Below are 115,343 nucleotides of genomic sequence, written 5' to 3'. Positions count from 1 at the left end.
CATGACCCGCACCTACAAGCCGCTGCCGCAGGCCTATCTTCGGACCGCGGAGTTCCTGGACCTAGACCCCGGAGAAGTGATGCTCGCGGCGGCCCACAACGACGACCTGCAGGCAGCCCGGGAAGCAGGATTGGCCACGGCCTTCATCGCCCGCCCCACCGAGTACGGCCAGGCCCAGACGGCGGACCTCGCCCCGGAGGCCGACTGGGACCTCTCGGCCGCTAGCATTCCGGAACTGGCCGGCCTCCTCGGGACCCCGGCAAAGCTTCAGGCGGGGGTCCCGTGGACCGGCTTCTCCGGTCGGCGCTTCCTGCGGATCAGGTAGCGCGCCATGAGGGCCGCGATGAGACCGGCGAGGGTCACCAGCTGCACCTCGTCGAAAGACAGGCCGTCGATGTTCGGCTGGAGCTCCTCCTCCGTTGCCCAGCCGAAAAACACCCCGCTGACCAGAATCGCGGCGCAGAAGTAGGCCACCGCCGAAAGCAGCCATACCCACTTGGGCAGGCCTTTGCCCACGATCAAACGGGCAATAAGGCCAAATGCCAGCGACATGGCCGCAAGCAGCGCCACCGCGCCGAATCCCAAGTCCCACTGCATGGACGTCTCCTTTCCCCGTGAACCAATCAGCCACTATTTGAGGCTGAGCACCTCGTCGATGGGCCGCCCATTGACGAACACCTGCGCGCTGGTGGCCCCCGACGCCGCCATGGCGGTGTACTCGAGCTGTGCCTTGGCACGCGGGACATCGCACACGCCGCCCAGCATGAACTGGCCGGTCAGCCAGATGGCGATCGTGCTGCCGTTCAGCTCGCCGCCGACGTACGCGAGGTTCGACTGGTACAGGGCATTCACGAGCCCGGACAGGCCCACGTCACGGCTCTTGTTCGCCAGCAGTGTCCTGATGCTGGGTCCCACTTGGTCCGTGAAGCGGACCGGCGCCGTCGTGGTAGCCACCGCACTGTCGCCGCAGCCAATGGCAGGCCCGGCCACGCCGTTGTTTCCGACCGCGACGTAGTAGACCGTCAGCGGGGCCACCTGCTCCGGCAGGCCTGGAGGCGCGGGCTCGGCAGTCGGCGGCGGGCTTGCCGGGGCGGACGACGGCGGCACGGACGTCGGGGGCACAGTGGCAGTCGGTGTGGCGGCAGGTGAGGTGGGGGACGCCGTCGTCGTTGACGTCGGGGAGGCGCTGGCCGTCGTCGTCGGGGCGGCGGAGGTGGCGGTCGGGGCAGGGGCCGGCGGCCCGAAGCATCCCGTGAGCACCATCAGGCCCGAGAGCCCCAGAACGCTGAATACCGGGATTTTGGGCCTGGCCATGATGCCCCCTTCGAGAGCGGGCCCGCGGGTGCCGGCCCTGTTCTCAAGCTACGCCCGGGGGTTTAGCCGGAACAGGGACCTAAGTCCGTGCGGAAGCGTTCTCGGAAATCCTGCACTAAGTGAGAGAGCGTCGGAAGAAAACCTGCATCAAGTGAGAGAGCGTCGGTGGTGGGCGGGCCTAGAGTGCCGGGCGGAAGTGGCCGGGCCAGTCCTTCAGCCTGATCCGGCTCAGGTCGCGGATGTCGCCCAGGATTCCCCACTCGTCCAGCCCCAGCCGGGCCAGCGGTTCCAGCAGGTCGATCCGCGGGTGGCCGCCGTCCAGCACCGAATCACTCACGGCTGCGTGGGTCACTTCGCCGAACACCAGGGTGGAGTCCCCCATCGGCAGCACCGAGTGGAGCCGGCATTCGAGCACCGCGGGTGATTCCTTCACCCTCGGCGCGCGCACGGTGACGCTGGGCTCGCGGGCCAGCCCGACGGCGTCGAACTCGCTGACCTCCGGCGGGAAATTGGTGCCGGTCGCGTTGATCTCCTCGAGGAGGCTGACCGGAGCGAGGTTGACGACAAACTCTCCGGACGCCGTGATGTTGCGGAGCGAATCCTTCTCCCCCACCGACGTGAACTGCACGATGGGCGGGTTTGTGGACGCGACGGTGAAGAATGAGTGCGGCGCAAGGTTGTCAACGCCGTCCGGCGAAACACTCGACACCCAGGCAATCGGCCGCGGCACCACCACCGCGGTCAGCAGCCGGTAGAAATCACGGGCGGACGCAGCCGAGGGGCTGAAATCAGTGCGCATGCCGCCCTACGCCGCCGCGGGAAACGGCCCGGCCCCTGACAGCCCGGAACGCGGAGCCGTGCCCACCTTGCCGCAGATCCAGCGGCCCAGTTCCGTCGCCTTCTGCAGGTCGATGCCGGTGTGGAATCCGGCCCGCTCCAGCATCCACGCGAGGTCCTCCGTGGAGCTGTTTCCTGCCGCGCCGGGAGCGAACGGGCATCCGCCGAGGCCACCGACGCTGCTGTCGAAGACATCGACGCCGGCCGCCATCGCCGCATAGGTGTTGGCCAGCGCGGTGTGGCGGGTCTCGTGCAGGTGCGCCCTCAGCTGCAGGTCGGTTTCCCCGCGCAGCCTGGCGAACGTCTCCCCTACCTGCCACGGCACCGCGCAGCCGATCGTGTCCGCCAGCGCCACCTCCGCGAGGTCCGCGCGCGCCATGGCATTGCGTACGACGTCGAGGGTCTGCTCCGCGGGGACGTCACCTTGATAGGGGCATCCGAAAGCGACGGCGGCGGTGACGCTGAGCGGTATGGAGGCCGACGCGGCAATCGCCGACACTTCTTCCAGGGCGGCGAGCGCGGCGGCAACGGTGGTGTTCTGATTGGCGGCGGCGAAGGCGTCAGTCACCGGGAGCACATAGTTCATCTCGTCCACCCCGGCGTCGACGGCGCGGTGGGCGCCCCTGGTGTTCAGGACCAGGCCGATGTAGCTGGCGGCGCCGGTGCGCGGGACGGCCGCCATGACGGCGTCGGCGTCGGCCATCTGGGGAACTGCCTTGGGGTTTACAAAGCTGACGGCTTCGATCCTCTTGGCGCCCAGCCCAATCAGCTCTTGGATGAGCCGGACCTTGTCTTCGGTGCTGACGGGGGTCTTTTCGTTCTGCAGGCCGTCACGCGGGCTGACGTCCACGATCGAGACGGGCCGGGTTTCGTGGGCAAACGCCATCAGATGGCTCCTTCGCTGCGCGCATTCTGCAGGTCTTCTTCGGTGAGGTTCAGCAGGCCCTGGTACACGTCCGCATTGTGGGAGCCGTGCACCAGGGGCCCGTTCCAGCCGATCCGGCCGGCGGAGCGGGTGAGCTTGGGGACGATTCCCGGCTGGACCACGGTGCCGAGTTCGTCGTCGGGCACTTCCACGAGCATGTCCCGGGCCCTGAGCTGCGGGTCCTCGAAGATGTCTTCAACGGTGCTCACCGTGCTGTTGGGAACACCGTGCTGATCGAGGAGGCTGACGAGCTCGCCGGCGGTGTAGTTCACCGCCCAGTCGGCGATGACGCCTTCCAGCTCCTCCTGGTTGTGGCCGCGCTGCGCGTGGTCGCGGTATTTCGGGTCCTCCGCGAGGTTGGGCATCCCCATCGCCGCGGCCAGGCGCACGAAGACCGAGTCCTGGTTGGCTGCGATGACCACCCACTTGCCGTCGCTGGAGCGGAAGATGTTCGACGGCGCGATCCCCTTAAGTCCCGAACCGCTGGGTCCCGGGACAACACCGGCAGCAGCATAGTCCGGCACGGCGCTTTCCAGCAGGGAAAAGCACGCCTCGACGAGCGAGACGTCGACCACCTGGCCGGTTCCGCCGCGCGCGTCCCGCCAGTACAGGGCCAGCAGGATCCCCTGCAGGGCGTACAGCGAGCCGAGGCTGTCCCCCAGGGAAATGCCGGTGCGGGGCGGTGGCTGGTCCGGGTAGCCATTCAGGTGCCGCAGTCCACTGCGCGCCTCGGCGACGGAGGCATACCCGGGCTTTGACGCTTCGGGGCCAGTCTGTCCGTAGCCGGAGACGCGGGCAATGATGAGGCCGGGGTTAATCTTCCACAGCTCTTCCGGACCGAGGCCAAGCTTTTCCATGGTGCCCGGGCGGAAGTTCTCCAGGATGACGTCGGTTTCCTTGCAGAGCTCCAGGAAGAGCTCCCGGCCGCGCGGGGCCTTCAGGTCCATGGTGACGCACTTCTTGCCGCGGGACTGGACAGACCACCACAGGGGATGGTCGTTCACCCGTGCCCGGCCCCATTCACGCATGGGGTCGGGACGGTTGGGGGATTCGACCTTGATGACTTCGGCGCCGAAGTCCGCCATCTGCCGTCCCGCGAACGGTCCGGCAATCAGTGATCCCAGTTCGAGGACCCGCACTCCGGACAGCGGACCGGCGCCATTGCCGGGAGCTTCAGCAGCAGATGCCGCCGTGCCGGTTTCGAAAACCTTCATCAAATCTCAACTCCTGATTCCTGATGCGGACCGCGCTCACGCCCGGAGGTCCGTCGGCGCCGTCGTACAGAAACCAGTATGCACCCCGCTCCTCATATTGTGAACAGAAAATCACGATACGGGCATGACCTCCGGCGGAAGGCTTCCCCCGATGAGCCGGGTTCCTTCAGCTGCGGCGGCGATGACCGGCTCCACCCAGGAGGCGCACACATCGTAGGGCATCCTCATGGTGGGGCCCATGACGGTGAGTGCGCCGTAGAGCTCGGCCTGCGGCCCGAAGATCGGCACCGACAGGCCGCTGGCCCCGGAAACCCGCTCCCCGGTGGTGATGGCAAAACCGTCCGCGCGGGTCCTGGCGACGGCGGCATCAAGGTTTGCAGCGTCGGTGATGGTCCGGTCGGTCATGGACTGGAGGCCCGAGCCGTAGACCCTCTCCGCAAGGTCGGGGTTCCAGGCGAGCAGTACGCGGCCCGCGGAGCCGGCGTGGAGGGGCATGATGTCACCCACCTCCACCGCCCGACGGAGCACGCGCCGGGTTTCCGCCACGGCAATACACACCCTGCTCCCCTGTGATTCCCGGAAGATACAGACCGTTTCACCCAGTTCGTCCCGCAGTCGGCGGATCACGGGAGTCAGCAGTTCCAGGAAATCGAGGCCCTGGCGGGCGGGGGCGGCCCAGTGGGTCATGCGGATGCCGATCCGGAACCTGTCATCACGGCGGTCGAGCATTCCCTCGTGCAGCATATTGGTGACCAGGCGCTGCACCGTGGAGTGCGGCAGTCCGGTCTCCGCGCGGATCTCGGCGAGGCTCATTTCGGGCCGTACCAGCGAGAAGGCATCCAGGATGGATGTGATCTTCTTCAGCACCAGCAGCGGGGCGGCCGCGTTCTCGGTTGCGCTCATGGCTCGGATCCAGGTTCCTCTCAGTAGCTCTACGGCGGTTTTTGTAACCCCTTGTAGTGTGACAGACGTTACTGTTAGCCTTGTGCCCACTATATGGCCAACAACCCACAATGTGGTTAGCGAGAGAACAGCAATGACGCAGCCCTTTCAGCCTAAGTCTTCGAAGTACGCGGTCGAGCTCAACGGATGCACCAAGGAGTTCGCAACGCCCGGCGGCGGGTCGTACTTCGCTGTCCGGGACATCGACCTCAAGGTGGAGCCCGGACGCTTTGTCTCCATCGTTGGACCGACGGGATCCGGCAAGTCCACCATCCTCAACATGGCGGCCGGCCTCCTGAACCCTTCCTCCGGCACGGTCCACAGCTTCGGCGAGCCCGTCCACGGCGTGAACCGCCGGGCCTCCTACATGTTCCAGCAGGACGCCCTGCTGCCGTGGAAGTCGGTCATCGACAATGTCAGCCTGGGACTCACCATGGCGGGGGTATCCAAGGCCGAGGCTTATGACGAATCACGCCGCTGGCTCGAGCGGGTGGGATTGAAGAACTTCGCCGACCGGTACCCCCACCAGCTTTCCGGCGGCATGCGCAAACGCACCGCAGTTGCCCAGGCCTGGATCGTCAACCCGGACATCCTGCTGATGGACGAACCCTTCTCGGCACTTGACGTGCAGACCCGCCAGATCATGGAGAACGAACTCCTCCAGCTCTGGCAGGAATCCGACAAAGCCGTCGTGTTTATCACCCACGACCTGGACGAGGCCATTGCCCTGTCCGACGAGGTGGTCATCCTTGGAGCGGGGCCCGGCAGCACAGTCGTCGGAAGCTACGAGATCGACATCCCCCGCCCCCGGGACCTCCTTGAAATCCGTGACGATCCCAAGTTCGTCGAACTCCACAGGGAAATCTGGGGCCGCCTCAAGGTTGAGGTATCCAAGACGTACGAATCCGCACGTGAAGAAGAAGAGAGCGACGCAGCATGACCGTGGCACCAGCTCCGAAGAACACCCAGCGCTATCCCCTCCGGAAGGAGCAGAGTCCGGCGGCGGTCCGGCGTCCCAAGCGCAAGCGGCCTGAAGCATCCAACTTTTCCATCCGGATGGGGCAGCTCGGCCTGGCTGTCGCCGTCCTGGGCGCGTGGGAACTGCTGGGACGCGCCGGCATCATCGACCCGTTCTTCTTCCCCCTCCCCTCCGACATCCTGGCGACGGTGTGGGTCTGGATCTCCACGGGCTTCGTCTTTCCGCACCTTTGGATCACCCTGCAGGAAGCGGTCCTCGCATTCATCACGGGCGCCACGGCCGGCCTGGTCCTCGGCTTCCTGCTGGCCCGCGTGCGGCTCCTCGAACGGCTGTTCGACCCGTTCCTGCAGATGTTCAACGCACTCCCCCGCGTTGTCCTCGCCCCGATCTTCCTGCTCTGGTTCGGCCTGGGCATCTGGTCCAAGGTTGCCTTCGGCTTCACCCTGGTGTTCTTCATCGTTTTCTTCAACACCCTGGAAGGCGTCAAGAGCGTGGACCGGGTCCTGGTGGACAACGCCAAGATGCTGGGAGCCAGCGAGAAGCAGCTCCTCCGGCACGTGTTCATTCCCAGCGCCCTGACCTGGATCTTCTCCAGCCTCCACATCAGCGTCGGCTTTGCCATTACCGGCGCGGTGGTCGGTGAATACCTTGGCGCCTCGGCAGGTGTCGGCTACGCCATCGCCCAGGCCCAGGGCGTGTTCGATACCGAGGGCGTGTTCGCCGGCATGTTCATCCTGATGGTCGTGGTCCTCATCATCGACCTCGGGGTCAACCGGGTGGAACGACATCTCCTGCGCTGGCGCCCGCCGCAGCAGGCCTCCTAACCAATCCAAAGCCCATCCGTCCGAAAGGGATTCCCATGTTCAGCTCCGCAAACCGGCAACGACGCCGCGTTTTCCCCGCCAAGCCACTCGCCGTCATCGCCGGCCTGGCCCTTGCCCTGTCCGCCTGCGGCGCCCCGCAGTCAGCACCTCCTGGCCAAGGAGGCACCGCCGGCGGAGGCGACGGCGACAAGGTGATTATCGGCGTCGGCGGCCAGACCCTGCTGACCTACCTGCCCACCACGCTCGCCCAGGAACTCGGCTACTACGAGGAAGAGGGCCTGAACGTCGAGCTCCAGGACCTGCAGGGCGGGTCGAAGGCGCTGACGGCCATGATCGGCGGCAGCACCCACGTCACCAGCGGCTACTATGAGCACGCCATCCAGATGCAGGCCAAGAAGCAGCCCGTCAAGGCGTTCGTGAACATGAACCTGTCCTCCGGCCTTGCGCTGGTGGTCGCGGAGAAGAACAAGGACTCCATCAAGTCCGTCGCCGACCTGAAGGGCAAGAACGTGGGCGTCACCTCGCCGGGCTCCTCCACCGACATGTTCGTGAAGTACCTGCTCTCCAAGAACGGCATGAAGCTGGACGCCGCCGCGGTATCGGCGATCGGTGCCGGGTCCTCCGCGGTGGCCGCCGTCGAGCAGGGCCAGGTGGACGCTGCGGTCATGCTCGAGCCGGACCTCACCGTCCTGGCCAAGCGGCTCGGAACCGAGCCGACCATCATCCAGGACGTCCGCACGCCGGAGGGCCTGAAGGAGGTCTTCGGCACCGACGCGTGGCCGTCGTCGAGCCTGTACGCCACCGCCGGCTGGCTGGAAAAGAACCCGGAAGCGGCCAAGAAACTGGCCTCAGCCATCAAGAAGACCCTGCAGTTCATCGCGGACCACTCCGGCGAGGAGATCGCCGCGGAAATGCCGGAGAAATTCGCCGGCGGGGACAAGGAGCAGTACGCCAAGGTCATCGAGGAGATGAAGCCGGCGCTGAGCAAGGACGGCGCCTTCACCGAGGAGGGCGTCAAGGCCGTCCTCGAGACGCAGCGGGTAGCCAACCCGGAGGTCGGTGAAACCGAGATCAAGCTCGAGGAAACCTACACCAACGAGTTCGTGAAGTAATACCGCTTTCCTGCGGCCCGCCGGTTCACGGCGGGCCGCAGTTGTCTGTACGCACAGCGCTAAGGAATCCCAGTGGCCCAGAACCTGACCCAGAAGCTCCTCGGCAGCCACCTCGCGTCCGGCGAGCTGACACCCGGCAGCGACATCACCATCGCCGTGGACCAGATCCTCATCGAGGACGCCACCGGCACCATGACCGCCATGCAGTTCGAAATGCTCGGCGTCGATTCCATCGCGGTGCCGCTAGCGGTCATGTACGTCGACCACAACGTCCTGCAGATCGACGACAAGAACATGCAGGACCACCACTACCTCCGCACCTTCTCCGCCCGCTACGGGCTGCGCTACTCCCCCGCCGGGCACGGCATCTCCCACTACATCCACCTGGAACACTTCTCAAGACCCGGCGGTGTGCTGGTGGGTGCGGACTCCCACACCTCCACGGCGGGTGCCCTGGGCATGTTCGCCGTCGGCGCGGGCGGCCTGGAGGTGGCCGTGGCCATGGCGGGCTACGGGTTCGACTTCGTGTGCCCCGCCGTCGTGGGCGTGGAACTGACGGGCACGCTCGGACCCAATGCCGAAGCGAAGGATGTGGTGCTGGAGCTGCTGCGCCGCCACGGCGTGCGCGGCGGCCGCGGGAAGGTGTTCGAGTTCTACGGCGAGGGCGTGGCGTCCCTGTCCGTCTCGGCGCGCGCGACCATCTGCAACATGATCATCGAAACCGGTGCCGCCACCGCCGTCTTCCCCTCCGACGAGCAGACCCTCGCCTGGCTGCGCGCCCAGCGCCGCGAGGACCAGTTCGTTGCCCTGGCAGCGGACGCAGGGGCAACGTACGACGACGATGAGCGGCTTGATCTCTCGGCCCTCGTTCCGCTCGTGGCGCTTCCGCATTCCCCGGGCAATGTCCGTCCGGTGTCCGAACTGCCGCGCACCGAGGTGGTCCAGGTCTGCGTCGGCTCCTCGGTGAACAGCTCGTACGAGGACCTCGCGACGGTGGCGGCCATCCTCAAGGGACACACCGTCCATCCGTCCGTCCAGCTCACCGTGACCCCGGGCTCGCGGCAGATCCTGCAGACGATCATCGCTTCCGGGGTCTATGAGGACCTGATGCAGGCCGGGGCGCGGATGCTCGAGCCGGTGTGCGGCCCGTGCGTGGGCATCGGGCAGGCGCCCACGGAGGGCGCACCGTCGCTGCGCACGTTCAACCGCAACTTCCCCGGCCGAAGCGGTACCGCGGAGGACAGCGTGTACCTGTGTTCGCCGTCGACCGCTGCCGCCAGCGCGCTGGAAGGCGCCATCGTGGACGCCTCCACCGTCAGCCGCGGCGAGCTCCGCCCCGCCACGCCCCCGCGCCCGGAGGTCCACGACCTGCATATCGCCGGCGTCCTGCCGTTGGAGACCCGGCGCAGCATCGAGATCGAGCGCGGCAGCAACCTGGTCCCGCCGCCACAACCGGAACCGCTCCAGGCGGACCTCGACGCCCGGGTGCTCATCGTCGCCGGCGATGACATCTCGACCGGCGACATGGCTCCCGACGGCGCCATCGCCATGTCGGTGTGGTCCAACATCGCCGTATGCGCGCGCTTCATGTTCCGCCGCCTGGACCCTGAATTCCACGACCGGGCCCTGGAATGGGGTGGCGGGATCATTGTGGGCGGGGAGAACTACGGGCAGGGTTCGTCGCGGGAGCATGCCGCTTTGATCCCGCTGTACCTGGGGGTCAGGGTTGTCGCTGCCCGCAGCTACGCCCGGATCCACCGGCGCAACCTGATCGCGGCCGGGATCGTGCCGCTGGTCCTCCCGCCGGACGCGCACAGCTCAACGGGGCAGCGCTGGGTGATCGACGGGCTTGCCGACGCCCTGGCCTCTGGCGCGGACTCCGTCACCGCCCGCGTGAACGGGGACGCGGAGCTGACGCTCGGGCTCGATTTCTCGCCGGCCGAACGTGCTGTCCTCCTTGCCGGGGGCCTACTGGCCCAGGTGCGCACCGGCGGGCGGTCGATGCTGGCGGGCGACGCCGTCGTATCCGACGACGTGGCGGGCGTAACGCCGAGCTCCGCGCGGTGAGGCAGGGCGCCGTCGGACCCGTGCGGAACCCGGCGCGCCGGCCGGGACAGCGGGCCACGGCCATCGCGGCGCTGACGACTGTGGTGGCTGTGCTGCCGGTCTTCCTGGTGGGCGGGCTGGCGGTCCAGCTCGAGCAGGACCTGGGCATGACGGCGTCGGCACTCGGCGTCGCGGTGGCCACCTTCTGGGCCGTGTCGGCGCTGCTCTCCGTCCCGGCCGGGTACGTGGCCAGCGGACTGGGGCTCCGCCGCGGGATTCCGCTCGCCGTCGGGCTGGGCTTTGTGGCACTGGCCGGCATCGCATTCGTTACCCCGCACTGGGCGCTGCTGATCCTCTGGCTCAGTTTCGCCGGTGCCGCCAACGCCCTGAGCCATCCGCTGTCCAACGGCCTGATCGTGGACCAGGTGGCGGTCCGCAACCGCGCCTTCTCGTTTGGCCTCAAGCAGGCGGCCATTCCGACGGCGACGCTCACCGCCGGCTTGTCGGTCCCGGTGTTCGCGCTCACTGTGGGGTGGAACTGGACCTTTGCGCTGGCGGCGCTGCTGGCGGCGTCCCTGATCCCGGTGGTCCTCCGCACCCTCCCGCGCCGTGCTCCCGTCCCGCGGCGCTCCGGCAAAGCTGGCAGGGAGCCGCTCCCCCGGCGGCTGAAACCGTTCCTGTTTGCTACCGCGGCGGCCAGTGCCCTGGGAGCGGGGCAGGCCAATGTGGTGGGTGCTTTCACTGTCAGCATGGCGGTGCAGGCGGGTTTCGATGCCGCCGGCGCGGGCCTGTTGCTGGGTGCTGCCAGCGTGGCCGGGATCCTGGCGCGCCCGCTTGTGGGGATCGCCGCGGACCGGGGCATCGGCGGTTCGATGGCCACCGTGGCGCTGATGATGGGGGCCGGGAGCCTCGGTCTGCTGGGCATGGCGTCCGGCTTCCCGGTCGGCTATGCAGCCGGGGCCGTGGTCGCGTTCGGCCTGGGGTGGGGCTGGAACGGCCTGGCCCATTACGTGGTCGCACGCACCGCGCATCCGTTCACCGCCCAGGCCACGGGGATCACCCAGAGCGGAACCTACATCGGCGGAACGCTGGGGCCGTTGCTGTTCGGGATCGTGTTCTCCCAGTTTCCTCCGGCGGTGGGTTGGACGCTTGCGGCTGTGGTGGCAGCAGCCGGGGCGGGGGCGTCGCTGGTGGCGTTCCGGTTGGAGAAGGGGTTGCGGGGCGGTTCTTAGTCGCCGCGTGTCGCGGTGCCGAGGATGTGGAAGGAGACCGGTGTGCGGGCCTCGGGAAACAGGTACCGCTCCTGGCTCTGGATGGTAAACCCGGCATCTTCGATGGCCGCAGCGGTATCACGGCCAGTGTGGCATCCTCCTGCCACGTGTGGCCAGAGGGTGGCGTCGAGCACCCGTTGAACCCGCGCGAGGCCGGGTGTGTCCGCCCGGACATGTTCGAGGAAACGCAATTGCCCGCTAGGTTTGAGCACCCGGTGGATTTCCTTGAGCGCCGCCGCCTGGTCGGCCACGGAGCACAGGACCAGCGACACCACCACTGCGTCCGCGCTGGCGTCCTTGAAGGGAATCCTCTCCGCCAGGCCATCGACCACCTGCACCGGTACCGGAGCCTGCTTGGCCGCTTCGCGGGCGAGCCGCCGCAGGCGCGGTTCCGGTTCCACGGCCAGGACCCGGGTGACTGTAGGCGGATAGTGCGGAAAGTTGAGCCCGTCGCCGGCGCCTACCTCGACCACCTCGCCGGATAGGCCGGTGAGCAACGCCCGGCGGCGCTGGTCCATGCCGCCACGCTCCATCGCCTTACCCATCGCGGGGTAGAGCCGCGCGAAAACCGGATGATGGACTGCCATGCTCGCCACTGTACCGGGCTTCGGAGAGTACGACGGCGGTGCCTCCTTCTACGTGCAGCCCGGCTGCGGCGGTGCTCGGGTGGTGCATCAACGCTTCCGGCCTTCCCCCTGAGAGAGTTTTCCCATGAACACAACACGTCCTGCCGTCACCGTGGTCGGCAGCATCAATCTGGACCTGATCGCCACCGCCGAACGACTTCCGACGGCGGGCGAGACCATCGGCGGCGCGGTGCTGTCCGAGCAGCCCGGCGGCAAGGGCGCCAACCAGGCCGCGGCCGCAGCCCGGTTGGGTGGCAGCGCCCGCATGGTGGGCGCCGTGGGCGACGACGCGCAGGGCCGGAAGATGCTCTACGCTTTGGCTGCCGCCGGCGTGGACACCGCCAACGTGGCCGTCCTGCCGGAGCCGACCGGGACGGCGCTGATCGCGATGGACCGCGACGGCGAGAACCAAATCGTCGTGTGCCCGGGGGCCTAGGCACACGTTTCGCTGGACGGGGTGAAGTTCGGCCCGGATGAGGCGGTGCTGTGCCAGTTGGAGGTGGGCCTGGACGTGGTGCTGGAGGCGGCCCGAAAGGCGCCCGGGTTCTTTGTGCTGAACGCCGCCCCGGCGGTGGACCCGCCGGCGGAGCTCTGGAGCGCTGCGACCAGGTGATCGTCAACGAGAGCGAGTGTGCGCTGATCCCGGCGTTGGCTGACGCGAAGCTGGTGGCGGTGACATATGGCGGCGAGGGCTCGGCGATGTTCGAGCACGGCCGGAAGGTGGCCGCGGCTCCGTCCGTTGCAGTGGCGGTGCACAACACCGTGGGTGCGGGGGACGCGTTCTGCGCCGCCCTGGTCCTGGCTCTGCGGAGCGAGCTGAATTACGCCCGAGCACTGACCGTGGCCAATGTCGTGGGTGCTGATGCCGTGAGCGACCCGTCATCGCAGCCGGATTTGGCACATCTGGGCCACTACGCGGAGCGAGTTGTCGCTGCTTCGGGCGCTTCCTTGTGAGGGTTGCGTTCGGGCGGGCGGGCCGAGTGGACATCCCGGAGGTCCGCCGGATTATCCGCGCCGATCTGCGGGCCGGGCACTTCCCTGCCGACAACCCCTACATAAGCGTGCTGGAGGACGTGGAGCACCGCGCCGAGCACGCGCAGGTGTGGGTGGCGGAGGCCGCCGGTACCGTGGTGGCGGCGCTGATGCTGACGTTACGTGCGCGCCTGGGCATACTTGGCCGCGCAGATGGAACAAACGTCGACCGGGTTCACTCCCCATAGGCAATCATCACACTATCTCGCCAACTCCGTCACCAGTGGCCTCCCGGATGTAGGTGACTCCAAAGGCGCGGACCTGCCGGAATTCCTGGCGGTTGGTACCGAAGTCGAACCAGCCCCCGTCGGACTTCTGGAAGATATCGAGGCCGCGTCCGAGGTTGATGCGCCAGCCGGTGTCAGTACGGATCCAGCGGTCATGGGCACCTGGGTCCTTGGCGACGTCAATCTTGATGCCTTGCTGGGCTGCGCCCTGAACGATAGCACTCAGCATTTGCAGCTGCTTCGTCTGGTGCTCCGGGTCGCCGTCAAGCACCGTGAATAGCTTGAAGTTGATCTCCTCTGCTGGGTCCTTCGCAGCCGCGATCATGGCAAGCAGTTCGACAAGGTTGCGGCCCTGGTGGCCGAGTCGGATATACGGGTCGTGCAGCTCAATCTCGCTCGCCCCCGCCAGATAAGGCAGGAGCAGTGTCTCGTACGAGATTCCCTGCTGGTTCTCTGCGAAGTCATGGTGCCCTTGGAAGAGCTCTACCGGGACGGGCGCCTCAGGCACGGACGCGGCATCGTGCCCCGCGCCGTAGGTGTTCTCCGCATTCGCCTCTGCATCGTCGGCCGACGTGGCCGGGCGCCCGCGGTGATAATAGGCTGGGTACTGGTCTTCTTCCAGCGTCCTAACGCCTTTCCACCCACTCTCGACCGACTTATAGCCGAATTCCACCTCGGGCATGGTGGCATCAATGCGCAGGATCTGGTCTTTGACGCGCTTGCGGCCCTCGACCGCGAAGCGCAGGATCTCCTCGATCTCCCCCGTGGTCGCCTGCTCGTGCGGATAAAGCAGCTTCATGAGCCCGGAGAAGGTCTTGTGGATACCGTCCCGGTCACGGGTGGAGATGTCCGAACCGAGAGTGAAATGCTGCTGGTACCGGTCCGAGTAGTCGAGGTTCCGCATGGACTTGAGCACCTCGGCGATGTAATCGACGACGAACCCATAGCCGGCCGAGAACATCTCGCTGCGGATTGTGTCGACTTCCCACCCGGGGATGTAAAAGTGCAGCCGGTCCAAGTAGGCGGGATCGTGATAGCTCTCCGGCAGTTCGTCGAACAAGTCAGAGTGCTTGAGCATGTATGGCACGGTGTGGGAGGTATTGCCGACGAAAACCATCGAGGCTTCCGCCCCAAGAGTCTCAACACCACGGGAGAACGACTTGTTCGCCATGTAGTTCTTCATGATGTCGACAAGCGCCTTGTCCGCGCGCTTTTTCTTCCCTGCGAACTCGTCGAAGGCGACGACGTCCCAGTAGCCGACAAGCCCGAGGCGACCGTTGGAGTTGTTGACGAACAGCTTTGGCACGGTTACTTCACCGCCGGAGATCAGCATGCCGTGGGGCGAGAACTCCGAGTAAATATGCGACTTTCCAGTGCCCTTGGGCCCGAGTTCAACGAGGTTGTAGTTGCGCTCGACGAACGGGATGAGGCGGACGAGCTGGAGCAGCTTGGCCCGGCGCCCGAACATCTCGGGGTTGAATCCGATGGACTGGATGAGCAGATCGATCCACTCATCCGTCGTGAACTTCGCCCGGGCCTCAAGGTAGCCGTCGTAGTCGAAGTTCGACATCTGGATCGGTTTGAGGCTCCCGAGTACCCACGGGACGATGCGGGAGTCGTCACTGTGGGAGTACTCGATGTCGCACAGGCACCAAACACCGCCGACGAGCAGTTTCTGGTTCGCGGTCACGGTACCTGGGTCGACGAGTACCCCGCCGATGCCGAGGTTCGCGAAGGATGCCTGGTAGACGTCGTCCTTCTCGTTGAGGGTGACGCTGACTTTGTCGATGATCCGGAAGCGGCCCTTCTCACGGATGCGGGACTTGACCAGTTCGGACTCGTTGCGGTGCACGTAGTGCTGGGCCAGGATGGAGCGCACCCTGTCAATGCCCGCCTGGATGGTGGCCTCATCATCCGACGCCGCGTACTGCCCCAGCAGGTACTCCAGGACGTAGGAGGGCACGATTGCGTTGCCTTTGACGGCCTTGACCAGGTCCTTGCGGACGACGGCGCCGGCAAAGTGTTCGTTGATCTTGCGGTCCAGCTCGCTCGGCTTCCCCGCTTCCGGCGTTTCGGCGTCAAGAACCTCATCGGCGGGTACCGGCTGAGACAGGTCGATGCTCTCGGTCATCATGGCTCCTTAGAAGTCGAAATCCGTCGTGAAGGAACGCTTGATCGTGTACGGAACGCTCTTGTACTTCTTCCACTGGTCCGTGCCCTCGATGGGTTCCATAAGGCGGAACTCGACGCCCTGGTTGTTCGCCGCGTCCGCGTCCTTGCTCAGCAGAAGCCGCACGCTCTGGAACCGGTCCCGTCCCTCGGGGCTCTCGGAGTCGAACACCGTCTCCTGTTCGTTGGAGATCAGCTGCTCACCGAAGTAGAGGCCGGCCCGCAGCCGCCGCGCAGTGCGCTGCGGCTCGACCTGCATCGACTGGTACAGCTTGACGACGATCTGGCCGGTGGTGATCTTGTCCGACTCCGGATGGATGTCGACATTGACCGGCTCGACCGTGGTGGAGCGTCCCTTCTTGATCACGACAACCGGCACCACGATCTCCTGGAGGGAGGCGCCCCCATGGACGAACTGGAAACCCGCGCCGGGTTTGACGATCCGATGGATCGAGTTCGGAATCTGCACTTCAAGGTCGCCGGATAGCCCGAGCTGCTCGGGCTGGAAAGTCCGGAATGCGGCGTTCTCTTTGAGGCCACGGCCCAGGGCGTATCGTCGCTTCTCGGCTACGATCTGATCGCCCTGTGGCTTGACCGTCAGGTTGAACTGCGGTGCGAGCTTGGAGCGCTGATACAGGAAGCCGTGGTCAGCGGTGACAAAGATGTTCGTTGCGTTCGCACTGGCGAGCTTCTTGACGATGTCCACCAATTGATCCAGCGCCTCGGCAGCCGCGGCGAAGGTACGGTGCTCAGACTTCGCATTGTCGCCCGTGGCGTCAATCGTATCGTGGTAGACGTAGAGGACCTGGTGCGAGGAGTACAGCTCGCGCCGTTCGCCGGGCTTCATTTCGACATAATCCTTGGCCTGGATCGCGGCCCCTCCGACGGCGCCCAAGATCGAGTTACGGTTTGCGGAGCCATCAGATTTTATGCCGTCAACCAGGACCGGGTCGCCATCCGGCGAGTGAGCCAGCGTCTTGTGCGGCAGGAGCGCTGCCATGCCAAGCTGGGTGTAGCTGGGCAGCACACCGAGCATGGCATCGGTCTTCGCATCGAACTTGTCCAGGCCGAGGATCTTCGATTCCAGTTCCTTGCCGACCTCGTACCGCATCGCATCGGAGATCACCACGACGGCTTTCTTAGTCCCGCTCTTGGTGAGCTTCGCTATGTAATTCCAATAGAAGGACGACTGTGCTGTCACGTCACGAGCGTGGGTACCCCACCGATCCACCATGTCGACCTGCTGCTGCCAGCTCATGCCGAGCGGCGCAAGGAAGTTGGTAACGTAGGCGGCTTCGACCCGCTCGGCCAAGTCATGCAGCGGCTGTTTAAATTCCGCCGTCTGATACGCATGCGTAAACTGACGGTAGAGCTGGTCGGCCCGGAACAACTCGTCCCGGTACCGTGTCAGGCCTTCATCGAAGCTGTTGAAGTCCAAGCGTGCTGCGCGGATCGTTGGGAGAAGTTCGGCGGCCGCAGCCAGCGCCTCGTAGACGGTGGTGTAGTCCTCGAACCAGAAGCTGTCTCGACGGCGGGTGGTAATCGTCTCGAGGGTCTCGCGGTGTGGCATCGTCTGGTTGACAACGCCGTCGACCAGACGACGGATGACCTCTCGTTCGTCCGCCTCGAAGATGTCCGCCTCCTTGAGCGAGGTCCACTCGATCTCGGCGATGTGCTCTTGATATCCGAGGTCTTGCTCCGCTTTGCCGGCCAAAGCCTTGATCGCACTCGCGCTGCGCTTTGAGTCCCGGAAGCTACGGAAATCGATGGCTAGATTGCGCGCCGCGTTCGAGGAGGTCACGTCGAAGCCAGCGCGGGCCTGTTGGAACATCCACAGAACAAAGCCCTGAATTGTCGGAGCCTTGGAACTGTAGCCATAAATGCGCTCGGCCCCGTCCCAATGGAACTCAGCGAGCCCGTTTTTGGCCACAGCCGCATACCCCGAAGAGATTCCCTTCGCCTGCTCGATCAGAAGAGTGCGTGTCAGTTCCGAGAGGCTGTGTTCTTTTTGCCCGATCACAACAGCACACATCTTCGCCCGAACCATCACGAGATCGTCGCTTGGAAAGAGCAGCTCCTTCAGATTTCCGACCAGCTTGGGGTCTGCGAAGAAGGAGGTGTGCTCAGCAATTAGAGCATCCACCGCGGGGTCGTCCACGCCAAGTTCGGCGCGTATGAGCGCACGGCGGTCAGCGGTGAACACCGGCCCGTATGCAAGCTCGACGTCGAGCAACCAGTTTCCTGGTCCCTCAGCTCCTGGACCCGAACGGTAGAGCAGGAACTGCGTTGTGGTGTCCTCGCGCAGTACGCGGTGCTTAATCGCGAACTCGTTGTTCGCGATCTGTATAACGGTAACGCCGTCCGGCACGTAGCTCTGGAGGTCAGTCCTGTAACTGCCATCCGGGTCGTGCCACACGATGATGCGGTAATCCGCGAACCGCTCGCGGAGATGGTCCTGAATCGATGACGACTTGCTCAATTCCTCGGCTCCAGGCGGTTCTTAGGCCAGGTCCAGCTCTCAACCTTTGTGCGGTCTTTCTCCAGCCCAAAATCCCTGACTGCGGGGCCGAGGCGCAGATAATTGACCAGGACACCGTCATCGAGGTCGATGTCCAATTTCTGGATGTCGAGAGGGTAGAGGACATCGTGCTCGTAGTCCCGAAGTTCGGCAAGCACCTTGCGCAACCCGTCGGCCTCCTTTTGTTCCCTTGCCGAGGCGCCGCCTGCTGCTGCTTCTTCAGCCCGCTGGAGTGCGACCTCGAGTTTCGTGCGGTACTCCCGCAGGTACTCATTGAGCACCGTTGAGACCGTCGACGGGGTATAGCGGTGCATGTTGATCAGGGCATTGAAGGAGCCCTTGGGTGAGGAGAACATCCAGTAAATCGGGCGTTTCTTGTAGCGCTGGACATGATCCTCGTAAAACCTCGACTTCGCAGGCGTTTTCGCAGACGGGTTCGACTTGGCGATGAAGTAGTCACGGATCGATTTGACGCCCAGCGACTCTTCCACGAAGTGCAGGTTCTCCTCGAACTGCTTCGCCCCGAAGGCGGACCGCAGGAACTGCCGGAACTTCTCGACGATGTCGTCCTCAAACCATCCATCATCAACAATCGGGATGACGTTGTCAGCGTCCGGCATGAACGTGGGTGAGGGCACCTTCGCGAGATAGTCCTGGAGCGTCGCACCCTGATTGGCGAGAATCAGTCCTGGTTCGTCGAGGCTGAAGCGGCCGAGCATGCAGCCAACCGCGTAGGAAACCAGCTCCGCGGCAAGATCTGCCCGTTCCAGCACCCCATATTCAGCCGCAGCCTTGCCGGGACCATAGCGGAACTCGACGTTTCGAATCAAGGAGACACGATGCAATGGCACCTCGACTGGGACTTGCTCCTGCAGGCCATATGCCTTCGCGACGATGCGATTGTTCTCAGTCTCCCGGGCCTGTTGTTCGCGGGCAAGCTTTGCCCGTTTCGCCGACCACACGACGTGTCGTTCTCGAAGGGGTCCCCTCCCAAAGGGGCCCTCCAACCACGAAGGGCAGTCGTAGTCCCACGAGATCTCAATTTCGTTCCAATCATCCCGCGCTGCCGACAGAAGCGATTCAGCCAGGTTGTCAATTTGTTCCGACATCAATTCCGGAAGTACAGGCAGCAGGGCCATCGAACCCGCTTCGAAATTGAGAGTGGGGGAAATTGCGCCAAGCAAGTTGAGCGCAACCGAAGAGTTCAAGAATGCAAGAAGCCCGTGGTGGTTTGCTCGCGTATCTTCCCCATACAGTCCAAGACCGGCATCGCTGAACATCCAACCTTTCGGGTAATAGCGGAATGCAGGCTCACCGGAACTGATCTTCGACCACGACACAGTCGGCCGAAAGTAGAACCTAGTATTCTGGGGCCGCGCACCCAAGACCTGTTTGACGGCCGCTCCGTGGTCTTTCCAGTCAACGACATGTTCCTGGTTCCCCCACCACTTCCTATACTCGCCTCCCTTGTTGAAGGGAAACCAACGCACCCCAGGTATCGCGGATTCACTTTCGTCCGCCACGCTTCGCTCAACGCGTGCTCCAGAAATTTCCCACCAGTAACGCAGGAATCTTGGCGAGTCACCTGGGCCAAGACCCTTCCTCGGTTCAGCCGTTTCCGCCAGCGGACGTCCCTGCGCAAAAGCGGCGCGCATCGCATCCGAGAGCCAGTAAGCGATCGGCGAACCAGGTACTTGGGCGAAGTCCTCGGAGGATGCAGTGAACCTCCACTCACAATCTGCGTTGCGAACTGCCTCCTTCAAACCAGACTGCTTCGCCGCCTCGTTCTGACCGGTGACGACTCGGATGAACGGCGCTTCACGATCGGTGTTACGACCAGGCGCAAGCACGAAGGCCGTGGTCGATACAACTGCACCACTGATCGAATCGAAAGCCCGCTCCCCGAGATGCACCATCGAGGCGGGAGGACTGGTTCGAACGATCCGATGCCGCAGCCCTTCATAGGACGAAATGAACATCCACGATTGCATCGTGATCATGGCAGTGGTGCCGTGGTGTTCTGTAAGCGCGAGACATCGATCGATGAACATCGCGAAGAGATCTGCCTTCGACTCTGGGAACTCGGACTTGGCAAATTGGACGAGCCGTGCATCCATGTTCTTCGAACCCATGTACGGCGGGTTCGCCGTCACCACAGAGTAGCGCCGGCTCAGCGCCTCCGCCTGGCGAACTGCCTGACGCGCACGGTCGAGGGTCTGCCCGTGGAAGAGCCCGCCCTCGAGCGTCGACAAAACCACCGCAGCGTGCTTCATCGCATCGAGCTCTGGCTGTATCAGCGAACCTAGCGTGTCGGCGTCGCGGAATTGGTTCCAGAATGTCTCCTCTGCCAGGCGATCACCACTCCTAGTGACAAGGAAGTCCAGCTCATCAGGCTCGAACAAGATCGGCGCGATCACACAGATCTTCGGCTCAACGTCCTTTTTGAAGAACCGGCGGTCCTTTGCCCGCGCCTTCATGGTGAGAGCGAATGCAGCAAGCGCCCCGGCACGGGGATCGATCTCGGTGCCATGCAGGTTGTGGTTGAGGATCAGGCTCGGGATTTCGGACGGCGCGTAGCCCTCTTCTTCGTAAATTGCGTAGAGAAGATCGAAGGCGTAGGTGAGCATGTGGCCGGAGCCGCAGGCCGGGTCGATCACCGTCAGGTCTTCAGGTCCGCTGATCTTGAAGAAGTCTGTCTCTTCGTCCACCGGCGCGATGTAGTAGTCCATTTGGTCGACGGTGCGCGACTCGGGGCGGTTGAGCATCCACAAGCGCCCGAGCGAATTCTCGAGCAAGTACCGGACGATCCAATGCGGGGTGAAGAGCTGAGTGGCCGCAGGAATCTCGTCCGCTCCGGCCTTCTTGCTCTGGCCGAATCCGGCGAACACCTCATCTTTCCGCTCCGAGATGTAGAACTGGTACAACCAGCCGATAACCTCAACGTCTTCGCAAACATCTTTGGTCAGCACCGCTCGCGCACGCGACAGAATTCCACCATCCGCGAGGAGTCCCGCGGGGACCAGCAGTTCGGTGTAGTCGCCTTCCCGCTCAAACATGAAGGGCATAGCCTTGTTCCAATAGCGGCAGTACTCAGTCAGGAGCAGTGCGTAAGCCTCCCCCTCGGCGTCCGTGCTGCGGCGTGTGCCATCAAGGAGCCCCACAATCGCTTCTTGAGCGCCGGGTGTGATGACTTCGCTGTCGAGGTGACCGCTCTTGGCATCTGCGAGGATCTCAGGCTGGCCGTGTTCATGGCCTTGCGCGGGTGAGACGACGCCGGCGCTGGTGTAGCCATGGATGTCCATGTACCGCAAGGCGATCAGACGGTTGAACCAGGTGTAGGCGACCTTGTCGATGACATGCTTCCGACTGTGCTTCGCGATCTCGGCTTCGAGCCGATTCACCGTCTCCCCGCGCTCGCTACGTGCCACCGAGCCAGCTGCAAGAACAACAGATGACTGCGCTTCAACGGCGGTGAGGAGCTCTCGGCGGGCCTGAGCCGCGAAGCGCTCCAGTGGTTTGGTATCCATAAGGTTCTCTTCCGCCTTAGAGCGTGATGCGCTTGTTGTCGTTAATGGCGGCGAGGAGGACCGCGCGGAGCTTGTCCAAGTACGCGTCGACGTCGTCCTGGCTCTTGAGAACCTGGCCTGCGCCCGGCAGTGCGAGCTTCTTGATGGAGACCGTCTGCTTGACCGGCGCTGGCGCAGGGTCAGGCGCCGGTGTTTCGTGAGAGCTTTGCTGCGGATCCGGCGAAACGTTCGGAACCGGGGTTGGTTTGGCGGCCTCAAGTTCGTCGAGCATGGCCGGGTAGATCGTGTCGGCGAACTGGGATGCGAGGTTCCTGATGGCCGGGATCTGCGTCTCGTGCTGCACCTGGTCGAGAGCCGACTGTGCCTGGCGCGTCACCGATTTTTGGGCCCTCTCCGACGCTTCTGCGTAGGCTCGGCTTCCCGGCACCTGTCGCCAGTAGTCGTTGATCTCTTGAGCGGCGTTTGCCCTCTCCGCGTCGATCAGATTCTGCAGCTGCCGTTCCAGCTCGCTTACTGCCTGTCCGAGCTGCTGCGTCTTCATGCCGCGGAAGATGTGGACATCCTGCAGCGCGTGCAGGACCGAATCGACAGCACCCGTCGGCAGATAAGCGATGTTCGACTGGTTGGTCTGTGCGAACGCCAAGGCGTTTTCGAAGATGCTTCGCTGACTGCCCTTGAGGAAAGCCTTGATCGGGTCGATCACGTGGTCTTTCGCGTCGAGGAGATCGTCGGCGTCATGGAACTCCGTGATGAACCAGTCCGACTTGTGGTCGCACAATTCGGCAAGCATCTGAATCGGCTCATCCAGTTGGGCGACAAAAGCGAAAGGTGAAGCCGTACGGAAAGTCTTCAGCTCGGCAAGCTTGCCTTCGAGGCGTTCTCTGCCGTCGTGTGCGAGTTCCCGAGGATCCTTGGTGATCCCGCCGTCGTCGGTGAATTCAACGACGAACTTACGGAATGCGTTCACCACCTTGGGGTCGAACACGCGCTGCGGTGCCACAACCATGGCCGAGTAGCTCTGCGTATTCTTCAGCCCAACGGTGACTTCAGTGCGGTGCAGGACTTTCCCATTGAGCTGGATCTCGATCTTCGACTGCCCAGCCAGGAAGGCGACCACCGCAGCGATCGACCACTGATCCCATCCGTACGGCTTTGCCGAGTAGCGGTCAATGAGTTGGCGCATTGTGACCTGCTCATGACTCTTACGTCGCAACTCCAGGTGACTGAGAACATCCGCACCCGGGACTTCGAGAATGTTTGCGGTCTGCTCGAACAGGGCGCCTTCTTGGGGATTCACCAGTCCGCTGAGGCTCTGTTCGGCGAAGGCTTTGCCGCACAGCATACCGAGGTTCGTGTAGGTCGCCGCGATAACCCGCTGGAAACCCTCGATGATGCGGGTCTGGGCATCAACGGACGCGACGTCAAGCTCGGCCGCGTTGTGAATCAGGCGGGAATTGCCAACCGCGGTACGCAGGCGCTCGACGATTTCCCTCTCACGCTCCGCGTTCTGAGTCGCCTTCGCTTGCAGGATCGTCTGCTCGATAGCCGTGCGGCTCGCGCCTTGGGCACGCTTGATGTACTTGTCCGTCTTCAGCAGCAGACGGAGGTCGGCCAAGATGCGGCTGGTTTCGGGTGGGAGAACGATGCGCAACTCATCGAGCCCGGCGCTGTGCGACTTGATCTGTTCGAGGCTGAACTCCGTCTCCGGGCTGGTGAAATGCAAAGACAGTTCGTGCTGCTTGCCGTACGACGTGCCGTCGAGCTTGTGGCCGAAGGCAAAGTTCTGCCCGTTCTTGTAGGCCGTTTTGGTCATCTTGACCACGGACTCGGCAAGCAGCTTGTTGAGCTTCCCGGAAACCTCGGCGTTGTCGATGTCGACACTCTTGATTTCCTGTTCGATCTTCTGCTCTTCATTGGTCAGGTAGTCGTACAGGTCCCCATTGCGCTGGATGTATGTCTGGGCCTCCAGGGCATTCAAGGCTGCGTTGACGTCTTTGCCCAACTGGGCAAGATCCGCACCAAAGCGGTCGTAGACTAGCACGGTGAGGTTCCTGGCAGTGGCCTTGAACGTTTCCACGTACTTGACCAGGAACAAGGCCTTGAGCAACTTCACTGCCAGCGGCGGCAGCGAAGGACTGCGCTCGGCGTCGTTGATCGCCCGCTGATTGGCGGACTTCAGCGAAGCTCGGATGCCCTCAAACATCTGATCGAAAGAAGCCAATGCCCCCAAGGGCCTGCCCGCCATGGCGGTCGCGACCTGCTGCACGACGCCGAGCATCGAACGCTCACCGACGGAGCTGTTGCGGCCTTCGAAGATGTCGTGGTCGCTGATGCCTTCGATCGCCGCCTGGAACAGCGGGAACTGGTAGCTCACGAACGGGTAGGTACCAACGAAGTGGGACTCGTCCCGGAAGTTCGAGTAGTGGCGTCCCTCAGCAAAGTCGAACAATGTCTTGAAGTTCGCATGCTCGGTGCCATAAATCGCGGCGACGTCATGAGTCGCGCTGTCAGTCTTGGCGAGCAGGCGCTTGCGGATGACCTCTTCGACGTCCTGGCTGGTGAGCTTGAACCGATTCTTGAAACGGGCCTGGATCTTGGAAAAATCACTGGCCTGCTGCTTGGTGCGGTCCCCGCCGACCTTCTCCATGTCCTCCTGTGAGGTGACGAAGATCCACGCACGGCCCTTGCACTTGGTGGCCAGTGACTCGGCGATGGTCTGGAGGTTCAGCATCAGCTGGGTGTTCGTACCGATGAACTGGCCCACCTCATCAACGAAGAAGTTCAGCCGGTACCGCTCGGGCTGCTGACCCAGCCAGGCGGCGACTTCGTCCGCGAAGTCCTCGATCGAGACTGAATAACTGGCGCTGTACTGCCGGATGATGCCGGGACTCTCGGCGCCATTGACCTCGGCGAAGGCCCTGTCGATATTCCCGGCCTCCAGGGCCGACTGTTCGCGACCCTGCGACCAGGGAATCCCCGACAGGCGTTCAAAGGCATCCTTGAACGCCCCGTATTGGCCGCGGGAGTCGAGATCGCGTTCGAACCGGGCGATGTGGCCTTGATTGCCGTAGTACCCACGGGACTCGTCGAAAACCTTCACGAACACTTTGAGCAAAGCGTCGTTCTGGTCCTTGGAGATCAAGGTAGCCTTCTGGTCGATGTTGAACAGGAGGCTCTTGGCCTTGATTCCGTCCGCCTTTCCTATCAGAGCAGGAAGGAACTCGCCGTCGGCTTTGGCCCGGAACTGTTCCGAGACCCCGGCGCGAGGGTAATCATGGCCGTCGACGTCGCCGAGCAGGTGGGCGAGCATCTTCAGCAGGTGTGACTTACCGGAGCCGAAGAAGCCAGAGATCCATACGCCATTCGCGTTCGTGTAGTCGGTGTAAGCCTCCAGCACATGCTCCACGCCTTTTGCCGCCTCGTTCGTGAGGACGTACTCCTCAACTTCCGTGGCAAGGTGCGAGGTGTCATCTGCCTTGATGACGCCCTCGATCGCCCGGTCAATCGGCTTGGCGAAGATCTCATTGATCGTGCTGATGCTCATGCTTCCTGCTCCAGAATGTCTTTGGCCCGGTAGTAGCTGTCACTCGCACTGAGGTTCAGGGCGCGAAGCTGATGTCCAGCCGTTCGTGTGAATTCGTAGGTGCCCGGGAACCAGGCGAGCATCGGGCAGCCGACCACGACGCTTTGCAGGTTCTCCAGCACCGTGTGTGCGCGGATGAAGGGGAACACCTCGCCGATGCCGGTGAGGAAAACCATTTCGCTCACCTGAGGATCGAGCCGTGCCCGGATGGCGGGCGCGAGGTGATCGTGCGGGTCGAGCATGCCCTGCAGCACCTCGCGGAACTCCGATTTCTTCATCGTCGGTTCCAAGGCAAGGACGCGTTCCCAGACACCGCGTTCCTTAAGCAGGTCGATGGCCAGGTCGTAAAGGTTGATCTCCACGACGCTGAGGCCGTCGTCAGTTTGAAGCTTCGTCCGCACGCGGTCGCGCATGTCTTCGACGTCCAGTGCCCAGGACGGCGGGAAGTGATAGATGAAGAATGGGATTTCCTTGGAAAGGCCTTCCATCTTCAGAAATCGCTCGCTGCGCAGCACGTCGTAAACGCGCTTCTCATCACCGACGAGGTCTCGTTGGGTTGTTCTCATCGCTGTACGTCATTTCTTGACTGGGTGATCGGCGTCATCGCCGGAAAGAACCGAAGGTCGCTCGGAGCCCGGCGAGCTAGGGCTTCGGCAACACGGGCAGAGAGCACCGCAGGGACAATTTTTCCGTCCGGCGTTCGAAGTCCGGCCTCATGGAGCATGCGGAACAGGTTCTGGCGGAGCTTCTGGCTGGTTGAGGGTTTCAGCTCATCGAGTTCTGGGTGCCACAGGCCTTTGCCAGTCAGGAACCGTTCGAAGTCATGAAAGCTCAGCGTGGGCGTCATGAGCAGGAAGCGCTCACGAAGAACCTCTTCAGCGAAGTCTCCGATGAAGTCGTAGCGACGGCAGGCCGCAGCCCACATAAGATGTCGCAGCTCGGTATTGCTTGCCTGAGTGAGCAGTTCAAGTTCGCTGTCGCTGAGCACAGATACCCGCTGGATAGCCTCGCGGGTGATGCGTGAACTCGACGATGACGTGCGAGCCTGCAGTAGGTTCGCCTCAATGACGCGGACTTTCGCTGCGTTCCAGTCACGGGTGGTCAGATACACCTCGGCAACCATCTCGCCCTCCCGTGCCAAGAGGCCGCCGCTGGTGAACGACAACGCGTAACGCGCTCGTTGGTCATCGGTCACAGACAAGGAGCCTCCTTCCTCTTTTTTGGGCAGTGGGTCAGGATATAGCACGCCACCGACAACCGATGACGGCGGAACGGGCGGCTTTGACGCTTTAATCCACGGAGTGGCTTCGGAAGCGGACCGCTTCGTCGCCTCGGACTACCTCGCCAGTTTGAGACTTTCAAGGCGTGCATTCTTGCGTGTATTCCGGCGATTCAGGTGAAAGCCGGTGACTTTGGTCCCCCGCTTGGTTAGGGACGATGTCTTCAGCAGACAGCCATGGCTCAGTCACCTTGGTCCTCCCCCAGTCGGCCCGGCGGGCCACGATTCCCGATGATACCGGACAGAGTGGGCTATAACCGGGGACCGACCTCGTAGTCCCTGCAAAGAGCCGGACTTGGAGGTTGACCCTAGCCTGCATGCGTGTAGGCAGCCGGGCAGGAGCAACAGGCCGGGCATAAAGCCATGAAGTCGCCCCGGATATTTGTAGCAACCGACATCTGCACAGCAACTTCGGCAAATCTACGCGCCAGCCCAGAGGTTCACGCGTTGAATGGAGACGGCTCTCCAGGACTTGGCAAGAGCCGAGTTTCCATGATCGCGTCGAGTGTTTGGCGGCCGACCTTCATGAGAAGGCAGCCACGAATGATTCTCCACATGCCAGGCCCGCAAGAGTACGTCTCAAGACTTGCCAAGGATTGCCGAAGATTGGCTATGCTTCACGGCTCTTCGGATCCAATGCCTTAAAGGATTCATGCTGGAGCTCACAAATCGAGCGCCGGTTACTGGACCACCCGCTGAGCAGGGATGTGCCGCGGACCAAGCACATGCTTGATGGGTTGGCGAAGTATCGGCTGACCCTCGGGCAGGCTCGGCAGGACGACTTGCTGGGCTGATCAAGGATGGAACGGAGCTGAAGCCGCTCGATTTGCGGCCATAGTTAGAGCCGGAGTCATCGTCGTCGCCCTGTCCCTTGCGAAGTTCCCAACCTGACCCGACGCCACCCGGCATCGGTTTCAAGGTCCTGTCGTGGGTTGTCCTGAAAAAACGACCAGTGCGCCTCGCGCGACACGCGGCCATTCGGGGCAGCGAGGCCTCCAGTTGCTTTCTTGGTGGGTAGCACCTCGGGACGGTCTCGCTTCTCAGCCGCCAACTTCTGCGCCTGCAATCGGAGTCTGGACTTCGAAGCCGTCGTCCCATCCCCAACTGCGTTACGACGTGCCTGCGGCTTTTTAGGCTTCCGCTTTATAGCAGGGTTAGAGGCTGCTTTTCCAGAGCCAGGGCACAAACCGCCATTGCGGGCCGAATGCCCGATGACCTTTCCCAACACCGGCTTTGCCGTGAGTGGCTTGCCGCAAGCCTGGCATCGCCATCCGGATTCCTTCGAAATAACCTTCGCCACTTTTCCTCCCCAGATCCTCTCTCGTGAAACCTACAACTACTGACTCTGGAGCTCCAAAATCCGCTTCCCTTTCAGCATCAAATGCACCGATAAAATGACTTGGTTGACCGATAGCACGCACGAACTGACAGCGAGAGTCGCCGATCGCGGTATCTCTGCTGGGCCTAATAAGCTAACCCAATGACGACACTCAGAGTTGGCGGGGCAACTGTTGAATTTGACGAGGCAAAGGGCTGGGCTTGGACTTACTTGCATGAACGCCCACGGACGTCCGCATATCCGGCCTACGACGGGTACCCTGGGTCCGCGGATGATTTGGTTGGGGCACAGGATCTACTAGCAGTCGTTTTGCTGAACGTCTCGAATAACCCCATACCCGTTTACTACGGACTGGAAAGTCTTACCCCCTCAATCAACGAGCGGCTTCAGGACCCAGCAATGGTTGGCGAACTGGTCGACGCCGATTCTGCCACCTTGGAGGCTATCGTGCGCCTTTTCGGAGTACTGGAAGCCACCCCGGCTAAGTACGTTCGGCTCACCACGCTGTCCAAAGTTCTTCACCGTAAGCGTCCCAACCTAATTCCCCTATTCGACGACAATATTGGATATTGCTACAGCGAGTGCGAAGGCGCTCCGGTTTCTTTCGAGGATGGCAGGAGCCGAGCGGATTATCGGCTGAAGTGGCTGAAGGCCGTCCAGGACGACCTGGCGAGCCAGCTCACCTACTGGGAAGAAATTGCAGCTTTGGCTTCCGGGCCCAAAATCACTCCTCTGCGCGCCCTGGACATTATTGGTTGGGAGTTGGGCAACCGGAGGAATTAGACAGGGGACTTTGCCTCGCACCAGATCCTATTGGGCTACCGCAGCCGCGATGGCAAACACATCCGCCGGCATCGGCCGATGCAGCTTCCAGGTGATCGCAATAGGTTTCTCGCCGGTGTGCTGGAGGTAGTCCACCTGTCCCAGGCACGTGTAGGGAACAGTCAGCCCGGTTTCATCGTCCGCCGTGTCCCTTGTGAAGATCAGGATCTTCGAATCATGCGAGGCCCGGTCCAGATACCGGCGTCCCGTCGGACTGGTGGACGACGTCGCATTCTGCGACTCCCAGTGGAACAGCTCGGGACTGATGGCGTAGTCCTTGTACATCGTGGTCGCCGAGTGCTTCTTGTCGTCCTTGTTCAGGGTGACAAAGAAAGCGTCCGTGGACGTCACCGGGCACCAAGCAACTCCTTCGCGGTGCTGGACGTTCTTTCCATTTTCCAGCGAGCCGTACTGCAACGCCGCCAGAACCTCCTCGCGCCTGTAGGTGGCGTGCGACAGCAACGGGATGTGCTGCAGCCCTGCTCCAAGGCTCTTCGCTGCATGCTTCGATGCGGCCACCCCCAGCTTGACCACCTGGCGGATCTCGCGGCACACAAACTGGTAGCCTCGCAGGTGGTCCAGGCCGTCGTCGTACGTGCTGAATCCGCCGCCGTCATCCCACAGCGTGTAGAAGAGCATTCGTGCAAAAGCCTGCTCGCGCATGCCCAGATCCGCATAGCGGGGCGCGTCGGCAGCGACCAGCATGGAATAGGCGGCGGCGCGTTCCGGATCGTCGACGTGGATCAGCGCGGCCATCCGGCCCAGCAGCTTCTTTTCCTCCGCGCCCGACAGCTCCACGAGCTTCCCCCGCAGCACCGTCTCCAAGGGTGAAAGCCCCTCGATCAGCCCTGCCTGCCGGAGGTAGCCGGTCCACGAGTCCCTGGTGGAACGGTAGATGGTCTTGATGTCATTCCCGGACAGCTTCAGATAGGCCTGCAGCTCGGTCTCGGCGTATGAGGCGATGTCCCGAACCAGCTGCGCCCGGTTGACCCGCAGCTGTGCCTTGATGTTGTCCAGGACCACCTTCTGCGCGACCCGGTCCAGCACGATCTGCGAGCCGGAGGGCAGGTACGGGAACTCGTCCTCGACCGCCTTCTCCAGGTCCTTGCGGCCATAGCCGGTCAGCGCACGGTAGCGCAGGTCAAAGCGGAACTCACGGCGCTGCTGGCCGATGAAGTCCAGGACCGTCAGCACCGATTTGCCCTCTGCACGGCGCAACCCGCGTCCCAGCTGCTGGAGGAAGACCGTGGCGCTCTGCGTGGGCCGGAGCAGCAGGATGGTGTCCACCTGGGGGAGGTCCAGTCCTTCATTGAAGAGGTCGATGGCGAAGATGCAGTTGAGCTCCCGCTGGCCCAGGCGCTGCAGGGCTTCCTCACGGTCGGCATTGTCAGTGGTGCCGTCGACGGCGACCGACGCAATGCCGGCCCGGTTGAACACCTCTGCCATGTAGTGTGCGTGCTGCACCGACACACAGAAGCCGATGGCCCGCATCTGGTTCGTGCTGGTCACCTTATCCCTGATCTCGCGGATCACCTTTGCGGCGCGGGCGTCGTTACCGGTGTAGAGGGCGCTCAGCTGGGCGATGTCGTAATTACCGCGCTTCCACTCCAACTGGCTCAGGTCGACGTCGTCCGAGACACCGAAGTAGTGGAACGGCACCAGCAGGTCGGCGTCCAGGGCATCCCAGAGCCTGAGCTCACTGGCTGTCCGTCCATCGAAGAACTGCTTGGCAACGTCGACGCCGTCACCCCGTTCCGGGGTCGCCGTGAGTCCGAGGAGCTGCTGAGGTTTGAGATGGTCCAGCAGGCGGCGATAGGTGGGCGCCATGGCATGGTGGAACTCATCGATGACGACGACGTCAAAGAAGTCAGGCTCCAGCTGCTCGATACCGAGCGAGGAAAGTGACTGGACCGACGCGAAGATGTGCTTCCAGTCCTGCGGCTTGTGGTCCCCCACGTAGAGCTCACCGAAGGCGCCGTCCTGCATAACGTCGCGGTAGGTGCGCATCGCTTGCTTCAGGATTTCTTGCCGGTGGGCGACGAAGATTAGTTTGAGGTCGCGGCCGGCACCTTCGGACAGCCGTTTGTAGTCCAGGGCGGCGATGACAGTCTTGCCGGTCCCGGTGGCCGCGACCAGGAGGCTGTGATTGAAGCCCTTGAGCCGCTCGGCTTCCAGGTCCTCGAGCATCTCCTCCTGGTGAAGGAACGGTTGGACCTCAAGGCCAGTAGTTGCATCCGGCGCCGCTGTGCGACGGCCACCGTTCCGTTCCAACGCAGCGTCCAGCTTTTCGCCATCACGCTCCGGATCATAGCTCTGGAAAGCCCGCTGCTCCCAGTAGCTGTCGAAGGTGACCTCAAACTTTTGCAGGAGGGCGGGGGTGGCGACGGAACTGAGCCGGACGTTCCATTCCAGCCCATCGAGTAGTGCGGCTTGACTTAGGTTGGAGCTACCGACGTAGGCGGTGTCGAAGCCGGTACTACGGCGGAACAGCCAGGCTTTGGCGTGCAGCCTTGTGGCCTGGGTTTCGTAGCTGATCTTGACTTCGGCCCCGTACCGGTTGATGAGCTCGTCAATGGCGCGGCGTTCGGTGGCACCCATATAAGTGGTGGTGATGACTCGAAGCTGGGCACCGCGCTCCCTGAGTTGCTCCAGGGCAGGCTCCAGGAGCCTGAGGCCGGTCCAGCGCACGAAGGCGCAGAGAAGGTCGACTGTATTGGCGGACTCCATCTCGGCCCTCAGCTCGGCCGCGAGGTTAGGCTCGTCCTTGCTGTTAGTCAACAAAGCGGAATCACTCAGTTTGGTGTTGGGGCGGCGCAGATTGCGACTTTTGAGCTTGTTCGGGCGATGGAGAGACTGGAGCTGGGTCGGACCCGGTGCGATGCGATCTCGGCTGTCCAGTTCCTGGAGGAGCCCGTTGGCGAGGGCGACGCGATCCGCCGGCTTGGTTGAGGCGAGGGCTCGCCGGACGGCGTCGGCCACGTGGCGGGCGAGTATGTCCGGCGAGTCTTCTTCGTTTATTTCTGTGAAGACTGGCTGGAGTCCTTGCTCTTGCCTCAGATGCTCACCGAGCACATCCGTATTGAGCAGTTCGTACAAGCCTTCGGGCAGGTGCTCTGAGGGGACTCCCCTGTGAAAAATGTTCACGTCGCCAGAGTAATGCGTGAATGCTGCAGAGTCGTGGCGCCCCGCTCGTGGTGGAATAACTCACTCTTCACTGCCCGGAGGTCATTCGTCACATAGTTATTTCCTCCAAACGAGCACAAGCGTAATCCTAGATATTGGCGCAGTGCAAAACGACGAGGACGTCGGACTTTATAGACTAGGGACTCGGCATAGTCAAATATGGCCCCCGACCAGCGCGGCAGATAATTCCGCCACATTTCCCTTTGAACATCAGCTGACAGCCGTTAAAAATTGTGACCTAAGAATCAGGCTGCTGTTACCCGGCTTAGCCACTTCCCGAAGTAGTGACCATAGGAACCGTCCTCGAAGTGACGGGGCGCTGGATTGCTCCAAACCATGGTTTTCTACTGTGGGCAGGGGTGGTGTTTCGTATGACCTCTTTTCCGGGCGCCGTTGTGCTCCCACCTGACCGACGAGATCATTGGGCGGAAGAGACACTCACCATAGTCAGAACTTGTTCAGGTGTACCTCAAAGTCGGCACTACGGGACATCCACTCCAATGACATTTGTCTCTCAATAGCCCCATGGGAGCGGTTTCTTCTGTCGGGACTGCACAACAGAGGACATACCTGTATAATTCGGCCCTCGAATTTAGACCGAGTTAGGCCATAAAAAGCGAAATTCCTCATGGGTCTGGCAAGCTTTGAGGTTCGCGCCGAAATAAGGGATGTCCGAATCACGCCTTCGCTCCCACAGGGGGTCCACTGCACTCATGCGGGCGGCCGTTCGGGGCGGAACACTGGATCCAATTCTTGATGGGCTGGTGCTGCCCTACGGACTGTCGTTGATTACACGCTACAAGCCGGTTGTGTAGACGGAAGCAGTCCTTTCGAAGACCATTGAGTATTAGCAGACCACATCCTGTCGCTCCTGGATCGACCACCACGATAAGGAGGGAGCCCTGACATGCTGCCGACACGCGTCTAACCTATATCCGCTGCCGTTCCATGAAGGATTTTCCGCAGACTCATCGGCTAGGTGAAAAATAGGGTTGTCAGAACGCCGCAATTTATCATTGAATGTTGTACGGCTTTCTTGAGGACTCTTTCCAAACGTACCTCGGAAACGACGGTCATCAACTACCTCAGAATCAGCACCGAGCAGATGGAGTGCACCGTCTGGGTCTGCCCCCCGTTAGCCCTCCCCGCTGGGTCTAAGGCGACAATCGCGGTTCGCCCAGTTAGTCCGTGTTGGTGACCCTAAGATGATTCAATGGGCGAGAACCAAAGATCCGAATCACCAGATGTAGTTTCCGAACACTCGCCCTCTTCGTATCTGTCGCGGCATTCGCGCACACCCGAAGCAAAGCAACGAAAGACGCTTTTCTCGCCATTCACGAGAAGATGTGTGATCTCGAGATTCAAGAGGGACGAGGCATCCTCTATAGCAAAATCAAGAGCTTGGACGACGTAGAGAACTTGAAGAAGTACGACAAAGAAAGTTTTCGGAAGGTCAACCGCGCGATCGCAATGTGGGACGTCCTCGCGATGTATGTCAGCCGTGGCTATCTACCCAAGCAGATAGTTTTGGAGGAATGGGGTCGAAATTTGGCAAAATATCGAGGACGAGTACTGTTGCTCGGGGAGGCTCGCAACAAGAACTGGGAGCACTATGAGGCGCTCAGTAAAGAAGCCTGTGAAAAGTACCCCTCCGCTGCTGATGAGTTGAAAGTAGAAGAGCGCAGCCGAAAAAGCTTGTACCCATTCCGGTACGCCTTTCTCAAGGTAATTAGCGTTGGTAGATATGACCTATAGCGAGCCGTTCTAGTTCGGTGCTCCGCAACGAACCTCGACGGTTTCGGTTGGCTGGCGGAACGACGCACAGTTCCCCCAGCCCAGCGAGCATCCTCGACGAGATTTCCTTCTCTCCTGCGTCGCAAGCCGATTCAGAAACAGCACCATGCCTATCCCTGCGCGTCAACGGTCAGCCCTTAAAAGGTTGCTCAGACTTCTTGACGTTGCGGCTCGCCGGTCCGTAAGCCATCTGTGCCAACAAGCCCTGAATGGTCCGCACGATGCCATCAGGGGCGACCGGGGAACACCGCACACCTCGTAGCGGTAATAGTGCCTCCTCATCCTGCGAAGAAGTTCTTACATGAAGAACAGGAACGATGCTCCTTCGGCCATGTTCGTAGTGGACTGGATCGAAGTTAGTGAAGTTGGTCGTAATCCATCGCACCTCCTTCTCGTCCTCGAAAGCGTCATGCTTCATCACTGACGCCAGGATGACCGCCTGCTTTCGAAGTTCTTTGACCAATGCTTCCTGGTCCCTTTTGCCAGCACGATCGATGTCCTCGATAGCATTCTGGATAAATTCTTTTGCCAGCCGTTCCTTTTGTTTTTTCTTGTAGGTAACTCGGTACCAGCCGCTGATGGGAGGTATGTCGTCCCGAAGAGTCTCGTTATCCTCATCGTCGTCAAGGGCGATCCCGTCAGCGGACAGTTCTATCTTCGTGCTCAGACCGAGTGCGAAGCCGTCACCGTTCGCATAGTTCCTCCATAACGTGAGGCTGTCAGGTTGACTCGAAGCGGATATGTAATAGACCTCGTTAAATATGGTGTCGAAGTACGCCGCGTCCAAGACTGCGCGCATCAGCAACTCGACCGTCTCCCACCCGTCCTTGTCGTAATCCGGATCTTCCTTCGCTTCATCCTTCACCTTACTGAAGGCTTCACGAATTAGGGTCAGTCCATGGGTCATCTCCGAAGCGTCATTCAGACTTTCGGGACTTGATGCCCAAAGGTTTCCACTCTTGATGATGGACAGACATGCATAGCCGTTGGTGTAATGCCAAACGTAGTTGTTGCTTCGATACCGCAGAGTTTCCGTAGTGGTAAGCCACTCTTGAGTTCTTTTGGCGAAACCCGCAAAAGTGGCATGCCGCAGAGAAGTTTCCATAAATTTCGTCAAAGCGTCCGCGATTGGCTTCAGCGACATATTCTGCTGTAACTGCATCTGCCCGAGAGGCAATAAGGCATTCCCGAGCACCTTTTGCATTTGCGAGACGTCAGGCGTGGCTACTTTGAGCGCACGATTGACGCTTTCCAATAGCTGGGTCGAAATATACGGTTTTGGCAGGTCGAGGTCTGCCAATTTACTCAAGGAATCCGTCATGTTGGCGAGTGGCACATTGGAAGCTGCATAGGATTGCAACCATGGTGCCGACACGATCCGTTGGAGGCGTTCCAGGTCCTTCGGCGAAAAGGCAATGGTGTCCACCCGGGTAGGTTTCTCAGCATCTCGCTGGCCGCTACCGCTACCCTCAGCATTGGTGACTGTCTCGTCGAGCGTGACTATGTGACCAGTTTGCTCAGCGGAAGGATCCGTACCCTCACCCGGCTCAGGATCCGCCGGCTCCGATACGCTAGCCTCATTGCTTGAAGCGTTATAAGGCTTGCGTGCAGGGGGTCTTTTCTCATTACTCACAAAACAATCCTCACATCCTCACCTTTCATGTCCTGCCCCGAGAGAAACGTGTCGGCTTCGAGGAATGGCAGCTGACGCAGTTCATGTCGTCGGTGTTGAGGCCTCCAGAACCGCAACGGCGTCTCCCGGTGTATAGGAATGTCGGGCTGCCCCAGCGCTGGACGGTGAACGCGGCAGTGGCTAGAAGACTACGAGCTGACGCCAACCACAACAACAAACCTATCGAGTCTCAGCACTCACCGGGGCGTCCGTCTCGGCATCAGCCCTACGAGAAAATTTTCCGCATAAAATACTCGACCGCCACCCGGATGGGGAAGAACTCGTCGAAACCGCGACGAAAAGATGCTGTTTAGAACCATCGCCCAGCTACGGCGGCGTCGACCTGCTTTTCCTTGAATGGTCGAGCTGCATGCGCTGGACCCTGGTCGACAGCCAAGAAACTCGCATAAGCAGCTGACGGATTAGCTATATCGAAGGTGCCATGGAGGACTCGGGGCGTTGACGCCGACGTGTGTGGACTAGTCACAGGACATCGTGTCACCTGCCAGGAGAATTAGGCTCTCGTATCCCAATTGCTTTTCCACGGGACCGCGGGCAGGGATATCGAGCGGACATATCGGGGGCTCCGCACGACTAGCGGTAGGGAACCGAGCTAACTTCTACCTTCACGTCGTGATAGCCCAAAAAGCCAAGAAATTGCAACAGGCCAAATCTAGCCTCCTGTGGGTACGGCGTGGGCCCAATGTTGATCTGTCTAATCGGCAACCTCTCCATTTCTTGAGGGCCACCACGGTCAGGGAACTTTCGCTTCCGGCCTTTCGTCCCACCCTTTGGAAGACCCAGTTCTACGTATGGAATCAGCCCATAACGCCCTGGCCGATGAAGTACGTACTTCCAAGCGGGCGAGACTTCGGCGAGCGTCCGCAATTCTTGCTCGTCGCGGAAGGCATTGTCCTTGATCCGGTTCAATTGGCCAAGGAGTGACAGTTGTTCCATAAGGAAGGGAAAAGAAAACGTGCTGCGGTCTTGCTTGGCCACCTCAAGGGCGTCACGCAACTTGGAGAGCGCCTGCGCAACAATATCTTCCTGCTCGTCTCGTTCATAGACCATGGGATCCCACCCTTCAATGGATTGCCCATCGTGGTCTGGGTCAAACTCAAGCTGCCCGTTAGGATCCCTCGGGCCGTCCACATAGCCGGGCGGAGGAAATGGGTGGCTATCGCCCTCGCTCTGAGCACGCACTTCGAGTGGAACGTCACGGTCGAGGCCAACGGCAAAGCTGACTTCGTCTTTGCCGTAGTACCGCCACATTGTCAGGCTGTCTCCGTTCTCACAGGCAGACAATATGAAATGCTCTTCGCGGGGTGTCTTGAAGCCTTCGAGGCTTTTCTCAAGCTCCTCCCGCACGTCTGAATACTCGTCGAGTTCCCACACTTCCTTCAGCCTGTCGCTACCGCTGACTAGCTCTTTGAAATCGTTGAGGTATGCAGCCGAACTTGCCCAAAGAACGTTGTTCTTTAGGATGCCATTTAGCCCCAGGCCATCGGTGTAATGCCAGACCAAGGAGCCGTTCCCCGTTATGTTGCCGTTCACCATTATGCCGACATTCTCCTTTTAATTCAGAAGTTCCCGCCCATACTTAGCGAGATCATTGCCACGTTATCCGATCTGCAAGCCCGGTTGACCCTGGCTCTCCGCTTGGGCTAGGGATCCACCATTGGGGACTCAGCGACGGGAACCGGCAATGCCTCGCCGCTTATCGTCCGCTCCGGCCTGGCGGACCAGGACACCACTATGGAGCGCCGGCCAAAGCCGGCGCACCTCATGCGTGATTTAAACGAAGGAAGTTATTCGGGCGCCTGGTTCAGTCCAAGAATGCGGGCACCTTGACATTGTCAGCCTCTTCAACCCCTGCCACTATTTTGCCGGATCGCTTGTTCACCCAGCACCCCGCCGCAAGAACCGCCACAAGCCCAAACGTGCTCAACAGCTGCGGCCGTGAATCCTCGCCAATGAAGCCCACCGTGAAGATCGCCGCCAGGATCAGCAGGCCAAGGGAAGTGAGCCACGGGAAGCCGGGCATCCGCAGGGGAAGCGCCGCTCCGTCTCGGTCGACGCGGAGGCGCAGGGCGAGCTGCGCAAGGAGCGCGGACGTCCATACCAGCAGGCACGTCGAGCCCACGATATTGAACAGGACCGGAAGAACCTTCTCCGGGAAAGCCAACTCCAGTACGACCGTGACAACGCCGAAGGCGAGGCTGGCCAAGACCGCGGCCACCGATGTTTGCTATATAGGCCAGAGCGGCAACGTAGGCGTTCGACTGAAGCAGCATACGGTAAGTAAAGACTACTGGGAGCATGCGTTGGTGGCCGTCTCTCTGACCAACACTTGGACCGACACGCACGTGGGCTATATGGAATGGCAGGCAATCGACAAGGCGCACCGCGCGGATCAATTCAGGCTTACTAACGGCAACGGAGCATCAAACCGTCATCCACCGGCTCCTTTGGAAGCTGACTGCAACGAGTATTTAGATACCATTTCCGTACTCCTTACAACGCTTGGCTTTCCGGCAATGGAGCCTTTCCAGAAAGGCGACCCTGAGGTAGCTTCCGAATCGTCCAACGGAGACAAGACACACCACCTTTCATTTTCCCGTCCGGGATGCGAAGGGAACGGAACTCTAACTGCGGAGGGTCTGATAGTCGAAGCAGGTTCCTACGGCCGCAGAATAGAGTCGGCGAGCTGCCCGACCTGGATCGTAAACCTAAGGCGGAAGCCAGTAGAAAGTGGCGCCGCCGACTTCAGGAACGAACGGCTGGTTCTGGTTAAGGATCATCTATTTAGCAGTCCGAGTGCGGCGGCCGCTGCGCTCGTGGGCCGAACAATTAACGGCAGGACGTCTTGGAAAAACGCAACGGGAAAGACGCTGGATCAGTTGGAGAAAATGCGCCTCGATTCCGTCCAAGCTGACGCCTCTGAGGAACTGATGTAGAACCGGGCGGACAAGGAACGGAAAGCCTCAATGGTGCTGTCCCTATAACCCCAGCTGCCGGAACCCCGGAAAGGACTCCCGTACGCGATCCACCGTCTTCAGCGAAAGCTCACGGTCAGGACGGCGGGAGCCAGCCCCAGGTTACAACATTCACTCGATAGGGTCCTTAGCAAGATCCGATTGTCTTACTTCAAAGCCATACCCATAACGGGCGGTAACTTTCTCCACAACATCCCCAATCCACTGTGGTGCATCGGGGGCAACAAAGACGTCTTGCACTAGGTCTCGAAGATCGACAGCGATGGGAACGACGGGCGCTTCTGGTTCTGAGGCAGTGGTAGATTCGGCGCCATTCACGCCTGTCATCATGAGAAGCCTAACTTCGCGCTCATGTGAAAAGCTCTCGCGCTTAAAGAGAAACGCATCAAATGCGTTCCGTTCTGGGATAAAAGTTTTACGGTAGTCAACGTATTTGACTCGGGCACCGAAGACGTCTCTCTCGGCTCTAATGCTAGAAGTGAGAGCACCCCACGTTGATTTGATAGCTACCCCGCGGCCTTCCCGCTGGTATATGTCCCACATGGCCGCAGATTCGAATTCTGCAAGATGCCAACAGTTCATGTGGAACCGTTGCCGCATGAACTGCCTGCGGCTCGGCGCCGACGCCATCATCATGTCGTAGTGTTCGCCGTAAAGAACCGGACGTAGCTCCTGATTTCGAGGACCGTATGATCCTTCCCACGTGTCGGTCATTTGATCAGCTCGAGCAAAATGAAGAGCGCTCTCCTCAAGTAGCGATAAGTAGCGGGCCAGATCCATGTACCGCCAAACCCCGTCTTGCGCGCTCGGCTTATCCAGGAAACTTTCGTGCTCGTCATTCACAAACATGACTCCACAATAGCCGCGGTAGCCGGCGCAATAGGGCTTCACCCCTCTGTCCTTACAGGGCTTATAACTGCCGTAGACCACAAGCTGTCCCAACGGATACCAGGACCACTGCCACTGCTTTTGACGCTAGCCGACGAACCCACTCACGCCTTGTTCTCTGTGTGGCTTTTATCCTTGTACCAAAGGTAGTGCTGCAATAAGGAAGGTCGAAGATCTTGCTAGTGCTAGCACCAGATTCGCGAGGAATGGTAACTGTCTCCCCACGCTGTACCCGCGATTGTTGATTGCTGTTCCACACGCTTCGAGGCTCGTGGCCCGCTTACAGACGCCGCTGCCGGAACATCGGAAACGACTCCCGCACCCGCTCCACTGTCTCCAGCCAAACCTCCACCGTCCGCACGCCCGGCTCCAGTCCGAGGTCAGCCTCAACAACCCCCATCGGATCCACCAGCACGCTCCGCCCCACGGACACCGGCGGTGCCTGGCACACGCCCGCAACGTACACGCTGTTCTCGATCGCCCGTGCCACGTTCAGCGCCAGCCACTGCTCGGTCTTGTGCTCGCCCGGCACCCAGGACGAGCACACGAGCAAAACCTGAGCGCTGGCGTCGGCCAGTGATCTGGTCAGCTCCGGGAACCGCAGGTCGTAGCAGGTCATCAGGCCGAACCGCACTCCCCCGTGCTCGAACACCACCGGCTCCGTGGAGGGCCCGGGCTTGACGAACGTCGACTCCCCAAGGCCTGAGCGTCGAAAAGGTGAATCTTCCGGTGGAAAGCCAGCCGGCCGCCGTCGGACCCGAAAGCCACCAGCGTGTTGTACGCCTGGCCCGGCTCCTCCGCGGTTTCCACCACGCCCGCCACCAGCGCAATGCGGTGGCGGCGGGCGATGGCGGCAAGCTCCCGGCATACCGGACCGTCCAGCGGCTCGGCCACCTGAGGGAACGTAGCGTCCACCTTCTTCTTCTCGTAGGTGGCGTACTCCGGGAAGGCGGCCAGCGCGGCGCCGTCGCGCGCTGCCTGTGCGGCGAACCGGTCGATCGCGGCGAGGTTGGCGCCTGGATGTCGGCGCCCGACTTCAGCTGCCCCAGCGCTATCCTCACGAGTGTTCCTTACCTTGACCCAAAAGCCACGCTACAACCAGGACAGGCTCAGGACGCGGCCTCGGCCGTCGCCTTCTCCGTAGCCGTCATCTCCGGCGGCGCCGCCTTGAAGCCCCGCGTAATCAGCGCCAGGACCACGATGCCCAGCACCAGCCAGGACACCCCCAGCGTAATGGCGTTGCTGTCCAGCTGGGAGAGCAGGTAGGCGCAGATGACGGCGCCGATCACCGGGACCACCACGTAGGACACCGGGTTCAGCTGCTGCCCGGCCCGCCGCTGGCGCACGTAGTGGAACACCACCGAGGCGTTCACCAGCGTGAAGGCGGTGAAGGCACCGAAGTTGATGAACGACGTCGACGTGGCCACGTCCAGGAAGATCGCGATCAGGCCCACGATGCCGGTGACCACCAGGTTCACCACCGGGGTGTGGAACTTCTCGCTGAGCCTGCCGAAAATCGCCTTGGGCAGCACCGAGTCGCGGCCCATCGCGTACAGCAGGCGGGAAGCGCTGGCCTGCGCGGCGAGGCCGGAGGCGAACTGCGCCACCACCAGGCCGGCCAGGAACACGGCGCCGAACAGCTGCCCGCCGATCTGCAGGGCGATGGAGCTGGCCGCGGACGCCGAGTCCTCGAACACGCCGCCGGGGTGGACAAGCTGGGTCACGTAGGACACGACCACGAAGATGCCGCCGCCGGTCAGCGCCACCAGCATGATGGCACGCGGCACTGTCCGGCGCGGATTGATGGTTTCCTCGGTGAGGGTGGTGACGGCGTCGAACCCCAGGAACGAGTACGCGGCGATCGCTGCGCCGGCGGAGATGGTGGCGAAGCTGGCAGTGTCGTTGAAGAACGGCTGCCCGCTGGCCAGTCCCCCGGCACCGTTGGCGGACACCACGCTGCCGATTGCCAGTGCCACGAAGAACACCAGGACCAGCAGCTGGAACGCCATCAGCACGTAGTTGGCCTTGTCCGCCACCTTGATGCCCAGGATGTTCAGCAGCGTGGTGATCACGATGAAGCCCACAATCCAGACGCCGATGGGGATGCCAGGAAGCTGTGCGCTGAGGTAGGAGCCGCCGATCAGCCAGATGACCATGGTCAGGAAGAGGTAGTCCAGCAGCACGGCCCAGCCCACCAGGAAGCCCACGCGGGGATCGATGGAGCGGCGGACGTACGTGTAGGCGGACCCGGCCACGGAGTAGGCGATGGCCATCCGGCCGTAGCTATGCGCGGTGAACAGGATGGCCACCAGCGCCACCAGGTATGCGGCGGGCGCGGCGCCGCCGGTGGCTTCGGCGATGATGCCGAAGATCCCCAGGACAATGATCGGGGTCAGGTATGCCAGCCTGAACAGGACCAGCACCAAGCTCTCTCGCCATGCCAAGCCAGCAGAACGGGTCGGCCTAGCAAACCGGCTTCTCGAGAAACTGAAGACAGAGGACCGCATCCTCGAAGGCCCTAGCATCAGCGGAATGCTGGTGATTGGCAGTGTGCAAAACGACTCCGAACGTCTAACTTCACGTGAGTTGCGGAGAGAATAGGAAGTTCAGACGAGACGTAGGGCTTAAGCCAATACCTTGCGAGTCGAATCTTCGAATGCAGCCTGGGCTTGCGGCAGTATTTCGGTGAAAACCACTGTAAAATTTTCCCGATTCTTGTTGTCTACCGAGTCAAAGTATTCCTGAGCGGCTCCAGCAAGCTTGGGATACCCCAGCCTAAAGCTCGCTAAAATAGAAAGCATTTCGTTTCGCAAAGCGTTCCGTTCATGAATGTTCATAGTTGATTCTGCACGTTCAAAATCAGACTCCATCGCCTTTCGGCGGAGCCGGCCCTGCCGATCATCGTAAATGTCGAGATTCATGCGAGCAATTTCCGCTCCCATAATCAAGAAGCGCGTCGATATTTGAGTTAACTCCGTGCGCCTAGCCCGCTTATCATCCCTGCGGCTCTGTATAAGCATAGAGACTAGAGCCCCGGCAAAGCCAAACAGGGCGCCCAGCAGGGCAGCATATAATTCCGTCACATTTCCCCTTCAATATCGGCTTACAGCCTTCGCAACTGCGGCATGAGAATCATGCCTGATGCTATCGAACTTAGACAGGGCCTGATGTAACGTCCTCCATCCGAGACAGAGTGACGAAACGATGTGGTTAGATAATCGATTGAGCACCGAGTTCCAGACGTGAGGCGGCCGGACCTGTTGTATGTCTCCCCCATTCCCATTTTGATCAGCGAGGCGGTTACCACTCAGCCCTCGACATGTCTGATCTCCTGAACTGTTCATCGATGTTCGAGCGTCCGTGTCGTCAAGGCATACCCATAAACTGGCGTGTGCGGTCCCAGCGCCTGCCACATCCTTCAAGGCATAATGAATTGACCGAGCGGAGGCTCGCCGTACGAATCCACTACACAGCCGAGAAACTGCAGAACTCCAACCACAATCACGCGCTTGTGTCAGCCCTCCGGGCCGGCAACGCCCTCGATGCCGGCCACCAACAACGAAGAGCCGCTTATGAGGATGGTGAGCCTGTGTTTTGGGCAGGCGGGTGTTTTCTCAGTGCAAGTGCACGGCAACGCTAGGAACCCTGCTGGATAGCTCGTCTAAGCTCAACGCGTTGCAGCTCCAGGAGGGTCTTATAGGGGCTTCCGACAGCCTTCTGGATATTCAGCGGGGAAAGGAGATGCCCGATAATCATCGTCTCGATGGAGTCGACGTCGCCGGGGTCAACCACGGCGTGTGTAAACGAGAGATAAGCCTTCATCCATCGCGTAAGTTCATTCTCGGCGTCAGCACTGAGTTTCAGCTTCCCGCCCTGGACCCTTGCACCTGGAAGTAAATCAAGCTCCTTATACAGGAGGGCAGCCAAAGAAAGCCTTGGTGAAGATTGGCCTATCCGCCTGGAGTGCCGCCTGCGGAATCGCTGTGCAAGGTTCGTCTCAGCCAGGCCCACATACAGGGGCTGACGAAAATCAACAGGCGGAAAAGCCGCTGGATAGTAGCGCTCCAGTTCTCCAGCAAGGTCCCACCATGCATACACTGCCGAGTCATGAACCCTAAAAAGGGTGTCCATTGGCTCGGGCTCGTTCGCGAGGAGGCTCTTCTGCGCTTCAGTCCATCTCATTCTGCACGGCCTCCCTCCCGATCCCTTGAACTGAAGCCTAGACACTGCGGAGAACTAGATCCAGTGGAGAGGAAGGCACCTCAGACCCGAAATGTAGGCCCCCTATGCTAGGGCACTTTTTCCATGGCCGGGTTTTTCGGACGATCGAATTCAAGCTCTCCGAATTCAGGGAGATCCAAGAGCTGGACCGCCCCTCAGAGACCAAGGAAAGCAATCAGCGCGCCTTCCGCCGCATGGTGGCCGGCGGACGGGAGCACCGGAGACCTACTTCACCATCGCCGAGTTTCATTCCTTCGAGTCGGCACTGGAAAATTCAGGCAGGCCGGATACGTCGAAGTTGGCCCGGGAAAGTCCGGTTGATCATGGATGCGGTAGGCGCCCGCCTGGAACCAGGCGAAATCCTGCTGGCCCCTCCACGGACCAGCTGGACGCCTCTTTCCATGACCGCCGATGCTTTTTGGCGATGGAGATCGGCGGCGTCGTCTCGCACAGAGCAGTGGTGGATGTTGCCGATGCCGCTATCCAACTACGCGATCGTCAGAGCATTGCCATGGACGGGGCCACCGGAATTACCTGATGCGGTGTCTTTTAACCAGCGAAAGGCGCGCCCGGGAAGCCGGACGCGCCCTTTCTTGTACTGAACCCGCCGGGTTCTAACGCGCGCTGATTCAGTCGATGAGCACCGGCTGCTTGTCACCGTCCGAAGATTCCACATGCGACCGAGCGTGCCGGTTCCGGTGGTTCAGCCAGTTCGCCACGGCCAGAACTGCCACGAGCGCGAAGGTGCTCAGCAGCTGGGGCCGGGAATCCTCGCCGATGAAGCCCACCGTGAAGATCGCTGCGAGGATCACCAACCCAACCACAGTGAGCCACGGGAAGCCGGGCATCCGCAGGGGAAGCTCCGTTCCCTCCCGGTCGGCGCGCAGGCGCAGCGCGAGCTGGGCCAGGAGCGCGGACGTCCACACCAGCAGGCACGTGGAACCAACAATGTTTAGCAGGACGCCGAGCACCATTTCGGGGAACGCCATCTCCAGCACCACCGTGACCACGCCGAAAGCAACGCTGGCCAGCACCGCCACCACCGGGACCCGGGCCTTGGACACCGAGGCCAGAACGCGCGGCGCCTCACCGCGCTCGGCCAGGGAGTACGCCATCCGGGAAGCACCGTAGAGATTGGCGTTGAGGGCGGAGAGCAGTGCCGCCACGGCGACCAGGGTGATGGCAGTACCGGCGCCGGGCATGCCGGCAGCCTCCAGCACCGCGGCAAACGGGCTCTTCAGCCCCTCCGAACCCACGGGGACCACTGCCGCGATCACGAAGATGGCGCCGATGTAGAACACCAGGATGCGCCACAGCACCGTCCGGACTGCCTTCTTCACGCTGCGGGCCGGCTCAGCGGTCTCAGCTGCCGCCACGGACACGATCTCCGTGCCGCCGAATGCAAACGCCACCACGAACAGCGCCGTCGCAATCCCGCTGAACCCGTTGACCGCGAACCCCTCCCCCATGAAGTTCGCCAGCCCCGGCGACTGCACGCCCGGCACCAAGCCGAACAGCAGCGCGAAGCCCACCAGCAGGAACACGACGATCGCCGCGACCTTGAGCAGGGCGAACCAGAACTCGAACTCGCCGAAGTTCTTCACGCTGGTCAGATTCACCGCGGTGAGCACCACGATGAACACGAAGGCCATCAGCCACACCGGCAAGGCCGGGAAGATCGTAGCCAGCAGCCCGGCCGCACCCAGCGCCTCTGCGGCAATCACGACGACGAGCTGCAGCCACCACAGCCAGCCCACCGTGGCGCCGGCCACCGGCCCGTAGGCCTTGGCGGTGTAAACGGAGAACGCGCCGCTGTCCGGGTTGGCGGCGGCCATCTCGCCGAGCGCCCACATCACCAGGATGATAAGCGTGCCGGCCACGAGGTAGGAGATCAGCACCGCCGGGCCGGCGGCCTGGATGCCGGCGCCGGAGCCGATGAACAGGCCCGCGCCGATCGCGCTGCCCAGGCCCATCATGGTGAGCTGCCGGGGTTTGAGGGCCGCGCCAAGGGCGCCGGCAGACGTCTTCGTCTGGTGTTCCATGGAAATTCCTCTGAGTTGTAGGCGGAACGGAGTTGGGGTTTTGGGTCAGTAAAGGTCTCAGGCCGCGTGGGCTGCGAGGAGCCGGAGCACGCGGTCGTTGGAGGCGGGGTCGGCAACGGTGATCCGCACGCCGTCGGCCGGGTAGGCCCGGACCAGGATGCCGGAACCGTCAAACGCATCCACCAGCGTGGCCAAGCGGTCGCCATCGGCGCGGATCCACAGGAAGTTGCCCTGGCTTGGCTGCAGCCTCCAGCCCTGCGCCTCCAGCGCAGCGGCCATCCGGCCGCGCTCCTGCTTCACCAAGGAAACACGCGCCACCATCTCCTCCCCCGCGTCCAGCGAGGCGATGGCCGCCTTCTGCGCCAGCGCGCTCACGGCGAAGGGCAGGGCGGTGCGGCGCAAGCCTTCGGCGATTGCCGCCGTCGTAATCGCATAGCCAACGCGCAGGCCGGCGAGCCCGTAGGCCTTGGAGAAGGTGCGCAGGATGCAGACGTTCGGGTACCGGCGGTAGAGCGCCAGGGAGTCGGGGCCGCTGCCGGCGTCGGCGTATTCCACGTAGGCCTCGTCGATCACCACCAGGACGCTGGACGGCACGGCCTGCAGGAAGGCCTCGACGCGGTCGTGGCTGATCGGCACCCCGGTGGGGTTGTTGGGCGTGCAGAGCAGGATCACCTTGGTGCGGTCCGTGACGGCCGCGGCCATCGCGTCCAGGTCGTGGCCCTCGGCGTCGTCCAGCGGGATGCGGACCGGGCGGGCGCCGGCCAGCTCCACCAGGATGGGGTACGCCTCGAAGGAGCGCCACGCGAAGACCACCTCGTCCCCGGCGTCGCACAGTCCGGTGATGATCTGCTGCAGGACGCCCACGCTGCCGGGCCCCACCGCGACCTCCTCGGCGGTGACGCCCAAGTGCCGGGCCAGCCGTTCACGGAGTACGACGGCGGCGCTGTCCGGGTAGCGGTTCATGGTGCCGGCCGCGTCGGCCACCGCAGCGGCGGCAGCGGGCAGCGGGTCGTAGTGGCTTTCGTTGCTGGCCAGGGCGGCGATGTCCGCGCCGGCACTGCGCCGGCCGGGGACGTAGGCCGGAAGCCCGGCCACGGCGCCGCGAAGGGTGGGCAGCGCGGTCACAGTTTCGGCCAGGAGTTGTTCAGGGGTCATGAGGATCGATCATGGTTGTGATCCCGCGCACAATGCAAGATACCCTGAAGCCATTGGGACTTCTGCTCAACCTCTATTACTTCTGGTGAAAATATGACCATCACGCCCACCCGTACCCTCGATCCGCTCGACGGCCGGATCATCCTGGCCCTCGACAAGGACCCCGAAGCCAGCGCCCTGGCACTCTCCCGGACCCTCGGCGTCGCCCGCAATACTGTCCACGCCCGGCTGGCGCGGCTGGAACGCAGCGGCGCGCTCCGCACCTTCAGCCGCAGGCTGGACCCCGCCGCGCTGGGCTACGAACTCACGGCCTTCCTCTCCCTGCACATCAGCCAAACCCGCGCCGGGTCGGTGGAAGACGGCCTGGCCGCGATCCCCGAAGTCATCGAGGTGCACGCCACCGCCGGCGACGCGGATCTCATCGCCAAGGTGGTGGCCCGCGGCACCAGCGACCTCTACCGCATCACCAACCAGATCCTGGAGATCGATGGCATCCAGCGCACCAGCACCGCCATCTCCGTCCTGGAACTGATGCCGCCGCGGTTCGACGGCCTCCTGGCCCGGCTGACCGAGCAGGAAGCGCGCACAACGCAGTGATCAGGCATGCGCATGGGTCCCCTCGGCCTCTCGCCTCCGTGTGCCGACGCGCGCATACTGGACCCATGGCAACCTATCGCCTGTCCACCTTCGTCGCCGCGCCGCCCGAGCGGGTTTTCGCCACCTGGACCGATCCCGACCGGTTTCCTCAATGGATCGGCGGAGTCACCGGCGTGACCGACCGCGTCGGCCCCAGCGATGAAGCCGGCAGCCGCTACACGGTGCACTTCGGACGGATGACGAGCCCCACCGAGATCCTCGCGGTCGAGCGGCCCCGGCACATCCGCACCCGCTTCGGCAACGCGATCCTGAAGGGCGAATCCGATGTGACATTCACCGCCGAGGGCGCCGGCACCCGCATCGACCAGATGTTCGTGACCCGCGGGTTCGTGTCTGCGATTTTCGGCCGGATCTTCGCGACGGGGTCATATCGGGGCAGCTTCCGGGGCGAGCTGGAGGACTTCCGCAAACTCGTCGAGCGAGAGGCGCTGGGGGAACAGTAGCCGCCCGGTCAGCGCTGCAGGCCCCACGACTGTGAATGAGTGATACGGACCACAGCTGGGCATATTCTCAGTTTCTTGATTCTCTGCTGCCAATAAGCCCACTCGAATGTTGGGGTGTTGTCTGTCTGGACACCTAGGCGCAGGATTCCTGCATGACTTCCCTCACCGTTTCCGGCCGCGTGGCACAGGTTCTCAGCAGCTATGTCAGCGACGTCTTCGGCGTCATGGGCAACGGCAACGTCTACTTCCTGGACGCCGCGGAGCAGCTGGGCCTGCGCTTCACCGCCGTCCGGCACGAGGGCGCCGCAATCGCCGCCGCCGACGCCTACTACCGCACCTCCGGACGGCTCGCCGCGGGCACCACCACCTACGGCCCCGGCTACACCAACGCGCTCACTGCCGTGGCCGAGGCCGTCCAGGCGCAGATCCCGGTGGTGCTGGTCACCGGCGACGCCCCCACCAGCGGCGCCCGGCCGCAGGACGTGGACCAGGCGGCCATCGCCGCCGGCCTCGGCGCGGCCACGTTCACCGTCACCCGCGACGCCGCCGGCGCCGTCACCCGGCAGGCGGTGGAGTACGCACTCACCCGGCGCACCGCCGTCGTGCTTGCCATCCCCTACGACCTCGCCGCGCTCGAGGCTGCGGACGAGGACCTTCCGGAGCCATCCGTTGTGGAGGTGACGGACGACGGCGGCACGGACCTTGCGCGGGTGGCCCGCCTGCTCGCCGGGGCGCAGCGGCCGCTGATCTTGGCCGGGCGGGGTGCGCACCTCGCCGGCGCCGGCCCGGAACTCCGCGAACTCGCCGACCGGCTCGGCGCACTGACCGCCGGAACCGCCCTGGCGCTCAACCTCCTCAATGGCGAAGGGTACCTGGGCGTGGCCGGCGGTTTCGGCACCGACACCGCGGCCGGGCTCATGGGCGAGGCCGACGTGGTCCTGGTGGCCGGGGCGAGCCTGAGCCCCTTCACCCTGCGGTTCGGGCACCTGCTCGGCCCGGATGCCACCGTGGTTCAGATCGACACGGCGGTGGAGCCGACGAATCCGCGGGTGGACCTGTTTGTTCAGGCGGATGTGAAGGCCGCTGCGTCACGGCTGTTGTCGCTGGTTGATGGTGAACTCGCGGCGGCTGGCTGGCGTACGGAAGCGGCCCGGCGCCTGGCCACCGGGCCGGGGCATGAGGCCGGATCCGCAGAGACTCCCGACGGCCGGCTGGATCCGCGCGCCCTGGCCGCCGCGCTGGATGCCGTGCTGCCGGAGCGCCGCACGGTGGTTCAAGACGGCGGCCACTTCATCGGCTGGGCACCGATGTACTGGAACATCCCGCGGCCGCAGGACCTGGTGATGGTGGGGACCGCGTTCCAGTCCATCGGGCTGGGACTCGCGAGCGCCGTCGGAGCTGCCCGTGCTGTCGAGGACGGCCGTACCCTGGTGCTGGCCTCGGGCGACGGCGGGTTCCTGATGGGCCTGTCCGACCTCGAGTCGCTGATCGGTGCCGCACGCAGCGCGATCGTGGTGATCTACAACGACGCCGCCTACGGAGCCGAGATCCATCAGTACGGCTCCCAGGGCCTGACCGAGAAGCCAATGCTGATCCCCGAGGTGGACTTCAGCGGTGTGGCGCGGGCGCTTGGTGCGGAGGCCGCCGTCGTCCGCTCGCTTGGTGACCTGTCCGCGCTGCAGGACTGGATCGACGCCGGCGCTCACGGGACGTTTGTGGCCGACTGCCGTATCACCTCCTCCGTCCGGGCGCCGTGGCTGACCGAGTGGATGAACGCGTCCAAGGCGGCGAAAGCGGCTGTGGCGGGGTAACCCTCTGTGGGGAATGCCAAGGCATCACGCAGTGGGTTCACCGACGACCGCCCTATGCGAAGACGCACGCACTACCAGCGTTGTCGCGCTGAGCAGTGACGCCCCAGCGGCGGCGACCAACAGCGGACCCAGACCCAACACTGGAATCAGCGCGCCCGCCACCGCCGGGGCCGCGACCGAGCTGAGCGCCCCCACGATGAGGCAGGCCGTGAACGCCTCGCCTGCGCGCCCTGGCACCAGTTCGGCGGTCCAAATCGCGAGCACCGCGGATCCTGCCATGTACCCGGCTCCGAAGATGCACCCCGAGACCGCTGTAGCAGCCAGGGAATCGCCGGCCAGCCCGAGCAGCGCCAGTGCTGCACCTACCGCTCCAAGGCACAGTCCGCCAACCCTCGGACTGCCCATCCGGCGCGCGAAGGTTCCGGTCGCCACGCCCACCAGGCCGCAGATGCCGATGCCCGCATAGAACGCCGCGACCGCTCCCGCGGGGAGGGCGCCGCTGTCCAGGACGTCGGCGGCGTAGGTGAAATAGATGACGACGGCGGCAAAGTAGGCCACCGAATAGGCTGCCGGACCCCTCAGCGCTGCAAACAGTGACGAGGTGGCGTGACGGGTGGCCACCCGGCGGGCCGGCCAGGTTTTCGGTACCAGGCGAAGATTCAGAAGCGCCGCGGCCACCGCAGCCAGGGCGGTGCCCACCCAGATCAGTCGCCACGATCCCAGCAGCGCCGCGACGGACAGCCCGCCCAGCAATACCAATCCACCGCTGGTGCCGGTGGTGATGACCGCCAGCGCCCCGGGCTGCTCCCGCAAGGGCACCGCACGGGTCACGATGTCCGAGTAGGGTGCCCAGACCAGACCGCCGGCGCTGCCGGCCAGGATGACCCCCGCGGCGAGCAGCCCGGGAGACTCCGCGAATGCCACGGTCACCGCGCCCAGGACACCACAGGCTCCGCCCATGGTCGTCGGAGCACGCGAGCCATACCGGGCAGCGAGGCGCCCAGCCAACAGCAATCCAGCCAGGTATCCGGCGAACGTTGCGCTGGCAATGATGCCGAGCACCAACTCGGACAGGCCAAGATCTTCGCGGATGTTCGGCAGCGTCAGACCGTAGGCGTAGCGGGCCATGCCAAACGCGACTCCGACTACCGCCGCTCCGGCCAGGCCGATTCGACCGCCAGCTGAAAGCCCCATACAGCTTCTCCTCACTGTGGCAGAGCGCCTTCGCTGCCGCCACCGACTCACACGGGCCCGTCTGCCGCGTTGAATTTCTCCCCCGAAAGGTTGTAACGCTCGTTACGCTAGAGCAAAACTGTCGTTCTGTATATGGGTTGCCTAGACTAACGGGATGACTATCGGCCAGCGGTCCCCTGCACGCACCCGACTGCTCGAGGCGGCCGACCAGGTACTATTCGAACGCGGCATCCGGGACACGCCCGTGGACGATTTGCTGCGCCAGGCGGAGGTCTCCGCGGCCACCCTGTACACCCATTTCGGCAGCAAGGATGGCCTGGTTGCCGAGGTGCTGCGGGTCCGCCTCGCGGACTGGCAGAGGGCCTGGGACCAGCACATCGTTGCGGCCGACAATGACCTGGACCGCTTGCTCGCGGTCTTCGACGCCCTGGCCTCCTACCGGGACACCCAGGGCCATCCGTCACGCTGGTGCGCATTCCTGGCCGCCGCCAGCGAGCTCCCCCAGGCCGCGGACGAAATCGGTGAAGTCCTGGCTCAGGACACCGCCCTGCTCTCCGACCGCCTCCTGCACCTGTCCCGCCCGCTTGCCGGTGAGGGCGCGCAGGACCTGGCCCATGAAGTGCTTGTGGCCTACACCGGGGCCCTGGCCGGATTCCTCCGCGGCTCCCCCCGCTCCCCGATCGACGTGGGCCGCCGCCTGGCCCACGCAGCAGTCCAGGCCCACAGCCGCAACTGACGCATCCATCTGCCGCCCCGCCTGCGCGTTCCCGTGGAGGAGCGCGTCCTGAATCCGCCCCCGCCTGGTAGCTTCCCGGGCGTACCCTGAAGGTGTGGACCCCGGCGTCGTCGACCTCCGGCTCCGGACGGGTATCACGGTGCCATGCCTCGTCGCGGGCGACGCCGACGCCCCGCCGGTGCTGCTGTTGCATGCCTGGGCCGAATCCCGCTGCAGTTTTGACCGGCTGATCCCCCTCCTGTCCGGCTTCCGGGTTTACGCCCCCGACTTTCGGGGCCAAGGGGACGCGGACAAACCGGAGGCCGGCTACTCCCTCCGGGAACAGGCCGAGGACGCCGCGGCGATCCTCGACGCGCTTGACGTACGGCGGGCCTTCGTCGTCGGTTCCTCCAGCGGCGGCTACGTGGCCCAGCAACTCGCCGTCGCCCATCCTGGCAAAGTGGCCGCGCTGGTACTGGCGGGTTCTCCCCTAAGCCTTCAAGGAAGGACCGAGTTTGCCGACGAAGTGGACGCGCTGGCGGACCCCGTCGACGAGGACTGGGTCCGGGATTCGCTGACCTGGTTTCCCCTGCAGCACGAGGTCCCCCGATGGTACGTCGAGGACAGGGTGCGTGACGGGCTCAGGATGCCCGCCCACGTGTGGAAAAGCATCCTGGCCGGAAGGATTGATGCTTCCGTGCTGAAGATCTACCCCCGCGTGGGGCACCTGGTCCTGTGGGAATGCCCGAACCGGGTCGCGGAGGATGCTGCTGCGTTCTTCCGCTCGCATGCCCTAGGACCTGGCCAGCCCGGCCCGGACCACACCGCCGGCTCGCTGGCTGGCCGCGTCAAGGCGGCCTACGACAACCTTCCGCTGCCATTTCCCGTCGTGGCCGCCATGGCCGCGGACCTCCTCCTTGCCCGGCTCCGCCCCATGCCGCTTCCCGGGTCCCGTGCCCTGCACCGGGCGTCAGGGACCGCACTGGTGATTGCCGGCGTCGGGCTTAACGCCTGGGCGCTGGCGGAACGGCGGCGCAACTCACCGGGCCCCTTCGCGCTCGAACGGCCGGAGGAACTGGTCACCAACGGCCCTTACGCGTTCTCCCGCCACCCCATGTACGTGGGCTGGTGGCTTATCGAACTGGGTGCGGGAACACTGGCCGGCTCATCCTGGGTCCTGGTGACCATGCCGGCGGAACTCTTAGTGGAACACCCCGTGGTCCGGGAGGAGGAAGCCACCCTGGCGGGACTCTTCGGGGCCTCCTACCGTGACTACGCGGCGAAGGTGCCGCGCTACCTGGGGCGTGCCGGACTCCCGAACCCACTCACCACCCTACGAACAGGAGCGATTATCATGACGGAGCGGCACCTCACCGTACGGCGGCAATCGGCAGCATCCGCAGCCTCCATCTGGGCCGTGTTGGCCGATTTTCCGAACCTCGCCCGAGTCTGGGACGGCATCAAGCCGTCGGAAGGCATCGGTGGCCGGACGGCAGGCCTGGGAGCCCGCCGACGGGTCCGGCTGTCCCCGTTCGGCAGCATGGTTGAAACAGTCACCGCCTGGAAAGAGCACCAAGAACTCGGCACCGTGAATAAGCCATCGGCGCTGGTGCCGTTCAAACAGGCGCATTCCAGGCTTACCCTCGAGCCTGCCGGCAGCGGAACATCCATGACCTTCCACTACCGTTACGTGCCCAGGGGCGGGCCCTTGGGCACACTGACCGGCATCGCGATCGACAGAATGCTGACAGCAACATTCACGAGCATGCTGGCTGCCATCGACAAAGCGGCCGTCAAGGCAGGCTAAGGAAACGGCCGCCTGGCTCCAGCACGGGACCAGGCGGCAGGCAGCGTTAGCCGGCAGTGCGATACCCCACTTTGTAAAGCTATCTGGAATAGTGGCGCGCGGCTTCGTGGTTGTCGCAGTCATGAAGGCAATTACTTACAGCACATACGGAAACCCCGACGTTCTCGAATACGGCGACCAGCCGATGCCGAAGGTCGGACCCGGAATGGTCCTGGTCAAGGTCAAGGCAGCCGCGGTGAACCCGGTGGACTGGAAGATCATGGCCGGCGGCCTCGACGCCGTCATGGACTTGCAGTTCCCCGCCATACCCGGCTGGGATGTGGCCGGGGTGGTGGAGTCGGTGGGGATCGATGCCCGGCAGTTCCAGCCCGGCGAAGAAGTCATCGCCTACGGCCGCAAGGACTACGTCCACGGCGGAAGCTTCGCCGAATACATCGCGCTGCCGGAACGTCTCCTCGCCCGGAAGCCCTCCGCGCTCGACTGGAATGAAGCGGCCGGTCTGCCGCTCGCCGGCCTGACCGCCTATCAGGTCCTGAACCGGCTTGGCCTGACGTCCGGCGAGACGGTCCTGATCCACGGCGGCGCCGGAGGCGTAGGCTCCTTGGGAATCCAGATCGCTGTGGCCATGGGCGCAAGCGTCATCGCCACCGCTTCCGAGAAGAACCACGAATTCCTCCGCTCCCTGGGCGCCGAACCGGTTGCTTACGGGGAGGGGCTGGCAGAGCGTGTCCGCGCGCTGCGCCCCGGCGGCGTGGAGGTCGTTGCCGATTTTGTGGGCGGAAACCTCGAATCAACTTTGGCGGTCCTGGCCGAAGGCGGTCGGCACGCGTCCATCGCCGACAGTGAAGTGGAAGAGCACGGCGGGCAGTGGATGTGGGTCACCCCCGTGGCTGCCGACCTGCAGGAACTGGCGGACATGGCGGAGAGTGGCAAGCTCCGCGTGGAAGTGGCTCAGACATTCCCGCTGGAAAAGGCCGCGGACGCGTTCCGGTCCAACATGGAGGGGCACACGCGGGGCAAGATCGTGATCGCCGTGGACCAGGGCTCCTGAACCGCTGAGGAGGAGGGTCGCCCGGCACAGAAGGTTGCCGGGCACCCGGGCGGATTGGCAGCCCAGCCAGCGCGCCGCCGTCGTAATTTCGACGACGCTACGGCCATCCGCCGCCCCTTGTGCATCCCGTCGCCGGGGTCTACCGTCATCCCATGGCTCGGCGAATTCGCGGAGATGCAACGGCGGCGGCCGTCATGACAGCAGGATCGGCCACGTTCCTAGCCGGGGCTTTTATGCCAATCTCAAAGGTGTACGTCGAAGGTGATCCGCGGCGCAAACTGGCCATCCTGCTGGCGGACCCTGTGCAGTGGAAGGCCCAGCAACTGCTCCTCGCCGGAGGCACAGCTGTGATGCCCGTCGGCGTCGTGCTGCTCGCCCGCAACTGGCGTGCGGGCAACGAAGAGGGAAGTGAAGAACTCATCAGGGGGCAGCGGCTCAGCCGGGGCGCTGCAGTTCTTCTGGTGGCGGGAGCGGGCCTGTTCCTGGGTCATCTCAAGGAGCGGTACCGGGATCCGGCGGCCTTCGCACTGGGCCATCAGCCTGCGTGGCCCTTCCTCGGCTACATGTGGCTGAGCCTGGCCGGCATGGCTGCCCTCGGCGGCGGACTGCTGGTCCGCGCGACCGCCCCTGCCGTTGCCCTGCCGCGGGTCCCGCGCTGGCCCGGCCGGCTCAATGTGGGTGGCGCCGCAGTCCTTGGCACCGTCCTGGCGGCCACCGGTGACTTGCCGCCCCTGCTGGTCTACGGCATAGAGCTGGCCACCGGAGTGGCGCTGATACGGCATCTCCGCCGGAAGACGCCGCCCGAACTCATTGCCGAACATTCGACGACATGGACGTGAACGTACTTCCTTCCACCCGGCGTATCCAAGAAGCTGACGTGGAACAGCGGCTCCGCTCCGGACGTTGAACTTGGTATGAGGCGGCGCATACTCATCCCGGTTGCAGCCCTTGCGGCTGTCATCGCTCTCGCCGTGGGGCTCTACCTGTTCCAGCCTTGGCGCCTCTTCACCAGCTCGACGGTGGTGGAAGATATTCCGACCGTCGCCACGCCTGCAGCCACGCCCCCCGTTCCTTCTGCCACTGCCTCCCCCGACGTCACTGCCACCCCGGCCGCTCCACGGGTACTGGCAACCGGCAAACTCATCAGCCATGAACACACCAGCTCGGGAACCGCGAAGATCCTGGAACTCCCCGATGGGAGCCGGATTCTCCGGCTCGAGAACCTGGACACATCCGACGGCCCCGATCTGCGTATATGGCTCACCGATGCCCCGGTGCTCGAAGGAACCGCTGGCTGGTACGTCTTCGATGACGGCGCCTACCTCGATCTGGGCGCACTCAAAGCCAACAAGGGCAGCCAGAACTACACCATCCCGGCCTCCGCCGTGCTGGGTGACTACAGCTCGGTCAGCATCTGGTGTGCCCGTTTCGCCGTATCCTTCGCCGCAGCCGAACTGAACCCGTAAAACCGTTCCCCGCGGGCGTACGCTGAATTCATGGCAGCCGACGTCAGCCCTGTGCGCACCCTGGCAACGAAGGTGAGGGCGGCTTACGACAACCTCCCCCTGCCGGCGCCCGTCGTCGTAGCGATGGCCCTCGATGTTCTCCTTGCCAGGCTCCGCCCCTTGCCGCTTCCGGTCCCGCGTGCCGTGCACAGGTCCGTGGGCGCGGCACTGCTGATGACCGGCGTCGGGCTGAATGCCTGGGCCCTGGCTGAACGCCGGCGGCGCTCGGCGGGCCCGTTCGAGCTGGAGCGGCCGGAGGAGCTGGTAGTGACCGGCCCGTATGCCATGACCCGCCACCCGATGTACGTGGGCTGGTGGGTTATCCAACTCGGCGCGGGAACCATGGCCGGTTCAGCCTGGGTCCTTGCGCTGCTGCCGGCCCAGCTGCTGGTGGAGCATCGTTCCGTCCTCGACGAAGAAGCAACGCTCGCGGAACTGTTTCCGCAGTCGTACCCGGATTACACGAAAAGGGTTCCACGCTACCTCGGTCTCCCCCGCGCGCAGGCTCCCGGGGCCGGTACCTAAGCGCCGCCGTCGTACGCTTCCCGCACCCCAACCATGGATGGCGGGCGCGCGCAGGATGGGCCATGATCGGAGCATGAGCGGCTCCGGAACACCACGATCCCGGTGGATCCCGCCGACCCTGCGCGGCTACAAGATAGGGTGGCTGCGGCACGACCTGGTGGCCGGCGCCGCACTCTTCGCGGTCCTTGTCCCCGCAGGCATGGCCTACGCCCAGGCCGCCGGGCTGCCTCCCGTCACCGGCCTCTACGCCACCGTCGTCCCCCTGATCGTCTACGCCATCGTCGGACCGTCACGGGTGCTGGTGCTGGGGCCGGATTCGGCGCTCGCCCCAATGATCGTGGCCGCGCTGCTTCCCCTGGCCGCCGCCAACGAACAACGATCCGTGGCCCTGGCGGGACTGCTGGCCATCCTCATCGGCGCCATCATGCTGACCGGAGCGGCGCTGCGGCTGGGCATCGTCACGGGCCTGCTGTCCAAACCCATCCGGCTGGGCTACCTCAACGGCATCGCCCTGCTGGTGGTGGCGTCCCAGATCCCCACGCTGCTGGGGATCCCCGTCGACGGCGAGACGCCCTGGGACAAGCTCTTCGCCGCCCTGCCGAGAATGCTCGCCGGCGAAACCAACATGGTGGCAGTGCTGCTGGGTCTGGCCTCGCTGGTGCTCATCCTGGTCCCGCGGTGGCTGAAGTGGAAGGTCCCCGGGGTGCTGATCGCCGTCGTCGTCTCCTCTATCGCCGTGGCCGCGCTGGGACTGCGCGACGACGTCAAGGTCACCGGAGCGCTTCCCCAGGGCCTCCCGGCGCCGGCCCTCGGCGGCATCGGCTGGGCCGACGTCGTGACCCTGCTGCCCGCCGCCGCGGGCATCGCCCTAATCGTCTTCGTGGACACCGGCACGCTGTCCCAGTCCCTGGCCGCGGCCCGGAACGGCAAGGTCTCCGGCAACCACGAAATGGCCGCGCTGGGAGCTGCCAACGCAGCCAGCGGCCTGTTTGGCGGCTTCCCCATCTCGGCCAGCACCTCCCGCACACCCGTGGCGGTCGAATCCGGGTCGAAGTCCCAGCTCACGGGCGTGGTGGGCGCCCTCCTGGTCCTCGGCTTCATGCTCGCGGCGCCCGGGGCCACCGAGTTCCTCCCGTCCACCACCCTGGCCGCCATCGTGATCGCCGCGGCCGCAGGAATAGCCGACCCCGCGGGGGTGCGCCGGCTTCTGGGGATGAGCCGCAGCGAATCTCTGGTGATGCTCGCGGCGTTCCTGGGCGTCATTGTCCTGGGCGTCCTGCCGGGCATCGTGGTGGCCGTCGGCCTGGCCATCCTCGACTTCCTGCGGCGGGCCTGGGACCCCTACCGCGCCGAACTGGTGGACGTGCCCGGCGTCCCCGGCTACCACGACGTAAGCCGCCACCCGGAAGGTGAACGGGTCCCCGGCCTGCTGATCCTCCGCTTCGACGCACCGCTGTTCTTTGGCAACGGGGCCCTCCTGGGTTCTTTCGTGCGGGACCAGCTGGACGAGGCCCCGCAGGGCACCGAACGCGTGGTCCTGGCGGCGGAACCCATGACCGGCATCGACACCACCGCGCTGGACGAGCTCATCCAGCTGGACGAGTGGCTGGCACGGCACGGCGTGGACCTGGTGTTCGCGGAGCTGAAAGGGCCGGTCAAGGACAGGCTGCTGCGGTACGGAATGGGGTCCCGCTTCACCCCCGAACACTTCTACCCGACCGTGAGCGAGGCGGTGCGCGCATTCCAGCGGGAGGGCGGGTCCTTTCCTGGCTTATCGTAAGGAACCGACTGACACGATATTGCGAATCAGGTCAGTTACCGCGGCGTCACTGGGCATCGTTAGGAAAGAGGGTCCGGGAGGCGCATAGTGGGGAGATGACAGGTCCTTATACCCGCGGCGATTCCTGCAGCAGCGAGGCTTCCCGGAAACACATCGGGCAGGCGCTGGCGAGCTATGGCGCAACGGACGTTGTGTTTACGCAGCGGGGGAACCGGAGTGCCATCGGCTTCAGGGCTGACGCCCGGCAATTCCGGATCGTCATGCCCATACTGCAGTCTGAGGGCGCCCTGGCGATCCGAGGGGACATCGCGGACAGCCGGCTCCGCGAAGCGAACGCGAAAATCCTGGAACGGGCCAACCGCAAATCCTGGCATGCCCTGGCCCTGGCCATAGACGCCAAGCTCGGTGCCGTGGCGGCGGGCGTTGCCACCCTGGAATCGGAATTCCTGGCCCACGTGGTCCTCCCTGGCAACCATACGGTGTTTGAGGAACTCGAATCTGTCATCGACTCGGCCTACCGGTCCGGCCGGCGTCCGTCATTGGGCGGCCCCGATTCTGCTGTGCCCCACGCAGAACCGCAGGCCGCCGGTCAAGCGGTCCTTTAACGAAAGGTCAGAGGGTGGCGAGGGCACCCCTGGCACTCTCCACGCGGACGTGGGTTCCCGCCTGGATATGGACCACCTCGCCGTCAATCTGGCATGGAACAGCGTTCCGCGTGGAGAAGGCATAGCTCGCGACGCCCGGCTGATGTCCGAGTCCCAGGGTGACGGCGCGGAGCGTCATCAGTGACATCTTCATCAGTCCGGCATGGGGCAGCGTCACCACCTCGAACAATCCATCGTCCGGGTAGTGCGACTCGCTGACCTTTCCGTACTTCGCCATGCGCGAGATGTTGGCCAGGATCAGGCTGTCGAACTTCGCGGTAGCACCGTCGTCCCGCACGAGCTCGAACGGTTTCAGGCGGCGGAGCGTGCGGGCAACGGAAACGAGTTCGAGCACTTTTCCCTTGCCGCCCTGCTCGATGCCGATGGCCATTAGAGGTGTGAGCCCGAAACCCACGTAGGAGTGGGCGTACTGGATCTGCTCCCGGTCTCCGGTACGGAACACCACCCGCAGCAGGTCGATGTGCCGAACCGTCGTGGCCCTCAGTGCTTCACTGAGCGACCTGGCGGGGAGGCTCCGGAAGTGGTCGTTCGCGTTGCCTGCAGGAATAACGGTGCAAACCGCCTGGCTGCCGGGAACGTCCATGACGCCGTTGACCACCTCGTTGTACCCGCCGTCGCCGCTGACCGAGAGAATCAGCGGCGCACCCCTGCCTGCCTCGGCCCGCGCCAGCGCGCGGGCATGCCCGGCATGGTCCGTAGGCAGCAGGTCAACAGGCAGCCTCGCTGCGGCCAGCTCCCGCTGCAGGGTCTCGATCCACGCGCCCATCCCCGCCCGGCCCGGGTTGAAGATCACCACGGCGCGGTCAAAGAGGCCGGCGGTTGCTCCGTCCTCAGCCACCCGCGCTCCCCTACCCGCCCATTCCAGGATGCACGGGAACGAAGTCGAGTCTGTTCCCGGAGTTGGTCCGGCCCGCAGGCGTCCGGTTGTACCCGCGCGCATCCAGCCCGTTCCGGTTGCGGAATTCCGCGAGGGCAGCATCGTAGACGTTGTTCAGGGTCCGGCCCGAAAACTCTCCGGTGCTGCCGTCAGTGAAGGCGATCCGGATCCGGAGACTGGCCGGGTAGTGCCGGCCCATCCGGATGAAGCCGTCGGCGTCCTGCTGGAGGGTGATCATGGAGGCTGCTTTCATTCGGGGGTGCAGTCTCCAGTTTGACGCAATCCTTGGCAGCCGGAGAACTGGCGGCGTTGGCCACCAGTCAGGACGCGTTGAACTCGATCGTCAGCGGGATGGACCGGCCAAGGGAGTCGCCCACCGGAGAGGAGCGCTCAATCCGCTCGCGCAGTAACCGGAGCTGCTCTTCGCTGGCATCCGGGGCGTCAAGCATGACTTTGTAGGAAATACCGGTGTAACCGGAACCCGGCGCATCAAGGCCCAGATACGCCTGGACATTGAAGTGGCCGGTGGCTTCGACGCGCAGGTCCTTCACCTCGACCCCAAGCAAGGCCGCGTGAAGGGCGATGAGATCCACGTCGCATGCGGCGAGCGCTGCCAGAAGTGTCTGCATGGCATTGAATTCCCCGCGGCCGCCAATGTGGATGCTCTTGTCTTCGAGCTCCACCCGCGACCGCGATCCGCCGAGCCAGTGCGCGGTGACGGACGGATGCCTGTCGGCCGCCGAGGCGTCGTGCCGGACCTCATCGCGGAACGCTTCCCACCCAGCGACGCTGATTCCGTTAATTTGCGCTTCCGTCCTGTTTGCCATCTGGCTCAACGACCTTCTTGTGCTGTGCGGCGGGGCGCCGCCATACGGGACGCCAAGCTATTCAATAGCTTTCTTGAATAAGACACCCTGCCTAGACCATTGTCAAGAGACTTCTTGAATATGGGAGTCTGCCTTCGTGGAGGGATGCGCCGCAGCCGCATTCCTAGCGGCAGGCGCCGTCGAGCGTCTGCTGAGCGAACTCGCCCAGCCCATAGTCGGGCGGAGGTGCATCAGCACTGAGGGGTTCTTCCCCAGCGCGACGAAGAGTGTCAGCTGCCGGGACCCGTCCGCGCTGACCATGGCAGCCGACGCATAGCCGGGAGCACCTCCGAGATGTCCGTAGTAGTAACCCTTCGCGCAACTGTCCCACCACTTGGCCAGGCCAAGGCCGTACTGTGATGCGTTGGGGCTCTGCATCTCCGCCAGGAGATCCGGCCCCAGGAGCCTGCCGCCCAGCAGTGCAGCATAGAATTCGCTGACGTCCGGCGCAGTGGAGACCATGCCACCGGAAGCCGACCCGTCCTGGACGCCGGCAAGGGCGGCGTCGACGCGTTCGCCGTCGATCACGACGTACCCGTGGATCATGTCCGGTGGGGCGGGGCCCGTCCCCGTCAGCCGCGTCCCGCTAAGACCGAGGGGTTCTGCGATGTCCGCCTGCAGCACATCGCTTAGGCTGCGTCCGGTGACCTGCTCAATGAGCAGGCCGAGCACCACATAGTTAGAGCTCGAATATCTGAAGACGCCAATATCGTCCGTATTCCACGGAAGGGTACCGGCCAGCTCCATTCGCCGCTCAGCCGTCAGGGGTGTGGTCAGGACCTGCTTCAGGGGGCCAGATCTGATCAGCACTTCCTCGAAGCTCGGCATCCCGGAGGTGTGCTCGAGAAGCATCCGGACGGTGACCGGTTCCGGCGGCTGCAGGCGTTTCTTGAGCTCCGGCAAGTACTCGCTCACCTCGCCATCCAGCCTGATCTTGCCCTGACCGACCAGTTTCATGACGGAGACGGCCACCATGGACTTGGTCAGGCTGGCGATGTGGAAGGAGTCGGCTGGCTCCGCTGGCACCTTCGTATCGAGGTCGCGGACTCCCGCGGCACCGGACCAGGCCTCCCCGTTGATCCTCAACTGGATGAGGACCGCAGAGGCTCCGGCTGCCAGCCTGTCTTGGCTGAACTCCTCCAAGCCAGTACGCAGCCGGTCCATCGGGGAGGAAGCCGATGGTACAGGCGTCGTTGCCGGGGAGCAGCCAGTGCCAAACATCAGGACGACGGCGGTGCAGGCCGCGACGATAAAGCGCACCATGGCTCAGATGTTCCTCAGCCCGCCGGCCGGCGTCAAGAGGCGCTGCAAGCGGTATGCGGGATTCGCTGGCGCTTCGTGGCTGCACCGCCGGGGAAGGCCGGAGCCGGAAGGGATGGCCCGCACACTCGGGGACGGCCGCCGCCGCATTTCGCCGGGCGCTCCGCTGAACGACGTCACCGTCTGTGTCGGGGCCGGGCGGTATCGTCTTGATCATGACAGATAGGCCACGATTGGCAGCCCTGGCACAAGACTGGATCGAAGAGGCACGTTCCTTTCACAGCCGGCAGCTCGCCAAGCCCCGCAAGGTGATGCGGCTGGGAAAAACCCGGATCTTCTTCACCAAGGGGCAGGCCATTACAACCTCCGCCGCTGTTTTCGTTGGCAGTTCGCTGACCTCGGCAGACTCACCGGACTGGATCTTCTGGTCTGTTGTGCTGGGCGGAGTCATGGGAGGCAGGTTCGTCTTCCCCGTCCCAAACAGCAGCATCGCCAGCAAAAAGGGCCCTTTCGACGTGCAGCACAGGAGCGCCGCCGAGCTGGACCGGATGACGGCCGACGAAATCCAGGCGTACGAGTACAACATGCTCCTCAAGCATCGTCTCAAGACAGCGGATGGACTCGGCACCCAACAGGCGCTGGCCCGGGGACGTGAAGCTGCCCGCTCCACCGAACACGCAGCGGCCTTGGACCCGGGATCACTTAACGGGCTTTCCTTGGTCGAAGCCCAGGCATTCAATGCCGCCGCAGCACAGCATGCCCGCATCCAGAAGCGATGGTTGGCCTATGAGGTCGACTCGAACCTGCAGTTCGACTTTCCCGCGATGTCCGACGCGCGCATTCCGGCAACCGCTGCAATGATCAGGGCAATGCGTGCGGCTGAGCACGCCAAGGCCAGCGCCCGGGCGGCGGAATACGCATCCGCCGTCGAAGCTTTTGCAACTGCGCTAAGGGCAGCCGAGACGGACGCGGGGGTACCAAATAACAGGCGTCCAGGCCACGAATTCTGAAAGCTGCGCGCACGTTTGTCCGTCCTGTGTACCAAAGACAATGCCCTGGACACCCGTCAAGGTGCCCAGGGCATTACTTTGGGCCATTACCTACTTATCGCAACCGATCCCGTCGCGGTCCCTGTCCAGGTGGGTCCCATAGCCTGGAGTGCCCTGGTACACCGGCGCAGCTCCAGCCGCTCTCGCTGCGGCGCAGTTCGGGTAATAGACGGCGGCCGGAGCCGGTGCCACGGGGACTGCCGGCGGTGCCGGGGGTGCCGCCTGTTCGGCGGCCAGACGCGCAGCTTCCTCGCGGGCCACCTGGTCAGCGGCAGCCTTTTCAGCAGCTGCCCTCGCCGCAGCGGCTTTTTCCGCGGCGGCCTTTTCGGCTGCGGCCTTCTCCGCGGCGGCCTTTGCAGCAGCCGCCTTTTCGGCTGCAAGCTTGTCTGCCGCGGCCTTCGCTGCGGCTGCCCGCTCAGCCGCGTACCTGTCAGCGTCTTCCTGGCTCAACCACATGAACCCCTCGTCCTCCTCACCCAAGGCACAGACGAAAGTCACGCCGTCGTACTCCCGCGTGGCCCCTTCGGTGGCGCAGGGATCAAGCGCGGGGCTTGTCTCCGTCGGGGTGGGGGTAGGAGTAGGCGTTGCCGATTCCAAGAGGCTGGCCTTCTTCGCCGCGTCACCACCCGGAGCGGCGGTGGCGCCCACCACCCCGGCCCCGACGATCAGGGCGAGGAACCCGGCCACGGCGACTACTCCGCCAGACTTCCGGTGAGGCAATCCAACCCAGGACCGCCGCTTGAACACCCACGCATACAGCCCCGTCAGCAGGGCGATCAGCCCAAGAATGAAGAGAACCATGCCAAACCCGCCGGCGATGGCGAAGGGGATCATCACGAGCAGCAACAGCGCGGCAATGATCCAGAAGAGCACCGTCGGCTTCCACGAACGCGGCGCCTGGACGGCTGGATACGGATTTTTTCTCATTTTGTCCCCCTAGGAAATGCGAGTGATGGTGATGCAAAGATGTTCAGCAGCGCGGAAGCCCCTACTCGCAGGCAACACCGTCGCGGTCGCGGTCCAGCCCGGCCCGGTAACCGGCCATCCCGGCATACAGCGGCGCGGCGCCGGCGGCACGGACAGCCGAACAGTTCGGGTAGTAGACGGCCACGGGAGCAGGCGCCGGGGCGACCGGCGCGACGGGAGCGACGGGAGCGGGAGCAACCGGCGCCGGGGCAACTGGTGCGGCCGGGGCCGGAGCGGCAGGCGGCACAGCGGCCGGCGACTCAACCGTCGTCGGCGCCACTTGCCCCGCGCAGTTGCCCAGGATCCGCGCCATCGCGTCGTGCTCGGCCTGCGTGACCCACAGTGAATACGTGGCCTTCACCGAAATCTGGCGTGCAACGTACTCGCACCGGAACCCCTTGTTCGGGGGCAGCCAGGTGGCCGCGTCGCCGTCGCCCTTTCGCTGGTTGGTGGGCCCGTCCGTCGCCTGGAGGTTCAGCGGGTCGTTGGCGAACGCCGTCCGCTGCTGCAGGGTGAGCTGCTGCGCGCCCTTCTGCCACGCGTCGCTGAGCGCCACCACGTGGTCGATCTGCACCTTTCTGCTGGTGTCAGCGCCGCGGAGGAAGCTGATGCTGGTCCCGGTGTACGGGTCCGCCAGCACGCCCGACTTCACCTTGCAGGGCACGCTGTTCGCGTACCGGATGGCGGTCAGGTCGCGCTTGAGCATGTCATTGCGCGTATCGCAGCCGTTCCGGTCCACGTCCGCCCAGGCCTGGCCGAACTGCGCGCGGTCGTACCCGGTCTTCGGGGCGCGGCCCTTGACGGGCAGCGTCGCCAGCAGGTCCAGCGCCTTCTTGGCGGAGGCGGGCTGCAGCTTCGGCGCCTGGGCACCCGTCGTCGGGCGGTCCACCGGCGTGGCGGTCCCTTGTGGTGTCGGGACGGACGACGGCGTCACCTCGCCGGCTGCTGTTTCCCTCGCCTCGGCGGTCGCGGCCGCAGCCGTGCTCCCCGCCGTCGGGCCGTCCAGTTTCTCAACGGTGGCCGGCGCCGCACAGCCTGCGGCCAGGAAAGCCACCGAAAAAGCGGCGACCAGCGCGGAAAGGCCGCGAAAGGCCCGGTAGTTCGACATTCATCCCCATAAACGGCACATCACGTTGCCAAGTCGTACTCGCAGAATCGCGATGCCGCTGAGCCTATTCTCTTCGCCGCGGCTTGAGGCGTCCGGAGCCAGAACCTTGACCGAAACTGAGCCGTTCTTGATCCAGTCTTGAGCCAACGGGCCACCAAAGTACCCAAAGCCGGTTATATGACTGCTTCGGTCAAAAGCCTTGACCATAAGTATGCTGATTATTATCGTGAATTAACACGGGGAATGCTTATAAGCCTTCCCGTCAAACAGGAGTAATGAGCAGAAGGAGAACACGATGCGTAAGCTCTCGATGATCACCCTGGCCGCAGTTCTGTCCCTTGGCGGCGCCGCCATCGCCTCGCCGGCCATCGCGGACCCGCCCGGCCCCGGCAGCAAGCAGTGCATCCCGGGCCAGCACGGCAGCCCGCAGCCCGGCTTCAAGGCGGGTGCCTGCTCCAACCGTTAGCCCCCGGACGGCACCCGTTGCCGGCAACCACGGCATGAAGGGACCCTCTCCCCCCACGGGAAAGGGTCCCTTCGCCGCGTTCCTGCTTGGACGAAATATTCTCCTGTACCGCCGCGTTATCCCCCTTCGGTGGCCGCTTTGCGGCGGCGCCACCCGCTCCCCAACCAACGAAGGAGAAGGCCAGTGCCTGATTTCACCCCGCTTTGGGCCCCCGTCCGACTCGGTTCCACCGAACTCGAGAACCGCGTCGCACTTGCCCCGATGACCCGGGTCAGTGCCACCGAAGACGGACACGCCACGGAGAAAATGGCCGCCTATTACGAGGCCTACGCCCGCGGCGGCTTCAGCCTGCTGGTCACCGAGGGCATCTACCCGGACACTGCCTACAGCCAGGGCTACCTCTTCCAGCCGGGCATCGCCACCGAGGAACAGGCGCAATCCTGGACCAAGGTGGTGGACCGGGTCCACGCCGCCGGCGCCCGGATCTTCGCCCAGCTGATGCACGCCGGCGCCCAGGCCCAGGGCAACCGCTTCGTCGACTCCTCGGTGGGCCCCTCCGCTGTGGCGCCCAAGGGCGAGCAGCTCGCCTTCTACCGCGGCGAAGGCCCCTACCCCGTGCCGGCGGAAATCACCCGGGAACAGATGGATAAGGTCCGGGAAGGCTTCGTCCGGGCCGCGCTGCGTGCCAAGGAAGTAGGGTTCGACGGCGTCGAGATCCACGGCGCCAACGGCTACCTGATCGACCAGTTCCTCACCGACTACCTCAACCAGCGCACCGACGAGTACGGCGGTTCGTCCGCGAACCGGGTGCGGTTCGCCGCGGAGATCAGCCGGGCTGTCCGTGAAGCCGTGGGCCCGGATATGACGGTGGGCATCCGGATCTCGCAGGCCAAGGTCAGCGACAACGACCACCGCTGGAGCGGCGGCATCGAGGAAGCCAAGGTGATCTTCTCCACCTTGGGCGCTACCGGGATCGACTTCATTCACACCACCGAATACCGCGCCTCCGCACCCGCCTTTGGGGACGGCGGTCCTTCCCTGGCCGCCCTCGCCAAGCAGTACGCAGGCGTCCCCATTATCGCCAACGGCAATCTGGACGACCCTGAAGCCGCCGCAGCCCTGCTCCGCGACGGAACGGCCGACGTCGTCGCCCTGGGCAAGGCGGCGCTGGCGAACCGGAACTGGCCACACCGCGTGCGAAACGGCCTGCCCTTCGATGAACTGAACCCGGGCATCTTCGCCCCGGTGGCGGACGTCAAGGACTGGGAACTGGAGCTTCCTGCGTAGCGCCGGTCCGGTTTCAAGTAAGCGGCTTTAACCGCTTGGAGGGCGACGGCGGGAGCACCGCCGTCGCCCTTTCCTGCTTGCGTGGGTTTACAGGGACTTCAGCGCCGTAAGCGTCGAGGCGAGGGCATCGGCCAGTTCACGCCCCTTCGTCACGAAGTGGTTGGAAAACTGCTTCCGGTGCTCTTCGTGCTCATGGAAATGGTGCGGCGTCAGGACACCCGAAAAGACGGGTACGTCCGTCTCCAGCTGCACCTGCATCAGGGCCTCCACCACGGTCTGCGAGACAAACTCGTGGCGGTAGATCCCGCCGTCGACAACCAAAGCGGAGGTGGCAATGCCGTCGTACTTGCCGGATGCTGCGAGCCTTCGGACCATGAGGGGGATCTCGAAGGCACCGGGGACCTGGTAGGCGTCAACATCGGTTGTGCCCAGCTCGTTGAGCCGGTCACGGAAGCTTTCGACGGCGCAGTCGACGATATCTGCGTGCCACTGGGCGCTGACGATCGCTACCCGGAGAGAGGAGTTAGCCAAGGATGGGGCCTTTCTGTTTGCTGTGCTCAGGATAGTCGCGCCAAGGGTTTTAGCGGGCGAGGAGGCTGGCGGCTTCCTGGCGGGTGGTGCCGGAGTCCTGGATGCCTTCGGCGATGTGGGCGAGGTGTTCGGGGATTTCGCGGCCCTTTTTGCGCATGGCGGTGGCCCAGAGCCGTCCGGCCCGGTAGGAGGACCGGACCAGGGGCCCGGACATGACGCCGAGGAAGCCGATCTCTTCGGCTTCGTGCTGCAGGTCCAGGAATTCCTGGGGCTTGACCCACCGGTCCACCGGCAGGTGCCGCTCACTCGGGCGCAGGTACTGGGTGATGGTGATCAGGTCACACCCGGCCGCGTGCAGGTCCCGCAGCGCTTCGGAGATTTCCTCGCGGGTTTCGCCCATGCCCAGGATCAGGTTGGACTTGGTGACCATGCCCAGGTTCCGGCCCTGCGTGATGACATCCAGGGACCGTTCGTACCGGAACGCGGGCCGGATCCGCTTGAAAATCCGGGGCACGGTCTCGACGTTGTGCGCGAACACCTCCGGGGCCGAATCGCAGATCGCCGCGATGTGCTCCGGCTTCCCGGAGAAGTCAGGGATCAGCAGCTCCACGCCGGTGCCGGGGTTCAGTTCGTGGATTTTCCGGACCGTTTCGGCGTACAGCCACACACCCTCATCGGCCAGGTCATCACGTGCCACCCCGGTCACGGTGGCGTAGCGCAGGTTCATCGACTGCACCGACCGGGCCACCTTGGTCGGTTCGAACATGTCCACCGGGGACGGTTTGCCGGTATCGATCTGGCAGAAATCACACCGCCGGGTGCACTCGGACCCGCCAATCAGGAACGTCGCCTCCCGGTCCTCCCAGCACTCGAAAATGTTCGGGCAGCCGGCCTCCTCACACACCGTGTGCAGGCCCTCTTTCTTGACCAGGTTCTTGAGCCCGACGAACTCCGGCCCCATCTGGACCTTCGCCTTAATCCACTCCGGCTTCCGCTCCACCGGGACAGCCGCGTTACGCTGCTCAATCCGCAGCATCTTCCGGCCCTCAGGTGCCAATGTCATGACAGCACCCCCGCGGCCGCCGTGCCCAGGCCGTGGCGTTCGGCGAGCAGGGTCAGCGCCGCCTCCGCCTCCTGCCTTGCCTTGCCGGTGTCCCAGCCGAGGTACGGCGCCAACTGCGCGGCCACCTCGTAGGCGAGCTCCGCGGTGACCAGGCCACGGAAGGCCAGGCTCGTCCGGCGGATCAGGACGTCGGCCACGTGGGCCACCTGTTCGTGCGCCGCCATCCAGGCCAGCTCGCGGGTGCTCAGCTCAGCGGTGCTCCGCAAGGGCGCGTCGTCCCCCTCTGCCAGGAACGCCAGCACTTCGTCGGCCCGGGTGCCGTAGCGGTCCAGGAGCGTCCGGGCGCGGTCCGCACTGACCCCGGGGCCGGTGCGGGCAGCGACCCAGGCCTCGACGGCGGAACCATCCTGCGGGTAGGCCCGTCCGCCGCCGATGGGCAGGTTCCGGGTGTCCACCGAGCGGACCCGCCCGAGCAGGCCCAGGACCTCGTCGGCCACCTGCTCGGACAATGCCCGGAAGGTGGTCCACTTGCCGCCGACGATGCTCAACACAGGCCGGTCAGTTCCCGGCAGGAACGAGCGTTCGATGCGGTAGTCGCGGGAAACAAAGCCCGGGGCGGTATCGTCATGCCGCGGCAGGGGCCGGACCCCGGAGAACCTATAGACAATGTCCTCGCGCGAAACCGTCACAGCGGGAAAAACATGCTGGATCAGGTCAAAGAAGTACTGGATCTCAGCATCCGTGCAGACCGGCTCCAGATCCTCCCCCGCGTCGATGTCGGTGGTGCCTACCAGCAAGCGGTCGCCCATGGGGTAGATCAGCACAATCCGGCCGTCGCTATGCTCGAAGAAGATCTCGCGGCCGTCCGTGGCGGCCAGCAGGCCCGGGTGGTCCAGGACAATGTGCGAGCCCTTGGTTCCGCCCATAAAGCGCGACGGCGACCCCAGGGCGCCGTTCGTTGCGTCCACCCACGCGCCGGTCAGGTTGACGACGACGTCCGCGGCGAAGGTGAATTCCTCACCGGTGAGCTCATCACGCAGCCGCGCGCCGCCGTCGTGCGTTCCGACGAAGGAAAGGTAGTTGGCGGCGCGGGCGTGCGGCCCCGCCTCCAGGCCGTCCCGGAGGGCGTCCAGCGTCAGCCGCTCCGGATCATGTACCGAGGCGTCGAAATAGGTGGCCGTGTATTTAACGTCGGACCGCAGGGCGGGCAGCTCCGCCAGGGAACGCTTACGGCCCACGAACCGGTGGCGCGGCACGGTGCCGCCACGGCGCGAGAACGCGTCGTAGAGGCTCAGGCCCACCTTTATTAGGAGAGCCCCGCGTTCCCGCGGTTTGCCGGAGCGGTGCGTGATGAAGCGCAGCGGAGCGTTCAGCAGTCCGGAGAACGTCGAGAACACCGGGATGGTGGTCTGCAGCGGCTTCACGTAGTGCGGCGCGATGTTCAGGAGCCGGTTCCGCTCCACCACGGACTCGTGCACGAGGCGGAACTCACCGTTCTCGAGGTACCGGATGCCGCCGTGGATCATGTGGGACGAGGCTCCGGACGCCCCCTGGCAGAAGTCGCCCCGCTCCACGAGCGCCACCTCGACGCCCTGCAAGGCAAGGTCGCGGAAGGTGCCGACGCCGTTGATGCCGCCGCCGATGATGAGGACACGGGCGCGGGGGCGGTCCTGGAGGGCTTGGACAGTGGGGCGGGGGGAATGGTCAGTGGACACGGGTGGCTCCAGACAGGGCAAAAGGCGGTTGGGGGTCAAGGGGTTGTGCAGCCTGAAGGACGGGCATCAGGCGGTGGGCCAGGGCTTCGCGGACGTCGTCCACGGTGGTTCCCGGCACGGCATCGGCGACGCAGCCGACGGATTCGGGTCGGAAATCGAGGTCCAGCAGGGCGTACGCCTCTTCAAGGGCTGCCCGGGCGGGGCCGGCCTCCTCGACCATGACAACAGCGCTGAACAGGTAGCCGTGCCTGGTGAGGCGCTGCCCGGTCCCGGCCAGTTTGGCGCGCCCGGCATCGTTGACGCTGAACTCGCCGGTGCAGTATTCACCCGGTACCGCGCCGACGCGCGCGTCCGCGCCAAGGCCGCGGAGCGCCGCGGCGGTGTTCCGGCCGAAGGAGTCGAAGCGTTCCTTGATCGAAGAGCGCGGGTCCGCGTGCGGCGCCCACAGGTGGACCACCAGGTCGCCGGAACCATACAGCGCCAGGTGTCCCCCGACCGGCCTGATGATCGGTTCATACCCGCGCGCCGCCAGGAGGTCCCTGGCTGCCGGGTAGCCGGGGCGGAGGGAGTCCCGCCGGCTGAAGGCCGCCGTCGGACGCGGGCGGGAGAAGTTCAGCTCCCCGCCCGGGGCGGAAGGAAGCCCGCCGAGCCGCCCGGCGATGAACTCCATGTCGTCCGGCCCGGAACGCGGTTTCGGATCATGGACCAGCCGGAACGGGCCGGGGCCGAACGGCGGGTGCACGCCGTTCACACCGTTCCGGGACCCGGACTCCGCCCGGTCACGGTCCTCACTGCGTCGCACCAGCCGGCGTACAGTTCCTCGCGCCGGTCCGCCGACATCGCCGGTTCGAAAACCTGGTCGATCTGCCAGCCGGTGGCCAGGTCGTCGCGGCTCCACAACCCGGCACCCATGCCGGCAAGGTGCGCCACGCCCAGGGCGGTCCGCTCCAGCTCGGTGGGACGCAGCACGGGCACGCCGAGGATGTCCGCCTGGAACTGGCACAGCAGGTTGCTGCGCGCCGCCCCGCCGTCGACCTTAAGCTCCGGGACCGGATTCCCGCCAGCGACGAGTACGTCGATGTTGTCCCGCGTTTGGTACGCCATCGCTTCGATGCCCGCACGCACAATGTGCTCGGAGCTGCTCTCCAGCGTCAGCCCGACGATGCTCGCCTTGCTGTCCCGGGACCAGTGCGGGGCGCACAGTCCGGCGAAGGCCGGCACGATATACACGCCTCCGGTGTCCTGGACCCTGCGGCCCAGTTCCTCGAGGTCGGTGTCCTCGGAAAGGATCCCGAGGCGTTCCCGCATCCACTGCAGCGTCTGGCCGCAGTGGAACACGACGCCTTCGATCTCGTAGGCGGTTGTGCCGCTCTCGGTCCAGCCGACGCTGGCGGTGAGGCCGTCCAGGATGGCGGGCGCGGGGCCGCTGTTGGCCGTCAGGACGCCGGCCGTGCCGTAGGTGTTCTTGACCGACCCGGTCTCGAAACACGCCTGGCCGAACATCCCGGCCTGCTGGTCGCCCATGATGGCCATGATCGGGACGCTCTTCGTGCCCGGCAGTCCCACGTCGGCGGGGCGCATGTCGCCGAAGTGCGAATCGGACGGCAGCGCCGGCGGCAGCAGGCGGGCGGGGATGCCGCAGGCCTCGATGAGCTTCTCGTCCCAGTCCCGCGTTTCCAGGGAGAACAGGGCCGTCCGGGACGCTTCACTGTGGTCCGTGAAGTGCGAACGGCCCCCGGTCAGCTGCCACAGCAGCCACGTATCAACCGTGCCCGCTGCGAGTTCGCCGCGCTGGGCGCGCTCCCGGACGCCGGGCACATTCTCCAGCACCCAGGCCAGCTTGGGTGCGCTGAAGAACGAGTCATTGAAGAGGCCTGTCCGCTGCCGGAACTCCTGGTCCAGCCCGTCCGCCCTCCAGCGCTGGACGATCCCGTCCGTCTGCTTGGACATCCACATGATCGCGTTGTGGACCGGCTCACCGGTGCGGCGGTCCCACAGCAGGCAGGACTCGCGGTGGGTGGTGATTCCGACGGCGGCAAGGTCGTCCGTCGTGGCACCCACCTTGGCCATCACAGCCTGCATGCTGTTCCGCTGGGCCTCCCACAGCGCCTTGGGATCGAGCTCCACCCAGCGCGGCTTGGGGAAAAGGGGAATGACGGGATGGCGGGCTTCGGCCACGATCTGCCCGTCGAGGGACACCAGCACCGCGCGGGCGCTGGTGGATCCTTCGTCCAAAGCCAGGACGTAGCGCGCGGTCATGACGCGGAGCCCTCCGCTGCTGCCCGGTCCTGGGCAGCATGGGCGGGAACAGCCAGGCGTTCCAGCCATTCGCGGTAGTCCCGGATTTCGGCGGCCTGACGCTCACTGTCCCAGCCGCGCTCGGCGCCCATGACGGCGGCAGCCCGCTCCACGACGTCGAGCCCGTGGCCCGGTTCGAAGGCCAGGAGCATCCGGCGTGCCAGGACATCGGCCAGCGTCTGGGCGAACTCGTGCCGGACCGCCAGGAGGATTTCCGCCTCAAGGGCGCCGGTTGCGGGGTCGAGGACGGGGTAGCCGGCCCCGGCGGTGTCCGCCTCGGAGATGACGTCAAGGGCCCTGGTTCCGTAGAGGGCCAGCAGCCGTTCAACCGTGCGTTCCTCCAGGCCTTCCCGGCCGAGGGCAGTCCGCGCAGCGGTGAAGTCGCCGGCTGCGCCGGGGAGCGGGAGGCTGGCGGTCACGCACTTGGGGCTCTTACGCCCCAGTCGTTTGAACACGTCGTCCACTGCGTCCTGGGCAAGCTGGCGGTAGGTGGTCAGTTTCCCGCCCACCACGGTGACGAGGCCGGGCAGGTCCGGGGCGTGGTCGTGCAGGACATGGCTGCGGGGAATCTCCCACTCCTCCACGTCCGGTGCGTACGGCAGCGGGCGCACTCCGGAGTAGGTGAAGAGAACGTCTGCGGGCGTGAGGTGGGCGCTGGGGATGAGTTCGTTGACCTCGCCCAGCAGGTAGTCCATTTCGTCGGCGTCGCAGCGGGCTTCGCCGGGATCCCGGTCGAAGCGCAGGTCGGTGGTACCAATGAGGTAGCGGCCCATCCACGGGATCACGAGGACCAGGCGGCCGTCGGTCTTGGACTCGTAGTAGACGACGTCGTCCGGAGCCCCGGGGAAAGGGTCAACGATGAGGTGGCTGCCCTTGGTTCCGCCGTTCAGCCGTGGCTGTTCCGGCGCGCCCCGGCGGAAGATCCGGTCGATCCATGGTCCCGCCACGTTAAGGATGACGGGTGCGCGGACCTCATGCATTTCGTCGGTCAGGGTATTCCGGTAGCGCACCCCGACAACCCGGCCGCCTTCGAGGATGGGCTCTTCGACCCGCGACTTGGTACGGATGACGGCACCGGCGCCGGCGGCGGCAAGCGCCACCTCGGTGCAGAGCCGCTCCGCGTATTCAACCTGGCCGTCGGTGAAGACCACTGCGCCGCGGAGGCCGTCCGGGGAGATGCCGGGGAAACGGCGGAGGATCGCCTCCCGGTTCAGGACCTCGTGCCCCTGGGTCTTCTTGTCAAAGGACAGGGCATCGTAGAGGAACATGCCGATCCGGATCAGCCAGGCGGGACGGCGGCTGTGCGAGCTCAGTGGCATGATGAGACGCAGCGGCTTGACCAGGTGCGGAGCCAGCCGGAAAAGAAGTTCACGTTCGCGCAGCGATTCACGGACCAGGGCGAAGTCACGGTGTTCGAGATACCGCAGCCCGCCATGGACCAGCCGTCCCGACCATGCGGAGACGCCGCTGCAAATGTCATCCTGTTCAAGCAAGACAACCCGCAGCCCCCGAAGGGCGGCATCCCGGGCGATTCCCAGGCCGTTGATTCCGGCCCCCACGACGACGACGTCGAACGGAGTGCTGAACTCCTCCATAGCGCTTCCCTTTCCTGCCCCACAAGCGATAGAATAATTATTTATGGGCTGCATTTCCATTTATAAGTGTCATGTGCCCCGAATCACGTGTCAAGGGGGCCCTAAGATGGGCGGAGCAACAAAAGGAGTGCAATGAACGACGTCGACGCGCAGCGACTGATGATCAAGGTGGCGCGCCTTTACCATACCCACGAGATGCGCCAGACCGACATTGCGAAACGGCTGCAGATTTCGCAGTCCCGGGTGTCGCGACTGCTGGCCCAGGCGGAGGAAGCCGCGATCGTGCGGACCGTGGTGGCGGTCCCCCCACACGTCCACGCTGAGCTGGAAGAGCGTGTGGAGGCGCTGTACGGACTGAGCGAGGTCCACATCATCGACGCCGTCAGCGACAACGAGGAAGAGCTGGGCAAGGACCTGGCGCACACCATGGCCTCGCTCCTGCAGGACGTGGCCTTCGAAGTCCGCACCATTGCCCTGACTTCATGGAGCAAGACCATGCGGACCATGATCAACGTCATGCTGCCCATGCGAACCCGGTGCAAGCACGTCATCGAAACTCTCGGCGACCTTGGCCCGCCCTCCCTCCAGCACGACACCGCCCGGTCCACCCAGCAGTTCGCCGCCCTCACCGGGGCCCAGCCTGTCTTCCTCCGGACGCCCGGCGTCGCCGCGAGCAAGGAGATGAAGGACCTCCTGCTGAGCCGCGACCCGCATGCGCAGGAGGCGCTGCAGATGCTCGACTCGGTGGACCTGGCACTGGTGGGCATCGGCGCCGACGAAGTCGATCCGGACCTGCGCCCGGGCGACAACTTCTTCACGGACGAGCAGTTCGCCCACGTGCGCGGACTGGGCGCCGTCGGGGAGGTCTGCCTGCACTTCCTGGACGCCGACGGGAACCCCATCGACTCGGAACTCGAAGACCTGGTGGTTGGCATCACCCGCGAACAGCTCCGCAACGCAAAACACCGCTGGGCGGTAGCCGGCGGCGCCCGCAAGCACCGCGCCATCAGGGCGGCAGCGGCCGGCGGCTGGGTGGACACGCTCGTTACGGACGCCGCCACGGCCCGCTTCCTGGTGGACACTGCGCCCGAGGACCGCAAGGCAGCCGCCGAACCGAAGCCGGCGCGGACCACCTCCCGGCGCCGCACGGCCGCATCCAAGGCCTGAACCGCCCCCGCACCGCGGCGACCTATTGACAATGGTGTGACGCACGTCCCATGATCGATGGCATATTCATTTCAAGTGCGCATAACGATTCACTCCCGGCAGGTTGCCGCTGGATCGGCGCCACGCCATCTGCCAGGAGGTACTGTGACCACCGCCCTCGACAAGTATGACGACATGAAGCCGAACTGGGACTACCCGGTGGTGATCGAGTCCCACATCAACGGCATCCGCACCAAGGAGATGAACCCCAATACCCCCATCTCCTACGAGGAAATCGCCGAAGACGCCATCCGGTGCTGGGAAGCGGGCGCCGGCGCGATCCACGCCCACAACACCAGCTTCGACCTGCTCGGCGAGAACGCCTACAAGGACTACATGCGGACGTGGGACCGGGTCTTGGAAAAACACCCGGACATCACCTGGTACCCCACCACCTGCAACAACCTCCGCCTGCTGCCCCATGAAAACGGACTCGAGCACGTACCGCACCTGTACGAGGGCGGCAACGTACGCATCGGCTGCGTCGACACCGGCCTGACCCTCTTCGCGGTCGAGGAGGACGAGGAAGGATACCTCTCCGGGCCGGAATTCGGATTCAACTACCAGCGCGTGGCCAGCCAGGTGAAGATGTTCCGGGAGCGGGACCTCGCCATGGTGTTCGGCGTGTACGAGCCGGGCCACCTGCGCCACGCCATGCACTACGTCAACCGGGGCCTGTCCACCAAGGGCTCCATGTGGGACTTCTACCTCATCGGCGACTACGGGCTCACCGCCATGGAGCCGATCGGCACCAACGGCATGAAGCCCAGCCTGGAAAGCCTCTACTACTACCTCTCCATGATCGAAGAGGCGAAGGTCAAGCACCCCTGGTACATCTCCATCTGGGGCCAGGGCGCCCTCGACGACACCGGCATCCTCCGCAGGGCGATCGAGCTCGGCGGCCACATCAAGACGGGCCTCGAGCTCTTCTACGACCCCGCCCGCAACCCCACCAACCTGGAACTGCTGCAGCAGGCCCAGGAAATCGCGCGCGAGGTCGGCCGGCCCATCGCCACGCATGAAGAAGCCCGGGCCCTCTACAACATCACCTGAGCACGTCAATTCCAACCACCTATTTCCGAGGAGGCGCAATGGCTGCGCACAACGAAGGCGGGGTAACCCCCTTCACCATCTCGATCCCCGATGAGGACCTCAAGGACATGAACGAGCGGCTCCGCCGCACGCGATACCCTGTGGACTTCGCCAACGACGACTGGCGGTACGGCTACAACACCGACTACCACAAACAGCTCGTCGACTACTGGATCAACGAATACGACTGGCGCGACGTCGAGCAGCGCATGAACGAGCTGCCGCACTTCAAGACCGAACTGATGGGCGTCCCGCTCCACTTCATCCACGTCAAGGGCAAGGGGCCGAACCCCATGCCCCTGCTCATCCACCACGGCTGGCCCTGGACCTTCTGGGACCTGCGCAAGGTGATCGGACCCCTCTCCGACCCGGCGAGCCATGGCGGGGACCCGGCCGACTCCTTCGACGTGGTCCTGATCTCGCTGCCGGGGTACGGTTTCTCCTCGCCGCTGACCGAGCCGGGCTGGAACTGGTGGCGGACGGCCGACCTGGAGAACGCCCTCATGAAGGACGTCCTGGGCTACGAAAAGTACGCCACCGCCGGCGGCGACTGGGGTGCCCTGATCGCCCAGCAGCACGGCCACAAATATGAGGACGACGTCTACGGCGTCTACACGCACTTCCCGGCACAGATGAGCCACTACCTCGCCGACCACCCGGACGCGCCTCCGGGCGTGAAGTACGACCCCTTCCTGGGACTTCCGGACGAAAGCGAATACAACGACGCCGACGAGAAGGGCTGGTTCGAACGCGGCAAGCTCTTTGTCCAGAAGGAGAGCGGGTACGGCGAGATCCAACTGACCAAACCGCAGACGCTGGCCGCCCTCGTGGCGGACTCCCCTGCCGCCCAGCTGGCGTGGATCACCGAAAAGCGCTACTTCTGGGGCCTGGCGGAACGCGGCCAGGGCACCGAAGCGTTCGAACGGGTATGGCCCAAGGAAGACCTGGTCACCACCGCTGCCGTGTACTTCCTGACCAACACGGGCGGCACGTCCTCGCGCTACTACTGGGAATGCAGGGGCAACCCCTGGAAGCCCTCGCACGACCGCTTCCCCGTGGTGGGTGCGCCGACCGCCGTCGGAATCTATCCGGGTGAAATCTATAAGCCGCCCATGAGCTGGACCGAGAAGTACTTCAACCTCCAGCAGTACCGCGTGCATGACGACGGCGGGCACTTCGCTCCGCTTGAGGTGCCGGAGACGTATGTGGACGACGTCCGGACGTTCTTCAGGACACTCCGATAGGTCTGCGTGACCGCTGTGGGGAGGCTGCCATGCAGCCTCCCCACAGTTATTTAAGCCACCTCCAGAGCGAGTGTGCCGCGACCTCTTGACAGGCGCCTGTGAGGTATCGCACACTCATAAGCATGCAAATGCAGTAGCTGAATATTTATTAATCACTACTTCGGGTCGTCTCTCACAAAGGAGTCTTTGATGCACCTCAGGAAAACCATCACCCGCCGCGTAGCGGCGTTTGGGCTGGTGGCCGGCCTGCTGGCCACCACCGCCTGCTCTTCCACCACGGCCACCAGCCAGCAGCCGATCGACAAGAAGGACATCGTCCTGGTCGCGTCGGTCATCAACACCACCAACCCCTACATGGCGTCCATGATCGAAGGCGCCAAGGCCCTGTCGAAGAAGCTGGACGTGCCGCTCGAAATCGTCGACTCCGAGGGCAGCTCGCAGACCGAGATCTCGAAGATCCAGGCCATCCTTGCCCAGGGCAAGAAGGTGGCGCTGATGGTCAACACCGTCGCAAGCTCGGACGCTCCGCCCATCGTCAACGCCGTCAAGGCCGCCGGCGGTTACGCAACGGTCTGGTGGAACAAGCCGGACAACTTCGAACCCTGGGACCAGGGCGACAACTTCGTTGCCTTCCAGAAGCACTCCGGCGTTGAGAGCGGCCAGTGCACCGCCAAGGCACTCGCCGACAGCATCGGCGGCAAGGGCAACATCGTGGCCCTCGCAGGCGTGCTGGACAGCACCACCAGCCAGACCCGCGTCGCCGGCCTGAAGGATGCACTCAAGGCCTACCCCGACGTAAAGCTCCTGGACACCCGCCCCGCCAACTGGGACCCGCAGCTCGGCCTCAAGGAGACCCAGAACCTCCTGGCCAAGTACGGCGACAAGGTTGACGGCATCTGGGCCGCCGACGACGGCATGATCATCGGCGCCGTCCAGGCCGTGAAGGACGCGGGCCGCATCAACGACGTCAAGTTCGCCTCCGACGGCCTGTACCCGCCGGTGGTCGACATGATGAAGGAAAACATGGGCAACGGCGCCATCGCCGGCGAGACCTTCCACCGCGGATTCATGGCAGCGGCCATCGGCCTCTACACTTCCTACCTCGCCGCCACCGGTGAGATCAAGCCCTCGGAACTGCCCAAGGAAAAGCGCAACAGCCTCTTCAAGCTGAGCTGCGTCACCCCGGAAAACTACGCCGAATTCACCAAGTTCGACGGTGACATCGACGGCTGGATGGACGACCTCATCGAAAAGGGCCCCTGGGAGACCGACCCCGTGCCGCTGGTTTCGGGTGGCCCGGAGAAGTTGCCCTAACGGATCACAGACGCTGGGCGGCTCCGGATAATGCGCACGCGCACCCGGAGCCGCCCCTCGGCAGCAACCACGACAGGTGAAAGTAATGACAGACAAGGACACCGGGACCGGCCTCCTCGAGGCGGCACCCGCCCCAGCACAGCCACCCCACAGGCAGGGTCGCCGGTTCAATGCAAAGAACCTCGGCGAAGTGCTTGCACTCGTGGGGCTGATCGCCGTTTTCGCGGCGCTCAACCCCGGGACGTTCCTGACGCCGGAGAACCTGCGGACCATCCTGGACCACGCGTCCCTTCCGCTGATCATCGGCGTCGGCGCCACCCTGGTCATCCTGACCGGTTCGATCGACCTCTCGGTAGAGGGCGTCATGGGGGCCGCCGGCATGACCTTCGTCCTCATGACGGCCAACAGCCGCGGCAGCGCAGACTTTGGCCCGTGGGCCATTGTCGCCGCACTGGCTGTGGGCGTGGGCCTCGGGCTCCTGAGCGGCCTGGTGCACACCCGCCTCAAGGTGCCCTCGTTCATCGTCACGCTGGGCGTCTGGTTCGTGGGCCTCGGAATCGCCACGGTGCTCTTCGGTGACGAATCCATCCCCTTCCTTCCCGACGGCGGCATCAAGGGCTGGCCGTCCACGCTCACCTTCGGCCTGCCGAACTCCTTCCTCCTCGCAGCGGCGTTCGTCCTGGCAGGCATGTTCGTGGCCCGCTTCACCAGGCTGGGCCGCTTTGCCTACGCCATCGGCGACAGCGAGGAAATCTCCAAGGGCAACGGCATCCCCGTGCTCAGGTACAAGCTCTACGTGTTCGTTGTGGCCGGCGCCTGCAGCGCGGCCGCCGGGGTGCTGGCAGCCCTCAAGCTCGGCGCCGGCTCGGCGACGGTGGGCGTGGGAACGCTCTTCCTGACCATCGCGGCCGTGGTGATCGGCGGCACCTCCCTTGGAGGCGGCAAGGGAGGCATCCTCCGCACCGCGATCGGCGTACTCATGCTGACCGTCCTCAACAACGGGCTCATCCTCAGCGGGGTCAGCCCGAACATCCAATCCGCGGTCTCCGGAACCGTCCTGATCGCGGCCGTCCTCGTGGCCACCTGGCCACACCGCAGCAGACTGAGGATCGTAAAATGACCAACGCTTCCCTGGCCCCCCGAACCGGAGTTGAAACCCCGGCACTTCGGCTGACCAACATCTCGAAATCCTTCGGTTCGACCCACGCGGTCAAGAATGTCTCGCTCGAGGTGCCGCGCCACGAAGTGGTCGGACTAATCGGCGAAAACGGCGCCGGCAAGTCCACGCTCCTGAAGATCCTGACCGGCCTCTACCAGCCGGATTCGGGAACCATAGAAACCGACGGCCGTCCCGTGAAGTTCCGCCGGCCGCAGGACGCGGTGGCCGCAGGCATCGGCGTGGTGCACCAGGAGCAGTCGCTGCTGTCCAACCTGTCTGTCGCGGAGAACATCGCGATGAACGCCCTCTCCTCCAAGGATGCCGCCACCCGCTACGGGTTCTACCGCTGGAAGCGGCTGAACCAGGAGGCAGCCACCATCCTCGCCCGCGTCGGGTCCACCATCGACCCGCGCACCCAGGTCAGCGACCTGTCGTTCGTGGACCGCCAGATGGTCGAAATTGCCCGCGCCCTGCGAGTGGACGAGGCCATCCACGCGGCCCCCCTGGTAATTCTGGACGAGCCCACCTCCGTGCTGGAGCGCAACGAAACCGCGATCCTCGAACGCGAGATCCGGTCACTGCGCGAAATCGGCTCCGTGCTGTTCGTCTCCCACCGGCTGGACGAAGTGCTGCGGATCTGCGACCGCGTCGTGGTGATGCGCCACGGCGAAGTGGTGGCGGATGTACGGCGCGAGGACGTCACCGAGGACGAACTCTTCCGCCTCATGATCGGCCAGGAATCACGCGCACGGGTCCGCAAGGGCGGCAGCGCCGCGGGCGCCGTGGCAGCGGTCGAAGCCAAGGGCCTGGGCCGGACGGGGCAGTTCAAGGACGTCTCCTTCGCCGTCCCCGCCGGACGGTCCCTTGCGATCGTCGGTGCCATGGGCTCCGGACGCGAATCCGTCTGCCGCGCCCTCTTCGGAGCAGAGGCCTTCGACGCCGGCACCCTCGAAGTTGGCGGCCGGCCCGTGCAGAACTGGTCGATGCGCCGCGCAGTCCGGAACGGACTCGCCTACATTCCCTCCGAGCGCAAGGTTGAAGGCATGGTGGGCGGCCTGAGCGCTGCCGAGAACCTCACCCTGGTGCACCCGCGCGAGGCCGCCAAGGGCCCCCTCCTGCGCCGCAAGGCCCGGATGCAGGCCGCGGAGGAATGGTTCGAGAAACTCGACGTCCGCCCCCGCGACCCGCGCCTGCCGCTGGGACGCTTCTCCGGCGGCAACCAGCAAAAAGTGGTCATGGCCAAGTGGCTTCGCGCCGAGGAATTGAGCGTCCTGATCCTTGACCACCCGCTGCGCGGCCTCGATCCGGGAGCCTCGCAGACGGTGAACGACCAGATCCGCGCCGCCCAGGACGACGGCGCAGCGGTCATCCTGCTGCCGGACACCCTCGAGGAAGCCCTCGAGATGGCGGACGAGATCATCGTGATGCGCGACGGCGAAATCACCGCGCGCTTCGACCTCTCCGTCGACAGCCCCACTTCACTCGACCTGCTGGAAAAGATGGTGTGACTCCCATGTCAAAGAAAGCTCTCCTCGAGCAGCCGGCCGCACTGCCGGCCACCGCCGACGGCAAGGCGGCGCCCGCGCGGCGCAGGCCACGGAACCTGTGGTTCACTTTTGGCCCGTTCGCGGTGTTCCTCGCCCTCTTCGCCCTCGTCGCCGTCCTCCGGCCGGCGTTCCTCACCGGCGGCGGCATGGCGATCCTCGCCGTCCAGGCGGCAACGATCCTCCTGGTGGCGCTGGGGCAGGCCATGGTGCTCCACGTCGGCTCGATCGACCTGTCCAACGCAGCGATCGTGATCTTCGCAGCAATCGTCCTCGCCCAGACCCTTGGCCCCCTGGGTGCGCTTGCCCCGGTAGTCACGCTCGCCGTCGTCACCCTCATCGGAGCCGCCAACGGCTTCCTGGTGGCGTTTGGCCAGATCCCCTCCTTCGCGCTCACGCTCGGCACGCTCGGCATCCTGCAGGCAGCTTCGCTGGTGATCAGCAACGCGACCACCGTCTACGCCACCGCGAACGGCCAGCTGCTCGCTCCCCTGTTCGGCACAGCCCTTGCCGGCCTGCCCATGGCATTCTGGGTGGGCGTCGTCTTGGCAGTAGGGCTCTGGGCGTTCCTCCGCTTCACCCGGGCCGGCGAAGGCATGACCGCCGTGGGCCTCAATGAAACGGGCGCCCTGTTCTCGGGCTTGCGGACCCGCTGGTTCAAGGTAGTGGCCTTCGCCCTCTCCGGCCTGCTGGCCGGCGTCGCCGGGGTCCTCGTGATTGCACAGGCCGGCGCGGCGTCGTCCTTCGGCCTCGGAAGCGACCTCCTGCTGCCGGGCATCGCCGCCGCCATCGTCGGCGGAACCGCTATCACCGGCGGCATCACCAACCCGATCAACATCGTCTTCGGCGCCCTGACCGTGGCGCTCGTGCCCATCGGCGCGGCCGCCGTGGGCGTAACCCCCCAGGCGCAAAGCCTGGTCTATGGCCTGGTCATTATCGCCGCGGTGGCGCTTACCATGGGCCGGGGCCACAACGAAGTGGTCAAATAACACTGACCAACAGCCTCTAAAACAACTCCGTCCGCCGCAACGCCGCGGGGACGTCCCTACCCTTTCCGAAAGGCACCCCATGTCAGTCCTGAAATCCCTCCAGCCGCAAGAGGTGTTCTCATTCTTCGAAACCCTCGCCGGCATCCCCCGCGGCTCCGGCAACGAAAAGGAGGCCGCCGACTGGGTGGTCAACTTCGCCCGGGACCGCGGACTGGAAGCCACCCAAGACGACCTGCACTGCGTCCTGGTCAAGAAGCCGGGCCAGCACGGACTGGAAGACGCTCCGCCGCTCATCCTCCACGGCCACCTGGACATGGTGTGCGAGAAGGAGGACGGCGTGGTACACGACTTCGAGCAGGACCCGATCGAGCTCCTCATCGACGGTGATTTCGTCACCGCCAACGGCACCTCACTGGGCGCCGACAACGGCATCGGTGTCTCCTACATCCTGGCCCTCCTCGACTCCAAGGACATTCCGCACCCTCCCCTCGAGGCCGTCCTGACCGCGATGGAGGAAAAGGGAAAGGTGGGAGCCGCCAGTTTCGACACGTCTAGGCTGACCGGCAAGCGGATGATCGACTTCAACTGGATCACCGACAAAGAAATCCTCGCCGGCTGCAGCGGTGACATCACGTTCACAGTGGACATCCCGGCCGAGTGGGAGCCGGCCCCAGCCACGCACCCGGAGGCCGTGCTGCTCAAGGTCCGGGGCCTGTCCGGCGGGCACTGCGAATTCGACATCCACCTCGAGCGCGCCAACGCCGTCCTGGTCCTGGCCCGCGCGCTCAACGCCCTGCTCTCGCAGTACGACGTGAAGATCTCGGATCCGCACGGCGGCGCCCAGAACAACGCCATCCCCATGGATGCACAGGCCATCCTGCTGGTGCGCCCCGAAGATGCCGAGGGCGTGCGCTCCGTCATCTCCGAGCTTGAGGCAGCGCTGCAGAACGAATACAGGCTGGCAGACCCGGACCTGCGCCTCGAGCTGGAGCCGGCGGAATCGCCGGAGCGGGTCTTTTCCTCTGCCGCTGCGGCGCGCTTCGCCCGCCTGACGGCGCTCGTACCCAACGGCGTCCTCAGCTGGAGCCTGACCGTTCCTGGCATCGTGGAAAGCTCGAACAACCTCGGTACCGTGCGGACCACTCCCGACGGCGCCCGGCTGATGTCCACGATCACCGCGGCAGTAACCTCACGCAAGCACGAGATCCTGGACCGCGTCCGCGCCCTTGCCGCCCTGGCGGGCGGAGGCGTCCGGGTCGAGGAATACGGGCTGGACGCGGCCGAATTCCCATACCGGCCCGATTCACCGCTGCTGAAGACGGCGCGGGAAGCGTTCAGCGACGTCATGGGCCACGACGCCGACGTCCACGTCTCCCAGTGCAGCCTGGAACTTGGCATGTTCAGCGAGAAGATTCCCGGCCTGGACATCATCTCCATCGGCACCGAGCTGCACGATCTGCACTCCCCCAAGGAAACCGTCAACCACACCTCGGTGACCCGGGTATGGCCCCTCGTCAAAGAGGTCGTCTCCCGGCTGAAGTAAGCGTAGAAGGTAAGCGCGCACGGCGCGTGGCTGCAAGGGCCTGACCCCGGTATTGAACCGGGGTCAGGCCCTTGAGCTTTGTGGAGATCTTTGCCAGGAACCCCTAACCGCAAGGCGCATCAAGACAACGGACCGCCGCGGGGGAAGTGAGAGAGCGTTGGCTCAGAACCCGCCTTAGGTGAGAGAGCGTTGGCCCAAAACCCGCATTAGGTGAGAGAGCGTCCCGGGGTGGAAGAGCCGGATCACCCGTGCCGGCCCCCCTTCCGCCGCCGTCCTGTCTTGCTGTGTGGTCCCGCTTGCTGGCGTCCCGGCTCCGACGCCGTTTGGTCCAGCCGCACACACAAGAGGGAGGCCCGGACAACCTTTCGGTTGTCCGGGCCTCCCTCGCCGCAGGTGGTGCAGGTCAGCTCGACTCCAGGTTCTCCCGTACGGCGGCCAGGAACCGGGCGCCGGTGGCGCCGTCGATGGCGCGGTGGTCGCAGGTGAGGGTGAGCCTCGCCCGCGGCCGCCAGGCGCCGTTGCCGTCGTCGGTGTGGACGAACTGCTGGCGCGTAGCGCCGACGGCAAGGATGGCAACCTGGGGCACATTAAGGATGGCATCGAAGCCGTCGATCCCCATCATGCCCAGGTTGGAGACGGTAAACGTACCGTCCGTAACGTCGTCCATGGTGAGCTTGCCGTCACGGGCGCGCTGGACGATATCCCGGCGCGCAGCGGCCAGGCCCGCGACGTCGAGTGACGCAGCATCCTTGATCACGGGAACCACCAGACCGGCCGGAGTGTCGACGGCCATGCCGACATTGACGCGCTCGAATTGAGTGACCGTCTCGTCGGCGTAGTGCGCGTTCAGCGCAGGATGCTCACGCAGTGCCGCCGCGCAGGCAGCGAGGATGGCATCGGTGACCGTGGCGCCGGGGCTGCGCTCCTTGACCAGGAGCGCAGCGCCCATGTCCGCCTCAACGGCAAGGTGGAAGGCAGGCGCCTCCCACGCGGCAACCATGCGCCGCGCGGCAGTGCGCCTGATTCCCTTAAGCGGGACGACAGTCCTGCCCTCTTCCTCGACAGTTGTCACCGTCCGACCTGGGCCAGGCCCCGGGCCTTTCCGGCGCAGCCGTACAGCTCCATCTTCTCGATGGTCGCCTGGATCATGCGCTCCCGGCCCTCCGCCATCGCGTCCTCAAGCTGCCGGTCCCCCTGCGACCAGACAGCCTCAATGCCCGAACGGAACGCCAGGCGCAGGTCCGTGTCCGCATTGAACTTGTGCACACCGGCAGCCATGGCGGCGCGGATCTCGTCATCCGGGACGCCTGAGGCGCCGTGGAGGACCAGCGGAATGCCTACGGCCGCCTCGATCTCCTTGACCCGCTGGATGTCCAGGGGCTGCGCGGTCGCCAGCGGAACACCGTGCACGATTCCCACCGAAATGGCGAGGAAGTCGACCCCGGTCTCCGCAACGAAACGCTCCGCCTCGGCGACGTTCGTGTAGTAGGACTGCCAGTCGACCTGCTGGTCGGCGTCGGGAATCTTCCCCAGCTCGGCCTCTACGGGAATGCCGAAGGAGTGGGCCACCTCCACCACCTTGCGGGTGGTGCGGATGTTCTCCTCGAACGGAAGATGCGCGCCGTCATACATGATGGACGTGAAGCCAAGCTTGATGGCCTCGAAGACTTCCTCCCACGGCCCGTGGTCCAGGTGGATCACGTATTCCGCGTCGGACTCCTCAGCGATGCGGCGCGTCATCTCGTAGGCCTTCTTGATGCCCATGTGCGGCACAATCGCCCGGCCCACCTGGAGGAAGACCGGGGACTTGGCACGTTCGGCGGCCCTGACGAGCGCCTCCGTGGTCTCCTCGTTGTGCATGTTGAATGCACCGACTGCGTACGCGCCCTCGGACGCTTCTTTGATGATCTGGCGTGGATCGACCTGTGGCATAACCGTTCCTCTTCCTTGCCCTGGACCGTCAGGCGGTCTCGATGTAGGCGATCAGGGTGCGGACGTCCACCGTTTCACCTTCGGGGACGACGATTTCGGCCAGGGTGCCGGTGGCCGGGGACTCCAGGGTCTCCTCGACCTTCTCAGCCTCGACTTCGGCCAGCGGCTCGTCCTCGGTGACGGTGTCGCCGACGCTCTTGAGCCAGGTGGTGATGGTGCCTTCGCTCATGCCCATTCCCCACTGGGGCAGCAGGACCTCAACTCGTGCCATGTTCTTTTTCTCCTTGCTTTGGTGTTCTTTTAGGGGGTGTCACATGCGCGGTGCGGGCGATGTGAGTTCGTTGTTCAGGGTGTTCGCCATGAGTCCCGTGACCCGGCGGACGGCGTCCTCGATCTTGGTCCGGTTCGGGTAGAGCTGCTTCTCGAGGGCGGGGCTGAACGGGATCTGGGTATCGGGCGTAGTGACGCGCATGATCGGGGCCCGAAGGGACTCGAACGCTTCCTCGGCCACGATGGCGGAAATTTCGGCCGCGGCGGAGCAGGTGCGGTGTGCCGGGTCGGCGATGACCAGCCGGCCGGTGCGCTGCACGGACCGGATCACTGCTTCGGAGTCGAACGGGACAAGGGTGCGCGGGTCGATGACCTCGACCGAAACGCCTTCCCCCGCCAGCGTTTCGGCTGCTGCGAGGGCTTCCGGAACGGCGCTGGAAATCGCGACGACGGTCACATCGTCACCGGTGCGGGCCACGTTGGCCTGGCCGAACGGGATCTTGTATTCCTCTTCCGGCACCTCGCCCTTGCTGCCCCAGAGCATGCAGGCCTCAAAGGTCAGGACCGGATCGTCTGAATCCACGGCGGTGCGCAGCAGGCCCTTGGCGTCATACGGGTTGGACGGAACGATGATCTTCAGCCCGGGAACGTTCATGAACATCGGGTAGGGCCGGTCCGAGTGGTGGGCGCCGGTGTTCAGGCCATAGAACATGGCCGAACGGAACACCACCGGGATGGACGCCTGGCCGCCGAACATGTACCGGTTCTTGGCGGCCTGGTTCACGAACTGGTCCATCGCCATGTAGAGGAAGCTCGAGTACGAGAGGTCGACGATGGGACGCAGCCCGGTCATTGCGGCGCCGATCGCGGCCCCGACGATGACTTCCTCGGAAATCGGGGTGTTGCGGATGCGGTTGGCCCCGAACATCTCCAGGAAGTCGCCCTTGTCCTTGCGCGACTTGCCGGCGCCGGTGGTGCCGTAAACGTTGGCTTCGACGTCCTCGCCAATAATGACGACCCGGTCGTCGGCCTCCATGGCCTCGCGCTGGGCTGCGCCGATGGCGCCAAGGTAGCTCATGACAGTCATGCGATTGCTCCGATCGGCTCGGTGTAGAGGTCTTTGAAGGCGACGCTGGGGTCCGGGTAGGGGCTCTCGTCCGTGAAGCGGACGGCTTCGTCCACCTCGGCCAGGACTTCCGCTTCCAGGGCGTCGAGTTCCTCGGCCGTGGCGATCCCTTCGCGCTCGAGGTACTGGCGGAACAGGACGATGGGGTCGCGTTCGACCCACGCGGCCTTTTCTTCGGCGTTGCGGTAGTCGGTGCCCAGGCGCAGGCCTTCGGAGTGCTCGTTGAACCGGTAGGTGACCACTTCCACCAGGGAGGGGCCCTCGCCCCGGCGGGCACGGTCGACGGCGGCCGTGACCGCTTCGAATACCGCGAGCACGTCCTGGCCGTCCTCCACCCGGACGCCCGGCATACCGAAGCCGGCGGCGCGATCCGCGATCACGCCGGAGGTCACCGTGTGGGCGGGGGTGGACAGCGCATACTGGTTGTTCTCGCAGAGGAACACCACGGGCAGGTCCCATACGCCGGAGATGTTCATGGCCTCATACAGGCAGCCCTGGTTCGCGGCGCCGTCGCCGAAGAACGCCAAGGAAACCTTGCCGTTGCCCAGCACCTTGCTGGAGAGTGCAGCGCCGGTGGCGATGGGAATCGAGGATCCGACAATGCCGGACTCTCCGAGGCTTCCGACGGCGAAATCGGCCAGGTGCAGCGACCCGCCCTTGCCCTGGCACACGCCCGTGGCCTTGCCCACCAGCTCGGCCATGAGCGGTCCCAGCGGGGAGCCCTTTCCGATCGGGTGGCCGTGGCTGCGGTGGTTGCCGGACATGTAGTCCCCGTCGCCGAGTGCCATACACGCACCGACCACCTGTGCTTCCTGCCCGATGCTGGTGTGCACGGTGCCAGGGATCTGGCCGCGCTTGACCATCTTGGATGCCCGCTCGTCAAACCGGCGGATACGCAACATGCGCCGCTGCATCTCCAGCAATTCCTGCGATGAAAGACCCATCACGGTTCCTCTCTGAGTAAATATTCAAGCTATGAATTCTAATTCTATTGGTGGGTAGCCGAACTGGCAATAGCTTTGGTCGTTCAAGCTGCCCCTACTTAGCGGGGATTCCCCTAGGAGCTCTTGAAGGGCTCCAAAAGGGCGTCGATGCGCGGCAGCACGAGGGTCGGCTGCCGCTCGGGAGGCAGCAGGCCCGCCATCTCCACCGTGGCCTCCCCCGTGAGGACCAGTGCCGAATCGATGCCGGCGTCCACCGCCATGGCGATGTCGGTCTGCAGCCGGTCCCCCACCATGACGCAGTCCTGCCCGGGCAGCCCCAGGACGTCCAGGGCGGTCTGCAGCATAACCCCGGCCGGTTTCCCGACGTTCGCCTCGCATTTCACCCCGGTGCACGCCTCGATGGCGGCGATGACGGCGGCCGCATCAGGCTCTCCGCGGCCCATCGGCATGGGGCAGTAGGCGTCTGGGTTCGTCGCCACCAGGCGTGCCCGACGGTGCTGCCACAGCGCATCAAAGGCAATCTGGAGCTTGCGGTAATCGAAGCGCCGGTCATAGCTCGCCACCACCACGTCGATCTCCCGGGGATCTTCTGTGAGCCGGAAGCCGGACGAGCGGATGGCATCCTGGAGCGGCTCTTCGCCGATGACGAAAACTCCCGCCCCCGGAGCCTCCTTCCGCAGCCACGCAACGATGGTGACCAGCGGGTTCACAATGCGGTTGACGGGAGTGGGCAGGCCCAGCCGGGTCAGTTTGTCCGCGTACATCTGCGGGTTCTTCGTGGGGTTGTTGGACAGAAACAGTGTTTCCCGTCCGGCATCCCGAAGGCCGTGCACCAGCTCCGCGGCACCCGGCAGCAGCTCGTCGCCGAGGTAGATGGTGCCGTCCAGGTCGAAAAGGTAGCCTGCGTAAGCCCGCACGGGCCTGGCGGTCAGGGTGGTCGGCGCCGTCATCGGGTTGCCTCCGCAAGTTTGGCGAATACCGCCCGGTTGGCCGGATAGATATCGCGGTAGACGTCATAAAGCCGCTCATAGGCTGCGGCGGCGGCGGGCCGGGGCTCGTAGGACAGCCCGGTTCCGCTCATGGCCTTCGCGGCAGTGTCCACGGAATCGTGGATGCCGACGGCGGCCGCGGCCAGCATTCCCGCGCCGAGGCAGGTGCTCTCCGGGTCGCGCACCACGGACACGCTGCGCTGCATCACGTCGGCGATGATCTGGCACCATACGGGGCTGCGGGATCCGCCGCCCAGGGCAACCACCTCGGCCACCGGCTCTGCGAGCGCCTTTTCCGCGCCCGTCGTCAGGAGCCGCTGTTCGAACGCGAGGCCCTCAAGCAGCGCCCGGTACACGTGCGCCTTGCCGTGAATGCCCGCCAGGCCCACCAGGGCACCGCGCGCATTGTGGTCCCAGTATGGGGTGAGGGCACCTGTCCAGTACGGCAGCGCCAGCAGGCCTTCCGAACCCGGGGGCAACGCTGCCGCCGCGGTTTCCAGTATCTGCTCGGGGCTCAGCCCCAGGCCGAGTCCCTGGGCGTCGAGCCCGGAAAACTTCTCGACGAACCAGCCCAGGTTGATGGTCCCGCCGCCGATGAAGGTCTCAAGGGTATAGGCTCCCGGGACCGCGGCGGAGAGTGTCCTGTACTCCCGCGCATGGGAATAGTGGTCCGAGAAGGTCCCCGAGACGATCCCGCTGCCCAGGTTGAGGTAGGCCCGGCCGCCCGTGGTGGCGCCGGCACCCAGCTGCGCGCACTGCCCGTCCCCGGCGCCGGCCACGACGGCGACTCCCGACGGCAGGCCCAGGCGCGCGGCGGCGTCGTCCGTCAAATTGCCAAGGACGCTGCCGGGTGGCCGGAGCCCGCTGAGCTGACCGCGGTGGAGCCCCACCGCGGCGACCAGGCCGTCGTCGTAATCGAAGGTGGACATGTCCACCAGACCCAGCGGATCCGCGGAAGCCCACGAGGTGAGCCAGGCGCCGGTGAGGCGCTGGACCAGGAACCCGTGGACATCCACTACCTTGCCGATGCGTGCCATGGTGTCCGGTTCATTGGCCGCGAGCCAGTGCAGCTTGTACCAGGCCGGCGTGGGGTTGGCAGGCTTACCGGTGAGGCGGTGCACCTCGTCGGTGCCGAAGGCAGCCACCTCCGCGGTGGCACGGGTGTCGAGCCACAGCATTGCCGGCCGGAGCGGAATGCCGTCGTCGTCCAGGCAGACAAAGCTTTCCCGCTGATGGGTGATGCTGAGGGCGCCGATGCGGGAGGTGTCCACCGTCTGGGCTGCCCGCCGGATCGCTTCAGCCGAGGCAGTCCACCAGTCCTCCGCGTTCTGCTCGCCCCAGCCGGGCCGGGGCTGGCTGAGGCCGAAGGCGCAGCGCGCCTGCGAGAGCGCTTCACCGCGGGCGTTCCACACCACGGCCTTCGCGGCCGTGGTGGAACAGTCGACGCCGATCACATAGTCAGGCTGCATGGGTTCAGTTCCTTCCCGCTTCGGCAGCGGCGGCGGCGCGGGCGGCGCGCTCGAGCACCTCGTCCACGTCGGCGTCTTCCCACCAGCCGAGGAGCGTCAGCATGTCCACCACCGTGAAGCGGTTGCGCATCAGGGCGCAGTTCTCCACCGCCCAGCGGCCCAGTTCGGCGTCCACCGAGGGCTCGAGGCCGGACAGCGTGACGGCGGCGCCGGCGCCCGCGAGCGCCCCGGCGAGGGAGTCTGCGGGCCGGACGAGTCCGCGGAGTTCGTCCTGGACGTCCGCCCAGCCCTCCAGCAGCGCGCCGACGCGCGGGAGCCCGCGCCCGACGGTGTCCAGTTTGGCGGAGTAGTCGCGCCAGCATTCTTCGGCCACGCGCAGGGTCGGATCGACGCGCTCGAAGGCGGTGAGGACCTTGCGCCTGGCGGGTCCGTGGTCCAGCGCTGCCACGTCTGGGCGGGTGCCGGGCGCCGCGGCGAGCCTCTCGAACAGCATGTCCCAGGCGCTGGCGGCGATGACGGAACCGGCCCCCACCTGGGCGCCGTGGAAACCGATGGGCTCGTCGTGGGCGCCGTGGTACTGGTCGAGCATGTGGCTGATCAGGTGTTCGACGCCGGAAAGGACCGCGGTGGTCCCGGCGACGCCGGTGACGATGCCGCGCAGGGCCAGCGCGCGGGCGAGGGCGCCAACGGATTCCGGCTCCGCCTCCCGGACGCCGGCGCTCCAGCTTTCCAGGTCCTTGCCCACCATGCCGAGCAGGCGGACGGCGCTGGGCTTGTAGGTCGGGTCGGTGCCGACCAGGGAGGCGAGCTTCCAGTCCGCCGGGGCAACCAGCATGGACGTCATTTCACCGAACCCGGCACGGTTCATGGCTTCGGGCGCCTCTGCGATGACGTCTGTGTCGGAGATGACGGCGTCGGGCCAGCATGAGGGGATGGTGCGCTTCACACCGTCCCGCAGGACGACGGAGACGTCGTCGGTGTAACCGTCCACGGAGGCCGCCGTCTGTACTGACACCAGGACCGGCGTGGTTCCGGCAGCCCCGGCGCGCTGGACGGCCACCTTTGCGATGTCGCTGATGGTTCCGCCGCCGACGGCGACCACGGCATCCGCGCCAAGGACCACGCCGGCAGCCTCGTCCAGCACGCTGTCCACGACATGCAGTTCGGCGTGCCCGTCGTCGAGCACGGTCCGGACCACGGCGAACCTGGCCGCGAGCTGGGCCTGGATGAGGTCTTTGACGTCCTCCCCGGAGCGTACGATCCGGGTACGGTCCACCAGGAGCGAGACCCGGGGCCGCTGGCCTTCCGGCTGTGCCGGAAGGAGCCGGGTGACCTCGTCGGCCACGGCCGCGACGGCGCCGGGGCCGATGATGAGCTGCCGGAGTCCGCAGGGGGCGAGGGTCCGGTCGGGGTCGGCCTCGGCGAGCAGTTCCTCTATGGGCTCTACGACATAGGTGTCGGTGGTCATGATGTCCTCTCGGAACAGGGACGCGCCGTCAGGCGCCGTGTCGGGAGCGGCTGGCCCGGTCGGTCAGGACGGCGATGATGATCGCGACGCCGATGACCACCGGCTGCAGGTTCGGGGAAACGTTCAGCAATGACATGCCGTTGTTCAGGACGCCGATAATGAGGAGTCCGATGAAGGTGTTCAGCATGCCGCCGGAGCCGCCGGAGAGGCTTGCGCCGCCGATCACGACGACGGCAATGACGTTCAGGAGGTCGGCTGTACCGGCCGTGGGCTGGGCAGAGTCGAGCCGGGAGCCGACAATGACCCCGGCGAGGGCTGCGAGGAAGCCTGCCACCACGTACACGCCGATCTTAATGCGTGTGACGTTGAGCCCGGAGAGGCGCGCCACTTCGGCGTTCCCGCCGATGGCATAGAGGGCGCGGCCGGAAGGACGGAAGCGGAGCCAGTACGCCGCGATGAGGAACGTGGCCACCATGAGGAGGCCCTCAAGCGGGAGACCCAGGATGTCGTTGCTGGTGATGGCCAGGTACCACTCCGGGAAGCCGTTGATCGGGTTGCCGTTGGTGAGGTAGAGCGCCAGGCCGGCAGCTGCGGACATCGTGGCCAGGGTGGCCACGAAGGGCTGGATGCGGCCGTAGGTCGAGAGCACGCCGTTGATGAAGCCCACCGCGGCGCCGACGGCAAGACCGAGGATGACGCACAGCTCGAACGGCAGGCCGGCGGAACGGTACAGCCAGGCGCTGGTCATGAGCGACAGGGCCAGCGTGGACCCCACGGACAGGTCGATGCCGCCGATGAGGATGACCAGGGCTGCACCAACGGCCATGATGCCGATGTCCGCGTTTTGCGTGATCACGTTGGAGAGGTTGCGCCACGTGAGGAAGTACGGCGACATGATGGACAGCGCGACCATCACGGCGACGAGGCCGATGAGCGGCCCCGGCACGCGGCGGAGCACACTGGCGGCAACCCCGCCCGGGCCGCGGCCGGCTGCCCCGTCCCGCCTGCTGTCCGTTCCCGAGCCTTCCGGGGCCGGGCCTCCGCGTCCTGAGGACCTCTTTTGGATGGAGTGATCCGTTGTGGTTCGCATGGCTGCTGCTCTTTCTACTGCTGGGAACTAAGGGGGGAGGCCGTTGATTCCGAAGAGTGCACGGCGAGTGACATGACGGACTCCGGGGTCGCTTCGCCCCGGCGGAGGATTCCTTTTTGCCGGCCCTGCGACATCACCAGGACCCGGTGCGAGAGCCCCAGGACCTCGTCAAGCTCGGAGGAGACGACAATGACGGACATCCCTTCAGCCGCGAGGGAGCGGATGATTTCGTAGATGGCCATCTTGGCGCCGACGTCGACGCCGCGGGTGGGCTCGTCGATGATGAGGACCTTCGGATCCTTGACCAGCCATTTGCCGATCAGGACCTTCTGCTGGTTGCCGCCGGACATCGACTTCACCGGGAGGGCCATGTTGCCGCGGACATCGAGGCGCCGCGCCTGCGCCCCGGCGACGTCACGCACCAGCTTGCGGGTGATGAGGCCCTTCCGGGCGAGGTCGCGCTCCCAGGGAAGGGTTACGTTTTCCTCTGCCGTGCGGTCCAGGTTGAGGCCTTGGCCCTTGCGGTCCTCAGGAACCATCACCACTCCGGCGCGGATTGCCGACTGGGGGCTGCTGCAGGGAAGCTTGCGGCCCTCCAGGAGGACTTCGCCCGAATCCGGCCGGTCCACACCTGCGATGGCCCGGACCACCTCGGTCCGTCCTGCACCGACGAGGCCCGCAATCCCGAGGACTTCTCCGGCCGCCAGTTCGAAGTTGATGTCCGCGAACACGCCGCGCCGCCCGAGATCCCTGACCTCCAGCACGGTGGTTTCGCGGCTGGGCTGCGGCGGAACGTGCTCGTAGGTGAACTCGCGTCCCACCATCGCGTTGATGATCTTTCCCTTGTCCACGTCGCCCGAGCTCCAGGACTGCACCCGTGAACCGTCGCGCAGGCACACGATTTCGTCGGCCACCTCCCGGACCTCGTCGAGGCGGTGGGAGATGTAGACGACGCCGGCGCCCGCGGCCCGCAGGGCGCGGATCCGGTCGAGGACGTGCTCGGTCTCTGACTCGCCCAGGGAAGCCGACGGCTCGTCGAAGACGACATACCGCGGGCGGCGGCTGAGGGCCTTCGCGATCTCGATTTCCTGCTGCATGGCCATCGAGAGGCCGCGGACGGGGCGGCGGACGTCGAGAGCCACGCCGAGTGAATCCAGGACCTTCCGGGACTCGCGGCGGACAAGGTCCCAGTCCACCCGGCCGAAGCGGCGCGGGAGGCGTCCAAGGAAAATGTTCTCGGCAACGGAGAGGTCCTGGATGAGGCGCGTCTCCTGGTGGATCAGCGCCACACCCTGCCGGAGGGCCTCGGCGGGGCTGGACGGGGCGTACTCCGCCCCGTCCAGCCGCATGGTGCCGCCGTCGGGCTTCACCACGCCGGTGATGATCGAGCTGAGCGTGGACTTGCCTGCGCCGTTCTCGCCCACGAGTCCGACGACCGTGCCCGGTGCGACCCGGAAATCGACTGATTTCAGGACGGTCACCCCGGAGTAGGCCTTCATCAGGCCCGTGCCCTCGAGGCCGGCAGAAACTGGTTGAGTGGTCATGGCAGGATCACTTGAAGGACTGGGCGTCCGGGCCGTAGAAGTCCTCGACCTTGTGTTTGGTGACCGTTTCCTTGTTGATCAGCACCGTGTCCTGATACTGCTCCTTCGGGATGTCCTGGCCTTTGCCTTCGATGAGCGCGACGGCGTTCTGCACGGCGAGCTGGCCCATCATGTAGGGCTGCTGCGCCATGGTGGCCTGGGTCAGTCCGCTGGCCACCGCATCGAACATGGTGGGGAAGCCGTCGATGCCCACGGAGAAGATCTTCTTGCCCGAGGCCTTGGCTGCCTTGGACGCACCGAGGGACATCGCGTCGCTCTCGCCGAACACGGCCTTGAGATTGGGGTGCGCCGTGAGGATGTTCTGGGTGGCCTTGTACGCTTCCGTTTCGTCCCAGTTGGCGGTTTCCTCGGCGACGACCTTGATCTCCGGCGTCTCCTTGAGGGCCTTCTGGCACCCTTCCGTGCGCTGGATTTCCGCGGTGGAACCGAGCACGCCGTGAAGGATAGCGATCTCCCCTGAGCCGCCGATCTGCTCAAACATCCACGTGCAGAGCTCGTACGCGGCCTTGACGCTGTCCGTGGCGATGTAGGTGGCGAGGTCGCCCTGGCCGGATTCGGGCCGCTGGTCCACCGCAACGACGGGCACATCGGCCTTGTTGGCGGCACGGACGCCCGCGGCTGCTGCCGTCGAGTCCTGGGAGGTGAAGATCAGGGCGCCGATCTCCTTGGTCAGGAGGTCGTTGACCTGCTTGACCTGGGCGGAGGAGTCGTTGTTGGCGGAAGTGATGTTGACCTCGTAGCCGAGCTTCTTGGCTTCATCCTTGATGCCGGCCACCTCTGCCACGTAGAAGAGGGACTTCTGGTCCGCGACGGATACGCCGATCACCTTCTTCTCGCCACCGGCTGCGGGGCTCCCGCCGCCCGTGCCGCACGCGGCGAGGGAAAACGCGGTGAGGGCTGCCGTGAGGGCTGCGCCGCCCCAACGGAGCGTCTTGCTGGAAGTCATCTTTGTCTCCTCATGCCGAGCGACATCCTGTCGCTGAAATTTTTATTCAGTAGCTCAATTACTATGCATCTGATGATGAGGCCTAGATCACACCACTGTCAAGATGGCAGCGCGCCGGGGACTTGAGGCGACTGCAAGCAGGGTGGCCGGAGACAGAAAAAGGCGGGTGCCGCCGTCGTACGTTTGAAGTACGACGGCGGCACCCGCCTTTTTGCCGGCCGCTTACCCGAAGAGCGCGGCCACCCGGGTCAGTGTCTGGAAAATGCCGTAGGCGAGCGGGATCCCCACGAGGATCCACGCGATGGCGAGCTTCCCGGCGGAAACCTTGACGGGCGCCTGCGCCCCTGACGTGTATTCGGTGCTCATATTCAGGCCTCCATTGCAGCTTCGGATTCCCGGCGGTCCGGGCGGGGTTCGTGGAACCGGTGGTCAACGGGCTTCACCATCAGGTTCGCCAGGAAGCCGATAACCAGCAGGGCCACCATGGTCAGCAGCGCCGGCTGGTAAGACGCGGCATCCAGCTCGCCCGGCTTGCCCTGCGCATCCAGGAACGCGTTGACGATCAGCGGACCGGCCACGCCGGCGGCGGACCAGGCGGTCAGCAGCCGGCCATGGATGGCGCCCACCTGGAAGGTCCCAAACAGGTCCCGCAGGTACGCCGGAACGGTGGCGAAACCGCCGCCGTAGAAGGAGATGATCACGAAGGCCAGCGCCACGTAGAGAACAGTGGTGCTGGAGCCGGCCAGCGCCAGCACCGTGTACAGCAGGGCGCCCACGCCCAGGTAGACCATGTAGATCCGCTTGCGGCCGGTGATGTCGGACGTGGAGGACCATACAAACCGTCCAGCCATGTTGCCGATGGAAAGCAGCCCCACAAAGCCTGCGGCGACGGCGGCGCTGACTCCGGAGACGCCGTCGGACTGGCGGAAGAAGTCCTGGATCATCGGCGCTGCCTGCTCCAGGATGCCGATGCCGGCGGTGACGTTGCAGAACAGGACGATCCAGACCAGCCAGAACTGCTTGGTCTTGATGGCATTCTTGGCCGAGACATTCTCCGTGGTGACCAGCGCGGCCTTCTTGACCTTGGCGGGGTCGAAGCCTGCCGGCGCCCAGCCCGGCGCCGGGACTTTGATGGTGAAGGCGCCAAACAGCATGTACGCGAGGTAGATAACCCCGAGGGTGAGGAAGAGCTTGCCGACTGCGTCCCCGCTCGCCACCCAGCCTTGGGCGCCCGAGTTGGGATCGTACATCTTCAGCAGCGCCGTGGAGACCGGGCTGGCGATCAGCGCGCCGCCGCCGAAGCCCATGATCGCCATGCCGGTGGCCAGGCCCGGCCGGTCCGGGAACCACTTGATCAGGGTGGACACCGGCGAGATGTAGCCGATGCCCAGGCCAATGCCGCCCACGACGCCGTAACCCAGGTAGACCAGCCACAGCTGATGGGTGAAGATGCCCAGCGAGCCGATGAGGAAGCCACTGGCCCAGAACACAGCGGACGTGAACATGGCCTTGCGCGGGCCCTGCGTGTCCACCCATGTGCCCATGATCGCGGCGGAAAGCCCCAGCATCACGATCGCGATGGAGAAGATGACACCGATTTCGGTCAGGCTGGCCTCGAAGTGCTTCACCAGCGCCGTCTTGTACACGCTGGTGGCGTAGGCCTGGCCAATGCACAGATGGACCGCGAGCGCCGCCGGCGGGACCAGCCAGCGGTTAAAGCCCGGCGGGGCAATAGAGTGGTCACGGTCCAGTAATCCCATAGATGCTCCCGTTGCTTGATGACGTCACTGTCAGATGGATCCAGAGGCTTAAGACCCCTCTCGGGCCGGGCCTACCGGCCATCATCCGACAGATCATCAGCAAACGTACCATTGCCGCGCCGAGCGGTAGCGATTTTACGACGAACGGTTGTTGTCCGGTACAGCACGTGGCGTCCGGCCCACGGGTTTCAGTTCCTCGGCCATGCGCAGTGCGTCATTGAAGGAGACTCCGTCCAGGCGCTCCACCAACCCCTTGGCCTGGCGGACCACTCTCCGCGTACGCGACGGCGCATCCTCCGCCACCGCATCCAGGACGGTGTTCAAGCGTTCCTGGGCCGCCGCGTCGATCGGCGCCGACTCGTTGCCAAGCCAGGTGCCGGCGTCCTGCAGTAAACCGTTCAGCGCGTCCTGGACCTCCGGCCTCTTCGATGCGAGCAGCGCCAGCGCGGGGCTGGCCGCCGTAAACTCCGCCCACCAGGCTCCCAGTCCGGGGAGCTCGCGGAACCTTCCTTCCCGGAAAGCGCGCATCGCTTCGAAGCTGTCCGCCTGTGCCGCCTTCTCCGGCCCGCCGGCGGCGCTGCCCATGAACAGCCTTTCCAGGCTGCAGTCCAGCTGCGGGAAACCCCGGAACACCCCGTGCAGTTCCCAGTCACCGTCCCCGGACTCGTCGCCGGACCACCGCCGGTTGATGGTGATGGCCGGCGTGTCCACCAGCTCATCAGTGGTGGTGGTGAACGCCTCCGTGCCTATGCTGTCGTCATTGTTCCCAAAGCTGCCGTACCAGATGAGCTGCCAGCCGGACATGGCATTTTTTACCGCGGCACGCACCGAGGACGCTGCCGATTCCTTCACCACGTCCACCGCGTCCTTGATCTGCTGCGGCGTCGGTGCGGCCAGGGCGTGCTGGAAGCTGGCCGCCACCTTCACCACCGCGAGATGGACCGCGTCCACGAACGCCGAATATCCGGTATCGGCGAGGCTGTCCGGCCAGCCGTCCTCCTCCATCACCGAAACCACCACACCGGCAATAGCGGGAACGTCGTCGGCGCCGAGCAACGAGCGCAGGCCTGCGTCGTTAATGGGGATGGGTTTGAGCTTGGTGGACCAGCGGCCTACGGCTTCCGGAATGGGCACGTCATCGCCGGCGTCCACGTCTGTATCGCCGAGGTTCCCGTGGCTGCCGTTACTGGACACGATCGTGGGTGACCCGATGAGGCCGGAGCCGGCCTCGACGGCGAAATTGTCGCCGTCGACCTTGAAGAACACGGTCCAGATGTACGGCTCGGCGTTTCCCCAGCCGTCGCCTTCATCGTGGCAGTGCAGCTCCTGCAGGACTGTTTCGAGGTTCAGTGTGGAGCGCACCGGACTACTCCCCCGTTCCGTCGCCGAGCGCCTGCTGGTCCTTGCCGTCCACGAGCGGCCGGTGCACGGGCCGGCGGATCTGCCGGCGGGCGGTCGACTGGACATGGGGCAGGTCTGCAGTGACGGTGAGTCCCGAAACGGCTGATCCCTCACACCGTCCGGAGGACCTCAGCTGGCTGGTGAAGCACATCCGCCCGGCCCCGTAGTGGGTGCTGCCGAAGATGCCGAAAGAGAAAGCCCACCACGTATAGAGGGTGCCGTTCTCACAGCCTTTCAAATGGCTGGCCAGGCCGTACCCGGTCTCCTCGACCCAACTGAAGTCATAACACCACTTGGTCACCTGGCGGGTACAGGTATCGAACCACTCCCACGGCCAACCGCCGGGGCACCAATATCGCTCGGTAACAACAACTTGCTGCGGCATTGCCGCCTCCTGAGACAAATATGCGCGCCTCCGGCGCCGGGCCTGCCGCCAGGGGGACGGCGGATCGCGCGCGTGTTGGATTACAGCCGGTTCCTGCGACGGAACCGCGGCAGGCGAAAATGCCTGTTCAGGAAGGCTGCACGCTGTTCGCAGCCCGTGCACGGCGGAATGCCGGCCAACTGTGTCATGTCTTTGACCGCATCGCCCAGTCCGATGGTCTCGCCACCGGTAATCCGAAACAGGGTTATGCGCCGGTCCTGCCAATGGCGTGATCTCGCGGGCCACTCGCGGAAGTTTTGCTGGACCATTGCCCATCCTTACGGACACCATGCGGGGTGGTTTTTTGCCCTCCGGCTACCGCCCCGGTTGAAATCTTCCTCGCGGCCGGAGGTCCCGTCAACAGTTTTTCCATCGATTTACTAAAGTCATCGCACACTCTTATTTAGGCCCACCAGCTTGCCCTACGGAAACACTTGCCAGCGACCTCAACGGTGACGGCCCCCAACCCCTCGCGGGCTCTCGGAGCGGGAACACGTACGCCCGGCAGTCCCTGCGCACAAGCGGCCCCGAGGCCCATGAGCGGCGGTCGCGAACACCGCCCAAGCAGTCCACGGCCGTTCATGCCCGACGGCGCCTGAGCTGGGCCGACACAGTTCCGGGAACCGGACCCGCAGTGTGATAGTCGGTAGGTATGCTTCCTGAATCCAAGCCTTCCCTGCCGGCATCCGGCGCCGAAGAACGCAACGCCCGCATCGCCGTCACCCTGTTTCCCCTCCTGATTCTCGCCGGAGGAGCGATAGCCCTTGCGTCGCCGTCGTCCTTCACCGGGCTGGCGCCCTGGATCAGCCCCCTGCTGGGAGTGATCATGTTCGGCATGGGCCTGACGCTGACGCCGCCGGACTTCGCCATTATTGCCAAGCGGCCCGTGCCGGTGGTCATCGGCGTGGTGGCGCAGTACGCGGTCATGCCGTTCCTCGGCTGGCTGATCGCGGCGGCGCTGGGACTGCCGCCCGCACTGGCCGCCGGCGTCATCCTGGTGGGCTGCTGCCCCGGCGGCACGGCGTCCAACGTGGTGTCCTACCTGGCCAAGGGCGACGTAGCACTGTCCGTGGCGATGACCACTGTGTCCACCCTGATCGCCCCGCTGCTGACGCCGGTCCTGGCGCTGTGGCTGGCCGGGCAGTACATGCCCGTGGACGCCGGCGCGATGGCGTGGTCCATTGCCCAGATCGTGCTCTTCCCGGTGCTGTTCGGCCTGGTGATCCGGCGCTTCGCCCCCGGCCTGGTGACCAAGGCCCTGCCGGCCCTGCCCTGGATTTCGGTGCTCGCGATCACCCTGGTGGTCACCGCCGTCGTGGCCGGCAGCGCGAAGGCGATCTTCGCCGCAGGCCTGCTGGTGCTCGCCGCGGTGGTCCTGCACAACGGCCTGGGTTACGCGCTGGGCTACGGCGCCGCCCGGCTGTTCAGGCTGCCGGTCCCGTCACGCCGCACCACCGCCATCGAGGTGGGCATGCAGAACTCCGGACTCGCCGCCGGACTGGCAAGTCAGTACCTCACCCCGGAGGCCGCCCTGCCCGGCGCCATATTCTCCGTGTGGCACAACATCTCCGGCGCGGTGCTGGCAGCCTACTGGCGCCGCCGAGGCGCCCAGGCTGAGCGCACCGGCGAGCCGGCCCCGGTGGCCGTCACCGAGTAGGCACCTGCGTGCGGGTCAGCCCTCGCAGGCCACCCCGTCGCCGTCGCCGTCCAGGCCCGATCGGTAGCCGGGCGATCCGGCAATAAGTGGCGCCGCACCGGCGTCGTACACTGCCGCGCAGTTGGCGTAGTACACCGTTGCGGTCCCTGCGGCTGCCACCGACGTCGGCGCCAGCTGGCCCGGGCAACCGGCCAGGATGCCCGCAACCGCATCGTGTTCGGCCTGCGTGACCCACAGGCCGTAGCGCGCCTTGACTGAGACCTGCCGGGCGACGTACTCACAGCGGAAGTCCTTGTTCGACGGTAGCCAGGTGGCCGCGTCACCGTCGCCCTTTTGCTGATTGGTGGGTCCGTCCGTGGCCTGGAGGTTCAGCGGATCATTGGCGAACGCAGTCCGCACCTCCGTGCTCCGCTGCTGCGCGCCCTTCTGCCAGGCGTCGCTGAGAGCCACCACGTGGTCGATCTGGACAGCGCTGCTGGTGGTGGTGCCGCGGACAAAGCTGATCAGGGTGCCGGTGTACGGGTCGGCGAGGGTGCCGGACTGGACCTTGCACGGGACGCTGTTGACGTACGTGATGTCCGTCAGGTCGCGGTTGAGGATGTCATTGCGTGTGTCGCAGCCGTTCTGGTCCACGTCCGCCCAGGTGGGCCCGAACAGCGAGCGCTCGTAGCCGGTCTTCGGCGCGCGGCCCTTGACGGGGAGGGTGGCCAGAAGGTCGGCGGCCTCGACCGCCTGTCCGGCGTCCGGCGTCGTGCTTTCCGCAAGCGCCGGCGCACCCGCACTGAAGAACCCCACGAACAGGGAAAGTACGACGGCGGCGGCGCCCCTTTTCGCGGTCAGCAGCGCGCGGGTGCCGGGCAGGGAGCGGTGGTTGGGCATGGCAGGTTCCCCCAGGTAGGTGCCGGAAAGTGGTGTCCGGCGCGGACGTATCCGTCCTGCGCCAGCGACGATCCTACTGGGGGTTTTCCTGCGAAACGGGCCGTTTTGGCCGCCCTTGACGAATCCTTCCCGACTCCTGCGCGGATCCTGCGCTGTGCGGTATCCGCCGGCCGCCGAAAACGGCCCTGCCCCGCATAAGCGGTGCGGGGCGGCGCCGTTCATGCGGGGCAGGACCGTTCTTGGCGGTTAGCCCACGTCTGCGACGAAGGCCGCGCGGCGGGCGTCCAGCGCAACTGCGGTACCGCCGTCGAACGCTTCCGCGAACCTCCGGTAGGACATGACCAGGTGCCGGTACATCGCCTCCTCCGCCCGTGCTGGGTCGCAGGCACGGATGGCTTCGGAGACCTGGCGGTGCTCCTCGATGGTGATGGTGCCGTCAACGTCGGCCGGGTAGAGCCGGAACAGGTGCAGGTGGCAGTGAGTCTGGCCGAAGGCGTTGTTGATGATGCCGTTGCCGGACGCGCCAAGAATGAGTTCGTGGAAGTGCGTATCGTGCGCCACCAGGTCCCGCCGGATGTCACCGCCCGAACCGCTGCGGGCGCGGAAGTCGTCCAGTTCACCGTCCAGCCGCCGGGCAGGATTATCGAGCCGGTCCACGGCCGCGGCCCGGGCTGCCCAGGGCTCCACCAGGAGCCTGAATTCAAACAGATCCCGCAGTCCGCCGGCGTCGAGCAGGGCCGTGGTGCTGTAGCCACGTCCCGAAGTCGCGACCACCAGGTTGTCCCCCTGCAGCCGCTGCAGCGCCTCGCGCACCGGGGTGGGCGAGACACCCAGTTCGCGTGCGACGGCGTCGATGCTCACCTTCGTGCCGGGCGGAATCCGGTTGTCCAGGATCCGGTCCTTAAGCGCCTCATACACACCCTGCGCCGGACGCTGCCTCCGCACCGCGTCTGAGATTGCCACGCTGCAACCTTTCTCAAGAAGTTCCACACCGCTCTTGCAATGTGACACCCATCATATATAGTTTTTTCACGAATCCTATATTTTGATTCGAAGGCGGCTGTCACGGCCTCCACCCCCACTCTTTCACTTTCACCTGGTTTTTCCGCGGCAGACCCGTCTGCCACCGCATCCATATCCCGTTCAAAGGAGAACCCCATGACCAGCACCGCACGCAAGATCCTGCGCGGAGCCCACCTGTCCGTCGCTGCCGCGGCGGCCCTAGCCCTCGCCGGCTGCGGCGTGGGCGGGCCGGTTGACGCCGGCAAGAAGCAGGAAGTTGCGGCAGCCGCCAGTGAGGGGCGCACCCTCAAGCTCGCCCACGTCTATGACGCTGCCCATCCCGTCGAAAAGTGCGGCGTGGCCACCCTCAAGGAAGAGCTGGCCGGAAGCGGCATCAACATCCAGAGCTATCCGAGCGGCCAGCTGGGCAGCGAAGCCCAGGCGCTCGAACAGGTGGCCGGCGGCGCGCTGGACATGTCGATCGCCGGCCCCTCCTTCCTTGGCGTATGGCACGAACCGGCTGCGGTGCTCGACGGCGCCTACCTCTTCGACGGCGTGGACCACTTTGCGAAGACCCTCGAAGGCGACACCTTGAAGCGGATCTACAGCGAACTCAAGGAAAAGTCGGGGCTGCAGGTCCTTTCCGGCTGGTACTACGGCACCCGCCACGTCACCTCTAACAAGCCCATCACGACCCCGGAGGACATGAAGGGCCTCAAGATCCGGACCCCGGACGCGCCGCAGTACATGCTCAACACCAAGATCATGGGCGGCACCGCAACCCCGATGGCGCTCGGAGAGGTCTACCTGGGCCTGCAGCAGGGCGTTATCGATGCCCAGGAAAATCCGGTCCCCACCATCGCCACGTCCAAGTTCAACGAGGTCCAGAAGTACATCAACCTCACCGGCCACCTGGTGCAGGCAGTCAACGTGGTCACCAGCGCGTCCATCTATGACTCCCTGGACGAAGCACAGAAGACCGCCCTCGACGGCGCCATGGATGCTGCCTCCGCGAGCGTGCGCAAGTGCGTCGAAACGGCTGAGCAGGAAACTCTGGACAAGTGGAAGAAGGATGGCAGCATCACGGTCAATGAAGACGTGGACCGCGCCGCCTTCATGGAGCAGGCCCGCGAAGCCCTTCCCGGACAGGTGTCCTGGGGCGAGCTCTACAAGGAAATCCAGGCCAGCAAGTGACCGCCCAGCTCACCAATCCTGCGCCCCAGGCCCCCGCCGTGATCCCGGAGCATCCCGACCAGCCTGACTTCCTGGAATCCCGTAACCGGGCCATCCGGGCCCTGGTCAATGCCGAACGCGTCCTGGCGGCAGGCTTCCTGGCCCTGGTCTTCTTCCTTGTCCTGAGCCAGGTGGCCAGCCGCTACATCTTCGCCAGTCCGCTCACGTGGACCGAAGAGCTGGCCCGCTTCGCCCTGGTCTGGCTGACTTTCATCAGCGCCGGCTTCGTGATGGCCCGCAGGCTTCACGTCACCGTGGACCTGCTGGCCGCGAAGCTGGGCAAGCGTGCAGCACTGGTGATGGATTCCTTCGCCATGCTGGTGGTGCTGGCCGTTTCGGGCGCCATGGCCTATGCAGGCATGGAGTTCGCCCTCGCCGCCGCCCGGCTGAAGGCACCAGCCACCCAGTTGCCCATGTCCTGGGTGTACACGGCTGCGGCAGTCGGGTTCGGACTGATCTTCATCCACGGCCTGCTTAATACCTACGTCAACCTCAAGCATCCAGCGCAGGTGCCCGGCGCCATGGACAACCTTGAAAAAGAAGCCTTCTGAGGACCCGCCATGACACTTCCCCTCATGCTCGCCGCCCTGCTGGGGCTGCTTGCCCTCCGCGTGCCGGTGGCCGTCGCCCTCTTGGTGCCCGCCCTGGCCTATGTCCTCCTGGATCCATCCGCGACCCTGGGCATCGCCGTCCAGCAGACCACCTCCGGGGTCAACAACTTCGCCATCCTTGCCGTTCCGCTGTTCATCCTGCTGGGCAACGTGGCCAACGTCTCCGGCGTCTCGGACCGCCTCTATACCGCTGCCGTAGCCTACCTTGGCCACATCCGCGGCAGCCTGGGCTACGTCAACATCGCCACCAGCTTCGGCTTTTCCTGGATGAGCGGGGCGGCCATCGCTGACGCGGCCGCCATGGGCAAAATCCAGGTGCCGGCCATGAAGAAACGCGGCTACACCGAGGAGTTCGGCGTGGGCATCACGGGAGCTTCCTCCCTGATTGCACCGATGATTCCGCCGAGCATCCCCGCCATCATCTACGCCGTCACTGCCGGAGTGTCGGTGGGAGCCCTTTTCATGGCGGGCATCGTGCCGGCGATGATCCTGATCGGCTGCCTGTGCGTCATGGTCTGGTGGGTCACCCGCAAGGAGCACCATCTGGTGATGCCGCGCTCCAGCTGGGCCGAACGGGGCAAGTCGCTCCTAGGCGCCCTCCCCGCCTTCGGTGCCGGCGTGGTGATCCTCGGCGGGATCCTCAGCGGCATCTTCACTCCCACCGAAGCCTCCGGCATTGGCGTCCTGTACATCTTCGTCCTGGCACTGCTCTACAAGTCCCTGACGTGGCGCAAGACCTACCGCATCCTGCTCGGATCAGTGGAGACCGCAGGATCCGTACTGCTGATCGTGGCCGCGGCCTCGCTGTTCGGCTGGGTCCTGGCCCGCGAACAGGCCCCGCAGCTGGCCGCCAACTTCATCCTGGGCTTCACGGACCATCCCATAGTGTTCCTGATCCTGGTCAATCTCCTATTGCTGGTGATCGGCTGCGTCCTGGAACCCACGGCAGCCATCCTCATCCTTGTCCCCGTGCTGGGTCCCGTCGCTGAAACGTTCGGCCTCAGCCCCATCCACTTCGGCGTGGTGGTTATCTTCAACCTGTTGATCGGACTGCTGACACCTCCCGTGGGCCTGGTGCTGTTCGTCCTCTCCAGCGTGACCAAGGTACCCGTCCCCCGGGTCATCAAGGGCGTCATGCCCTTCTTCATCCCCATGCTCGCCACCCTGGTGATCATCACTTTCGTCCCGGCGCTCAGCCTTTGGCTGCCCACGCTGCTCGGCTTCCACTAACCTCCCGAAAGGCGGACACCATGTCCAGAATCAGCTCCATCACCACCCAGGACCTCCGGTTCCCCACATCCCTGGAACTCGACGGTTCAGATGCCGTCAACGTGGACCCCGACTACTCCGCCGCCTACGTCACGATCACCGCGGACGACGGCGAAACTGGCCACGGCTTCGTGTTCACCTGCGGCCGGGGCAACGAAATCATCACCGCGGCCATCGAATCCTACGGGCGGCTCCTGGTGGGCCGGGACACCGACGACCTGGTCAACGACCTGGGCGCCGCCTCCCGCCGCCTGGTCCACGATTCCCAGCTGCGCTGGCTCGGACCCGAAAAAGGCGTCTCCCACATGGCCTGCGGAGCGCTGGTCAACGCCCTCTGGGACATGCGGGCCAAGCGCGAAGGCAAACCCCTGTGGCTGCTCCTGGCCGAAATGCCGGCCGAGGAGATCGTCAACGCCATCGACTTCACCCACATCCAGAACGCCCTCACGCCCACTGAAGCACTGGAAATCCTCCGCCGCGGCTCGGCCGGCAAGGAGGCCCGCATCGCGGAACTGCTGCAGCATGGCTACCCCGCGTACACCACCTCCCCCGGATGGCTGGGCTACAGCGACGAGAAGCTGGTCCGGCTCAGCAAGGAGGCAGTGGCCGACGGTTTCGGCCTGATCAAACTCAAGGTGGGCGGCAGCCTCGAGGAGGACCGGCGCCGGATGCGCCTTGCCCGCGAAGCGGTGGGCCCCGACGTCCGGATCGCCATCGACGCGAACCAGCGCTGGGAGGTGGGGGAAGCCATCGACTGGGTCAACGGCCTGGCCGAATTCAACCCGTGGTGGATCGAAGAACCCACCAGCACCGATGACATTCTGGGCCATGCGGACATCCGCAAGGGTGTCTTCCCCGTCAAGGTGGCCACCGGCGAGGCCGTGGCCAACCGGATCGTCTTCAAGCAGCTCCTGCAGGCCGGTGCCATCGATGTGGTGCAGATTGACTCCACCCGTGTGGCCGGCGTCAACGAAAATCTCGCTACCCTCCTCTTGGCCGCCCGCTTCGACACCCCCGTGTGTCCGCATGCAGGCGGCGTGGGCCTGTGCGAACTGGTCCAGCACTTCTCCTTCTTCGACTACGCTGCCGTCTCAGGCACCACGGACAACCGCATGATCGAATACGTAGACCACCTCCACGAGCACTTCATGGACCCGGTAAGGATCGACGGCGGTCGCTACCTTGCGCCGCGGCTGCCCGGTTCCGGGGCTGAAATGCTGCCGGAATCCCGCGAACGCTGGACATTTCCCACGGGACAGGGCTGGCTGGAGATCGGCGACCGTGCCGCCGTCACCGCGGGGGCCGGCAAATGACCGGCACGGCGGGGACCCTCGCCCATTCGCCCAGCACGGCCGCCCAGGCGGAGCAGCAGATCATCGCCGCCCACCGAGCCTATGAAAAGTCCCGTGATACCGAGCCGGCGGTCCGGGGGGCGTGGCTTGAGGCTATCGCCGCGGGTCTTGAAGCCAACGCGGACGAACTGGTGGTCCTAGGCATGGCGGACACCCACCTCGATGAAGGCAGGCTCCGGTTCGAGCTGCGCCGCACGGTGTTCCAGCTTCGGCTCATGGCCGCCGAAGTGCTCCTCGGCGAACCGCTGGGTGCCACCATCGACAATGCCGATCCGGACTGGGGCATGGGCCCGCGGCCGGACATCCGCCGGGTCAACGTGCCTCTGGGCGTGGTGGGCGTGTTTGGCGCGTCTAACTTCCCGTTCGCGTTCAGTGTGATGGGCGGCGACTCCGCTTCGGCACTGGCGGCTGGCTGTGCGGTGGTGCACAAGATTCATGAAGGCCATCTCCGGCTGGCGCTGCGGACCGGCGAGGTGGTGGCCGACGCGCTGGCCGGCGCCGGCGCCCCCGCGGGCCTCTTCTCCACCATCACCGGCCGCGCCGCCGCCGAACTGCTGGTGGATCATCCCCTGGTCAAGGCCATCGGCTTCACCGGCTCCACCGCCGGCGGCCGGGCACTGTTCGACCGCGCCAACCGCCGGCCGGAACCGATTCCCTTCTACGGCGAACTGGGCAGCATCAATCCTGTGTTCGTCACCGAGAAGGCCTGGGCCGCCCGGCGGGATGAGATCCTGGCCGGCTATGCAGCTTCCTTCACGCTGGGCATGGGCCAGTTCTGCACCAAGCCAGGGCTGATCTTTGTGCCGGAAACGGACACGGACGACGTCGGCACCGCCTTGGGCGGCTACCTCGCGGATAAGCCGCGGTTCCCGCTCCTCAGCCCCAAGCTCCGGGAAGGCTACGACGAGGCCCTTGCCGAAGTCGCGGGCAGCGACGGCGTGAAAGTCCTGGTGCCCGGTGACCGGTCCGAGGCGCCCGCTCCCACGGTCCTCGCAACCACTGCAGAGGCCGTCAGGGCCAATCCGGAACTGCTGGCCCAAGAGATGTTCGGCCCTGCCACGGTTGTTATCCGCTACCGGCCCGGCACGGACCTTGCCTCCCTCGCGGAGCTGCTGGAAGGCCAGCTGACCGCCACGGTCCAGGCGGAACCGGACGAGGAACTCGCTGCCCTCACTACCGTGCTCCGCGAGCGGGCAGGCCGGCTCCTGTGGAACGCCTGGCCTACCGGGGTGACCGTCAGCTATGCCCAGCAGCACGGTGGTCCCTACCCGGCCACAACGGCGCCGGGCACCACCTCGGTGGGGACCGCCGCCGTCGGACGCTTTCTGCGGCCGGTGGCCTACGACTCCTTCCCTGAACCGCAGCTGCCGCCGCCCCTGCGCGACGCCAACCCGTGGGGGATCACCCGCCGGGTGGACGGCGTGTGGGAGCCGGCCGCGAAGGTCGGTAAGTGATGACGCGCATAACGGACATCCTGCCCGCCGGATTCGCTGCCGGCCACTGGGTGGGCCGGGTCTGGGACCCTGCCACGGCAGGGCCGCGCGTGGTGATGGCGACGCCCGGGGCGGACGGTGACGCCGCCGTCGTCGACATCACCCGTGCCGCACCCACCGTGGCGGGGCTGCTGGACCATCCCGATCCCGTGGCGGTCCTGGACCAGGCGGAAGAAACCCAGCGCTGGCGGCTGGCGGACCTGGTGGCGGCATCCCGCGAGCATGACCCGGCGCGGCCGCACCTGCTGGCGCCCGTGGACCTGCAGGTGGTCAAGGCGTGCGGCGTCACGTTCGTGGACAGCATGGTGGAGCGGGTGATCGAAGAACGCTGTGCCGGGGATGCGTCGCGGGCGGCGGAGGTCCGTGCCCAGGTGGCGGAAGCGTTGGGAGGAAGCATCGGCGACCTGCGGCCGGGGTCCCCCCAGGCCGCGCACGCCAAGGACGTGCTGTTGCGGCAGGGCATGTGGTCGCAGTACCTGGAGGTGGGGATCGGGCCGGATCCGGAGGTCTTCACCAAGGCGCCGGTGCTGTCCTCGGTGGGATACGGTTCGCGGATCGGCATTCCATCCTTTTCCGCGTGGAACAATCCCGAACCCGAACTGGTCCTGCTGGCCGATTCACGGGGGCGGCTCCGCGGGGCGACGCTGGGCAACGATGTGAACCTGCGGGATGTGGAAGGCCGGAGCGCACTGCTGCTGGGGAAGGCGAAGGACAACAACGCTTCAAGCGCGCTGGGTCCGTTCGTCCGCCTGTTCGACGCCGGCTTCACGCTGGACACGCTGCGCTCCGAGGAGATCACGCTTCGGGTCGCCGGGGCCGACGGTTACACCCTGGAAGGGTGTAACAGCGTCTCCCGGATCAGCCGTTCGTTCGAAGAACTGGCCGCGGCCACCTGCGGTCCGCACCACCAGTACCCCGACGGATTCGCACTGTTCACCGGGACCCTGTTTGCCCCTACCCAGGACCGGGATGCTCCGGGACTGGGGTTTACGCATAGGCCGGGCGACATCGTGACGATCAGCAGTCCGCATCTGGGTGCGCTGGTGAACACCACAGGCGTTGCCGAGGAGCTGCCGCCGTGGGACTTCGGCATCCGTTCGCTGTTCGGGTATCTCGCGGCGGAGGGCCTCGGCGTGAATCCGGCGGTCCCGGTCGCGCTCGCGTAGGGGGCTTCCCCAGGCCGCCGAAAACGGTCCCGCCCCGCACAGGCGGTGCTCGGCAGCACCGTTCGTGCGGGGCAGGGCCGTTCATGCCGGACTTACGGCATCGACGAGATATTAAGGATGTTGCCCTCGCTGTCCAGGAACCAAGCCGCCTTCCCGAGGTCCGGGAGCGTGGCGATGCCGTTCTCGGTCTTCAGGCCCGGGAAGTCGTATTCCTCAAAAACGACGCCGCGGCCGCGCAGCTCCTCCACCTCGCGCTCAACGTCGCTGGTGGCCCAGCCCATCTGCGTGTTTTTCGCGGTGCCCGCGTTATCCGTCCGGTAGAGGAGGAAGCCGGAGCCGTTGCCGCAGCGGTACACCAGGTTGTCCTCGTCAATGGTGGTGGCGGGCTCCAGGCCCAGCTTGTCCCGGTAGAAATCCCTGGCCCGGTTGATGTCCTTGGCGGGCAACACGGGCATGACATCCAAATCTTTGAGCATGACGATTCTCCTTGCCGCATGTAATGGCGATGCTCTCCCCCGGTTCGGTCCCGCCGTCGCAGCGGCCCGGGCCGCGAGGCCACCCGTCGCGCCGTTTGCCGGGGCGGCCACTTACTTACGAGGCCATTATGGAACTGGAACCTGCCCCGGCGGAATAGGCGCTGGAATGCGGGTCAGAGAAGGACCACGTTGACCGGATCCTTGCCGTCCTGGAGGAGCCCGATCTGCGTCCGGATGAGCTTGACCATCCGCGGGAACATCGCCGAACTGGCGCCGCCGACGTGCGGGGTAATCAGCACGCCGGGCACGGTCCAGAGCGGGTGGTCCGCCGGCAGCGGCTCCGGGTCCGTGACGTCCAGGGCCGCGCGGAGCCTGCCCGACGAGGTCTCGGCCAGCAGCGCATCAGTGTCCGCCACGGGGCCGCGGGCCACGTTCACCAACAGTGCTCCGTCCGGCATCGCGGCAAGGAACTTCCCATCCACCAGCTGCTTGGTCTGGTCACTGAGCGGCACGCTGACCACCACGATGTCGTGCAGGGGCAGCTGCTCGTACAGCGAATCAATGCCGTAAATGGTCCCGGCAGCGTCCTCGCGCGCCCGGCTGGCCATCCGCGTGATCTCCGTTTCGAACGGCAGCAGCCGCGCCTCGATCGCCTTGCCCACTCCCCCGTAGCCCACCAGCAGCACGCGCCGGTCCGCCAGGCTGGGACGCTGCGCGTTGTCCCACACCCCGTCCGCCTGGTTCCGGGCAAAATCCGGAAGTCCCCGCTGGGCGGCGATCATCATGCCCACGGCAAGCTCCGCCGTCGACGTCTCATGGACGCCCGCCGCGTTGGCGAATACGCATCCGTCGGGCAGGACGTCCGCCACGCCGTCGTACCCGATCGACTGGCTCTGCACCAGCCCAACGTCCACGCCCTCCAGCGCGGCAAGCACAGACGGCTTGCCCATGTAGGGGGGCACCACCAGGTCCAGCCGGCCTTCGGGCGCGGGTCCGGACAGGTCCCAGAGGAGAAGTTCGACGCCGGAGACCGGCTCCAGCGCGTCCAGCAGGTTTTGTTCGGGCAGGCTGACCCGCAGCGGGGCGCTCACGCTGCCACCACCAGCTTCACCTCGGCTGCCCGCAACGCTGTGGCAATATCCCGGGGTGGCGGCGCGTCCGTCACCAGCACATCAACTGCGTCGAACGCTGCGAGCCTGGCAAGGGCATACCGCAGCATCTTCTGGTGGGTTGCCACCACCACTACCTGTTCAGCCGAGTTCATAAGGGCGATCTTAGTGGCGCGCTCAACGTCACGCTCAATATAAAACGCCTCGTCATGGATGCCACTGACCCCAATGAAAGCGGTCCGGGCCCGCAGGCCCGCCACAGCACTGACGGTCATCGGCCCGTTAAACGCCTGGCTGTCCAGCAGGAGTTCGCCGCCCAGGCAGATGGTCCGCGCCGCCGTCAACTGAAGGCAGCGCTGGATAGCCGGTGCCGAGTGGGTAATGACGGTCCCGGTGAAGGAGGTGGGCAGCTCCTGGGCGATCTGGTAGGCGGTGGTACCGGCGTCCAGGATGATGGCATCCCGTTCCCCGATCATCGATACGCAGGCGCGGGCCACCCGAAGTTTCGCTGCGGCGTCCTCCCGCACCCGTGCTGCAAAATCCGCGTTCTGGCCCTGCCCGTGAATGGCGCTGACGCCGCCGTGGACCACCCTGACCAGCCCCAGTTTGGCCAGCACGCGCGTATCCCGCCGCACCGTCATGTCCGATACCTCGAAGGACTCGGCGAGGTCGGCCGTGGACATGAATCCACGCCGACCAAGCTCCTCCACGATGGTGCGCTGGCGGGGTGTCAGCGTTGCTTCTTCCCGTGCGATGCTCATGGGCTCTCTCTCTTGCCTGTTTGCCGGACACCCCGCCTGCTTGGGTGTTGCAATTCCAACACGAATTTAGTTAATCACGTACCCCGGCAGTGGCGCCCGTAAGCTCAATGGGACGTCCTTCTACGATCGAGCGTTCGGCGGCGAGCCCCATCCGGACCGACTGCAGGCCGTCGGCGACGGTCACTTCCACCGGCCCCTCACCCAGGATGGCTTTGCGGTAGCCGAGGTGCTCGTAGTACGTGGAGCCGTGGTGGGCGCCGGCAGCAAGGACTGCCTCGTCGACGGGAACCTCATGCTTTTCCGGACCCAGCGGCGACCGCGGGCTGAACTCCACGGTTGCCTCGGCCTCGTCCCCCGGGATCCAGTGGTTGGCCGCTACGGGGATCAGGGTTTCGATCTTGGCCGCGTCACCCACGATGGAAATTCGTTCCTGGAACTTGGACCCTTCTGCGAACATGGACAGCTCCAGCATGGCACGCTTCCCGCCCTTGAAGTCGACAATCACGTAGGCGTTGTCCACCATGTCCGAAATCCTGCCCCCGTACACCTCATCCATGTGGTTTACATCGTGCCCGCCGCTGGCGTAGACCCGGGTGGGCTCGTCCTGCAGGATGAGGCGCATCAGGTCGAAGAAGTGGCAGCACTTTTCCACCAGGGTGCCGCCGGTCCGCTCGGCGAAGCGGTTCCAGGCATCCACCTTGTGCAGGAACGGGAAGCGGTGTTCCACGATGGAGAGCATGTAGATATTGCCGAGCCTGCCGTTGTGGGCTGCCTGGATGACCTCCTGTACCGGGGGCATGTAACGGTATTCCATGGCCACCCACACCGGCGCCGGGTAGTCAGCCGCCAGCCGCTCGAGTTCGTCCGCCTGGTCCGCGCTGACGCATACCGGCTTCTCCACCAGGACCGGCAGGTTGGTGCCGCTGGCAAAGATGTCCTTCAGGATCCCCAGGTGGGTGTCATTCGGGCTGGCAATGACCAGCGCGTCCACCAGGCCGGAGGCCAGGAGTTCCTGGTGCGAGGCGAAGCTCTGCACCTCATATCCGATCTCCTTCGCGGTCTCTTCCAGGGAGGACTGCTGGGGATCGGACACTGCGGTGATCCGGCTTCCGGGGATCAGGGCGAGGTTCCGGACGTGTTCGCGGGCCATGTGGCCGGCGCCGATGAGACCGTACCGGATAGTCCGGACCGATTCCGCAGTTGGCAATGACATGAGCTGCTCCGTTTCTCTACGTTGAGTGTTTGGGACCGCGGCGTTGCATCCCAAACATAACTATACAGAAAGTGTTGTTTTTCCAACATGGCGTGTGTATATTTTTTCAGTACCAGCCGGAACTACAACGAGGTGGAACGTGCCCCAACCGTCAACAGGAACCCTGCTCTTCGTAGGCTGCGCCACCCTTGACGCAATTGCCCTGGTCGAGGACTACCCCGCCGCGGACAGCCGCACCGTCGCCTCAGACTTCGCGACGGCGGGCGGCGGCCCGGCGGCGACTGCCGCCGTTGCTGCGGCGCGAGCCGGAGCCCGCACAGCCTTCGCGGGCGTCCTGGGTACCGACGAGGAAGGCGACCGCATTATCACCGGCCTCCAGGCAGAAGGAGTGGACACCTCCGCCGTCATCCGCGACCCGGATGTCAGGACCGGTGCCAGCGTCATCGTGGTCAGCAGGGCAGCCGAAAGCCGGGCCATCGTCACCCGACCCGTACCTCCGGTCAGCTTTCCGGCCAACAGCCGCTTCCACGAGCTGGCGGAAGCGGCATCCTGGATCCACGTCGACCACCTTGGCTGGAACGCCGTCGCGTCCCTCCCCGGGGGTCCTGCCGGACGGAGCATCAGCGTAGACGCAGGCAACCCCATCCCTTCCTTCAGCCCACGGGGGGTCGCCCTGTACGTGCCCACCATCGAAAGGCTCCGCGCCGAGTACGGTGACGGACTCGCCCCCGAAGCCCTCCTGCAGAAAGCGCTCGACGACGGCGCCTCCGCCGTCGTCGCCACCGCCGGCTCCGAGGGCGCCTGGGTCCTGGAACGCGGCGGCATGGCTGCCCATGTTCCGGCCACGCCGGCAGCCATTGTCTCGACCCTCGGCGCCGGCGATGTCTATCACGGTGCCATCCTGGCCGCGGTCGCAGCCGGCCTCCCACTCGTGGAAGCCGCCGCGTTCGCCGGCCGTACCGCCTCCGCCTCGTGCGCAGGACTGGACGGACGCTCCGCGATCCCCCGCCAGGCCATCACGCCTGCCCTTGCCTAACAAACCCGTTCATTCAAACCGTCCAGCTGAAAGAAGCAGCCCATGAGCCCTACAGACCTCTCCCCGCTCCAGCGTCCGTCCGGTGCGTTCGCGATGCTCGCCGTAGACCAGCGCGAAGCCATGCGCAACATGTTCGCCGAGCACACGGACCAGCCCGTCACCGACGAGGACCTCCGCACCTTCAAACTCGAAGCGGCACGGATCCTCAGCCCCTACGCCTCCGGAATCCTGATTGACCGTCAGTTCGCACTCGACCAGGCCATCGAGGCCGGTGTGGTCGACCCTGGCTGCGGACTGATCGCCTCAGCCGACCACTTCGAGCCGGCACATGGTGAACTGGTAGGCGAAGTGACCATCGACCGCCTCGTAGATCCGCACAAGTACAAGGCGCTGGGCGCGAAAGCGCTCAAGCTGCTGGTCCTCTACCGCCCGGATGAACCTGCCGAAGGCCGTGTGGCCATGGTTCGCGAATTCGTTCAAAGCTGCCGGTCCGCCGGCCTGATCAGCATCATCGAGCCGGTCTCCCGCAAGCCGCTGGCCGGCGGCGACTTCGACTGGAACGCCGGGATCCTGGCCGCCGCAAAGGAACTTGGCAGCCTGGGCGCGGACCTGTACAAGGCCGAGGTCCCCTTCAAGGGCCAGGCCTCCGAAGCCGAGGTCCGTGCCGCCTGCGCCGAACTGACCAAAGCCATCGACGGTCCCTGGGTGGTTCTTTCCTCCGGCGTCCCCGAGGACGTCTTCCCCGACGCCGTCCGGTGGGCCTGCCTGGAAGGCGCCAGCGGCTTCCTTTCCGGACGCGCC

99 protein-coding genes and 2 pseudogenes (2 of these 101 cut by a window edge) are annotated in these 115,343 nt (G+C 64.9%); 42 read left to right on the top strand and 59 right to left on the bottom strand.

All coding sequences use genetic code 11. The features are described 5' to 3' along the window. On the top strand, positions 1 to 325 hold the final stretch of the coding sequence (locus ACFWIX_RS05870; protein ID WP_377215177.1) for a haloacid dehalogenase type II. Its footprint begins 488 nt before the window's first position; 325 of the gene's 813 nt are visible here — the last part of the coding sequence; its start codon lies beyond the left edge, outside the window; its stop codon occupies positions 323 to 325. Here the strand turns inward: ACFWIX_RS05870 and ACFWIX_RS05865 are convergent. From ACFWIX_RS05865 to ACFWIX_RS05840, 6 genes are all read right to left on the bottom strand, one after another. Continuing rightward, a complete protein-coding gene (locus ACFWIX_RS05865) occupies positions 268 to 597 on the bottom strand; it encodes a hypothetical protein (protein WP_377215176.1) in 330 nt (109 codons plus the stop codon). The genes ACFWIX_RS05870 and ACFWIX_RS05865 overlap by 58 nt on opposite strands. 33 nt (positions 598 to 630) lie before the next feature. Next, positions 631 to 1,314: a hypothetical protein gene (locus tag ACFWIX_RS05860; protein ID WP_377215175.1), complete on the bottom strand. Its 684-nt coding sequence runs from the start codon at positions 1,312 to 1,314 to the stop codon at positions 631 to 633. A gap of 178 nt (positions 1,315 to 1,492) precedes the next feature. Then, positions 1,493 to 2,113 carry a flavin reductase family protein gene (locus ACFWIX_RS05855; protein WP_377215174.1) on the bottom strand — a complete coding sequence of 207 codons (621 nt, stop codon included), beginning with the start codon at positions 2,111 to 2,113 and terminating at the stop codon, positions 1,493 to 1,495. Positions 2,114 to 2,119: 6 nt separating this feature from the next. Then, positions 2,120 to 3,037 carry a hydroxymethylglutaryl-CoA lyase gene (locus tag ACFWIX_RS05850; protein WP_377215173.1) on the bottom strand — a complete coding sequence of 306 codons (918 nt, stop codon included), beginning with the start codon at positions 3,035 to 3,037 and terminating at the stop codon, positions 2,120 to 2,122. After that, positions 3,037 to 4,290, bottom strand: a complete 1,254-nt coding sequence (locus tag ACFWIX_RS05845) for a CaiB/BaiF CoA transferase family protein (protein ID WP_377215172.1) — start codon at positions 4,288 to 4,290, stop codon at positions 3,037 to 3,039. Before ACFWIX_RS05845 ends, ACFWIX_RS05850 begins: the two co-directional genes overlap by 1 nt. 111 nt (positions 4,291 to 4,401) lie before the next feature. Continuing rightward, on the bottom strand, positions 4,402 to 5,193 hold the full coding sequence (locus tag ACFWIX_RS05840) for an IclR family transcriptional regulator (protein WP_377215171.1): 792 nt from the start codon (positions 5,191 to 5,193) through the stop codon (positions 4,402 to 4,404). A gap of 133 nt (positions 5,194 to 5,326) precedes the next feature. Between ACFWIX_RS05840 and ACFWIX_RS05835 the strand changes: the two genes are divergently transcribed. The 5 genes from ACFWIX_RS05835 (at position 5,327) to ACFWIX_RS05815 (ending at position 11,425) form a co-directional block, all read left to right on the top strand. After that, positions 5,327 to 6,172: an ABC transporter ATP-binding protein gene (locus tag ACFWIX_RS05835; protein ID WP_377215170.1), complete on the top strand. Its 846-nt coding sequence runs from the start codon at positions 5,327 to 5,329 to the stop codon at positions 6,170 to 6,172. Next, positions 6,169 to 7,035, top strand: coding sequence for an ABC transporter permease (locus ACFWIX_RS05830; protein ID WP_377215169.1), 867 nt, complete (start codon positions 6,169 to 6,171; stop codon positions 7,033 to 7,035). The genes ACFWIX_RS05835 and ACFWIX_RS05830 overlap by 4 nt, the downstream gene beginning before the upstream one ends. A gap of 35 nt (positions 7,036 to 7,070) precedes the next feature. Then, positions 7,071 to 8,147, top strand: coding sequence for an ABC transporter substrate-binding protein (locus ACFWIX_RS05825; protein WP_377215168.1), 1,077 nt, complete (start codon positions 7,071 to 7,073; stop codon positions 8,145 to 8,147). A 72-nt stretch (positions 8,148 to 8,219) separates the two neighbouring features. Next, positions 8,220 to 10,214, top strand: a complete 1,995-nt coding sequence (locus ACFWIX_RS05820) for an aconitate hydratase (protein WP_377215167.1) — start codon at positions 8,220 to 8,222, stop codon at positions 10,212 to 10,214. 20 nt (positions 10,215 to 10,234) lie between these two features. Then, positions 10,235 to 11,425 (top strand): MFS transporter, encoded by a 1,191-nt coding sequence (locus tag ACFWIX_RS05815; protein WP_377215166.1) that lies wholly within the window; start codon positions 10,235 to 10,237, stop codon positions 11,423 to 11,425. On the opposite strand, the gene ACFWIX_RS05810 is transcribed toward ACFWIX_RS05815, so the two are convergent. Further along, the gene (locus ACFWIX_RS05810; protein WP_377215165.1) at positions 11,422 to 12,051 is read right to left on the bottom strand and encodes a class I SAM-dependent methyltransferase; all 630 of its coding nucleotides are present in this window, start codon (positions 12,049 to 12,051) and stop codon (positions 11,422 to 11,424) included. The two genes, ACFWIX_RS05815 and ACFWIX_RS05810, sit on opposite strands and share 4 nt — an antisense overlap. Before the next feature lie 124 nt (positions 12,052 to 12,175). On the opposite strand from ACFWIX_RS05810, the pseudogene ACFWIX_RS05805 reads away from it, so the two are divergent. Both ACFWIX_RS05805 and ACFWIX_RS05800 read left to right on the top strand, forming a co-directional pair. Next, positions 12,176 to 13,044: pseudogene (locus tag ACFWIX_RS05805) on the top strand (PfkB family carbohydrate kinase). A gap of 26 nt (positions 13,045 to 13,070) precedes the next feature. Then, positions 13,071 to 13,310: a hypothetical protein gene (locus ACFWIX_RS05800; RefSeq protein WP_377215164.1), complete on the top strand. Its 240-nt coding sequence runs from the start codon at positions 13,071 to 13,073 to the stop codon at positions 13,308 to 13,310. Positions 13,311 to 13,317: 7 nt separating this feature from the next. On the opposite strand, the gene brxL is transcribed toward ACFWIX_RS05800, so the two are convergent. The 6 genes from brxL to ACFWIX_RS05770 are packed head-to-tail and all read right to left on the bottom strand — an operon-like array spanning position 13,318 to position 26,341. Then, positions 13,318 to 15,480, bottom strand: coding sequence for a BREX system Lon protease-like protein BrxL (brxL, locus tag ACFWIX_RS05795; protein ID WP_377215163.1), 2,163 nt, complete (start codon positions 15,478 to 15,480; stop codon positions 13,318 to 13,320). A 9-nt stretch (positions 15,481 to 15,489) separates the two neighbouring features. Continuing rightward, positions 15,490 to 17,997, bottom strand: coding sequence for a BREX-1 system phosphatase PglZ type A (gene pglZ, locus ACFWIX_RS05790; RefSeq protein ID WP_377215162.1), 2,508 nt, complete (start codon positions 17,995 to 17,997; stop codon positions 15,490 to 15,492). Continuing rightward, the gene (pglX, locus tag ACFWIX_RS05785) at positions 17,994 to 21,563 is read right to left on the bottom strand and encodes a BREX-1 system adenine-specific DNA-methyltransferase PglX (protein ID WP_377215161.1); all 3,570 of its coding nucleotides are present in this window, start codon (positions 21,561 to 21,563) and stop codon (positions 17,994 to 17,996) included. Before pglX ends, pglZ begins: the two co-directional genes overlap by 4 nt. 16 nt (positions 21,564 to 21,579) lie before the next feature. Continuing rightward, a complete protein-coding gene (gene brxC / locus ACFWIX_RS05780; protein WP_377215160.1) occupies positions 21,580 to 25,107 on the bottom strand; it encodes a BREX system P-loop protein BrxC in 3,528 nt (1,175 codons plus the stop codon). Then, positions 25,104 to 25,712: a DUF1788 domain-containing protein gene (locus tag ACFWIX_RS05775; RefSeq protein ID WP_377215159.1), complete on the bottom strand. Its 609-nt coding sequence runs from the start codon at positions 25,710 to 25,712 to the stop codon at positions 25,104 to 25,106. The genes brxC and ACFWIX_RS05775 overlap by 4 nt, the downstream gene beginning before the upstream one ends. Beyond that, positions 25,709 to 26,341 (bottom strand): DUF1819 family protein, encoded by a 633-nt coding sequence (locus tag ACFWIX_RS05770; protein WP_377215158.1) that lies wholly within the window; start codon positions 26,339 to 26,341, stop codon positions 25,709 to 25,711. The genes ACFWIX_RS05775 and ACFWIX_RS05770 overlap by 4 nt, the downstream gene beginning before the upstream one ends. A 1,564-nt stretch (positions 26,342 to 27,905) precedes the next feature. On the opposite strand from ACFWIX_RS05770, the gene ACFWIX_RS05765 reads away from it, so the two are divergent. Continuing rightward, on the top strand, positions 27,906 to 28,547 hold the full coding sequence (locus tag ACFWIX_RS05765; RefSeq protein ID WP_377215157.1) for a DUF6308 family protein: 642 nt from the start codon (positions 27,906 to 27,908) through the stop codon (positions 28,545 to 28,547). Between the two features lie 27 nt (positions 28,548 to 28,574). On the opposite strand, the gene ACFWIX_RS05760 is transcribed toward ACFWIX_RS05765, so the two are convergent. Further along, the gene (locus tag ACFWIX_RS05760) at positions 28,575 to 31,694 is read right to left on the bottom strand and encodes a DUF3427 domain-containing protein (protein WP_377215506.1); all 3,120 of its coding nucleotides are present in this window, start codon (positions 31,692 to 31,694) and stop codon (positions 28,575 to 28,577) included. Between the two features lie 1,476 nt (positions 31,695 to 33,170). On the opposite strand from ACFWIX_RS05760, the gene ACFWIX_RS05755 reads away from it, so the two are divergent. Beyond that, positions 33,171 to 33,524, top strand: a complete 354-nt coding sequence (locus ACFWIX_RS05755) for a hypothetical protein (RefSeq protein ID WP_377215156.1) — start codon at positions 33,171 to 33,173, stop codon at positions 33,522 to 33,524. Positions 33,525 to 33,693: 169 nt separating this feature from the next. Here the strand turns inward: ACFWIX_RS05755 and ACFWIX_RS05750 are convergent, their stop codons facing one another. The 3 genes from ACFWIX_RS05750 to ACFWIX_RS05740 form a co-directional block, all read right to left on the bottom strand. Beyond that, positions 33,694 to 35,196, bottom strand: a complete 1,503-nt coding sequence (locus tag ACFWIX_RS05750) for a DUF2971 domain-containing protein (RefSeq protein WP_377215155.1) — start codon at positions 35,194 to 35,196, stop codon at positions 33,694 to 33,696. Between the two features lie 633 nt (positions 35,197 to 35,829). Continuing rightward, positions 35,830 to 36,792 (bottom strand): hypothetical protein, encoded by a 963-nt coding sequence (locus tag ACFWIX_RS05745; RefSeq protein WP_377215154.1) that lies wholly within the window; start codon positions 36,790 to 36,792, stop codon positions 35,830 to 35,832. 268 nt (positions 36,793 to 37,060) lie between these two features. Continuing rightward, complete coding sequence (locus tag ACFWIX_RS05740; RefSeq protein ID WP_377215153.1) at positions 37,061 to 37,474, bottom strand: hypothetical protein; 414 nt, start codon at positions 37,472 to 37,474, stop codon at positions 37,061 to 37,063. On the opposite strand from ACFWIX_RS05740, the gene ACFWIX_RS05735 reads away from it, so the two are divergent. Beyond that, positions 37,434 to 38,192, top strand: coding sequence for a GIY-YIG nuclease family protein (locus tag ACFWIX_RS05735; RefSeq protein ID WP_377215152.1), 759 nt, complete (start codon positions 37,434 to 37,436; stop codon positions 38,190 to 38,192). The two genes, ACFWIX_RS05740 and ACFWIX_RS05735, sit on opposite strands and share 41 nt — an antisense overlap. Before the next feature lie 150 nt (positions 38,193 to 38,342). Here ACFWIX_RS05735 and ACFWIX_RS05730 read toward each other — a convergent pair whose 3' ends face one another. The 7 genes and pseudogenes from ACFWIX_RS05730 to hisC form a co-directional block, all read right to left on the bottom strand. After that, positions 38,343 to 39,080: a DUF2971 domain-containing protein gene (locus ACFWIX_RS05730; protein ID WP_377215151.1), complete on the bottom strand. Its 738-nt coding sequence runs from the start codon at positions 39,078 to 39,080 to the stop codon at positions 38,343 to 38,345. Positions 39,081 to 39,399: 319 nt separating this feature from the next. Beyond that, a pseudogene (locus ACFWIX_RS05725) lies at positions 39,400 to 40,076 on the bottom strand (nitrilase-related carbon-nitrogen hydrolase). A gap of 152 nt (positions 40,077 to 40,228) precedes the next feature. Next, positions 40,229 to 41,563 carry an APC family permease gene (locus ACFWIX_RS05720; RefSeq protein ID WP_377215150.1) on the bottom strand — a complete coding sequence of 445 codons (1,335 nt, stop codon included), beginning with the start codon at positions 41,561 to 41,563 and terminating at the stop codon, positions 40,229 to 40,231. A 180-nt stretch (positions 41,564 to 41,743) separates the two neighbouring features. Then, positions 41,744 to 42,202, bottom strand: coding sequence for a hypothetical protein (locus ACFWIX_RS05715; RefSeq protein WP_377215149.1), 459 nt, complete (start codon positions 42,200 to 42,202; stop codon positions 41,744 to 41,746). 553 nt (positions 42,203 to 42,755) lie between these two features. After that, positions 42,756 to 43,301 carry a GIY-YIG nuclease family protein gene (locus tag ACFWIX_RS05710; RefSeq protein WP_377215148.1) on the bottom strand — a complete coding sequence of 182 codons (546 nt, stop codon included), beginning with the start codon at positions 43,299 to 43,301 and terminating at the stop codon, positions 42,756 to 42,758. Positions 43,302 to 43,969: 668 nt separating this feature from the next. After that, positions 43,970 to 45,382, bottom strand: coding sequence for an amino acid permease (locus ACFWIX_RS05705; protein ID WP_377215147.1), 1,413 nt, complete (start codon positions 45,380 to 45,382; stop codon positions 43,970 to 43,972). Between the two features lie 57 nt (positions 45,383 to 45,439). Further along, positions 45,440 to 46,537 (bottom strand): histidinol-phosphate transaminase, encoded by a 1,098-nt coding sequence (hisC, locus tag ACFWIX_RS05700; RefSeq protein WP_377215146.1) that lies wholly within the window; start codon positions 46,535 to 46,537, stop codon positions 45,440 to 45,442. A gap of 93 nt (positions 46,538 to 46,630) precedes the next feature. Between hisC and ACFWIX_RS05695 the strand changes: the two genes are divergently transcribed. From ACFWIX_RS05695 to ACFWIX_RS05685, 3 genes are all read left to right on the top strand, one after another. Further along, positions 46,631 to 47,134, top strand: a complete 504-nt coding sequence (locus ACFWIX_RS05695; protein ID WP_377215145.1) for an Lrp/AsnC family transcriptional regulator — start codon at positions 46,631 to 46,633, stop codon at positions 47,132 to 47,134. A gap of 65 nt (positions 47,135 to 47,199) precedes the next feature. Continuing rightward, complete coding sequence (locus ACFWIX_RS05690) at positions 47,200 to 47,637, top strand: SRPBCC domain-containing protein (RefSeq protein ID WP_377215144.1); 438 nt, start codon at positions 47,200 to 47,202, stop codon at positions 47,635 to 47,637. A 152-nt stretch (positions 47,638 to 47,789) separates the two neighbouring features. Further along, on the top strand, positions 47,790 to 49,448 hold the full coding sequence (locus ACFWIX_RS05685; protein ID WP_377215143.1) for a thiamine pyrophosphate-binding protein: 1,659 nt from the start codon (positions 47,790 to 47,792) through the stop codon (positions 49,446 to 49,448). A 24-nt stretch (positions 49,449 to 49,472) separates the two neighbouring features. Here the strand turns inward: ACFWIX_RS05685 and ACFWIX_RS05680 are convergent, their stop codons facing one another. After that, positions 49,473 to 50,642 carry an MFS transporter gene (locus tag ACFWIX_RS05680; RefSeq protein WP_377215142.1) on the bottom strand — a complete coding sequence of 390 codons (1,170 nt, stop codon included), beginning with the start codon at positions 50,640 to 50,642 and terminating at the stop codon, positions 49,473 to 49,475. A 154-nt stretch (positions 50,643 to 50,796) separates the two neighbouring features. Between ACFWIX_RS05680 and ACFWIX_RS05675 the strand changes: the two genes are divergently transcribed. The 8 genes from ACFWIX_RS05675 (at position 50,797) to ACFWIX_RS05640 (ending at position 58,630) form a co-directional block, all read left to right on the top strand. Continuing rightward, a complete protein-coding gene (locus tag ACFWIX_RS05675; RefSeq protein ID WP_377215141.1) occupies positions 50,797 to 51,378 on the top strand; it encodes a TetR/AcrR family transcriptional regulator in 582 nt (193 codons plus the stop codon). A gap of 94 nt (positions 51,379 to 51,472) precedes the next feature. Beyond that, a complete protein-coding gene (locus ACFWIX_RS05670) occupies positions 51,473 to 53,164 on the top strand; it encodes an alpha/beta fold hydrolase (protein ID WP_377215140.1) in 1,692 nt (563 codons plus the stop codon). A gap of 121 nt (positions 53,165 to 53,285) precedes the next feature. Continuing rightward, on the top strand, positions 53,286 to 54,215 hold the full coding sequence (locus tag ACFWIX_RS05665) for an NADP-dependent oxidoreductase (RefSeq protein WP_377215139.1): 930 nt from the start codon (positions 53,286 to 53,288) through the stop codon (positions 54,213 to 54,215). Positions 54,216 to 54,367: 152 nt separating this feature from the next. Then, positions 54,368 to 55,054, top strand: coding sequence for a hypothetical protein (locus ACFWIX_RS05660; protein WP_377215138.1), 687 nt, complete (start codon positions 54,368 to 54,370; stop codon positions 55,052 to 55,054). 75 nt (positions 55,055 to 55,129) lie between these two features. Then, entirely contained in the window at positions 55,130 to 55,681 is a 552-nt protein-coding gene (locus ACFWIX_RS05655; protein ID WP_377215137.1) for a DM13 domain-containing protein, read from the top strand. Between the two features lie 30 nt (positions 55,682 to 55,711). Then, positions 55,712 to 56,245 (top strand): methyltransferase family protein, encoded by a 534-nt coding sequence (locus ACFWIX_RS05650; protein ID WP_377215136.1) that lies wholly within the window; start codon positions 55,712 to 55,714, stop codon positions 56,243 to 56,245. Positions 56,246 to 56,318: 73 nt separating this feature from the next. Beyond that, a complete protein-coding gene (locus ACFWIX_RS05645) occupies positions 56,319 to 58,025 on the top strand; it encodes a SulP family inorganic anion transporter (protein ID WP_377215135.1) in 1,707 nt (568 codons plus the stop codon). A 95-nt stretch (positions 58,026 to 58,120) separates the two neighbouring features. After that, a complete protein-coding gene (locus tag ACFWIX_RS05640) occupies positions 58,121 to 58,630 on the top strand; it encodes a hypothetical protein (protein ID WP_377215134.1) in 510 nt (169 codons plus the stop codon). 7 nt (positions 58,631 to 58,637) lie between these two features. Here ACFWIX_RS05640 and ACFWIX_RS05635 read toward each other — a convergent pair whose 3' ends face one another. The 4 genes from ACFWIX_RS05635 to ACFWIX_RS05620 all read right to left on the bottom strand — a co-directional run bounded on the left by ACFWIX_RS05635 (position 58,638) and on the right by ACFWIX_RS05620 (position 61,696). Beyond that, positions 58,638 to 59,528 (bottom strand): diacylglycerol/lipid kinase family protein, encoded by an 891-nt coding sequence (locus ACFWIX_RS05635; RefSeq protein ID WP_377215133.1) that lies wholly within the window; start codon positions 59,526 to 59,528, stop codon positions 58,638 to 58,640. A gap of 10 nt (positions 59,529 to 59,538) precedes the next feature. Then, positions 59,539 to 59,805 carry a hypothetical protein gene (locus ACFWIX_RS05630; protein ID WP_377215505.1) on the bottom strand — a complete coding sequence of 89 codons (267 nt, stop codon included), beginning with the start codon at positions 59,803 to 59,805 and terminating at the stop codon, positions 59,539 to 59,541. 82 nt (positions 59,806 to 59,887) lie between these two features. Next, positions 59,888 to 60,394: an OsmC family protein gene (locus ACFWIX_RS05625; RefSeq protein WP_377215132.1), complete on the bottom strand. Its 507-nt coding sequence runs from the start codon at positions 60,392 to 60,394 to the stop codon at positions 59,888 to 59,890. Between the two features lie 102 nt (positions 60,395 to 60,496). Next, entirely contained in the window at positions 60,497 to 61,696 is a 1,200-nt protein-coding gene (locus ACFWIX_RS05620; RefSeq protein WP_377215131.1) for a serine hydrolase domain-containing protein, read from the bottom strand. 212 nt (positions 61,697 to 61,908) lie between these two features. On the opposite strand from ACFWIX_RS05620, the gene ACFWIX_RS05615 reads away from it, so the two are divergent. Then, the gene (locus tag ACFWIX_RS05615) at positions 61,909 to 62,703 is read left to right on the top strand and encodes a hypothetical protein (protein ID WP_377215130.1); all 795 of its coding nucleotides are present in this window, start codon (positions 61,909 to 61,911) and stop codon (positions 62,701 to 62,703) included. Positions 62,704 to 62,793: 90 nt separating this feature from the next. Here ACFWIX_RS05615 and ACFWIX_RS05610 read toward each other — a convergent pair whose 3' ends face one another. Together ACFWIX_RS05610 and ACFWIX_RS05605 are read right to left on the bottom strand one after the other, a co-directional pair. Next, positions 62,794 to 63,669 carry an excalibur calcium-binding domain-containing protein gene (locus ACFWIX_RS05610; RefSeq protein ID WP_377215129.1) on the bottom strand — a complete coding sequence of 292 codons (876 nt, stop codon included), beginning with the start codon at positions 63,667 to 63,669 and terminating at the stop codon, positions 62,794 to 62,796. Positions 63,670 to 63,730: 61 nt separating this feature from the next. Next, positions 63,731 to 64,816, bottom strand: coding sequence for a DUF1524 domain-containing protein (locus ACFWIX_RS05605; RefSeq protein ID WP_377215128.1), 1,086 nt, complete (start codon positions 64,814 to 64,816; stop codon positions 63,731 to 63,733). A 295-nt stretch (positions 64,817 to 65,111) separates the two neighbouring features. On the opposite strand from ACFWIX_RS05605, the gene ACFWIX_RS05600 reads away from it, so the two are divergent. Next, positions 65,112 to 65,282 carry a hypothetical protein gene (locus ACFWIX_RS05600; RefSeq protein ID WP_377215127.1) on the top strand — a complete coding sequence of 57 codons (171 nt, stop codon included), beginning with the start codon at positions 65,112 to 65,114 and terminating at the stop codon, positions 65,280 to 65,282. Between the two features lie 183 nt (positions 65,283 to 65,465). Next, positions 65,466 to 66,569, top strand: a complete 1,104-nt coding sequence (locus tag ACFWIX_RS05595) for an NADH:flavin oxidoreductase (protein WP_377215126.1) — start codon at positions 65,466 to 65,468, stop codon at positions 66,567 to 66,569. Between the two features lie 87 nt (positions 66,570 to 66,656). On the opposite strand, the gene ACFWIX_RS05590 is transcribed toward ACFWIX_RS05595, so the two are convergent. From ACFWIX_RS05590 to glpD, 6 genes are read right to left on the bottom strand one after another with little or no spacing between them, the layout of a single operon-like run. Then, positions 66,657 to 67,100, bottom strand: coding sequence for a 6,7-dimethyl-8-ribityllumazine synthase (locus ACFWIX_RS05590; protein WP_377215125.1), 444 nt, complete (start codon positions 67,098 to 67,100; stop codon positions 66,657 to 66,659). Positions 67,101 to 67,149: 49 nt separating this feature from the next. Further along, positions 67,150 to 68,163, bottom strand: a complete 1,014-nt coding sequence (gene lipA / locus ACFWIX_RS05585; RefSeq protein WP_377215124.1) for a lipoyl synthase — start codon at positions 68,161 to 68,163, stop codon at positions 67,150 to 67,152. Next, the gene (locus tag ACFWIX_RS05580) at positions 68,160 to 69,878 is read right to left on the bottom strand and encodes a glycerol-3-phosphate dehydrogenase/oxidase (RefSeq protein ID WP_377215123.1); all 1,719 of its coding nucleotides are present in this window, start codon (positions 69,876 to 69,878) and stop codon (positions 68,160 to 68,162) included. Before ACFWIX_RS05580 ends, lipA begins: the two co-directional genes overlap by 4 nt. Continuing rightward, positions 69,868 to 70,680, bottom strand: coding sequence for a lipoate--protein ligase family protein (locus ACFWIX_RS05575; protein WP_377215122.1), 813 nt, complete (start codon positions 70,678 to 70,680; stop codon positions 69,868 to 69,870). The genes ACFWIX_RS05580 and ACFWIX_RS05575 overlap by 11 nt, the downstream gene beginning before the upstream one ends. Then, positions 70,626 to 72,137, bottom strand: a complete 1,512-nt coding sequence (locus tag ACFWIX_RS05570; RefSeq protein ID WP_377215121.1) for an FGGY family carbohydrate kinase — start codon at positions 72,135 to 72,137, stop codon at positions 70,626 to 70,628. Before ACFWIX_RS05570 ends, ACFWIX_RS05575 begins: the two co-directional genes overlap by 55 nt. Continuing rightward, on the bottom strand, positions 72,134 to 73,771 hold the full coding sequence (gene glpD, locus ACFWIX_RS05565) for a glycerol-3-phosphate dehydrogenase (protein WP_377215120.1): 1,638 nt from the start codon (positions 73,769 to 73,771) through the stop codon (positions 72,134 to 72,136). Before glpD ends, ACFWIX_RS05570 begins: the two co-directional genes overlap by 4 nt. Before the next feature lie 132 nt (positions 73,772 to 73,903). Here glpD and ACFWIX_RS05560 point away from each other — a divergent pair, with 132 nt between their 5' ends. The 8 genes from ACFWIX_RS05560 to pepD all read left to right on the top strand — a co-directional run bounded on the left by ACFWIX_RS05560 (position 73,904) and on the right by pepD (position 83,862). Then, the gene (locus tag ACFWIX_RS05560; protein WP_377215119.1) at positions 73,904 to 74,938 is read left to right on the top strand and encodes a sugar-binding transcriptional regulator; all 1,035 of its coding nucleotides are present in this window, start codon (positions 73,904 to 73,906) and stop codon (positions 74,936 to 74,938) included. A gap of 144 nt (positions 74,939 to 75,082) precedes the next feature. Beyond that, the gene (locus ACFWIX_RS05555; RefSeq protein WP_377215118.1) at positions 75,083 to 76,030 is read left to right on the top strand and encodes a 3-keto-5-aminohexanoate cleavage protein; all 948 of its coding nucleotides are present in this window, start codon (positions 75,083 to 75,085) and stop codon (positions 76,028 to 76,030) included. 38 nt (positions 76,031 to 76,068) lie between these two features. Further along, the gene (locus ACFWIX_RS05550) at positions 76,069 to 77,313 is read left to right on the top strand and encodes an epoxide hydrolase family protein (protein ID WP_377215117.1); all 1,245 of its coding nucleotides are present in this window, start codon (positions 76,069 to 76,071) and stop codon (positions 77,311 to 77,313) included. A gap of 189 nt (positions 77,314 to 77,502) precedes the next feature. Beyond that, complete coding sequence (locus ACFWIX_RS05545) at positions 77,503 to 78,627, top strand: sugar ABC transporter substrate-binding protein (RefSeq protein WP_377215116.1); 1,125 nt, start codon at positions 77,503 to 77,505, stop codon at positions 78,625 to 78,627. Positions 78,628 to 78,712: 85 nt separating this feature from the next. Beyond that, positions 78,713 to 79,747: an ABC transporter permease gene (locus ACFWIX_RS05540; RefSeq protein ID WP_377215115.1), complete on the top strand. Its 1,035-nt coding sequence runs from the start codon at positions 78,713 to 78,715 to the stop codon at positions 79,745 to 79,747. Next, positions 79,744 to 81,294: a sugar ABC transporter ATP-binding protein gene (locus ACFWIX_RS05535; RefSeq protein WP_377215114.1), complete on the top strand. Its 1,551-nt coding sequence runs from the start codon at positions 79,744 to 79,746 to the stop codon at positions 81,292 to 81,294. The genes ACFWIX_RS05540 and ACFWIX_RS05535 overlap by 4 nt, the downstream gene beginning before the upstream one ends. A gap of 5 nt (positions 81,295 to 81,299) precedes the next feature. Then, positions 81,300 to 82,319 carry an ABC transporter permease gene (locus tag ACFWIX_RS05530; RefSeq protein WP_377215113.1) on the top strand — a complete coding sequence of 340 codons (1,020 nt, stop codon included), beginning with the start codon at positions 81,300 to 81,302 and terminating at the stop codon, positions 82,317 to 82,319. 79 nt (positions 82,320 to 82,398) lie between these two features. Next, the gene (gene pepD / locus ACFWIX_RS05525; protein ID WP_377215112.1) at positions 82,399 to 83,862 is read left to right on the top strand and encodes a beta-Ala-His dipeptidase; all 1,464 of its coding nucleotides are present in this window, start codon (positions 82,399 to 82,401) and stop codon (positions 83,860 to 83,862) included. Positions 83,863 to 84,265: 403 nt separating this feature from the next. Here the strand turns inward: pepD and ACFWIX_RS05520 are convergent, their stop codons facing one another. From ACFWIX_RS05520 to ACFWIX_RS05445, 16 genes are all read right to left on the bottom strand, one after another. Then, positions 84,266 to 84,934, bottom strand: a complete 669-nt coding sequence (locus tag ACFWIX_RS05520) for a 2-oxo acid dehydrogenase subunit E2 (protein ID WP_377215111.1) — start codon at positions 84,932 to 84,934, stop codon at positions 84,266 to 84,268. Beyond that, complete coding sequence (locus ACFWIX_RS05515) at positions 84,931 to 85,794, bottom strand: ketose-bisphosphate aldolase (protein WP_377215110.1); 864 nt, start codon at positions 85,792 to 85,794, stop codon at positions 84,931 to 84,933. The genes ACFWIX_RS05520 and ACFWIX_RS05515 overlap by 4 nt, the downstream gene beginning before the upstream one ends. A 28-nt stretch (positions 85,795 to 85,822) precedes the next feature. Then, positions 85,823 to 86,065, bottom strand: coding sequence for a biotin/lipoyl-containing protein (locus tag ACFWIX_RS05510; protein WP_377215109.1), 243 nt, complete (start codon positions 86,063 to 86,065; stop codon positions 85,823 to 85,825). 39 nt (positions 86,066 to 86,104) lie between these two features. Continuing rightward, complete coding sequence (locus ACFWIX_RS05505; protein ID WP_377215108.1) at positions 86,105 to 87,151, bottom strand: alpha-ketoacid dehydrogenase subunit beta; 1,047 nt, start codon at positions 87,149 to 87,151, stop codon at positions 86,105 to 86,107. Next, positions 87,148 to 88,134 carry a thiamine pyrophosphate-dependent dehydrogenase E1 component subunit alpha gene (locus ACFWIX_RS05500; protein ID WP_377215107.1) on the bottom strand — a complete coding sequence of 329 codons (987 nt, stop codon included), beginning with the start codon at positions 88,132 to 88,134 and terminating at the stop codon, positions 87,148 to 87,150. The genes ACFWIX_RS05505 and ACFWIX_RS05500 overlap by 4 nt, the downstream gene beginning before the upstream one ends. A 113-nt stretch (positions 88,135 to 88,247) precedes the next feature. Continuing rightward, positions 88,248 to 89,084, bottom strand: a complete 837-nt coding sequence (locus ACFWIX_RS05495; RefSeq protein WP_377215106.1) for an HAD-IIA family hydrolase — start codon at positions 89,082 to 89,084, stop codon at positions 88,248 to 88,250. Further along, positions 89,081 to 90,592 (bottom strand): FGGY-family carbohydrate kinase, encoded by a 1,512-nt coding sequence (locus ACFWIX_RS05490; protein WP_377215105.1) that lies wholly within the window; start codon positions 90,590 to 90,592, stop codon positions 89,081 to 89,083. Before ACFWIX_RS05490 ends, ACFWIX_RS05495 begins: the two co-directional genes overlap by 4 nt. 4 nt (positions 90,593 to 90,596) lie before the next feature. Next, on the bottom strand, positions 90,597 to 92,060 hold the full coding sequence (locus ACFWIX_RS05485) for an iron-containing alcohol dehydrogenase (RefSeq protein ID WP_377215104.1): 1,464 nt from the start codon (positions 92,058 to 92,060) through the stop codon (positions 90,597 to 90,599). Positions 92,061 to 92,088: 28 nt separating this feature from the next. Continuing rightward, positions 92,089 to 93,150, bottom strand: a complete 1,062-nt coding sequence (locus ACFWIX_RS05480) for an ABC transporter permease (RefSeq protein ID WP_377215103.1) — start codon at positions 93,148 to 93,150, stop codon at positions 92,089 to 92,091. A 14-nt stretch (positions 93,151 to 93,164) separates the two neighbouring features. Beyond that, on the bottom strand, positions 93,165 to 94,694 hold the full coding sequence (locus tag ACFWIX_RS05475; RefSeq protein ID WP_377215102.1) for a sugar ABC transporter ATP-binding protein: 1,530 nt from the start codon (positions 94,692 to 94,694) through the stop codon (positions 93,165 to 93,167). Positions 94,695 to 94,701: 7 nt separating this feature from the next. Further along, entirely contained in the window at positions 94,702 to 95,700 is a 999-nt protein-coding gene (locus ACFWIX_RS05470; protein ID WP_377215101.1) for a sugar ABC transporter substrate-binding protein, read from the bottom strand. A 222-nt stretch (positions 95,701 to 95,922) separates the two neighbouring features. Further along, a complete protein-coding gene (locus ACFWIX_RS05465) occupies positions 95,923 to 96,066 on the bottom strand; it encodes a hypothetical protein (protein ID WP_377215100.1) in 144 nt (47 codons plus the stop codon). A 2-nt stretch (positions 96,067 to 96,068) separates the two neighbouring features. Beyond that, the gene (locus tag ACFWIX_RS05460; RefSeq protein ID WP_377215099.1) at positions 96,069 to 97,460 is read right to left on the bottom strand and encodes an OFA family MFS transporter; all 1,392 of its coding nucleotides are present in this window, start codon (positions 97,458 to 97,460) and stop codon (positions 96,069 to 96,071) included. Positions 97,461 to 97,595: 135 nt separating this feature from the next. Further along, positions 97,596 to 98,822 carry a hypothetical protein gene (locus ACFWIX_RS05455; RefSeq protein ID WP_377215098.1) on the bottom strand — a complete coding sequence of 409 codons (1,227 nt, stop codon included), beginning with the start codon at positions 98,820 to 98,822 and terminating at the stop codon, positions 97,596 to 97,598. Between the two features lie 4 nt (positions 98,823 to 98,826). Next, on the bottom strand, positions 98,827 to 99,246 hold the full coding sequence (locus ACFWIX_RS05450; protein ID WP_377215097.1) for a hypothetical protein: 420 nt from the start codon (positions 99,244 to 99,246) through the stop codon (positions 98,827 to 98,829). An 80-nt stretch (positions 99,247 to 99,326) separates the two neighbouring features. Beyond that, positions 99,327 to 99,554, bottom strand: a complete 228-nt coding sequence (locus ACFWIX_RS05445; protein ID WP_377215096.1) for a hypothetical protein — start codon at positions 99,552 to 99,554, stop codon at positions 99,327 to 99,329. 383 nt (positions 99,555 to 99,937) lie between these two features. Between ACFWIX_RS05445 and ACFWIX_RS05440 the strand changes: the two genes are divergently transcribed. Further along, the gene (locus ACFWIX_RS05440) at positions 99,938 to 100,942 is read left to right on the top strand and encodes a bile acid:sodium symporter family protein (protein ID WP_377215095.1); all 1,005 of its coding nucleotides are present in this window, start codon (positions 99,938 to 99,940) and stop codon (positions 100,940 to 100,942) included. Between the two features lie 15 nt (positions 100,943 to 100,957). Here the strand turns inward: ACFWIX_RS05440 and ACFWIX_RS05435 are convergent, their stop codons facing one another. After that, positions 100,958 to 101,821 (bottom strand): DUF1524 domain-containing protein, encoded by an 864-nt coding sequence (locus ACFWIX_RS05435; RefSeq protein WP_377215094.1) that lies wholly within the window; start codon positions 101,819 to 101,821, stop codon positions 100,958 to 100,960. 246 nt (positions 101,822 to 102,067) lie between these two features. Continuing rightward, a complete protein-coding gene (locus tag ACFWIX_RS05430; RefSeq protein WP_377215093.1) occupies positions 102,068 to 102,784 on the bottom strand; it encodes a GntR family transcriptional regulator in 717 nt (238 codons plus the stop codon). A gap of 195 nt (positions 102,785 to 102,979) precedes the next feature. On the opposite strand from ACFWIX_RS05430, the gene ACFWIX_RS05425 reads away from it, so the two are divergent. From ACFWIX_RS05425 to ACFWIX_RS05400, 6 genes are read left to right on the top strand one after another with little or no spacing between them, the layout of a single operon-like run. Beyond that, complete coding sequence (locus ACFWIX_RS05425) at positions 102,980 to 104,017, top strand: sialic acid TRAP transporter substrate-binding protein SiaP (protein WP_377215092.1); 1,038 nt, start codon at positions 102,980 to 102,982, stop codon at positions 104,015 to 104,017. Then, positions 104,014 to 104,607 carry a TRAP transporter small permease gene (locus tag ACFWIX_RS05420; RefSeq protein ID WP_377215091.1) on the top strand — a complete coding sequence of 198 codons (594 nt, stop codon included), beginning with the start codon at positions 104,014 to 104,016 and terminating at the stop codon, positions 104,605 to 104,607. The genes ACFWIX_RS05425 and ACFWIX_RS05420 overlap by 4 nt, the downstream gene beginning before the upstream one ends. A 9-nt stretch (positions 104,608 to 104,616) precedes the next feature. Continuing rightward, on the top strand, positions 104,617 to 105,897 hold the full coding sequence (locus tag ACFWIX_RS05415) for a TRAP transporter large permease (RefSeq protein WP_377215090.1): 1,281 nt from the start codon (positions 104,617 to 104,619) through the stop codon (positions 105,895 to 105,897). A gap of 20 nt (positions 105,898 to 105,917) precedes the next feature. After that, on the top strand, positions 105,918 to 107,249 hold the full coding sequence (locus ACFWIX_RS05410) for an enolase C-terminal domain-like protein (protein WP_377215089.1): 1,332 nt from the start codon (positions 105,918 to 105,920) through the stop codon (positions 107,247 to 107,249). Next, positions 107,246 to 108,742, top strand: coding sequence for an aldehyde dehydrogenase (NADP(+)) (locus tag ACFWIX_RS05405; RefSeq protein WP_377215088.1), 1,497 nt, complete (start codon positions 107,246 to 107,248; stop codon positions 108,740 to 108,742). Before ACFWIX_RS05410 ends, ACFWIX_RS05405 begins: the two co-directional genes overlap by 4 nt. Then, positions 108,742 to 109,947: a fumarylacetoacetate hydrolase family protein gene (locus tag ACFWIX_RS05400; RefSeq protein WP_377215087.1), complete on the top strand. Its 1,206-nt coding sequence runs from the start codon at positions 108,742 to 108,744 to the stop codon at positions 109,945 to 109,947. Before ACFWIX_RS05405 ends, ACFWIX_RS05400 begins: the two co-directional genes overlap by 1 nt. A 92-nt stretch (positions 109,948 to 110,039) precedes the next feature. On the opposite strand, the gene ACFWIX_RS05395 is transcribed toward ACFWIX_RS05400, so the two are convergent. The 4 genes from ACFWIX_RS05395 to ACFWIX_RS05380 form a co-directional block, all read right to left on the bottom strand. Continuing rightward, positions 110,040 to 110,423, bottom strand: coding sequence for a VOC family protein (locus tag ACFWIX_RS05395; RefSeq protein WP_377215086.1), 384 nt, complete (start codon positions 110,421 to 110,423; stop codon positions 110,040 to 110,042). Positions 110,424 to 110,596: 173 nt separating this feature from the next. Then, on the bottom strand, positions 110,597 to 111,514 hold the full coding sequence (locus ACFWIX_RS05390) for a 2-hydroxyacid dehydrogenase (protein ID WP_377215085.1): 918 nt from the start codon (positions 111,512 to 111,514) through the stop codon (positions 110,597 to 110,599). Continuing rightward, on the bottom strand, positions 111,511 to 112,293 hold the full coding sequence (locus tag ACFWIX_RS05385; RefSeq protein WP_377215084.1) for a DeoR/GlpR family DNA-binding transcription regulator: 783 nt from the start codon (positions 112,291 to 112,293) through the stop codon (positions 111,511 to 111,513). The genes ACFWIX_RS05390 and ACFWIX_RS05385 overlap by 4 nt, the downstream gene beginning before the upstream one ends. 70 nt (positions 112,294 to 112,363) lie before the next feature. Further along, complete coding sequence (locus ACFWIX_RS05380) at positions 112,364 to 113,506, bottom strand: Gfo/Idh/MocA family protein (RefSeq protein ID WP_377215083.1); 1,143 nt, start codon at positions 113,504 to 113,506, stop codon at positions 112,364 to 112,366. A 139-nt stretch (positions 113,507 to 113,645) separates the two neighbouring features. On the opposite strand from ACFWIX_RS05380, the gene ACFWIX_RS05375 reads away from it, so the two are divergent. Both ACFWIX_RS05375 and ACFWIX_RS05370 read left to right on the top strand, forming a co-directional pair. Continuing rightward, positions 113,646 to 114,542 carry a carbohydrate kinase family protein gene (locus ACFWIX_RS05375; RefSeq protein WP_377215082.1) on the top strand — a complete coding sequence of 299 codons (897 nt, stop codon included), beginning with the start codon at positions 113,646 to 113,648 and terminating at the stop codon, positions 114,540 to 114,542. Positions 114,543 to 114,584: 42 nt separating this feature from the next. Beyond that, positions 114,585 to 115,343: the 5' portion of an aldolase gene (locus ACFWIX_RS05370; protein WP_377215081.1), read on the top strand. The gene runs 126 nt beyond the window's last position; 759 of the gene's 885 nt are visible here — the first part of the coding sequence; its start codon is at positions 114,585 to 114,587; the stop codon falls past the right edge of the window.

Source organism: Pseudarthrobacter sp. NPDC058362 (assembly GCF_042723515.1).
Classification (GTDB): domain Bacteria; phylum Actinomycetota; class Actinomycetes; order Actinomycetales; family Micrococcaceae; genus Arthrobacter.
This window is presented reverse-complemented; position numbering and strand designations above follow the sequence as displayed.

Coding starts and splice junctions, on each gene's coding strand:
- ACFWIX_RS05460 (WP_377215099.1), bottom strand. CDS start 97,460: ATGGGATTACTGGACCGTGACCACTCTATTGCCCCGCCGGGCTTTAAC.
- ACFWIX_RS05745 (WP_377215154.1), bottom strand. CDS start 36,792: ATGGTGAACGGCAACATAACGGGGAACGGCTCCTTGGTCTGGCATTAC.
- brxL (WP_377215163.1), bottom strand. CDS start 15,480: ATGACCGAGAGCATCGACCTGTCTCAGCCGGTACCCGCCGATGAGGTT.
- ACFWIX_RS05560 (WP_377215119.1), top strand. CDS start 73,904: ATGAACGACGTCGACGCGCAGCGACTGATGATCAAGGTGGCGCGCCTT.
- ACFWIX_RS05540 (WP_377215115.1), top strand. CDS start 78,713: ATGACAGACAAGGACACCGGGACCGGCCTCCTCGAGGCGGCACCCGCC.
- ACFWIX_RS05810 (WP_377215165.1), bottom strand. CDS start 12,051: ATGGCAGTCCATCATCCGGTTTTCGCGCGGCTCTACCCCGCGATGGGT.
- ACFWIX_RS05410 (WP_377215089.1), top strand. CDS start 105,918: ATGTCCAGAATCAGCTCCATCACCACCCAGGACCTCCGGTTCCCCACA.
- ACFWIX_RS05495 (WP_377215106.1), bottom strand. CDS start 89,084: ATGACGGCGCCGACCACCCTGACCGCCAGGCCCGTGCGGGCTTACGCA.
- ACFWIX_RS05490 (WP_377215105.1), bottom strand. CDS start 90,592: ATGCAGCCTGACTATGTGATCGGCGTCGACTGTTCCACCACGGCCGCG.
- ACFWIX_RS05825 (WP_377215168.1), top strand. CDS start 7,071: ATGTTCAGCTCCGCAAACCGGCAACGACGCCGCGTTTTCCCCGCCAAG.
- ACFWIX_RS05485 (WP_377215104.1), bottom strand. CDS start 92,060: ATGACCACCGACACCTATGTCGTAGAGCCCATAGAGGAACTGCTCGCC.
- ACFWIX_RS05850 (WP_377215173.1), bottom strand. CDS start 3,037: ATGGCGTTTGCCCACGAAACCCGGCCCGTCTCGATCGTGGACGTCAGC.
- ACFWIX_RS05415 (WP_377215090.1), top strand. CDS start 104,617: ATGACACTTCCCCTCATGCTCGCCGCCCTGCTGGGGCTGCTTGCCCTC.
- ACFWIX_RS05385 (WP_377215084.1), bottom strand. CDS start 112,293: ATGAGCATCGCACGGGAAGAAGCAACGCTGACACCCCGCCAGCGCACC.
- ACFWIX_RS05685 (WP_377215143.1), top strand. CDS start 47,790: ATGACTTCCCTCACCGTTTCCGGCCGCGTGGCACAGGTTCTCAGCAGC.
- ACFWIX_RS05765 (WP_377215157.1), top strand. CDS start 27,906: ATGACGACACTCAGAGTTGGCGGGGCAACTGTTGAATTTGACGAGGCA.
- ACFWIX_RS05865 (WP_377215176.1), bottom strand. CDS start 597: ATGCAGTGGGACTTGGGATTCGGCGCGGTGGCGCTGCTTGCGGCCATG.
- ACFWIX_RS05445 (WP_377215096.1), bottom strand. CDS start 99,554: ATGGTCCAGCAAAACTTCCGCGAGTGGCCCGCGAGATCACGCCATTGG.
- ACFWIX_RS05400 (WP_377215087.1), top strand. CDS start 108,742: ATGACGCGCATAACGGACATCCTGCCCGCCGGATTCGCTGCCGGCCAC.
- pglX (WP_377215161.1), bottom strand. CDS start 21,563: ATGGATACCAAACCACTGGAGCGCTTCGCGGCTCAGGCCCGCCGAGAG.
- ACFWIX_RS05515 (WP_377215110.1), bottom strand. CDS start 85,794: ATGCCACAGGTCGATCCACGCCAGATCATCAAAGAAGCGTCCGAGGGC.
- ACFWIX_RS05475 (WP_377215102.1), bottom strand. CDS start 94,694: ATGACCACTCAACCAGTTTCTGCCGGCCTCGAGGGCACGGGCCTGATG.
- ACFWIX_RS05450 (WP_377215097.1), bottom strand. CDS start 99,246: ATGCCGCAGCAAGTTGTTGTTACCGAGCGATATTGGTGCCCCGGCGGT.
- ACFWIX_RS05425 (WP_377215092.1), top strand. CDS start 102,980: ATGACCAGCACCGCACGCAAGATCCTGCGCGGAGCCCACCTGTCCGTC.
- ACFWIX_RS05620 (WP_377215131.1), bottom strand. CDS start 61,696: ATGGTGCGCTTTATCGTCGCGGCCTGCACCGCCGTCGTCCTGATGTTT.
- ACFWIX_RS05830 (WP_377215169.1), top strand. CDS start 6,169: ATGACCGTGGCACCAGCTCCGAAGAACACCCAGCGCTATCCCCTCCGG.
- ACFWIX_RS05655 (WP_377215137.1), top strand. CDS start 55,130: ATGAGGCGGCGCATACTCATCCCGGTTGCAGCCCTTGCGGCTGTCATC.
- ACFWIX_RS05630 (WP_377215505.1), bottom strand. CDS start 59,805: ATGATCACCCTCCAGCAGGACGCCGACGGCTTCATCCGGATGGGCCGG.
- ACFWIX_RS05615 (WP_377215130.1), top strand. CDS start 61,909: ATGACAGATAGGCCACGATTGGCAGCCCTGGCACAAGACTGGATCGAA.
- ACFWIX_RS05480 (WP_377215103.1), bottom strand. CDS start 93,150: ATGCGAACCACAACGGATCACTCCATCCAAAAGAGGTCCTCAGGACGC.
- ACFWIX_RS05530 (WP_377215113.1), top strand. CDS start 81,300: ATGTCAAAGAAAGCTCTCCTCGAGCAGCCGGCCGCACTGCCGGCCACC.
- pepD (WP_377215112.1), top strand. CDS start 82,399: ATGTCAGTCCTGAAATCCCTCCAGCCGCAAGAGGTGTTCTCATTCTTC.
- ACFWIX_RS05510 (WP_377215109.1), bottom strand. CDS start 86,065: ATGGCACGAGTTGAGGTCCTGCTGCCCCAGTGGGGAATGGGCATGAGC.
- ACFWIX_RS05675 (WP_377215141.1), top strand. CDS start 50,797: ATGACTATCGGCCAGCGGTCCCCTGCACGCACCCGACTGCTCGAGGCG.
- ACFWIX_RS05550 (WP_377215117.1), top strand. CDS start 76,069: ATGGCTGCGCACAACGAAGGCGGGGTAACCCCCTTCACCATCTCGATC.
- ACFWIX_RS05835 (WP_377215170.1), top strand. CDS start 5,327: ATGACGCAGCCCTTTCAGCCTAAGTCTTCGAAGTACGCGGTCGAGCTC.
- ACFWIX_RS05845 (WP_377215172.1), bottom strand. CDS start 4,290: ATGAAGGTTTTCGAAACCGGCACGGCGGCATCTGCTGCTGAAGCTCCC.
- ACFWIX_RS05710 (WP_377215148.1), bottom strand. CDS start 43,301: ATGAGATGGACTGAAGCGCAGAAGAGCCTCCTCGCGAACGAGCCCGAG.
- lipA (WP_377215124.1), bottom strand. CDS start 68,163: ATGACATTGGCACCTGAGGGCCGGAAGATGCTGCGGATTGAGCAGCGT.
- brxC (WP_377215160.1), bottom strand. CDS start 25,107: ATGAGCATCAGCACGATCAATGAGATCTTCGCCAAGCCGATTGACCGG.
- ACFWIX_RS05465 (WP_377215100.1), bottom strand. CDS start 96,066: ATGAGCACCGAATACACGTCAGGGGCGCAGGCGCCCGTCAAGGTTTCC.
- ACFWIX_RS05500 (WP_377215107.1), bottom strand. CDS start 88,134: ATGGGTCTTTCATCGCAGGAATTGCTGGAGATGCAGCGGCGCATGTTG.
- glpD (WP_377215120.1), bottom strand. CDS start 73,771: ATGGAGGAGTTCAGCACTCCGTTCGACGTCGTCGTCGTGGGGGCCGGA.
- ACFWIX_RS05665 (WP_377215139.1), top strand. CDS start 53,286: ATGAAGGCAATTACTTACAGCACATACGGAAACCCCGACGTTCTCGAA.
- ACFWIX_RS05650 (WP_377215136.1), top strand. CDS start 55,712: ATGGCAGCCGACGTCAGCCCTGTGCGCACCCTGGCAACGAAGGTGAGG.
- ACFWIX_RS05705 (WP_377215147.1), bottom strand. CDS start 45,382: ATGGAACACCAGACGAAGACGTCTGCCGGCGCCCTTGGCGCGGCCCTC.
- ACFWIX_RS05605 (WP_377215128.1), bottom strand. CDS start 64,816: ATGTCGAACTACCGGGCCTTTCGCGGCCTTTCCGCGCTGGTCGCCGCT.
- ACFWIX_RS05625 (WP_377215132.1), bottom strand. CDS start 60,394: ATGGCAAACAGGACGGAAGCGCAAATTAACGGAATCAGCGTCGCTGGG.
- ACFWIX_RS05470 (WP_377215101.1), bottom strand. CDS start 95,700: ATGACTTCCAGCAAGACGCTCCGTTGGGGCGGCGCAGCCCTCACGGCA.
- ACFWIX_RS05645 (WP_377215135.1), top strand. CDS start 56,319: ATGAGCGGCTCCGGAACACCACGATCCCGGTGGATCCCGCCGACCCTG.
- ACFWIX_RS05600 (WP_377215127.1), top strand. CDS start 65,112: ATGCGTAAGCTCTCGATGATCACCCTGGCCGCAGTTCTGTCCCTTGGC.
- ACFWIX_RS05610 (WP_377215129.1), bottom strand. CDS start 63,669: ATGAGAAAAAATCCGTATCCAGCCGTCCAGGCGCCGCGTTCGTGGAAG.
- ACFWIX_RS05680 (WP_377215142.1), bottom strand. CDS start 50,642: ATGGGGCTTTCAGCTGGCGGTCGAATCGGCCTGGCCGGAGCGGCGGTA.
- ACFWIX_RS05570 (WP_377215121.1), bottom strand. CDS start 72,137: ATGACCGCGCGCTACGTCCTGGCTTTGGACGAAGGATCCACCAGCGCC.
- ACFWIX_RS05535 (WP_377215114.1), top strand. CDS start 79,744: ATGACCAACGCTTCCCTGGCCCCCCGAACCGGAGTTGAAACCCCGGCA.
- ACFWIX_RS05855 (WP_377215174.1), bottom strand. CDS start 2,113: ATGCGCACTGATTTCAGCCCCTCGGCTGCGTCCGCCCGTGATTTCTAC.
- ACFWIX_RS05730 (WP_377215151.1), bottom strand. CDS start 39,080: ATGTTTGTGAATGACGAGCACGAAAGTTTCCTGGATAAGCCGAGCGCG.
- ACFWIX_RS05840 (WP_377215171.1), bottom strand. CDS start 5,193: ATGAGCGCAACCGAGAACGCGGCCGCCCCGCTGCTGGTGCTGAAGAAG.
- ACFWIX_RS05440 (WP_377215095.1), top strand. CDS start 99,938: ATGCTTCCTGAATCCAAGCCTTCCCTGCCGGCATCCGGCGCCGAAGAA.
- hisC (WP_377215146.1), bottom strand. CDS start 46,537: ATGACCCCTGAACAACTCCTGGCCGAAACTGTGACCGCGCTGCCCACC.
- ACFWIX_RS05380 (WP_377215083.1), bottom strand. CDS start 113,506: ATGTCATTGCCAACTGCGGAATCGGTCCGGACTATCCGGTACGGTCTC.
- ACFWIX_RS05640 (WP_377215134.1), top strand. CDS start 58,121: ATGACAGGTCCTTATACCCGCGGCGATTCCTGCAGCAGCGAGGCTTCC.
- ACFWIX_RS05505 (WP_377215108.1), bottom strand. CDS start 87,151: ATGACTGTCATGAGCTACCTTGGCGCCATCGGCGCAGCCCAGCGCGAG.
- ACFWIX_RS05405 (WP_377215088.1), top strand. CDS start 107,246: ATGACCGGCACGGCGGGGACCCTCGCCCATTCGCCCAGCACGGCCGCC.
- ACFWIX_RS05395 (WP_377215086.1), bottom strand. CDS start 110,423: ATGCTCAAAGATTTGGATGTCATGCCCGTGTTGCCCGCCAAGGACATC.
- ACFWIX_RS05545 (WP_377215116.1), top strand. CDS start 77,503: ATGCACCTCAGGAAAACCATCACCCGCCGCGTAGCGGCGTTTGGGCTG.
- ACFWIX_RS05690 (WP_377215144.1), top strand. CDS start 47,200: ATGGCAACCTATCGCCTGTCCACCTTCGTCGCCGCGCCGCCCGAGCGG.
- ACFWIX_RS05435 (WP_377215094.1), bottom strand. CDS start 101,821: ATGCCCAACCACCGCTCCCTGCCCGGCACCCGCGCGCTGCTGACCGCG.
- ACFWIX_RS05860 (WP_377215175.1), bottom strand. CDS start 1,314: ATGGCCAGGCCCAAAATCCCGGTATTCAGCGTTCTGGGGCTCTCGGGC.
- ACFWIX_RS05775 (WP_377215159.1), bottom strand. CDS start 25,712: ATGAGAACAACCCAACGAGACCTCGTCGGTGATGAGAAGCGCGTTTAC.
- ACFWIX_RS05695 (WP_377215145.1), top strand. CDS start 46,631: ATGACCATCACGCCCACCCGTACCCTCGATCCGCTCGACGGCCGGATC.
- ACFWIX_RS05660 (WP_377215138.1), top strand. CDS start 54,368: ATGGCTCGGCGAATTCGCGGAGATGCAACGGCGGCGGCCGTCATGACA.